Source organism: Pseudonocardia halophobica, from assembly GCF_050948485.1.
GTDB lineage: Bacteria > Actinomycetota > Actinomycetes > Mycobacteriales > Pseudonocardiaceae > Pseudonocardia > Pseudonocardia halophobica.
This window is the reverse complement of record NZ_CP192046.1, coordinates 7,645,959-7,731,803: the sequence shown is the minus strand read 5'-3', so window position 1 is coordinate 7,731,803 and position 85,845 is coordinate 7,645,959. Positions and strand designations below refer to the sequence as shown.

At 74.3% G+C, this 85,845-nt stretch carries 79 protein-coding genes and 1 pseudogene (1 of these 80 cut by a window edge); 39 read left to right on the top strand and 41 right to left on the bottom strand.

Annotation, left to right across the window (positions count from 1 at the left end; genetic code table 11):
• The first annotated feature begins 535 nt into the window (after positions 1-535).
• The 8 genes from rpmH (at position 536) to ACQP04_RS36920 (ending at position 5,824) form a co-directional block, all read left to right on the top strand.
• On the top strand, positions 536-673 hold the full coding sequence (gene rpmH / locus ACQP04_RS36955) for a 50S ribosomal protein L34 (RefSeq protein WP_037042106.1): 138 nt from the start codon (positions 536-538) through the stop codon (positions 671-673).
• A gap of 16 nt (positions 674-689) precedes the next feature.
• Entirely contained in the window at positions 690-1,067 is a 378-nt protein-coding gene (rnpA, locus tag ACQP04_RS36950) for a ribonuclease P protein component (RefSeq protein ID WP_037042104.1), read from the top strand.
• Entirely contained in the window at positions 1,064-1,399 is a 336-nt protein-coding gene (gene yidD / locus ACQP04_RS36945; protein ID WP_433505049.1) for a membrane protein insertion efficiency factor YidD, read from the top strand. The genes rnpA and yidD overlap by 4 nt, the downstream gene beginning before the upstream one ends.
• Entirely contained in the window at positions 1,393-2,508 is a 1,116-nt protein-coding gene (gene yidC / locus ACQP04_RS36940) for a membrane protein insertase YidC (RefSeq protein WP_433505048.1), read from the top strand. The genes yidD and yidC overlap by 7 nt, the downstream gene beginning before the upstream one ends.
• Before the next feature lie 136 nt (positions 2,509-2,644).
• The gene (locus ACQP04_RS36935; protein WP_037042101.1) at positions 2,645-3,136 is read left to right on the top strand and encodes a protein jag; all 492 of its coding nucleotides are present in this window, start codon (positions 2,645-2,647) and stop codon (positions 3,134-3,136) included.
• Between the two features lie 110 nt (positions 3,137-3,246).
• Positions 3,247-3,909 (top strand): 16S rRNA (guanine(527)-N(7))-methyltransferase RsmG, encoded by a 663-nt coding sequence (gene rsmG, locus ACQP04_RS36930; protein ID WP_433505047.1) that lies wholly within the window; start codon positions 3,247-3,249, stop codon positions 3,907-3,909.
• A gap of 43 nt (positions 3,910-3,952) precedes the next feature.
• Positions 3,953-4,849: a ParA family protein gene (locus ACQP04_RS36925; protein WP_433505046.1), complete on the top strand. Its 897-nt coding sequence runs from the start codon at positions 3,953-3,955 to the stop codon at positions 4,847-4,849.
• Positions 4,850-5,824, top strand: a complete 975-nt coding sequence (locus tag ACQP04_RS36920) for a ParB/RepB/Spo0J family partition protein (protein WP_433505045.1) — start codon at positions 4,850-4,852, stop codon at positions 5,822-5,824.
• Between the two features lie 46 nt (positions 5,825-5,870).
• Here the strand turns inward: ACQP04_RS36920 and ACQP04_RS36915 are convergent, their stop codons facing one another.
• Positions 5,871-6,818: a D-alanine--D-alanine ligase family protein gene (locus tag ACQP04_RS36915; protein WP_433505044.1), complete on the bottom strand. Its 948-nt coding sequence runs from the start codon at positions 6,816-6,818 to the stop codon at positions 5,871-5,873.
• Positions 6,819-6,976: 158 nt separating this feature from the next.
• Positions 6,977-8,320: a PLP-dependent aminotransferase family protein gene (locus ACQP04_RS36910; protein ID WP_433505043.1), complete on the bottom strand. Its 1,344-nt coding sequence runs from the start codon at positions 8,318-8,320 to the stop codon at positions 6,977-6,979.
• Positions 8,321-8,572: 252 nt separating this feature from the next.
• Here ACQP04_RS36910 and ACQP04_RS36905 point away from each other — a divergent pair, with 252 nt between their 5' ends.
• Positions 8,573-9,250 (top strand): GNAT family N-acetyltransferase, encoded by a 678-nt coding sequence (locus ACQP04_RS36905; protein WP_037042097.1) that lies wholly within the window; start codon positions 8,573-8,575, stop codon positions 9,248-9,250.
• Between the two features lie 106 nt (positions 9,251-9,356).
• Here the strand turns inward: ACQP04_RS36905 and ACQP04_RS36900 are convergent, their stop codons facing one another.
• The 8 genes from ACQP04_RS36900 to ACQP04_RS36865 all read right to left on the bottom strand — a co-directional run bounded on the left by ACQP04_RS36900 (position 9,357) and on the right by ACQP04_RS36865 (position 18,352).
• Positions 9,357-10,514, bottom strand: a complete 1,158-nt coding sequence (locus ACQP04_RS36900) for an N-acetylmuramoyl-L-alanine amidase (protein ID WP_037042096.1) — start codon at positions 10,512-10,514, stop codon at positions 9,357-9,359.
• Between the two features lie 282 nt (positions 10,515-10,796).
• Positions 10,797-11,123 (bottom strand): thioredoxin, encoded by a 327-nt coding sequence (trxA, locus tag ACQP04_RS36895; RefSeq protein ID WP_037042095.1) that lies wholly within the window; start codon positions 11,121-11,123, stop codon positions 10,797-10,799.
• A 63-nt stretch (positions 11,124-11,186) separates the two neighbouring features.
• Entirely contained in the window at positions 11,187-12,188 is a 1,002-nt protein-coding gene (gene trxB / locus ACQP04_RS36890) for a thioredoxin-disulfide reductase (RefSeq protein WP_433505042.1), read from the bottom strand.
• A gap of 95 nt (positions 12,189-12,283) precedes the next feature.
• Positions 12,284-12,937 (bottom strand): hypothetical protein, encoded by a 654-nt coding sequence (locus ACQP04_RS36885; protein ID WP_433505041.1) that lies wholly within the window; start codon positions 12,935-12,937, stop codon positions 12,284-12,286.
• Positions 12,934-13,488 (bottom strand): RNA polymerase sigma factor SigM, encoded by a 555-nt coding sequence (sigM, locus tag ACQP04_RS36880; RefSeq protein WP_433505040.1) that lies wholly within the window; start codon positions 13,486-13,488, stop codon positions 12,934-12,936. Before sigM ends, ACQP04_RS36885 begins: the two co-directional genes overlap by 4 nt.
• 67 nt (positions 13,489-13,555) lie before the next feature.
• Positions 13,556-15,316: a protein kinase family protein gene (locus ACQP04_RS36875; RefSeq protein WP_433505039.1), complete on the bottom strand. Its 1,761-nt coding sequence runs from the start codon at positions 15,314-15,316 to the stop codon at positions 13,556-13,558.
• Between the two features lie 64 nt (positions 15,317-15,380).
• Positions 15,381-17,861: a DUF6049 family protein gene (locus tag ACQP04_RS36870; RefSeq protein ID WP_433505038.1), complete on the bottom strand. Its 2,481-nt coding sequence runs from the start codon at positions 17,859-17,861 to the stop codon at positions 15,381-15,383.
• Positions 17,858-18,352: an NUDIX domain-containing protein gene (locus tag ACQP04_RS36865; RefSeq protein WP_433505037.1), complete on the bottom strand. Its 495-nt coding sequence runs from the start codon at positions 18,350-18,352 to the stop codon at positions 17,858-17,860. Before ACQP04_RS36865 ends, ACQP04_RS36870 begins: the two co-directional genes overlap by 4 nt.
• A gap of 142 nt (positions 18,353-18,494) precedes the next feature.
• Between ACQP04_RS36865 and ACQP04_RS36860 the strand changes: the two genes are divergently transcribed.
• Positions 18,495-19,961, top strand: a complete 1,467-nt coding sequence (locus tag ACQP04_RS36860; protein ID WP_433508507.1) for a CCA tRNA nucleotidyltransferase — start codon at positions 18,495-18,497, stop codon at positions 19,959-19,961.
• Between the two features lies 1 nt (position 19,962).
• Here ACQP04_RS36860 and ACQP04_RS36855 read toward each other — a convergent pair whose 3' ends face one another.
• On the bottom strand, positions 19,963-21,279 hold the full coding sequence (locus ACQP04_RS36855; RefSeq protein WP_433505036.1) for an MFS transporter: 1,317 nt from the start codon (positions 21,277-21,279) through the stop codon (positions 19,963-19,965).
• 43 nt (positions 21,280-21,322) lie between these two features.
• Here ACQP04_RS36855 and ACQP04_RS36850 point away from each other — a divergent pair, with 43 nt between their 5' ends.
• Entirely contained in the window at positions 21,323-21,916 is a 594-nt protein-coding gene (locus ACQP04_RS36850; RefSeq protein WP_433505035.1) for a YqgE/AlgH family protein, read from the top strand.
• Positions 21,917-22,101: 185 nt separating this feature from the next.
• Positions 22,102-22,440: a DUF4333 domain-containing protein gene (locus tag ACQP04_RS36845; RefSeq protein WP_433505034.1), complete on the top strand. Its 339-nt coding sequence runs from the start codon at positions 22,102-22,104 to the stop codon at positions 22,438-22,440.
• A gap of 1,273 nt (positions 22,441-23,713) precedes the next feature.
• Here the strand turns inward: ACQP04_RS36845 and ACQP04_RS36840 are convergent.
• Entirely contained in the window at positions 23,714-24,157 is a 444-nt protein-coding gene (locus ACQP04_RS36840) for an SdpI family protein (protein WP_433505033.1), read from the bottom strand.
• 277 nt (positions 24,158-24,434) lie between these two features.
• On the opposite strand from ACQP04_RS36840, the gene leuS reads away from it, so the two are divergent.
• Positions 24,435-27,281 (top strand): leucine--tRNA ligase, encoded by a 2,847-nt coding sequence (gene leuS / locus ACQP04_RS36835; protein WP_433505032.1) that lies wholly within the window; start codon positions 24,435-24,437, stop codon positions 27,279-27,281.
• Positions 27,282-27,288: 7 nt separating this feature from the next.
• On the opposite strand, the gene ACQP04_RS36830 is transcribed toward leuS, so the two are convergent.
• From ACQP04_RS36830 to ACQP04_RS36805, 6 genes are all read right to left on the bottom strand, one after another.
• On the bottom strand, positions 27,289-27,762 hold the full coding sequence (locus ACQP04_RS36830) for a HEPN domain-containing protein (RefSeq protein WP_433505031.1): 474 nt from the start codon (positions 27,760-27,762) through the stop codon (positions 27,289-27,291).
• Complete coding sequence (locus ACQP04_RS36825) at positions 27,759-28,535, bottom strand: UPF0158 family protein (protein ID WP_433505030.1); 777 nt, start codon at positions 28,533-28,535, stop codon at positions 27,759-27,761. Before ACQP04_RS36825 ends, ACQP04_RS36830 begins: the two co-directional genes overlap by 4 nt.
• A gap of 81 nt (positions 28,536-28,616) precedes the next feature.
• A complete protein-coding gene (locus ACQP04_RS36820; RefSeq protein ID WP_433505029.1) occupies positions 28,617-29,300 on the bottom strand; it encodes an SDR family oxidoreductase in 684 nt (227 codons plus the stop codon).
• A 38-nt stretch (positions 29,301-29,338) separates the two neighbouring features.
• Entirely contained in the window at positions 29,339-29,911 is a 573-nt protein-coding gene (locus ACQP04_RS36815; protein ID WP_433505028.1) for a C40 family peptidase, read from the bottom strand.
• Positions 29,912-30,433: 522 nt separating this feature from the next.
• Positions 30,434-31,513 carry an inositol-3-phosphate synthase gene (locus ACQP04_RS36810; protein ID WP_433505027.1) on the bottom strand — a complete coding sequence of 360 codons (1,080 nt, stop codon included), beginning with the start codon at positions 31,511-31,513 and terminating at the stop codon, positions 30,434-30,436.
• 30 nt (positions 31,514-31,543) lie between these two features.
• Positions 31,544-32,122, bottom strand: coding sequence for a PadR family transcriptional regulator (locus tag ACQP04_RS36805; RefSeq protein ID WP_433505026.1), 579 nt, complete (start codon positions 32,120-32,122; stop codon positions 31,544-31,546).
• 197 nt (positions 32,123-32,319) lie between these two features.
• Here ACQP04_RS36805 and ACQP04_RS36800 point away from each other — a divergent pair, with 197 nt between their 5' ends.
• The 4 genes from ACQP04_RS36800 to ACQP04_RS36785 all read left to right on the top strand — a co-directional run bounded on the left by ACQP04_RS36800 (position 32,320) and on the right by ACQP04_RS36785 (position 37,597).
• The gene (locus tag ACQP04_RS36800; RefSeq protein ID WP_433505025.1) at positions 32,320-32,724 is read left to right on the top strand and encodes a DUF5318 family protein; all 405 of its coding nucleotides are present in this window, start codon (positions 32,320-32,322) and stop codon (positions 32,722-32,724) included.
• A gap of 423 nt (positions 32,725-33,147) precedes the next feature.
• Entirely contained in the window at positions 33,148-35,391 is a 2,244-nt protein-coding gene (locus ACQP04_RS36795; RefSeq protein ID WP_433505024.1) for a transglycosylase domain-containing protein, read from the top strand.
• Between the two features lie 93 nt (positions 35,392-35,484).
• The gene (locus tag ACQP04_RS36790) at positions 35,485-36,975 is read left to right on the top strand and encodes a glycosyltransferase family 87 protein (RefSeq protein ID WP_433505023.1); all 1,491 of its coding nucleotides are present in this window, start codon (positions 35,485-35,487) and stop codon (positions 36,973-36,975) included.
• Positions 36,962-37,597 carry an NUDIX hydrolase gene (locus ACQP04_RS36785; protein ID WP_433505022.1) on the top strand — a complete coding sequence of 212 codons (636 nt, stop codon included), beginning with the start codon at positions 36,962-36,964 and terminating at the stop codon, positions 37,595-37,597. Before ACQP04_RS36790 ends, ACQP04_RS36785 begins: the two co-directional genes overlap by 14 nt.
• A gap of 1,479 nt (positions 37,598-39,076) precedes the next feature.
• Here the strand turns inward: ACQP04_RS36785 and ACQP04_RS36780 are convergent.
• Positions 39,077-39,847, bottom strand: coding sequence for a deoxyribonuclease IV (locus tag ACQP04_RS36780; RefSeq protein ID WP_433505021.1), 771 nt, complete (start codon positions 39,845-39,847; stop codon positions 39,077-39,079).
• Between the two features lie 318 nt (positions 39,848-40,165).
• Here ACQP04_RS36780 and rpsF point away from each other — a divergent pair, with 318 nt between their 5' ends.
• The 5 genes from rpsF to dnaB all read left to right on the top strand — a co-directional run bounded on the left by rpsF (position 40,166) and on the right by dnaB (position 43,886).
• Positions 40,166-40,504 carry a 30S ribosomal protein S6 gene (gene rpsF / locus ACQP04_RS36775; RefSeq protein ID WP_037042071.1) on the top strand — a complete coding sequence of 113 codons (339 nt, stop codon included), beginning with the start codon at positions 40,166-40,168 and terminating at the stop codon, positions 40,502-40,504.
• 10 nt (positions 40,505-40,514) lie between these two features.
• Entirely contained in the window at positions 40,515-41,030 is a 516-nt protein-coding gene (locus ACQP04_RS36770) for a single-stranded DNA-binding protein (protein ID WP_433505020.1), read from the top strand.
• A 56-nt stretch (positions 41,031-41,086) separates the two neighbouring features.
• Positions 41,087-41,323, top strand: a complete 237-nt coding sequence (gene rpsR / locus ACQP04_RS36765) for a 30S ribosomal protein S18 (RefSeq protein WP_037042067.1) — start codon at positions 41,087-41,089, stop codon at positions 41,321-41,323.
• A 20-nt stretch (positions 41,324-41,343) separates the two neighbouring features.
• Positions 41,344-41,793 carry a 50S ribosomal protein L9 gene (gene rplI / locus ACQP04_RS36760; protein WP_433505019.1) on the top strand — a complete coding sequence of 150 codons (450 nt, stop codon included), beginning with the start codon at positions 41,344-41,346 and terminating at the stop codon, positions 41,791-41,793.
• A gap of 671 nt (positions 41,794-42,464) precedes the next feature.
• Entirely contained in the window at positions 42,465-43,886 is a 1,422-nt protein-coding gene (dnaB, locus tag ACQP04_RS36755) for a replicative DNA helicase (RefSeq protein ID WP_037042063.1), read from the top strand.
• Between the two features lie 9 nt (positions 43,887-43,895).
• Here the strand turns inward: dnaB and ACQP04_RS36750 are convergent, their stop codons facing one another.
• Complete coding sequence (locus tag ACQP04_RS36750; RefSeq protein WP_433505018.1) at positions 43,896-44,813, bottom strand: cation diffusion facilitator family transporter; 918 nt, start codon at positions 44,811-44,813, stop codon at positions 43,896-43,898.
• 213 nt (positions 44,814-45,026) lie between these two features.
• On the opposite strand from ACQP04_RS36750, the gene ACQP04_RS36745 reads away from it, so the two are divergent.
• A complete protein-coding gene (locus tag ACQP04_RS36745) occupies positions 45,027-45,359 on the top strand; it encodes a DUF3040 domain-containing protein (RefSeq protein WP_433505017.1) in 333 nt (110 codons plus the stop codon).
• Between the two features lie 8 nt (positions 45,360-45,367).
• Here ACQP04_RS36745 and pcaD read toward each other — a convergent pair whose 3' ends face one another.
• The 3 genes from pcaD to ACQP04_RS36730 are packed head-to-tail and all read right to left on the bottom strand — an operon-like array spanning position 45,368 to position 47,596.
• Positions 45,368-46,129, bottom strand: coding sequence for a 3-oxoadipate enol-lactonase (pcaD, locus tag ACQP04_RS36740; RefSeq protein ID WP_433505016.1), 762 nt, complete (start codon positions 46,127-46,129; stop codon positions 45,368-45,370).
• Between the two features lie 13 nt (positions 46,130-46,142).
• The gene (locus tag ACQP04_RS36735) at positions 46,143-46,814 is read right to left on the bottom strand and encodes a CoA-transferase (protein ID WP_433505015.1); all 672 of its coding nucleotides are present in this window, start codon (positions 46,812-46,814) and stop codon (positions 46,143-46,145) included.
• Positions 46,811-47,596: a CoA transferase subunit A gene (locus tag ACQP04_RS36730; RefSeq protein WP_433505014.1), complete on the bottom strand. Its 786-nt coding sequence runs from the start codon at positions 47,594-47,596 to the stop codon at positions 46,811-46,813. Before ACQP04_RS36730 ends, ACQP04_RS36735 begins: the two co-directional genes overlap by 4 nt.
• A 118-nt stretch (positions 47,597-47,714) precedes the next feature.
• On the opposite strand from ACQP04_RS36730, the gene ACQP04_RS36725 reads away from it, so the two are divergent.
• Positions 47,715-48,614, top strand: a complete 900-nt coding sequence (locus ACQP04_RS36725; RefSeq protein ID WP_433505013.1) for an aldo/keto reductase — start codon at positions 47,715-47,717, stop codon at positions 48,612-48,614.
• Between the two features lies 1 nt (position 48,615).
• Here ACQP04_RS36725 and ACQP04_RS36720 read toward each other — a convergent pair whose 3' ends face one another.
• Positions 48,616-50,109, bottom strand: a complete 1,494-nt coding sequence (locus tag ACQP04_RS36720) for an SDR family oxidoreductase (protein WP_433505012.1) — start codon at positions 50,107-50,109, stop codon at positions 48,616-48,618.
• A gap of 58 nt (positions 50,110-50,167) precedes the next feature.
• Entirely contained in the window at positions 50,168-51,472 is a 1,305-nt protein-coding gene (locus ACQP04_RS36715) for an AI-2E family transporter (protein ID WP_081923860.1), read from the bottom strand.
• A gap of 790 nt (positions 51,473-52,262) precedes the next feature.
• On the opposite strand from ACQP04_RS36715, the gene ACQP04_RS36710 reads away from it, so the two are divergent.
• Positions 52,263-52,841: a hypothetical protein gene (locus ACQP04_RS36710; RefSeq protein ID WP_433505011.1), complete on the top strand. Its 579-nt coding sequence runs from the start codon at positions 52,263-52,265 to the stop codon at positions 52,839-52,841.
• A 287-nt stretch (positions 52,842-53,128) separates the two neighbouring features.
• Here the strand turns inward: ACQP04_RS36710 and ACQP04_RS36705 are convergent, their stop codons facing one another.
• Genes ACQP04_RS36705 through ACQP04_RS36695 form a run of 3 tightly spaced genes read right to left on the bottom strand, consistent with a single transcriptional unit; the run spans position 53,129 to position 56,341 of the window.
• Positions 53,129-54,385 carry a D-arabinono-1,4-lactone oxidase gene (locus tag ACQP04_RS36705; protein ID WP_433505010.1) on the bottom strand — a complete coding sequence of 419 codons (1,257 nt, stop codon included), beginning with the start codon at positions 54,383-54,385 and terminating at the stop codon, positions 53,129-53,131.
• Between the two features lie 19 nt (positions 54,386-54,404).
• Complete coding sequence (locus ACQP04_RS36700) at positions 54,405-55,727, bottom strand: amidohydrolase family protein (protein WP_433505009.1); 1,323 nt, start codon at positions 55,725-55,727, stop codon at positions 54,405-54,407.
• Entirely contained in the window at positions 55,724-56,341 is a 618-nt protein-coding gene (locus ACQP04_RS36695) for an NYN domain-containing protein (RefSeq protein WP_037042046.1), read from the bottom strand. Before ACQP04_RS36695 ends, ACQP04_RS36700 begins: the two co-directional genes overlap by 4 nt.
• Before the next feature lie 86 nt (positions 56,342-56,427).
• On the opposite strand from ACQP04_RS36695, the gene paaI reads away from it, so the two are divergent.
• Positions 56,428-56,889, top strand: coding sequence for a hydroxyphenylacetyl-CoA thioesterase PaaI (paaI, locus tag ACQP04_RS36690; protein WP_433505008.1), 462 nt, complete (start codon positions 56,428-56,430; stop codon positions 56,887-56,889).
• Here paaI and trmB read toward each other — a convergent pair.
• Genes trmB through ACQP04_RS36675 form a run of 3 tightly spaced genes read right to left on the bottom strand, consistent with a single transcriptional unit; the run spans position 56,886 to position 59,495 of the window.
• Entirely contained in the window at positions 56,886-57,599 is a 714-nt protein-coding gene (trmB, locus tag ACQP04_RS36685; protein WP_433508506.1) for a tRNA (guanosine(46)-N7)-methyltransferase TrmB, read from the bottom strand. The genes paaI and trmB overlap by 4 nt on opposite strands.
• Before the next feature lie 40 nt (positions 57,600-57,639).
• Complete coding sequence (locus ACQP04_RS36680) at positions 57,640-58,668, bottom strand: glycosyltransferase family 2 protein (RefSeq protein ID WP_433505007.1); 1,029 nt, start codon at positions 58,666-58,668, stop codon at positions 57,640-57,642.
• A 47-nt stretch (positions 58,669-58,715) separates the two neighbouring features.
• Entirely contained in the window at positions 58,716-59,495 is a 780-nt protein-coding gene (locus ACQP04_RS36675; protein ID WP_051737013.1) for a glycosyltransferase family 2 protein, read from the bottom strand.
• Positions 59,496-59,907: 412 nt separating this feature from the next.
• Between ACQP04_RS36675 and ACQP04_RS36670 the strand changes: the two genes are divergently transcribed.
• Positions 59,908-61,869, top strand: coding sequence for a DUF2339 domain-containing protein (locus ACQP04_RS36670; RefSeq protein ID WP_433505006.1), 1,962 nt, complete (start codon positions 59,908-59,910; stop codon positions 61,867-61,869).
• A 39-nt stretch (positions 61,870-61,908) separates the two neighbouring features.
• Here the strand turns inward: ACQP04_RS36670 and ACQP04_RS36665 are convergent.
• Positions 61,909-63,225: pseudogene (locus ACQP04_RS36665) on the bottom strand (PH domain-containing protein); the annotation flags it as partial.
• A 477-nt stretch (positions 63,226-63,702) separates the two neighbouring features.
• Between ACQP04_RS36665 and ACQP04_RS36660 the strand changes: the two are divergent.
• From ACQP04_RS36660 to ACQP04_RS36645, 4 genes are read left to right on the top strand one after another with little or no spacing between them, the layout of a single operon-like run.
• Positions 63,703-64,509, top strand: coding sequence for a hypothetical protein (locus ACQP04_RS36660; protein WP_433505005.1), 807 nt, complete (start codon positions 63,703-63,705; stop codon positions 64,507-64,509).
• The gene (locus ACQP04_RS36655; protein WP_433505004.1) at positions 64,499-64,816 is read left to right on the top strand and encodes a hypothetical protein; all 318 of its coding nucleotides are present in this window, start codon (positions 64,499-64,501) and stop codon (positions 64,814-64,816) included. Before ACQP04_RS36660 ends, ACQP04_RS36655 begins: the two co-directional genes overlap by 11 nt.
• Before the next feature lie 60 nt (positions 64,817-64,876).
• Positions 64,877-66,436, top strand: a complete 1,560-nt coding sequence (locus ACQP04_RS36650; protein ID WP_433505003.1) for a TldD/PmbA family protein — start codon at positions 64,877-64,879, stop codon at positions 66,434-66,436.
• On the top strand, positions 66,433-67,812 hold the full coding sequence (locus ACQP04_RS36645) for a metallopeptidase TldD-related protein (RefSeq protein ID WP_433505002.1): 1,380 nt from the start codon (positions 66,433-66,435) through the stop codon (positions 67,810-67,812). Before ACQP04_RS36650 ends, ACQP04_RS36645 begins: the two co-directional genes overlap by 4 nt.
• Before the next feature lie 3 nt (positions 67,813-67,815).
• Here the strand turns inward: ACQP04_RS36645 and ACQP04_RS36640 are convergent, their stop codons facing one another.
• Positions 67,816-68,634 carry an alpha/beta fold hydrolase gene (locus ACQP04_RS36640; RefSeq protein WP_433505001.1) on the bottom strand — a complete coding sequence of 273 codons (819 nt, stop codon included), beginning with the start codon at positions 68,632-68,634 and terminating at the stop codon, positions 67,816-67,818.
• Between the two features lie 47 nt (positions 68,635-68,681).
• Complete coding sequence (locus tag ACQP04_RS36635) at positions 68,682-69,230, bottom strand: TetR/AcrR family transcriptional regulator (RefSeq protein ID WP_433505000.1); 549 nt, start codon at positions 69,228-69,230, stop codon at positions 68,682-68,684.
• Between the two features lie 187 nt (positions 69,231-69,417).
• Between ACQP04_RS36635 and ACQP04_RS36630 the strand changes: the two genes are divergently transcribed.
• Complete coding sequence (locus ACQP04_RS36630) at positions 69,418-71,061, top strand: MFS transporter (RefSeq protein ID WP_433504999.1); 1,644 nt, start codon at positions 69,418-69,420, stop codon at positions 71,059-71,061.
• On the opposite strand, the gene ACQP04_RS36625 is transcribed toward ACQP04_RS36630, so the two are convergent.
• Complete coding sequence (locus ACQP04_RS36625) at positions 70,958-71,929, bottom strand: helix-turn-helix transcriptional regulator (protein ID WP_433504998.1); 972 nt, start codon at positions 71,927-71,929, stop codon at positions 70,958-70,960. The genes ACQP04_RS36630 and ACQP04_RS36625 overlap by 104 nt on opposite strands.
• 53 nt (positions 71,930-71,982) lie before the next feature.
• On the opposite strand from ACQP04_RS36625, the gene ACQP04_RS36620 reads away from it, so the two are divergent.
• From ACQP04_RS36620 to ACQP04_RS36595, 6 genes are all read left to right on the top strand, one after another.
• Positions 71,983-72,699: an alpha/beta fold hydrolase gene (locus ACQP04_RS36620; protein ID WP_433504997.1), complete on the top strand. Its 717-nt coding sequence runs from the start codon at positions 71,983-71,985 to the stop codon at positions 72,697-72,699.
• A 229-nt stretch (positions 72,700-72,928) separates the two neighbouring features.
• The gene (locus ACQP04_RS36615) at positions 72,929-73,258 is read left to right on the top strand and encodes a hypothetical protein (protein ID WP_037042026.1); all 330 of its coding nucleotides are present in this window, start codon (positions 72,929-72,931) and stop codon (positions 73,256-73,258) included.
• 377 nt (positions 73,259-73,635) lie between these two features.
• Positions 73,636-75,462: a phosphoenolpyruvate carboxykinase (GTP) gene (locus ACQP04_RS36610; RefSeq protein ID WP_433504996.1), complete on the top strand. Its 1,827-nt coding sequence runs from the start codon at positions 73,636-73,638 to the stop codon at positions 75,460-75,462.
• 205 nt (positions 75,463-75,667) lie between these two features.
• Positions 75,668-75,937: a DUF3311 domain-containing protein gene (locus tag ACQP04_RS36605; RefSeq protein ID WP_433504995.1), complete on the top strand. Its 270-nt coding sequence runs from the start codon at positions 75,668-75,670 to the stop codon at positions 75,935-75,937.
• A complete protein-coding gene (gene mctP, locus ACQP04_RS36600; protein ID WP_433504994.1) occupies positions 75,934-77,592 on the top strand; it encodes a monocarboxylate uptake permease MctP in 1,659 nt (552 codons plus the stop codon). The genes ACQP04_RS36605 and mctP overlap by 4 nt, the downstream gene beginning before the upstream one ends.
• A gap of 190 nt (positions 77,593-77,782) precedes the next feature.
• Positions 77,783-79,798, top strand: a complete 2,016-nt coding sequence (locus tag ACQP04_RS36595; RefSeq protein WP_433504993.1) for a hypothetical protein — start codon at positions 77,783-77,785, stop codon at positions 79,796-79,798.
• Between the two features lie 142 nt (positions 79,799-79,940).
• Here ACQP04_RS36595 and ACQP04_RS36590 read toward each other — a convergent pair whose 3' ends face one another.
• On the bottom strand, positions 79,941-80,270 hold the full coding sequence (locus ACQP04_RS36590) for a hypothetical protein (RefSeq protein ID WP_433504992.1): 330 nt from the start codon (positions 80,268-80,270) through the stop codon (positions 79,941-79,943).
• A gap of 865 nt (positions 80,271-81,135) precedes the next feature.
• Between ACQP04_RS36590 and ACQP04_RS36585 the strand changes: the two genes are divergently transcribed.
• Complete coding sequence (locus ACQP04_RS36585; protein ID WP_433504991.1) at positions 81,136-81,714, top strand: peroxidase-related enzyme; 579 nt, start codon at positions 81,136-81,138, stop codon at positions 81,712-81,714.
• A gap of 14 nt (positions 81,715-81,728) precedes the next feature.
• Here the strand turns inward: ACQP04_RS36585 and ACQP04_RS36580 are convergent, their stop codons facing one another.
• The 5 genes from ACQP04_RS36580 to ACQP04_RS36560 all read right to left on the bottom strand — a co-directional run.
• Complete coding sequence (locus ACQP04_RS36580) at positions 81,729-82,211, bottom strand: hypothetical protein (protein WP_433504990.1); 483 nt, start codon at positions 82,209-82,211, stop codon at positions 81,729-81,731.
• Positions 82,212-82,339: 128 nt separating this feature from the next.
• Positions 82,340-83,200 carry a hypothetical protein gene (locus ACQP04_RS36575; protein WP_433504989.1) on the bottom strand — a complete coding sequence of 287 codons (861 nt, stop codon included), beginning with the start codon at positions 83,198-83,200 and terminating at the stop codon, positions 82,340-82,342.
• A 169-nt stretch (positions 83,201-83,369) separates the two neighbouring features.
• Positions 83,370-84,131: an amino acid ABC transporter ATP-binding protein gene (locus ACQP04_RS36570; RefSeq protein ID WP_433504988.1), complete on the bottom strand. Its 762-nt coding sequence runs from the start codon at positions 84,129-84,131 to the stop codon at positions 83,370-83,372.
• The gene (locus tag ACQP04_RS36565) at positions 84,128-85,036 is read right to left on the bottom strand and encodes an amino acid ABC transporter permease (RefSeq protein WP_433504987.1); all 909 of its coding nucleotides are present in this window, start codon (positions 85,034-85,036) and stop codon (positions 84,128-84,130) included. The genes ACQP04_RS36570 and ACQP04_RS36565 overlap by 4 nt, the downstream gene beginning before the upstream one ends.
• A gap of 8 nt (positions 85,037-85,044) precedes the next feature.
• A protein-coding gene (locus ACQP04_RS36560) for an ABC transporter substrate-binding protein (protein WP_433504986.1) crosses the window boundary here: on the bottom strand, positions 85,045-85,845 show its 3' portion. Its footprint extends 114 nt past the window's final position; only the last 801 of its 915 coding nucleotides appear in the window; its start codon lies off the right edge, out of view; the stop codon is at positions 85,045-85,047.

Genomic DNA, 85,845 nt, shown 5'->3' with positions numbered 1-85,845 from the left:
TCGGCCCCTCTCCGCGTGCCGACCGTGGGGAGCGGTGGGCACGACCTCGTTCGTCGTCTCGTCGGCGTGGGCTGGGCATCCCCAGACTTATCCACACATGTGCGTAGACCGTACGCAGGGGGATACGGCGGGCCGCGACCACCCTCCTGTCGGGCGCGCGCCCGCAGCGTCCGTCGTGGTGACAGTCGGAGAAGCCCCGATCCCCCCGGATGGAACTGCGAAGCCCGCACGCTAACAACGACCGGCCCGAGGTCACAAGATGCGCAGGTCGGAAGCCTGTACGGACCCGTCCGACGCCCCCGTCCCAACCTGCGGCGATCACGCAGCGCACCCTCGTCGTCACCGGGATCGGGGCTGCCTCGGGGGCGGTTTGCACCGCTCGGAAGCGGCTGCGTACCCTGTTCTGCAGGCGCGGTCCCGTCGCCGGCACGTCCGCGTGCCCCGACACGGCAGATGCTGCCACCGCGCACGACCGAGATCAGTAGCTACCGACGGCCCGAGCACCCCGCGGCGCCGTCGACCGGGAGAGTCGACCGTGAGCAAGCGCACCTTTCAGCCGAACAACCGCCGCCGGGCCAAGACGCACGGCTTCCGGCTTCGGATGCGCACGCGCGCCGGGCGCGCGATCATCTCCGCGCGCCGCCGCAAGGGCCGCTCGCAGCTCTCGGCCTGATCCCCGCACCGTCGGAGTGCTGCCCGCCGGCGCCCGGCTGACCCGTCGGGACGAGTTCGCCTCGACGATCCGCCACGGCCGCCGTGCGGGCCGTTCCCGGCTCGTCGTACATCTGGACATGGCGTCCACCACCGACCCGGCCTCGCAGGCTCCGCCGCGGGCCGGGTTCGTCGTGAGCAAGGCCGTCGGGAACGCGGTGGTCCGCCACCGCGTGGCCCGGCGGTTGCGCCATCTCGTCGCGGCCCGGCTCGGCATCCTGCCGACCGGGTCGTCGCTCGTCGTGCGGGCGCTCCCGCCCGCCGCCGCGGCGACCTCCGCCGAGCTCGGCGCGGACCTGGACTCCGCGCTGCGCTCCGCGTCGAAGAAGCTGCGGGGCCGGGAGCCCGCCCGGTGAGCCCCTCACCTGCGGCCCGCGTCCTGGTCGGCGCGGTGCGCGTCTACCAGCGCTGGATCTCCCCCGCGCTGCCCCCGGCCTGCCGCTTCTACCCGAGCTGCAGCGCCTACGCGCTCGAGGCCGTGCAGGTGCACGGCGCGGCGCGCGGCACGTGGCTGGCCGTGCGACGGCTGCTGCGCTGCCACCCGTGGCACCCTGGCGGGGTGGACCCGGTACCACCCCGGGCCCCGGAACAGGACCCGGAGCCCGAGGAACCCGATCGCCCCGCCCGCCCCGACGACCGTCGAGCCGCCGACTGCACTGAGAAGTGCGAGGAGCAAGCGCCGTGCTGAACTTCATCTACTACCCCGTGTCGTTCATCATGTGGGTCTGGCACAAGGCGTTCGGCTTCGTGTTCGGCGCGGACTCGGGCATTTCCTGGGTGCTCGCAGTGATCTTCCTGGTCTTCACCCTGCGCGCCATCCTGTACAAGCCCTTCGTCGGGCAGGTCCGCTCCATGCGGAAGATGCAGGAGATGGCGCCGGAGATGCAGAAGCTCCGGAAGAAGTACGCCAACGACAAGCAGAAGCTCGCCGCGGAGATGCAGAAGCTCCAGTCGGAGAACGGGGCGAACCCGCTCGGCGGCTGTCTGCCGGTCCTGGTGCAGGTCCCGGTGTTCATCGGCCTGTTCCACGTCCTGCGCGAGTTCAAGCCGGGCAAGACCGAGAACTACTTCTTCGGCGCCGACGAGGTGCGCTCCTTCGTCGACTCGGACTTCTTCGGCGCCAAGCTGGGCGCCTCGGTCATCAACACCCAGTACTCGACGACCAGCCTCGCCGAGCTCGGCGGCAACCTGACCAGCCAGCTGATCGTCATGATCCCGCTGATGATCATCGCGGGTATCTTCACGCACATCACCGCGCGGCACTCGGTGGCCCGCCAGGCGGCCAACCCCGCGGCCATGGCGAACTCGCAGACCGCGATCATGAACAAGCTGATGCTGTACGTGTTCCCGATCGGCGTCGTGGTCGGCGGCCCGTTCCTCCCGCTCGCCATCCTGTTCTACTGGGTCTCCAACAACCTCTGGACCCTCGGTCAGCAGTACGTCGTCTACAAGAAGATCGACGCCGAGGAGGCCGAGAAGAAGGAGAAGGCGTCCGCGCAGCGCAACTCCCTCGCCCCGAAGCCGGGCCAGAAGCCGCAGCGCGACGTCCGCGGCGAGACCGACGGGGCCACCAACGGTGCGGCGCCGGCCGACGAGGTGGAGATCGACTCCAACGGCAGCGGAGACGGCGACCCGTCTGCCGCGCCCGCGAAGAAGCCGGGCGCCAAGCCCGTGAACAAGCCGAAGCCGGGAGCGAAGCCCGTGGGCGGGAAGCCGGCGAACCGGCCGGCCGGCCAGGGCGGGCGCCCCGGCGGCGGCAACCGGACGCAGGCCCGGAAGGGCAAGAAGCGTCGGTGACACGAGGTCGGCGGGCGCGACGACGCGACCCCGACCTCGACGGACCTTCGAGCGGGCGGCCGGGCGGCGCCGCCCGCTCACCTCGTCCGACCCGCCCGGGCGGAGCGGACGAGCGCAACGTGGAGAGGAGACACACGTGCCGAAGACCGCGGAGAGCGGGTCCGAGGACCAGCTGATCAAAGAGGGGGACATCGCGGGCGACTACCTCGAGCGCCTGCTCGACATCCTCGACTACGACGGCGACATCGACCTCGACGTCGAGGCCGGCCGGGCCATCGTCAGCATCGACGGCGGCGAGGACCTGGTGAAGCTCGTGGGCGACCGGGGCCAGGCGCTGGAGTCGCTGCAGGAGCTGACCCGGCTCGCCGTGCAGCAGGCATCGGGCAACCGCAGCCGGCTGATGTTGGACATCGCCGGATGGCGGCAGAGCCGCCGGGACGAGCTCACCGAGCTCGGCACCCGGACCGCGCAGGAGGTCAAGGACTCGGGCCAGTCCGTGCGGCTCCGCCCGATGACCCCGTTCGAGCGCAAGGTCGTGCACGACGCCGTCGCCGCGGTGAAGGGCGTCTCCAGCGAGAGCGAGGGCGAGGAGCCGCGCCGGCAGGTCGTCGTCTTCCGCGACAAGTGAGGCCGGGTTCCCCGGGACCCGTACCCCAGCACCCGCCCGCGCCCTCCGTGTCCGCATCGGACCGGAGGGCGCGGGCGTGTCCGGCCCCTCCAGAATCTGGACGGTTTCACGTGGAACATCCCCCCGCCCCGGCGGAGAAGGTCTTCGGCGACCGCCTCGACCTCGCCGCCCGGTACGTCGAGCACCTCGCGACGTCCGGTGTCGAGCGCGGCCTCATCGGCCCGCGCGAGACCGACCGCCTGTGGGACCGGCACGTCCTGAACTGTGCCGTCGTCGCGGAACTCGTGCCGGACGGCGCGAAGGTCGTCGACGTGGGTTCGGGAGCGGGCCTTCCCGGGATACCGTTGGCGCTGGCTCGCCCGGATCTTCGGATCGTGCTCGTGGAGCCGCTCGCCCGCCGGGTGGAGTGGCTCAGCGAGATCATCGACGATCTGGGCCTGTCGCTCACCGTGGAGCGGGGGCGGGCCGAGGAGAATGCGATCCGGCGTCGATGGGAGGGGGCGGACGTGGTGACCGCTCGTGCCGTCGCGCCGCTCGCCCGGCTCGCCGGCTGGTCGATCCCCCTGCTCCGGGTCGGTGGCAGGCTGCTCGCCGTGAAGGGTGCCTCGGCGCCGGACGAGATCGCCCGGGACGCCGACGAGGTCCGCAGGCTCGGCGGCGGCACCCCGGTGATCGAGCGATGCGGGGCCGGCGTCGTCGACCCGCCGAGCACAGTCGTCTCGGTCGAACGGGAGAGCCGGCCCGCCGGCAGGCCGCGGAGGAGGCGCTCGTGATCCCGCCGTTCCACGTGACACGTCGTCAGGAAGGCCCCGCACGATGAGCATCGGCTGGACCCCCATCGCCGAGGAGGCGGAGCGTGCCGCCCGCCTGCGGCACCCCGACCGGCACTCGATGCCGAAGCCGGCGCACCGGCGGATCCTCACCGTCGCCAACCAGAAGGGCGGCGTCGGGAAGACCACGAGCACCGTCAACATCGCGGCCGCGCTCGCGATGCACGGACTGCGGGTGCTCGTCGTGGACCTCGACCCCCAGGGCAACGCGAGCACGGCCCTCGGCGTCGAGCACCGCGCCGGCACGCCGTCGATCTACGAGGCGCTGCTCGGCGAGATCGGGATCGTCGAGGCCGCCGCGGTGAGCACGGCGTCGGACAACCTGCTGTGCGTGCCCGCCACGATCGACCTGGCCGGCGCCGAGATCGAACTGGTCAGCATGGTCGCCCGCGAGTCGCGGCTGCGGCAGGCGCTGTCCGACGAGGTGCTCGACGAGCTCGCCGTCGACTACGTCCTGATCGACTGCCCGCCCTCGCTGGGGCTGCTGACGGTCAACGCGCTCGTCGCGGCCGCCGAGGTGCTGATCCCGATCCAGTGCGAGTACTACGCGCTGGAGGGGCTCGGCCAGCTGCTGAGCAACATCGACCTCGTGCGGTCGCACCTCAACACCGCGCTGCACGTGTCGACGATCCTGCTGACCATGTACGACGGCCGCACCAAGCTCGCCGACCAGGTCACCTCGGAGGTGCGACAGCACTTCGCCGGCACCGTGCTGCGGACGGTCATCCCGCGCAGCGTGAAGGTCTCCGAGGCCCCGGGCTACAGCCAGACGGTGCTCGCCTACGACCCCGGGTCACGCGGCGCGATGAGCTACGTCGACGCCGCCCGGGAGATCGCGCAGTACGGCTCGCGGATGGGCGGGCCGGAGACGAACGGGGCGTAGATGGCCGAGCGCAAGGGCGGGCTGGGCCGCGGCCTGGCCGCGCTGATCCCCACGGCGCCTCCGGGCGAGCCCCCGACCCGCCCCTCTCCCCCGACGCCGTCGGCGCACGTGCCGGAGTCGTGGGACCGGGGCGCGCCGACCGACGGGTTCGCGCCGGCCGGGGCCGTCGCCGAGGCGGGCGCGGTCTACCGGGAGATCCCGGTCGCGGCGATCCGGCCCAACCCGAAGCAGCCGCGCAGCCAGTTCGACGAGGAGCACCTCGCGGAGCTGGCGCACTCGATCCGCGAGTTCGGGCTGCTGCAGCCCATCGTGGTGCGCGAGAAGGGCTCCGGGAACTACGAGCTCGTCATGGGCGAGCGGCGGTGGCGGGCCTCGCAGCAGGCCGGCCTCGAGGTGCTGCCGGCGATCGTCCGGCGCACCGGCAACGACCAGATGCTGCGGGACGCGCTGCTGGAGAACATCCACCGCGTGCAGCTGAACCCGCTCGAGGAGGCCGCCGCGTACGAGCAGCTCCTCGCGGAGTTCGGCGTGACCCAGACCGAGCTGGCCGACCGCATCGGCCGTAGCCGGCCCGTGGTCACCAACATGATCCGGCTGCTGCGCCTTCCGGTGGCCGTCCAGCGTCGGGTCGCTGCGGGCGTGCTGTCCGCCGGTCACGCCCGCGCCCTCCTCGGGCTCGACGACGCCGAGGCCCAGGAGGAGCTCGCCGCGCGGATCGTCGCCGAGGGCATGTCGGTGCGCGCGACCGAGGAGGCGGTCGTGCTCGCGCGCAACGAGCGGTCGCCGGGCAGGCAGCGGCAGTCCCGGTCCCGTCCGGCGCCGACCGAAGGGATGACCGAGCTGGCCACGCGCCTCTCCGACCGCTTCGACACCACGGTCAAGGTGGAGATGGGCGCACGCAAGGGACGGCTCGTCGTCGAGTTCGGGTCGGCGGAGGACCTCGAGCGCATCGCCGGGTTGATCGAGCGGGGCTGAGCCCCTCCCACGGGGAACGTCGCGGTCGTTCGTTCCCCGTGGAACATCACCCCCGCTCGACGGCGCGCTCCACGAGGGCCGCGAAGACGGTGCCCAGGTCGCTCCCCTCGGCCGCGACGGCGGTGGGGAGCAACGACGTGTCGGTGAGCCCGGGCGACACGTTCACCTCGAGGATCTGGACGCGCCCGTCGGCGTCGACGACGGCGTCCGTGCGGGAGACGTCACGGAGCCCGAGCAGGGCGTGCGCCTGGAGGGCGGTCTCGCGGAGGCGGTCCAGGACGTCGTCGGGCAGCCGGGCCGGGCAGTGGAAGCTCGCGGCCCCCTGCGTGTAGCGGGCCGTGTAGTCGTATACGCCGCCGGGGACGTCGACCTCGACCGGCGGCAACGCGCGCGGCTCGGCGCCGTCGTGCACCACGGAGACGGCGACCTCGGTGCCGGTGACGAACCGCTCGGCGAGGACCGTGTCGGCGTAGGCGAGGCAGCTGACCATCGCCGACGGCAGCTCGGCGGCCGAGCGGACCACCTGGGCCCCGAGGGCTGAGCCGCCCTGGTCCGGCTTGAGCATCAGCGGCAGCCCGAGCCGGTCCACCATCGCGTCGAGCACGGCCTGGGCGCCCAGCTCGCGGAAGGTCGTGTGCGGCAGCGCGACCCAGTCCGGAGTGTCCAGGCCGGAGCGCGCGAGCTCGGCCTTCGCGGTCGGCTTGTCCCACGCGCGCCGGCATGCCGCGGACGCGGTGCCCACGAACGGCACCCCGAGGAGCTCCAGGACGGCCTGCACCGCCCCGTTCTCGCCCTCTCCCCCGTGCAGCGCGACGATCGCGGCGTCGGGGCGCTCGGTGCGCAGGCGCTCGATCAGCGCGGCGTCGGCGTCCCACTCGCGGACCTCCAGCCCGCTGGCGCGCAGGGCGCCGGCCAACCGGCGCCCGGATCGCAGGGACACCTCACGCTCGTGGGAGAGCCCACCCGCCAGCACGGCCACGCTTCGATCGCTCACCGGGGCATTCTGCGCCACGACCTCGCCGGGCCCGGCGTCCGGTCCGGGGTGTTCCACGTGAAACGGCGGCCTCGGGACGGCTCGTGTTTCACGTGAAACGGTCCGGGAACGACGAACGCCCCGCGGTGCGTACCGCGGGGCGTTCGGAGATCCGGGGATCAGGCCGTGTCGGGGCTCGGGGTGTGCGACCCCCGCCTGAGCTCGGGCGCCGGCGCGGCGGGGAGGCCGAAGGTGCGCCGCACCTCCAGCTCCGCCTCGATCACACCGGCGAGGCGGCGGACGCCCTCGGTGATGCGCTCCGGGGTCGGGTAGCAGTACGAGAGCCGCAGCTGCCGGCTGCCGAGCCCGTCGGCGTAGAACCCGGTGCCCGACGCGTATGCCACCCGGGCGGTGACGGCGCGCGGCAGCATCGCCTTGGCGTCGACACCCTCCGGGAGCGTGACCCAGACGTAGAAGCCACCGTCGGGCACGGTCCAGGTGCAGCCCTCGGGCAGGTACGTGTCGAGCGCGGACAGCATCGCGTCCCGCCGCTCGCGGTACTGCTCGGTGTAGGCCTTCACCTGCGCCCGCCAGTCGTGCTTCTCCAGGTAACGGGAGACGACCATCTGCGTGAAGCTCGGCGGGCACAGCGTGGCGGACTCCGCGGCCAGCACCAGCCGGTCCCGCACCGCCGGCGGCACGAGCGCCCACCCGACCCGCAGACCGGAGGCGAACGTCTTGGAGAACGACCCGAGGTAGATGACCGAGCGGTCCAGCGACCGCAGCGCCGGGTAGCGGGTGCCACTGAAGCCCAGCAGCCCGTACGGGTTGTCCTCGACGATGCCCACCCCGTACTCCGCGCACAGGTCCAGCACCCGCTGCCGCCGCTCGACGGCCATGGTCACGCCGGCGGGGTTGTGGAAGTTCGGGATCGTGTAGAGGAACTTCGGGGTGACACCGCGCGCCGCGAGCGAGCGCAGCGCCTCCTCCAGCAGCTGCGGGACGAGCCCGTGCTCGTCCATCGCCACGTGGACCACGCGCGCCTGGTAGGCGGCGAAGCTGCCCAGCGCGCCGACGTACGAGGGCCCCTCGGCGAGGACCACGTCGCTCGGGTCGCAGAACAGCCGGGTGACGAGGTCGAGGGCCATCTGCGACCCGACGGTCACGACGACGTCGTTCGGGTCGGCCTCGATCCCCTCCTCCCGCATGACGTCGCAGATCTGCGCGCGCAGCGCCGGCACGCCCTGGGCGGAGCCGTACTGCAGCGCGACCTGGCCCTCGCGGGCGACGAGGTCGCCGATCTCGCCGGACAGTTCGTCGAGCGGGAGGGCGGCGAGGTTGGGCATGCCGCCCGCGAGCGAGACGACCTCGGGCCGGCTGGCGACGGCGAAGAGGGCGCGGATCTCGGAGGCGACCATCCCGGAGGTCCGTGCCGCGAACCGCTCCGTGGGAGGGACCGGCGCGGCTGCCGCCGCCCGCTCGACGGAGACGTCGGGCTGCTGCGGGGACGGCGGGATCGTCACGGTGGATCCTCCAGGTCGACGGGTGATCGCCGCCCGGCGGCCACGCGCGCGCAGCCTCGGGGAGCGAAAGCGGCACCTGAGTGTAACCGGGACGGGTGTACGCCCTGCCCTTCGGCGAGGCTGAGACACCGGTCGCAGCAGCCGGGGTGTCGCAGGGGCCCGGACCGACCTACCATCGAACGGCCTTCGTGATCACACGGGGGCTCTCGACCACGCGGAACCCGATCGGGTCGGCCGCCCGGAGGTAGCACGTTGTCCTGGCACGTCGCCGCGGTCAACCTCGACAACCTGGGGGACCTCCCCAAGCGTTGTCGCTCCTGCGTCTTCTGGGAGCTCGCACCGCACCTGGCCAAACAGGCCGAGGAGTTCGGCACCACCGATCTCGAGAAGGAGGCCTGGGTCTCGGAGATCCTGCTCGAGTGGGGCTCGTGCGGGAAGATCGTCTACGTCCGCGGGGCGCCCGCCGGCTACGTCATGTACGCGCCGCCCTCCGCGGTTCCCCGCGCCACCGAGATGCCCACCGGCCCCGTGAGCGCCGACGCGGTGCTGCTCACCACCCTCCAGGTCATGCCGGAGTACGCCGGCGAGGGCCTCGGCCGCATGCTCGCGCAGTCCGTGGTGAAGGACCTCACCCGCCGTGGCGTGAAGGCCGTCGAGGCCTTCGGCGAGGCGCGGCCCGGCTCCGAGCCCGGCTGCATCATCCCGGCCGACTTCCTGCGCAGCGTCGGGTTCAAGACGGTCCGGCCGCACCCGCGCTGGCCCCGGCTGCGGATGGAGCTCCGCTCGGGGATCACGTGGAAGGAGGACGTCGAGCACGCGCTCGAGCAACTCCTCGGGACCGTCACGATCCCGATGCAGGCCGCGGCGCCCGTCGGGCAGCCCGGGTACCAGGTACCCGCCCCGGCCGGTGCACGCGTACGCGCGATCTGAGGGCGCGCTGTACGGGCCGCTGAGCGACCGAATTACACGAGTGTGACCCAGGGGCCCGGGAACCGATGATTGGCCGTTCCCGGCCCTGAGATCGATTCTCCCGGCCTCAGATGGCCTGGGCCTGGTTCCGGTTGATCTCGTGGGCCAACACGTCGGAGAACGTGAACGTGCCCGTCGGCTGGTCGTTCTGACCGAGCAGGTACAGCCGCTTGACGGCCACGAGGATGCCCTCGGCGACCACGTCGCGGAAGCCGGGGTCGAGCAGCTTGGTCCGATCGCCGATGTGCGTGAGGTAGCCGAGCTCCACGCGGACGGCCGGCATCTGCGTCAGCCGCAGCAGTTCCCACGTGCGGGCCTGGCTTCCGCAGTCGAGCATCGCGGTGCGGGTGAGCAGCTCGCGCTGGATCAGCCCGGCGAGCGCCTCCCCCACGGTGGAGGTGGCGCCCGAGCCGTTGCCGAAGTGGAAGGTGGCGAGCCCCTGCGCGTACATGCTCCGGTTCGCGTCGGCGTGCAGGGAGAGCACGAGGTCGGCGTTCGCCTCGTTCGCGAACGCGGCGCGCTCGGCCTCGGCCGGGCAGGTGTCCTCCCGGCGGGAGAGCAGCGCCTCCATGCCCGTGGCGGACATGCGCCCGACGAGCCGGCGGGCGAGGTCCCACATCAGGTCGGCCTCGCACACGCCGGCAACCTGGACGCCGCGGTCGAGGCCGCCGTGCCCGGGGTCGACGACGATCCGCTTGCCGCGCATCCGCGGGCCGGCGCGCCGGAGCAGCTCCTGCTCGCGCAGCAGGCCGGGACGCCCGCCGACGACCTTCCGGCCGAGCTGCCGCAGGGCACGCAGGGTGCCGGGGCCGCACACACCGTCCGCGGCAAGCCCGTAGTCCCGCTGGAAGCCGCGCAGGGCCTGCTCGGTGCGCTCGTCGAACACGCCGGAGGGGCGGCCGGGGTCGTAGCCGAGCTCGAGGAGGCGGGTCTGGAGCTGGCCGACGTCGTCCCCGCTCATGGGCGCGGACACCATCAGGGCCAGCATCCGGTCGCCGAGCTTCCAGCCTGCCTCACGCAGCGCACGGTAGGTGTCCGGGCCGACGATCCCGTCGGTGATCAGCCCGCGGCGCTGCTGGAACGCCTGGACGGCCCGCTCGACGGCACCGTCGAACACGTCGTCGGAACCCGGGGCCGGGGCGGCGGCCAGGAGGCCGAACCGCCGCAGCGTGGTCCTGATCTCGACGACCGCCGGGCCGCGGTCCCCGCGGCGGAGCAGCTGCATGCACCCCTCGCTCGATCTCCGTCGCGCCGAACCGACGGCGCGTCTCGATGGTCCGGGCCCGCACGTCGGCACGCGGCGCACTCCGGCATGTCCGGCCCGGTTCTCGGCCGCCGACCATTCTGCCCTGCTGTGCCACGTCCGGGGGACAGCGGGGCGTGCACGGGCGTGTCCGCGCAGTCAGCGGACGAGAACGGCGCCGAACGGCCGAACGGCCCGCCGACCGATCGCCGGGTGTACCGGGCGATCGGCGACAGGCCGTATCGGATCGGTTGCGGAAACGACCTACAGGTAGTCGGACAGGTCGTTCAGCAGGGCGGCCTTCGGCTTGGCGCCGACGATGGTCTTCACCGGCTGGCCGTCCTTGAACAGGATCATGGTCGGGATCGACATGACCTGGTACTGCTGGGCGGTCTTGCCGTTGGCGTCGATGTCGAGCTTCGCGACGGTCAGGTTGTCCTTGTGCTCGCCGGCGATCTCGTCGAGCACCGGGGCGACCATCTTGCACGGCCCGCACCAGGTCGCCCAGAAGTCGACCAGCACGGTCTTGCCGCTCTTGAGGACGTCCTGCTCGAACGTGGCGTCGGTGACGTCCACGGTGTTGTTGCCCATCGCGTTGCTCTCCTCGATCGGTACTGCGCCAGGAAGAAGGGTGCCAGGAAGTACGGGGGACGGTCAGTGGACCGCGGCCGCGACGTCCTCCGCGTCGCTGCCGTAGCCGCCGCCGGCCATCTCGGGGTCGATCGGCTCCTCGGCCAGCCAGCGCTCGGCGTCGATCGCCGCGGAGCAGCCCGACCCGGCGGCGGTGATCGCCTGCCGGTAGGTGTGGTCGACCAGGTCACCGGCCGCGAACACGCCCGGGATGTTGGTGTGCGTCGACGGGGCCGTGGTCTTGACGTAGCCCTCGTCGTCGAGCTCCACCTGGCCGCGGACCAGCTCGCTGCGCGGGTCGTGGCCGATCGCCACGAACATCCCCGAGACCTCGAGGGTGGACTCCTCGCCGGTCACCGTGTCCTTCAGCTTGAGCGCGGACACGCCGTTCTCGCCGACGACCTCGGTGACGGCCTTGTTCAGCTCCCACCGCATCTTCGGGTCGTTCTGCGCGCGCTCCAGCATGATCTTCGAGGCACGGAACTCGTCGCGGCGGTGCACCACCGTGACGCTCGACCCGAACCGGGTGAGGAAGGTGGCCTCCTCCATCGCCGAGTCGCCGCCGCCGATCACGGCGATCGGCTTGTCCCGGAAGAAGAACCCGTCACAGGTGGCACAGGCCGACACGCCGCGGCCGAGCAGCTCCTGCTCCCCCGGCACGCCGAGGTAGCGGGCCGCGGCCCCCATGGCGAGGATGACCGCGCGGGACCGGTAGGTCACGCCGTTGGCGGTGACCTCCTTGACCGGACCCTCGAGCTTCACCGACTCGACGTCCTCGGCCCGCAGGTCGGCGCCGAAGCGCTTGGCCTGCCCGCGCATCTGCTCCATCAGCTCCGGGCCCATGATGCCGTCGGTGAAGCCGGGGAAGTTCTCGACCTCGGTCGTCGTCATCAGGGCGCCGCCGAACTGGGTTCCCTCGAACACCAGGGGCGCGAGCTGGGCGCGCGCGGCGTAGACCGCTGCGGTGTACCCCGCCGGTCCGGAGCCGATGATGATCAGCTCGTGGATCTTCTGCTCGGTGCTCACCGATGCCTCTCCTCCCGCTCTCCGGCCCAGTCAACACGATCCTAGGAGCGGGCATTCCCCCGGCGGAGCGGCGCGCGGCAGGGCTGTGGCTGCGGTCACCCGCCCGTGGTGAGGTCGGCCAGGACCGCGCCGCAGCCCTCGTCCGGGACGACGGCGCGCACCCGGCCGAGCACGCCCGTGCCGAGCACGAGCAGGGTCCCCCGCCGCCCCTCGACGACGACCGGGCGTCCGGCGAGGAGCGGGCCTCGGGCGGGCGCGGCGCCGGCGCGGTCCAGACATGCCGCGAGGGCCGCCGGCTCCCGCAGCTCCCCGACGTCGAGGGTGCCCTCCGCGAGCACCCGCGCGGCAGCGGAGGCGGGGTCGACCGCATCGCCCGCCGGCCGGGTGGACGGCCCGACGACCGCGACGGCGACCAGGGCGGCCGCCGCGGCCGTGAGCAGGAGCGGCCGCCGCCGCCGAACCCGTCGTGCGTAGTCATCGTCGCTATGACGACTATTGCCACCTACAGCGCCGTCCAGCGCGTCGAACCCCGCCGCCAGCCTCGCGGCGACGGCGGTGGGCAGGCGGACCGGCGGCACGGCGGCGAGTTCGGCGCGGGTCGTCGCGAGTGCGGCCAGCACCCGGTCGCTTCCGGGTCCGGCCGCCGCGATCACGCGGCTCGCCGCGTCCTCGTCGGGCAGACCGGCCTCGGCCTCGGCCAGCCGGGTGAGCCAGCCCCCACCGCCCGCGGACCGCTCCGGACCGCTCATGCGCCCTCCTCCCGCAGGTGCCCGAGCAGCCCGGCGAGCCGGACCCGGCCGCGGGCGCAGCGGCTCTTCACGGTGCCCGCCGGCACCTGCAGGATCGCCGCCACCTCGGCGACGGGATATCCCATCACATCGACGAGAACGACGGGAACGCGCTGATCAGCGGGGATATGTGCCAGCGCGTCGAGCACCGCGAGCCGGGTCGTGGCGCCCTCGGCGGGGTCGCGCCCGACCGGCGTCCGGTGGGTGCAGCCGTACCCGGAGGGCGGCCGCGCGCGGTCGTACCGGATCCGGTCGACGCACTTGTTCACCACGATCCGGTGCAGCCACGTGCTCACCGACGCCTCCCCGCGGAAGCCCGCCGAGCGGCGGTAGGCCGACTCGAGCGCGTCCTGCAGGACGTCCGCGGCGTCCTCCGGGTCGCGGAGCACCCGCAGCGCCACCGCCCACAGCCGGTCGCCGTGCCGGCGCACCAGCTCGTCGAACGCGCGGCGCTCGCCGGACCGGTGCGCCTCCAGCAGCTGCAGGTCGGACCGCGCGTCGAGCAGGGGCACGCGGCGGACGCTAGGAGCCGGGTGTCCCCGCGCGGTCCGGAACGGCGCAACCGTTCACAGGAGTGATCTACAGGCCCGCGCGGTAGAAGGTGAGCTCGTCGATCTGGCTCACGTTCGCGTCGCCCCCGCCGCCGAGCTTGGTGATCCACACCAGCACGTGCTGGGTCGGCTGGCTGTCGGCCAGCGAGATCGTGCTGGTGCCGGTGGCGAGGGTCTGCCTGGTCAGCAGCTGGGTGTCCTCGAGGTCGGCGTCGGCCGAAGGAGCCGACCGGATCTCGACGACCGTCCCGGCGCTCGGCGACTGCACCGAGATCCGGGACAGCTGCTCCACCGAGGCGAAGGAGGCCATCAGGCCCACGCCCGGCTTGAGCGCCGGCAGCTGCTGCTTGTAGGTGAAGGTCGACCAGCTGGTGGTCGGGTTCCCGTCGACCGCGCGCTCGACGTCGACGGCGTTGTCCCGGTCCCCGGTGCGGTCGTACACCTCGAGCGAGACACCGCTGACCGCCACGCTCGCGGCGGGGCCACCGGGGGCGGCCGGGTTGGGCGCGGCCGCCGCGTTGTCGCCGACGACGATCGCCGGGCCGCTCGACTCCCCGAACATCGAGCCGACCTGCACACCCAGGTACCCGAGCACCACGAGCACACCCGCGCCGAGCACGCCCAGCCCGATCAGCAGCTTCCGCCGCCGGTCCGGGTCCTGCGGCGTGGCCTTGCGCGTCTTGTTCTGCCAGACGTCGCCGGGCTCGGCCGGCACGCCGTCGTGCTCCGGCGGGAAGATCGCGGCCCGGTCGTCCTCGAGCACGACCTCGCCGATCATCTGCTTCACCGCGGCAGCGGTGTGCACGCGACCGACGGCGGGCCCCACGGCGTGCGACCCGAGTGCGGCCGTGCAGACGGCGTCGAGCTCGACGGGCACGCCGGGACGCAGCGCCGACGGCGGCACCGGGGCGCCGTGCTCGTCCCGCTCCGGGGAGGGCAGGCCGGCGCGCGCGGCGTCGGAGCCCGACAGAGGCCAGCGCGAGGTCAGCAGGGTGTAGAGGACGGCACCGAGCCCGCGGACGTCGTCCTCGGGCGTGAGGCCCGGCCGGGGCAGCACGAACGCGACCTGCGCCCGCCCGTCCCGGGTGACCCGGATCCGCTGCGGGTGGTCGGTGCCGAGCACCAGGCCCCGGCCGTGCGCCTCCTCGGCGGCCGAGGCGAGCTGCTGGACCATGCGGGCCGCGCGCAACGGCTTGATGAGCCCGCCCGCGACGGCCTCGGTCAGGCTGTGCTCGGCGACCCACTCGGTGACGGCCGCGCCCAGCACGTCCGACGGGACGCCGGGCGAGCCCGCGGCCAGGACGTCGAGCAGCCGGGCGCACCCCGCGTGCTCGAAGCCGCCGGAGCGCAGCGCGCGGACGATCATCTCGCCGGCGCGGGCGGTGCCCTCCGGGTCCTCGTCCGCCTCGTCGGCGGGGAGCCGGCGCAGCACGGTGACGCCGACGTCCCGCTGCAGGATCGTGTCCTCGGCCCGCCAGAACTCGGCACCCGCGCTCAGGTCCGAACCGACGCGCAGGACGAGCCGGTAGCGGTTGCCGAGGACGGTGCCGGGGCCGGTCGCCGCCGTGGACCGGACGGCGCTCTCGGCGCGTCCGAGCGAAGCGCCGTTGACCGGCGGCGCGGACTGGACCGAGCGGACCGTGGCCGCGTCGGGCGGGACGGCGGGGCTCGGGATCGCGGTGCCGGGGACCGCGGGGACGGCGGCGGTGGTCGAGGTGACGGATGCGGCGGATGCGGTGGCACCGGTGCCCGGGCCGGGCACAGGGCTCTCCTCCGTCTGCCCGCTCACCGGTCGCGACCTCCACCCCGTGCGCCACGCGCGACTGCCTGCCCCCTACCGCCAGGTCGTCAGCCTACGGCAGATCGCCGTCCGGCGCGGTCACCCCGCGCCGTGACGCGCGCCGGAGTCCGGGCGGGAACTCCCCGGACCCGACGGACGTTCCCCCCGGCCGCTCGCCGGGACGAACCGCAGGTCGGGGACCTTCCGGACCGCGCAGGACCGGCGGCTCCGGCGCTCCGGCCGCGGAGCCGGTCGACGGTCCGCCGTGCGGCGCGCGCACCGGGACCGGCGGTCGGACGGGCCCGGTCGGCGGGCCCGTGCCGGTTCCGTGCGGTCCGGTTCCCCCGTCCGGACCTGGCCGGTCGCCCCGGATCCGCCGGACGATCCGACGGGCGGCGAGCAGCACGAGCAGCACGCCGGCGACCGCGGTGAGCCAGATCGTGACGGTGCCGTAGACGGTCGAGCGGACCTGCAGGCGGGTCGGCTCGCCGAGCGCGCCGCCGTCCGGCGTGCGGACCGAGGCCTCGACGGTGAACTGCCCCGCGCGCAGCACCTCGGCGCTGACCCGGACCTGCACCCGACCGAGCGGGGGCACGCGCTGCACCGGGATCGGGGCGACCCGCAGCCCGGCCGTGCTGGCCAGCTCGACCCTTACCGTCATGGTGATGGGAAGTCCGTTGGCCACGGTCAGCGGCACCGGCGCGTCCCGCGTACCCAGCGAGAACGGCCCCGGCGGCTCCAGCACCCGCACCGAGCCGACCAGCTCGTCGATCCGGGTCCCGACGAGGCCGGCCTGCACCCGCGCTGCGGCCGGGTCGCCGCGCCACCAGCCGGAGACCGCGCGCAGCATCCCCCGCAGCAGGGGGTCGAAGACCTGCTCGGGCGGCGCCCCGACGCCCGTCTCGTAGTCGGCGGCCGCCCGCAGCCGCTCGACGTCGTCGCGGTCCTCGGCCACCGAGGCGACGACCGCCGGCGGGATCTCCAGCGCCCCCATCCGCACGGGGTAGGTGAGCCGCCGCCCGTCCGCCCCGGGCGGGGCGCCCGCCGCGACCGACGCCCCGAGCGCGCGCGGCTCGGCCAGCCCGGCCGTGATCAGCCGGGATGCGCCGTCGAGCAGGGTGTCCGCGCCGCGGCCGTCGATCGCCCACCGGTGCGGCGGGGCGAGGACCAGCGGTCCACCGGCGCGGGCGCCGCCGGACAGTGCCCGGAAGGCGAGCGCGCCGAGCGCGTCCTGCGTGCCGAGGGCCCCGGGGCCGCCGGCCGGGCTGGTGCTGGTGGTCGACGCCCTGCTGCCGCCGGCCGCGAGGGTCAGCAGCGGGTCGGTGAGCACCCCGACCGTCGACGTGCCGCCCGTGGTCGGGTCGGCCAGCGGGACGACGCCGGAGACCTGCGTGGCGCCGGGCTGCTCGACCGAGTCGGCGGAGAGCACGGCGGCCGACGACCCGTCGCCGGCCTGGCCGACGTCCGCCAGGGTGGCCTCGTCGAGCGCCCCGTCGACCGGCCAGACGGTGTCGGCGAGCACCGGCGTCCCGAGCAGCCGCCCGGTCAGCTGCCGCCCGTCGTCGACGGCCCGCCGGGCGAGGTCCGACGCGCCGGACCGGACCAGGGCGACCAGGTCGGCGTCGTCCTGCGCGAGGGCGAGCACGCAGCTGCCGCGCAGGGTGGCGGAGAGCCGGGCGAGCCACGCTCGGGCCGCGTCGGCGCCGGCGCCGGGCGTGACGGTCCCGTCCGGGGCACGCACCTGGTACCCGTCGGCCATCTGCGCGGCGGCCTCGACGAGGTCCGGGTCGATCGCGACGCACACCCCGGCCCGCAGCGGCGAGCCGACGGGTGCGCGGGAGGCTAGCGCCTCGACCAGGCCGGCGAGCCGGCCGCCGGGGGCGAAGGAGGCGGCGAGGCCGTCGTCGGTGAGGGTGACCGGCTCGCCGGGCACGGTCGGCAGCCGCCGCGGCGGCTCGACCATCGGATAGAGCAGCGTGAACGGCGTCGAGCCGGTCGGTGGCGCGGCCGGCCCCGCCGGGGCGCCCCCGGGCAGCGAGAGCACCGGCAGCAGCAGGCGCACCGCCGCCATCCGGGACCGGAGGCCGTCGCGGGTGCCGTTGACGTTGACCAGCAGGGCGTGCACCCCGGTGCGGGCCAGTGCGAGCGACGAGGTGGGCGGCCCGGTGAGCGGCACCGAGAGCGTGACCGGCTCGGACGCGCCGGCGGCCAGGTCGGGCAGATCGGTGAAGACGGGGGTGACGGCGTCGGCGGCGTCGTCGCCGGCCAGGGCCTCGCGCACCGCGGCCTCGCTGCGCAGCGGGTCGCTGCGCTGGACGCGGGCGCCGAGGCCGGTCACCGGGCTCGACCCGGTGTTGGTCAGCGTGCCGGTGAGGGTCAGGGTCGCGGGCCCGTCCGCGGTGACGACGCGGGGCGAGGCGGCCGTGACGTCGAGACGCAGACCGGTGTCCGCGGCCGGGGGCGCGTCGGGCTGCGCCGCGGCCGTCCCCGCCGCCGCCCCGACCAGGGTCGCGAGCAGGGTGAGGATCGCGGCGGCCGCCGCGACCCCTCTCACGCGGTCTCCTCCAGCAGTTGGGTCGCCCGCCGGATCAGCCGCCGCTCGTCGGCGTAGGCGAGCCGGCCCTCCAGCTCCCCGAGCGGAACCCAGGCGACCTCGGCGACCTCGACGTCGTCGTCGCACAGGTCGCCGCCGAGGGCCCGCATCAGGAAGTGGTGCACGGTCTTGTGCACCCGGCGGTCCTCGGCGACGAACCAGAAGTCGATCGTGCCCAGGGGTGCGACCACGCGCCCGATGATGCCGGTCTCCTCCTCGACCTCCCGCACCGCCGCCTCCTCGGCGGTCTCCCCGGCCTCGATGTGTCCTTTCGGCAGGGACCACAGGAGCCGGCCGCGGCGGTCCAGCCGGCCGATCACGGCCGCGCGGCCCAGCTCGTGGTCGACGACGAGGCCACCCGCGGACGTCTCGTCGACCGTCCGCAGACGACGGCGCCGGTCGGCGGGCCTCCCCGCGCGGCGCCCCCCTGAGCGGCCGCGGGAGGAGGACATGTGGCGATGGTAACGAGGGGAGGGTCCCGGGGCGGGGTTCTGCAGGACGCGCGTGCGTCACGCCCCGTTCGTCCCGCCGTCGGATCCCCCGGGCGGCGCCCACGGGCGCCGCCTACACTGGCCCGCCGTGTCTTCCCCGCTCGTGATCTCCGGTACCGCCGTGACCGCGGCACCGGATCGGCCGGACGCACTCCGGCGCGCCCAGGAGAATGCGCTCGTGGAGCTGCTCGACATCCCCGCCGTCGCCGACGAGCTCGGCGACCGGTTCCGTGCGGCCGGGCACACGCTCTACCTCGTCGGCGGCAGCGTCCGGGACGCCCTGCTCCGCCGTGGCGGCGCGGACCTGGACTTCACCACCGACGCCCGGCCCGAGCGCATCCTCGAGATCGTCGCCGGCTGGGCGGATGCGACCTGGGACACCGGCATCGAGTTCGGGACCGTCGGCGTGCGCCGCGACGACGACACCCTCGAGATCACGACCTTCCGCGCCGACGCCTACGACCGCGTCGGCCGCAAGCCGCTCGTCCGGTTCGGGGACTCGCTCGAGGGCGACCTGGTCCGCCGCGACTTCACCGTGAACGCGATGGCCGTCGAGGTGCACACCGCGCCCGGCGACCGCCGGTTCGTCGACCCCTACGGCGGCCTCGCCGCGCTGGCCGCCGGGGTCCTCGACACCCCGGCCGCGCCGCAGGAGTCCTTCGCCGACGACCCGCTGCGGATGCTCCGGGCCGCCCGGTTCGTCTCCCAGCTCGGGTTCACCCCGGCCGAGCGGGTCATCTCGGCGATGTCCGCGATGGCCGGCGAGCTCACCCGGATCACCAAGGAGCGCATCCAGGCCGAGTTCTCCAAGCTGCTGCTCGGCGCGCACCCGCGGCGCGGGATCGAGCTGCTGGTCGACACCGGGCTGGCCGAGTACGTGGTGCCCGAGGTGCCGGCGATGCGGCTCGCGATCGACGAGCACATGCAGCACAAGGACGTCTACACGCACTCGCTCGTCGTCATGGAGCAGGCCATCGAGCGGGAGGAGAAGCCCGACCTGGTGCTGCGCCTCGCGGCCCTGCTGCACGACGTCGGCAAGCCGCCGACCCGGCGCAAGGAGCCGGACGGCCGGGTGAGCTTCCACCACCACGAGGTGGTCGGCGCGAAGATGGTCCGCAAGCGGCTGCGCGACCTGCGCTACCCGAAGCACGTGGTCGACGACGTCAGCCAGCTCGTCTACCTGCACCTGCGGTTCCACGGGTACGGCAAGGGCGAGTGGACGGACTCGGCCGTGCGCCGGTACGTCGCCGACGCCGGGCCGCTGCTCGACCGGCTGCACGCGCTCGTCCGCTCCGACTGCACCACCCGCAACCGGCGGCGGGCCGCGGCGCTGCAGCGCTCGTACGACTCGCTCGAGGAGCGGATCGCCGAGCTGCGCCAGCAGGAGGAGCTCGACGCCATCCGCCCCGACCTCGACGGCAACGCGATCATGCAGATCCTCGGCATCCCGCCGGGCCCGCAGGTCGGCAGGGCCTACAGGCACCTGCTCGCGCTGCGGATGGAGAACGGGCCGATGAGCGCGGAGCAGGCCGAGGCCGAGCTGCGCCGGTGGGCCGCCGAGAACCTCTGAGTCAGGTGCGCCGGCGCAGCTGCGCCTCGTGCCCGGCGAGGCCCAGCAGGTAGACGACGGCGGCCGAGCCCAGCAGCCACGGGGAGTTCCCGTCGGGCGGGGCGAGGAGGGCCGCCGCGGCCACGGCCACGACGTAGCAGGTGTTGAACAGCGCGTCGTAGAGGGCGAAGACCCGGCCGCGGGCCTCGTCGGCGGTCTCCTGCTGGATGGCCGCGTCGGCGCACAGCTTCACCACCTGCCCGGCGGTGCTGAGCACGAAGGCCGCGGCCAGCACCGTCGGGATCGTCGTGACGGCGGCGACCCCGACCTGCGCCAGCGCCGCGACGACGAGGCCCGTCCGGATCGTGGTCGCGCGGCCGAGGCGGTGGGTGAGCCACGGCGTGAGCAGCGCCGCCACACCGACACCGGCGCCGGCGGCCATCACGACCTGCCCGACCCCGGCCAGCCCGGCCCGCCAGACGCCGGCGTCGTGGAACGCGTAGCGGAAGAGCAGCAACGACAGCAGCGTGCTCATGCCGAAGGCCAGCCGGTGCGCGCCGACGGCGCAGAACGCGGCACTGGCCGTGGGCACCCGCACCACCGCGCGGGCGCCGTCCAGCCACCCGCGTGCGACGGCAGCGATCCGGCTGCGCGCCTCGGTCCCGTCCGGTCCGAGCACGCCCCGGGCGAACCCGGCCGCCGCGACGGCCGCGAGGAGCGACCCCACGATCGCGAGCGCCGTGGTCACCCCGGAGCCGGCGTCGCCCGCCCCGACCAGCTCACGGACGCCGATCGCCATGGCCCCGCCCAGCGCGGCCGAGGCCGCCCCGGCGGTCGACGCCACGACGTTGGCCTCGACGAGGTTGCGCGGCTCGACGACGTGCGGCAGCGCCGCCGACAGCCCCGCCCCCACGAACCGGCTCACCCCGACGACGGCGAGCGCGCCGAGGTAGAGCGGCGGACCCGCCACCCCGGTCCCGACCGCCACGGCGACGACCGCGATCAGCACCCCGCGCAGCAGGTTCGCCAGGAGCAGCACCCGGCGGCGGTCCCAACGGTCGAGCAGCGCGCCGGCGAAGGGCCCGATGAACGAGTACGGCAGCAACATCACCGCGAGCCCGGCCGCCACCGCGAGCGGATCGGCCTGGCGCTCCGGGTTGAACAGCACCGCGCCGCCCAGCGCGGCCTGGAAGAAACCGTCCCCCCACTGGGCCGGGACCCGCGAGAGCAGCAGCCTGCGGAAACCGCGGCCCCGCATCAGTGCGCGGACGCCGACCTTCACGGCGGCCGCGTTCCCCGCCGCCGGCGTCAGGGGCGGAGCGGGGTTCGGGAGGGACACGGGTGGAGCGTACGTCCCGGGGCGGGGGTGCGAATATGGGCGAGTGAGGGACGACCGCCCCGGCAGGCAGGCCACCGCTCCGGTCGGACCGGGCACCCTTCTGGTGGCCGCACCCAACCTCACCGATCCCAACTTCTCCCGCACCGTCGTCTACCTCGTCGAGCACCGCGAGCACGGCAGCCTCGGCGTGGTGCTCAACCGGCCGTCCGAGGCCTCGGTGCAGGACGTCCTCCCCCGCTGGGCGGCGCTGGCGTCCGGTCCCGGCACCGTCTTCGTCGGCGGGCCGGTCGACGGCACCACCGCGCTCTGCCTGGCCAGCCTGCGGCCGGGCCATCGGCCCGACGGGGTCGAGGGCGTCGTCGGGGTGAACGGGCCGGTCGTGCTCGTGGACCTGGACAGCGAGCCGGCGGCCGTCGCCTCGCGGGTCCGGGGGCTGCGGGTGTTCGCCGGGTACTCGGGCTGGGACTCCGGACAGCTGGCCGGGGAGATCGCCCGCGGGGACTGGTTCGTGGTCCCGGGCCTGCCCGACGACGTCACCACCGCGCGCCACGCCGACCTCTGGGGCCGGGTGCTGCGGCGTCAGGGCGCGCCGCTGGCCCTGCTCTCCACCTTCCCCGTGGAGATCGGGCTGAACTGACGTCGCGCGGTCGACCCCGGTCGATCGGTCGTCTCGGTCGACCTGTCGGCTTCGGTCGGCAGTGGGTCTCGGTGGCCCGTCGGTCCCGGTCGGCCCTGCTCGGCAACGCGTTCGTGACCTGCGGGACCTTTCGCCGGTCCGGCCGTGCGGGGACCCTGGAGGCCCGCAAGGACCGAGGAGGCCGGATGCCCGCCCGTCGTGCCCCGTCCCGCGCCGGCCTCGCCGTGGTCGCGGCCCTCGCGCCGCTGCTGGCCGCCTGCTCGGTCCTGGTGACGGGCACCCCGACACCCGCCCCGCCCCGCACCCTCGACGGGGCGCAGGTCGAACGGGACGTGCGCGCGGTGCTGGCCGCGGATCCGTCGACCGCGGCGCTGGCCACGGCCCCGGTGCTGTGTCCCCAGCAGGTCGTCGTGTACCCGCAGCTCGTGCTGTTCTGCCAGGCCCAGTTGGGCAGCGTGATCCGCTCGATCCCGGTGACGGTCCTCGACCGGGACGGGAACTACCAGGTCGGCAGGCCGTTCTGACGTCCGTATACGGTGAGACGTACGTCTCAGACGAACGTATAGAAGTCCGCGAGTCGGGAGATCCGGCACCGCGAGTCGGGAGTTCTGGGACCGCGAGTCGGGAGTTCGGGCCCGCGGGCCGGCGGCCGTGGAACCCCGAGTCGAGAGTTCGTCTTGAGCCGTGCCGCTCCGCGCCTCGCGAGCACTCTCACGCCCGTCGTGCGCCGCGACACAACCGCTCTCGTGCTCTCACACCCGCCCCGGCTCCACGACACAGCCGGTCACTCCGCCGCACACCCCGTCGACGACCCGCGGGAGATCACTTCGGATGTGCGGGCTCGGGCGTGCGGGCGTGTCGCGAAGTCGGCAGCGGAGCCGACGGCGTCGCCGTCCCGAGCGGACACACCACGACGTGCGCGGGACACCCTGTCGACCGGGTGTGCCGCGAGGTCAGCAGGTGTGCCATGCGGTCCGGCCGGGTGTGGCAGGTCCGGCCGGGTGTGCCCGCCGATCCGCCTGGTGTGCTGGTACGGGGTGGGTGTGCTGGGTCGGGCGAGGCGGCCGCTGGCGGCCTCCGCCCGCGAGTCCGCTCGGCAGAGCGACCGCGGCGCGGCACCGGCGGCCGCTCCTCCCGATCCGGCGGCCCCTTCACATCCGCCGGGGCGTCCCACACCTGCCGGGATGCGGCGACACACCCGAACAGTCCGTCCCACACCCCGTCGGCGGCCCGCGGGACGCCTCTCCGGGTGTGCGAGCTCGCGCAGCGTGAGCCGGCTCGAGGTGTTAGCCGGGTGACCGCGGCGCCTCACATCCGCCGGGTCGTCCCACTCCCGTAGGCGCACGCCGGCACACCGGATCGCTTCGCCCCACATCCCGTCGACGACCCGTGGGACGCCCTTCCAAGGTGTGCGGGCTCGCGCAGCGAAAGCCGCTGCAGGGTGCCTGTGACCTTCTCGGCTCGAGGTGTCAGCGAGGCGACCGCGACTTCACACCCGCCGGGTGTCTCACGCCCGTCGGAGTGCCTCACATCCGCCGGAGTGCCTTACACCCGCCGGGCGCGTCACACTGGCCGGCCCCGTCACACCAGCCGGAATGCCCTGACACACCCGACGACTCCGTCCCACACCCCGTCGACGGGCCGCGCGACGCCGCTCCGGGTGTGCGAGCTCGCGAGGCGCAGCGGAAGCCGGCGGGACGCCACCGGCGCAGCTACCCGAACCCCTTCCGCGCGCACATCCAGAACTGGGCGGCGCACCCTGTCCACCGAAGAGCGCCGAAGCTCACGAAGAAGAGGTCAACGCAGGGCGGTGCGGCAGCCTGCGACCAGATCACAACCCGCGCAGGAGCCCGTGCAGCCGTTGTCCGCCTCGGCCTCGGCGGCCCGGGTGGCGGTCTCGATCCGGCCGGCGCGGTCGCCGAGCGCCCCGCCGATCCCGGCGAGCACGAGCGCCCCGACGGCGGCGATCGCCGCGACGGTCCAGCCGAGCGCGGCGGGCGGGGCGGCCAGCAGCACGACCCCGGCGAACACGCAGACCGCCCCGGCGGCGGCGAGCGGCGGGGCCGCCACGCGGTTCGCCGAGACCCAGGCGGGCGCGGACTCGAGGGTGGCTGCGGTGCGGACCCCGGCCCAACGGTTGCGCGGCAGCTTCGACCGTGCGCCCAGCACGGCGACCGTGACCAGCGCGACGCCGGCCAGGACGAAGAGCACACCGAGGACGAGGCGCAGGGTCGCGGGCACGTCACCAGGGTAGATCGGGCCTCCGGGCGTGCCGCGCGGCCCCGCCCCCGTGCAACCCCGTCGAAGCCCGTCGGCCAGCGGCGTTACCCTGGGTATCGCGTTCCACGGCCCGCCGGAAGCCCGGCCTCACCCGGCGCCGCGCCGAGCCGCACGCCGAACCGACCACCCGGGCCGTCCGGGGCGGGCGCGATCCGGCCGCGCGGCTCCCGGCGACCGCACCAGCAGGCCGACCGGCGAACCGTCGCGGGACGGTTCATCCTCGAGGTAGAGCGGGATCATGAGCACGGAGAGCACCACCATCGCGCCCGGAGACGCTCCCGCGTCCCCGCCCCACCGCTACGACGCGCGCCTGGCCGGCGAGATCGAGCGCCGCTGGCAGGACCGGTGGGAGGCCGAGGGCACGTTCCACGCGCCCAACCCGGGCGAGCCGGGCTCGGAGAAGCCCAAGGCATATGTGATGGACATGTTCCCGTACCCGTCGGGCGCCGGGCTGCACGTCGGGCACCCGCTCGGCTTCATCGGGACGGACGTGCTGGGCCGCTACCTGCGGATGACCGGGCACAACGTGCTGCACCCGATGGGCTTCGACGCGTTCGGCCTGCCCGCCGAGCAGTACGCCGTGCAGACCGGCACGCACCCCCGCACCACCACCGAGGCGAACATCGCCCGGTACAAGCAGCAGCTGCGGCAGCTGGGCCTGGCCCACGACCCGCGCCGGTCGATCGCGACCACGGACGTCACGTACTACCGCTGGACCCAGTGGATCTTCCTGCAGATCTTCGAGTCCTGGTACGACACCGAGGCCGACCGCGCCCGCCCGATCGCCGAGCTGAAGGACGAGTTCGGGTCCGGTGCCCGGCCCACCCCGGACGGGCGCCCGTACGAGGACCTCACCGAGGCCGAGCGCCGCGAGCTGATCGACTCCTACCGCCTGGCCTACATCTCCGAGGCGCCGGTGAACTGGTGCCCCGGCCTGGGCACCGTGCTGGCCAACGAGGAGGTCACGGCCGACGGCCGCTCCGAGCGCGGCAACTACCCCGTCTTCCGCCGCAACCTCAAGCAGTGGATGATGCGGATCACCGCGTACGCGGACCGGCTGGCCGCGGACCTGGACCGCGTCGACTGGCCCGAGTCGGTCAAGGCGATGCAGCGGAACTGGATCGGCCGCTCCGAGGGCGCCCGGGTCCGCTTCCCCGCCCCCGCCGGCGAGATCGAGGTCTTCACGACTCGCCCGGACACGCTGTTCGGTGCCACCTACATGGTCCTGGCCCCGGAGCACCCGCTGGTGGACCGGCTGACCCCGGCCGCGTGGCCGTCGGGCACGGATGTGCGCTGGACCGGCGGCGCCGGGACGCCCGCGGAGGCCGTCGCGGAGTACCGCGCCGTGGCCGCGCGGAAGTCCGAGCTGGACCGGCAGGAGAACAAGGAGAAGACCGGCGTCTTCACCGGCGCCTTCGCCGTGAACCCCGTGAACGGCGAGGAGATCCCGGTCTTCGTCGCCGACTATGTGCTGATGGGCTACGGAACCGGCGCGATCATGGCCGTCCCGGCCCAGGACCAGCGCGACTGGGACTTCGCCACGGCGTTCGGCCTGGCGATCGTGCGCACCGTCGACCCGGGCGAGGGCTGGCAGGGCGAGGCCTTCACCGGTGAGGGCGCGGCGATCAACTCGGCCAACGCGGAGGTCAGCCTGAACGGGCTGGGCGTCACCGCGGCCAAGCGCGTGATCATCGACTGGCTGGCGGCCAAGGGGTTCGGCGAGGGCGTCGTCCAGTACAAGCTGCGGGACTGGTTGTTCTCCCGGCAGCGGTACTGGGGCGAGCCGTTCCCGATCGTGTGGGACGAGCACGGCCCCGTCGGGCTGCCGGAGGACCAGCTGCCGGTCGTCCTGCCCGACGTCGACGACTACTCCCCCAAGACCTACGACCCGGACGACGCGGACACCGAGCCGGAGCCGCCGCTGTCGCGGGCCGACGAGTGGGTGAACGTCGAGCTGGACCTGGGCGACGGGCCGCGGCAGTACCGCCGCGAGACCAACACGATGCCGCAGTGGGCCGGCTCCTGCTGGTACTACCTGCGCTACCTGGACCCGGGGAACTCCGAGCGCTTCACCGGCGTCGAGGCCGAGAAGTACTGGATCGGCAAGGAGCCGGAGATCTCGCCGGTGGACCCGGGTGGCGTCGACCTGTACGTCGGCGGCGTCGAGCACGCGGTGCTGCACCTGCTGTACTCGCGCTTCTGGCACAAGGTGCTGTTCGACCTGGGGTACGTGTCCAGCGAGGAGCCGTTCCGGAAGCTGTTCAACCAGGGCTACATCCAGGCCTACGCCTACACCGACTCGCGCGGGCTGTACGTGCCGGCCGAGGAGGTGGTCGAGGACGACAACGGCCGTTTCACGTGGAACGGCCAGCCCGTGAACCGTGAGTACGGGAAGATGGGCAAGTCCCTGAAGAACGTCGTCACGCCGGACGAGATGTGCGACCGGTACGGCGCGGACACCTTCCGGCTGTACGAGATGTACACCGGCCCGATGGAGGCCTCGCGGCCCTGGTCGACCCGGGACGTCGTCGGGCCGCAGCGGTTCCTGCAGCGGGTTTGGCGCAACCTGGTCGACGAGAACACCGGCGAGTCGCGGGTCGCGGACGTCGAGCCGGACACCGACACCCTGCGTGCCCTGCACAAGGCGATCGCGGGTGTGCGCGAGGACTACCCGGCGCTGCACTACAACACCGCCGCGGCGAAGCTCATCGAGCTGAACAACCACCTGACCAAGGCGTACCCGGGTGGCGCGCCGCGGTCGGTGGCGGAGCCGCTGGTCCTGATGCTGGCGCCGCTGGCCCCGCACATCAGCGAGGAGCTGTGGAGCCGGCTGGGCCACGGGTCCACGCTGGCCTACGAGACCTTCCCGGCGGCCGACGAGCGGTACCTGGTCCAGGACACGGTCGAGTACCCGATCCAGGTGAACGGCAAGGTGCGCTCGCGGGTCACCGTCCCGGCCGACGCCGACGGCGCAGCCGTGCAGGCCGCCGCGCTGGCCGACGAGAAGATCGTCGCCGCGCTGGACGGGGCCGAGCCGCGGAAGGTGATCGTGGTCCCCGGCCGCCTGGTGAACGTCGTCCGCTGACGGCGCGTCAGCCCGTCTCCGACGCCCGGCGCCGCTTGAGCGGCCGCACCGCCCGCCGCGTCGCCCCGGTCCGGGGCGGCGCGCTGCGGGCCGGGTCGTCGAGCCACTCGTCGACCTCCTTGACGACGAGGCCGGCGTCGGCCAGCGCGGCCCGCGCCTCCTCGACCGGCACGGCCGCCCAGGAACGCTCGGCGAGCGCGGCACGGTTGAGCAGCGAGCGGAGCTTCCGCCCGGTGGCCGGGTCCATCGCGCGCTCGCGGACCACCCGGCGGACGTAGGCCGAGACGACGTCGGACTGCTGGTCACGGGTCTCGTCGAGCGCCGCCAGCGCCACCTGCGCGGACTCGAGCGCGGCGCGGGCGGCGGCGACGACCGCCTGGCCGGCGAAGCCGTTCCCGGCGAGGAGCTCGGCGGCCGCCAGCTCCCGGCGCGCCCGGGCCATGCCCGGCCGCGGGCCGGGCGAGGGTTCCACCGCGTTCACCGCAGCCGCACCGCCTCGGCGCGGGCGCGGACCAGCCACGGCTCCTCGGGACGCGACAGCTGGGCCTGGGTCACGGGGTAGGCGCACACGGTGATCCCGGAGCGCTCGGTGTGCCGCCACAGGACGGACTCGACGGCGCGCAGCTCGCCCCACGGCGACTCCAGGTCGTCGAGCACCAGGAGCAGGTCCAGCTCGGACTCGACCGACCCCTCGCCGCTGGCCCACGGCCCCACCAGCAGGACCTGGTGCAGACGGTCGCCGTAGTGCGTCGCGAGTTCCGCGGCGACGGTGGCGGGCAGGTCCTCGTTCTCCGGGGCCGGGTCGGGGTAGCCGGCCGCCGCCTGCTCGGCGGCCTCCGGGTCGACGAGTCCGGCGTCGGCGAGCCAGTCCAGCGCGCGGCGGCGGGCCCGGGCGTCGCGGAACCGGAACCACTGGTCCCGCACCTCGGGGAACTCGAAGAGGGTGTTCTTGAAGCGGCGGAAGGCACCGCGGCCGTTGAGCGCGCGGTCGAGCAGCTCGGCCGCCCGCCGGTGCTGGACGCCGGCGGTGAAGTCCGCCATGTCCTGGTAGCCCGCGCGGGAGCCGGTCTGCTCGATCGCGACCCAGCCCTGCTCCTCGAGCTCCTCCGAGTCGTCGGGCTCGCCGGAGTAGATTTCGGGCACCGTCGAGACGATCCGGCCCGTGCGCGGATCGATCCACCACTGCACCTCGGGGGTGCGGTCGTCGAGGGCGTCCGCCAGCTCGCCGAGATCGACCTGCGCCGGATCGAGCATGGCTCGCACCCTACCCAGGCACGGGCCGCGCGGACCCGTCGTCGCCCGGCCGGATCAACGCGCCGGATCGGAGGGACCCGGTCAGCGGGGCCGGATGACGACCTCGGGCAGGTGCGCGTCGTCACCTGCGGTCACGGCGGCGAGGATCGCGGCGGCGACGCTCTCGGGCCGCAGGAACTTCGAGCCGTCGTACTCCCCGCCCTCGTGCGCGACGACGGCCCGCTGCATGTCGGTGTCGACGCGGCCGGGGTGCACGGAGGTCACCCGCAGGTCCGGTTCCTCCGCGCGCAGCGCGTCGGCGAAGGCGCGCAGCGCGAACTTGCTGGCGGCGTAGGAGCCCCAGCCGGCGCGGGCGGTGAGCCCCGAGCCGGAGTTGACCAGCACGACGTCGCCGCGGGCCGCCCGCAGCGCGGGAAGCAGCAGCCGGGTCAGCCCGGCCACCGCGACCACGTTCACCTCGAACTGGTGCCGCCAGGTGTCCGGCTCGGTCTCCTCGATCGTCCCGAGGAGACCGACGCCGGCGGAGTGCACCAGGACGTCGAGGCGCGAGAGGTCGAGCCCGGCCACGGCCGCGGCGACGGACCCGTCGTCCGTCAGGTCGACCGGCCAGGCCCGTGCGCCGTCGAGCGCGGCGGCGAGGGACTCGAGCGCCACCGCGTCGCGCCCGCCCAGCACCAGGTCGTGCGTGGGGGCGAGGGCGCGGGCGACGGCGGCGCCGATCCCGCGGGAGGCACCGGTGACGAGGGCGAGCGGCCGGGAGTCCACGGCCGCCACCCTAGGTCCGCTGATCGCGGACCGTCGGATCAGACCCGCCGGGCGCCGCTGAACGGCATGGCGTTCAGCGAGCTGATCTTCACCGGCTGGCCGCTGGTGCTCGCGTGCACGACCTGGCCGTTGCCGATGTACATGGCGACGTGGCTGACCGGCTTGTAGAAGAAGACCAGGTCGCCGGGCTGCAGGCTGCCCTTCGACACCGGGGCGCCCACGCCCGACTGGGCGCGGCTGGTGCGCGGGATCGACACGCCGGCCTGCTTGAACGCGAAGCTGGTCAGGCCGGAGCAGTCGAACGCCGACGGGCCGGAGGCGCCGTAGCGGTAGGGCTTGCCGACCTGGGCGAGCGCCGTCGACAGCGCGGAGGCGCGCTTGGCGGCGGGCGAGAGGCCGGCCGAGGCGGCCTCGACCGCCTGGGCGGGGGCGGTGAACGCGACCGTCCGGACCGCGGCCTCGACGGGGGCGGCGGCGGGAGCGGCCGCGGTGACGGCCGGGGCCTCGGCGTCGGCCCCGGTGGAGGCGGGCGCCAGGGAGAAGAAGGCGGCCGCCGCGGCGGTGGCGGCGACCAGGGTGGAACGCAGCAGCGCAGGTTTGTGCTCGGGCACCGGTGTGCATCCTCGTGAATCGCACCGCCCCACGGCCGCCGGCGTGCGCTCGGGGGAGAGCGGGCAGCCGGTGCGACGGGTGCGGTGGGGAGTACTCCGGCCCTGCTGAGGGAGCTTGCTGGGAGCCCGGGCCGGCGACGCACCCGCCCGTGGGGGCGGTGACCTCGTGCCCGTCCTCCCGGGTGGAGGGCGGTGGCGCGAGGCCGCGAAGGAAATTACGAACGCATTAAGGTCGCCGCCATGACGCAGATTACATTTCCGCCCGGAAAATCGGGTGACGGTGCTCACCGAATTGGTGACACGTTCGGCCCAGTGCTGCCGTGATCAGCTCGTGATAGTACGCCGAAACTCGTCGATGCAGGTGAGAGAGACCCAGATCGGTCACGTGATGCGCCCGTGATGACTCCGTCCGGGTGAAACCATTTCCGGTTCGGAAGCTCCGCGAACATTTCCGGAAGGGAAGCAAAAAGAACCCCGGCCGGAGACGGGCTCCGGCCGGGGTTCCGACGAGGGGTGGGAGCCTCAGCGCTCCCGCTCGCCCCGGATGAACTCCTCGACCGCGGTGCGGGCCTCGGAGTCGCTGTACTGCTCCGGCGGGGACTTCATGAAGTAGCTCGACGCGGAGAGGATGGGACCGCCGATCCCGCGGTCCTTCGCGATCTTCGCGGCGCGCACGGCGTCGATGATGATGCCCGCGGAGTTGGGCGAGTCCCAGACCTCGAGCTTGTACTCCAGGTTGAGTGGGACGTCGCCGAACGCGCGGCCCTCGAGCCGGACGTAGGCCCACTTGCGGTCGTCGAGCCAGGCGACGTAGTCCGACGGGCCGATGTGCACGTTGTCCTTACCCATGTCCCGGTCGACCTGGCTGGTCACCGACTGGGTCTTGGACACCTTCTTCGACTCGAGCCGCTCCAGCTCCTTCATGTTCAGGAAGTCCATGTTCCCGCCCACGTTGAGCTGCATCGTGCGGTCGAGCTGCACGCCGCGGTCCTCGAACAGCTTCGCCAGCACCCGGTGGGTGATGGTCGCGCCGACCTGGGACTTGATGTCGTCGCCGACGATCGGGACGCCCGCGTCGCGGAACTTCTGCGCCCACACCGGGTCCGAGGCGATGAACACCGGCAGGGCGTTCACGAACGCCACGTTCGCGTCGATCGCCGCCTGCGCGTAGAAGCGGTCGGCCGCCTCGCTGCCCACCGGGAGGTAGGAGACGAGCACGTCCGCCTGCGTCTCGCGCAGGACCGCCGCGACGTCGACCGGCTCCTCGTCCGACTCGGTGATCGTCTCGCGGTAGAAGCGGCCCAGCCCGTCGAGGGTGTGGCCGCGCTGCACCGGGACGCCGAGCGGCGGCACGTCGGCGATCTTGATGGTGTTGTTCTCGCTGGCCGTGATGGCCTCCGAGAGATCGCGGCCGACCTTCTTCGCGTCGACGTCGAACGCGGCAACGAACTTCACGTCGCGCACGTGGTAGCCGCCGAAGTCGACGTGCATCAGGCCGGGGACGCGGGTGGCCGGGTCGGCGTCCGCGTAGTACTGGACGCCCTGGACCAGCGACGCCGCGCAGTTGCCGACGCCGACGACGGCGACTCGCACCTCACTCATGCCGGCTCTCCTTCTTTCTCCGTCGGGACTTCAGGCCTCGGGAAGGCCTCGTGGACCGGCCTCGTCGCCGGGGTGACGCTCCCGCTCGATGAGCTCGTTCAGCCACCGCACCTCGCGCTCGGTGGTGTCCAGCCCGAGCTCGTGCAGCTCGCGGGTGTACCGGTCGATCTGCTCGCCGGCCCTGGCGAGCGCCGCGCGCAACCCCTCGCGGCGCTCCTCGACCGCCCGGCGCCTGCCCTCCAGGATCCGCATCCGGGTCTCGGCCGGGGTGCGGGAGAAGAACGCCAGGTGGACGCCGAAGCTCTCGTCGTCCCACGTCTGGGGGCCGGACTCGGCCAGCAGCTCGGCGAACCGCTCCTTGCCGTCGGCGGTGATCCGGTAGACGCGCCGGGCGCGCCGGGACCAGCCGCCGCCCGTCGCCGGGGGGCTCCCGGACCGGTCGGGATCCTCGACGATGAGGCCCGCGCGGACGAGCCTGCGCAGCGCCGGGTAGAGCGAGCCGTAGGAGAAGGCGCGGAACCCGCCGAGCCGCAGCCCGAGCTGTTTGCGCAGCTCGTAGCCGTGCATCGGGGCTTCCAGCAGCAGCCCGAGGATGGCGAACTCGAGCATCCGCCTCCCTCCCTTTCACGAGCCGCCCGGAGACCCCGATGTCCCCGGCGATCGGTCGGATCACTATATCGGCCCGATACATCCACGTGCAGTGCCGAGATTCCGGTCACGCTCCCGACCTGCGGCTGCGCCCGGCGGTCCCGCCCGTCCGGGCGGTTCGGGAACCGCACGGGCGGGTGGCTGAGTACCCTGGTCGGGTGCTCACCCAGCGACAGGTCGTGGACTACGCGTTGCAGCGCCGTGCGCTGCTCGCGGACGTCTACGCCGGTCGGGTGGGAACCGCGGAGGTCTGTGACGCGAGCCCGTACCTGTTGCGGGCCGCTCGGTTCCACGGCCGGCCCACGCAGCAGCAGTGCCCGGTGTGCCGCAGGGAGCGGCTGACACACGTCTGGTGGGTGTTCGGCGAGGAGCTCCGTCAGGTGTCCGGCTCGGCCCGCGACCCGGAGGAGGTCGAGGAGCTGGCGGCCCGGCACGGCGAGTTCTCCGTCTACCTCGTGGAGGTCTGCCGCACGTGCAGCTGGAACCATCTGGTCCAATCGTCGGTGCTGGGCACCGGTGCCCGGCCCGACCGCCCGCGTCGCCGGAGGACCGCCGCCGAGTGACCACCCCTGCCCGATGAGCCCCGACCCCGTGAGCCGTACAGCGCCCGCACCCCACGCCCCAGCCCGGTCCGCCCCTGCTCCCGGCCGGCGGACCGGAGAAGCACGGAGCCCGCGGTGACCGATCAACGCAGCGACCGACCCGCAGCCGGCGGCCCGCCGCCCCGGCCCGGAGTCCCGGACGTCTGGGACATCCGCCCCACACAGGGCCCCCCGCCACGCGGCGCGGGGCCCTGGCGCGGTCGCGCGTCCCGGTCCGGTCCGCCGCAGCAGGGGCCGCACCAGGGCCCGCCCCCCGGTCCGCCGCAGGGTCCGCCGCCCGGGGCGCGCCCGGGTCCGCCCGCGCAGCAGGGGCCCTACGGCCCGCCGAACCGGCCGATGCCGCAACGCGTCGGGCCGGGGCCCCAGGGTCCGCAGGGTCCGCCGATGTCCGGCCCGCCGCCCCTGCTGACCCACGACCCGAGCACGTCCGGCCCCGACGACCGGCCGACCTCGCTCGCCCTGGCCGACCCGCCCGGTCCCCCGCCGCGGCGACCGGGCACCGGCGGGGACGGCGACGGCGACGGCGGTGGTCGCCGGCCCGGAGGACGGAAGCGGCTCGTGCGCAGGATCGTGCTGTGGAGCCTGGCGGCCCTGGTCGTCGGGCCGTTCCTGGCGTTCGCGATCGGCTGGGTGGCGTTCAAGGTGCCCAGCGCCGACGACGTCGCCAACACCCAGGTGGCCACGTTCACCTTCGCCGACGGCAGCCCGCTGGCCACGGTCCGGCCCAACAACATCAACCGGGTCAACGTCACCCTCGACCAGGTGCCGGAGCCGGTGCAGCACGCCGTGCTCTCCGCCGAGGACCGCTCGTTCTTCTCGAACCCGGGCTTCGACATCTCCGGCATCGGCCGCGCGGTGTGGAGCCAGCTGACCGGCGGCATCGGCGGCGGCTCCACGATCACCCAGCAGTACATCAAGGTGACGACCGGCCAGGACCAGTTCTCGCTCTGGCGCAAGTACAAGGAGATCGTGCTCGCCGCGAAGATCTCCAAGGAGCAGACCAAGCAGGAGATCCTCGAGAACTACCTCAACGCGATCTACCTGGGCCGCGGCGCCTACGGCATCCAGGCCGCCAGCCAGGCGTACTTCGGCAAGGACGTCCAGCAGCTGAACGCGTCCGAGGGCGCGATGCTCGCCGGGCTGATCCAGTCGCCGTCGCGCTGGGACCCGGCGAAGAACGAGGACAAGTCCCGCGAGCGCTGGAACTTCGTGCTCGACGGCGAGGTCCAGATGGGCTGGATGACCCAGGCCGAGCGGGCGCAGCAGCAGTACCCGCAGTGGGTGCCGCCGTCGTCGGCCGAGGGTGGCATCCCCGGCGACGCCAACGGCCACATCTACAACCAGGTCCGCGCCGAGCTGGAGCAGAACGGGATCTCCGAGGCGGAGATCAACACCGAGGGCCTGACCGTGCAGACCACGATCGACCCGGACAAGCAGAAGGACGCCGTCGACGCGGCCAACCAGGTGCTGAAGGGCCAGCCGGACAACCTGCGCACGGCGCTGGTGTCGGTCGACCCGAAGACCGGCGCCGTGCTCGCCTACTTCGGCGGCAACGACGGCGTCGGCCTCGACTACGCGCAGGCGTCCAAGCAGCCCGGGTCGTCGTTCAAGCCGTTCGTGCTGGCCGCGGCCCTGCAGCAGCCGGACCCGATCGGTCTGGGCACGCAGTACGACGGCTCCTCGCCGCAGACCCTCGCCGGCCAGAAGGTGTCGAACTCCGAGGGCGTGAGCTGCGGCCGGTGCTCGGTGAAGACGGCGATGACGCAGTCGATCAACACCGTCTTCTACAGGATGGCGCTCGACATCGGCCCGCAGAAGGTGGCCGACGCGGCGATCAAGGCGGGCATCCCGGCCGCGCCGCTGGCCAACCCGACCGGCGGCATCTCGCTCGGTGACAAGAACGTCACCACCGAGAACATGGCGGCGGCCTTCGCCACGTTCGCGGCGGACGGCGTCGCCCGGCAGCCGTACCTCGTCGCGAAGGTGACCACCAGCGACGGCCGGGTCATCTACGACCACGGCGCCGGCTCCTCCGCCGGGATCCAGGCCTTCAGCCAGCAGGTCGCGCGCAACGTCACCGAGTCCATGACGGACGTGGCGAGCTCGTCGCGGATCGGGCTGCGGGACGGCCGCCCGGTCGCCGCCAAGACCGGCACCGTGCAGAGCAGCATCGAGGGCCAGAACAACGACGCCTGGACCGTCGGCTACACCCCGCAGATCGCCACCGCGGTGTGGGTCGGCACGGACGACAACTCGCCGATCAAGAACTCGGCCGGCCGGCCGGTCTACGGGCGGATGCTGCCCGGCTCGATCTGGCAGCAGTACATGTCCGACGCGCTGCGCGGCACGGACGTCGAGGCCTGGTCGAAGTTCACGCCGATCGGGCAGGGCCCGGTCTCCGACTACGCCGGCCAGTCCCCCGCGCCCACGCGGTCCGCCGACTCGAACGACGACGGCGAGGACGGTCAGCAGCGGCGCAGCCGCGACGGCGGGGACAACGGCGACAGCGGGAACAACGGCAACGGCAACTCCGGCCGCGGCAACAACGGCAACGGCAACGGGAACGGCGGCGACTCCGGGGACAGCCGGGACAGCGGCGACGGCGGCGACAGCGGCGGCGACAACTAGGTGACGCCGCGGCCGGTCGCTCCCCAAGGCACCCGGTCCTCCGCGGCCCGGCGGCCGACGCGCCGGCCCGAGCCGCCGCGCGGGCCCGCACGGGTGGTTCCGACGTGGACCGAGCCGCTGGTCGCGGCCGCGAGCCGGGTCGTCGGCGGGCCGCTCGGCCGGCACGCCCTCGTGGGCCGCGCCGCCTTCTGGACCCCGCTGCGGGTGGTGCTGCTGCTCGCGGTGGTCACGCTCGCCCTGGGTTGGCTCGGCAAGTCGCCGTGTCTGCAGCAGTACCGCACGGACGACGGGCAGTTGGCGCTCGACTGGCAGAACAACCGCCAGTACGTCGCCATGTGCTACTCGGACACGGTCCCGCTCTACGCCATCGAGCGGCTCGACGACCCCTCGGCGGTGCCCTACCGGGACTCGTGGACCGACTCCCCCTCGGGCGGCGTCGCGCAGACGCGGTACATGGAGTATCCGGTGCTCACCGGCTTCTACCAGTGGGCGGCGGCGCGGCTGACGGACGGGTGGCAGGCTGCGGCCGCGGTGCTCCCGCTGCCGACGGCGCTCCCCGTCGTCGTGTACTTCGACCTCGTCGCGTTCGGGCTGGCCCTCGCCTGGATCGTCGCGGTGTGGGCCGTGGTCCGGCTGCGGCCAGACCGGCCGTGGGACGGTGCGCTGGTCGCGATCTCCCCGCTCGTCGCCGTGCACGCCTTCACCAACTTCGACGCGCTCGCCGTCGCGCTGGCCTGCGCCGGGCTCCTCGCGATCGCCCGGCGCCGCGCGGTCCTCGGCGGGGTGCTGCTCGGGCTCGGCGGCGCGGCCAAGCTCTACCCGCTGCTCCTGCTGCTGCCGGTGCTGCTCGTCGCCGCCCGGCGCCGCGAGCTAGGCACCGCGTGGCGGACGATCGGCGCCGCCGTCGTCACCTGGCTGGCGGTGAACCTGCCGGTCGCCCTGGCCTGGCCCACGGGCTGGTGGGAGTTCTTCCGGCTCAACCGGACGCGGCCCGCCGACCCCGACTCGCTCTACTACGCGCTCTCGTACTTCACGGGCTGGAGCGGGTTCGACGGCCCGCTGCGCGCCGACCAGGCGCCGAACACGCTCAACGCCGTCACCGCCGCCCTGCTCGTGATCGCCTGCGCCGGCCTGGTCGTGCTGGCCGCCAAGGCACCCCGGCCGCCGCGGCTCGCGTCCCTGGCGTTCCTGATCGTCGCGGCGTTCCTGCTGGTCAACAAGGTGTGGAGCCCGCAGTACTCGCTCTGGCTGGTGCCGCTGGCCGTGCTCGCGCTGCCGCGCTGGCGGCTGCTGCTCGCGTGGATGGCCGTCGACGCCCTGGTCTGGGTGCCGCGGATGTTCTTCTACGTCGGCACGGACAACAAGGGCCTGCCCCCGGACTGGTTCCTGGGCGCGGTCCTGCTCCGCGACGCCGTCGTCGTGCTGCTCTGCGTGCTCGTGGTGCGCTCGATCCTGCGGCCCTCGCGGGACCCGGTGCGCGCCGGCGACCCGTACCGCGACCCCGACTGGCCGGTGCGACGGCGGTCACACGGACCCGCGCACCGCGTGCCGGTCGGGCAGAGTCCGGAGCATGGCACCGGGTAGTGGTCGCGTCGCGGAGCTGCGCGCGGCCGTCGAGCAGCGGCTGGCGGGGTTCGAGCGGCGGGCGGTCGAGCGCCCGGACCTGAAGCGCTCCGCCGTCACGATCACGCTCGTCACCACGGGCGGCGCCGGCCTCGCCGACGGGCTCGCCTTCCTGCTCACCCGGCGGGCCGCGACCCTGCGCCGGCACGCCGGGCAGTGGGCGCTGCCCGGCGGGCGCTCCGACCCGGGCGAGACGATCACCGAGACCGGCCGTCGCGAGCTGCTTGAGGAGATCGGGCTCGGGCTGGACGAGGACGCGGTGCTCGGGCTGCTCGACGACTACCCCACCCGCTCCGGGTACGTGATCACGCCGGTCGTGCTCTGGGGCGGCGAGGTCGGCGAGCTCACCCCGAACCCCGACGAGGTCGGCGAGCTCCACCGGATCCCGCTGGCCGACATCGACGTGGAGCCGCGCTTCCTCACCATCCCGGAGTCCGAGGCGCCGGTCATCCAGGTGCCGCTGTTCGACCGGTTCGTGCACGCGCCGACGGGGGCGGTGCTGTACCAGGTCCGGGAGCTGCTGCTGCACGGTCGTCCGACGCGGGTGGACCACCTGGAGCAGCCGGTGTTCGCCTGGCGGTGAGGCCGCCGGTCTCCCGGGCGTCGACCGTGCCGGGCACGCGCAGGAACAGCACGAACAGGATCGCGAGCAGGGCCGCCCTGCCCCACACGCCGAGCACCACGGACTGGGCGGCGAAGCCCGCGGCGATCCCGGCGTCGGCCCGGACGTCGAGCAGGTAGAACCAGCGGAAGATGCCGACGCCGATCAGCGCGTCGGCCGCGAGGTACGTCGCGATCCAGCCCCACCGGACCCGCAGCAGCACCAGGAACGGCAGCAGCCAGAGCGTGTACTGCGGCGAGTGCACCTTGTGCAGCAGCAGGAATCCGCAGAGCATCGCGCCGCTGACGCCGATCCACGGGTAGACCGCGCCCCGCCGCCACCGCAGCAGGCCGACCCCGGCGGCGACCACGAAGGACAGCAGCACCAGGGCCGGCGACAGCACGTCCGACGCGGGGGCGAAGAACTCGCCCAGGCCCAGGTCCGCCATCAGCGGCCGGACGCCCCAGAACCAGATCGAGTTCGTGCTGACGTCGATCGGCCGCTGCTCCTGGAACGTGAACGACGCGGCCCAGCCGGGGAAGCCGAGCACCGCGAACGGCAGGTTCGCGGCGGCAGCCGTGAGCGCGCCCGCGAGGCACACGCGGATCGCGCCGGGGACGTCGAGGCCGGCGCCGGGCGGGCGGCCCCGGGTGAGGACGTACAGCGCCAGCGGCAGCAGGAAGGCCCCGGGGTAGAGCTTCACCGCGAAGCCGAGGCCGAGCAGTACCGCGGCCACGGTCGCGCGGGTGCCGAGCGGCACCTCCCGGCGCAGCCCGTGCATCACGCACACGGCGCCGACCGCGCACGCGACGGCCGGCAGGTCCCAGTTGTGGAAGGCGTAGAGCACCAGGGGTGGGCCGAGCGCCCACAGCAGCGCCCGCCAGCGCGCGAGCCGGCCCAGCATCCAGCCGGTGACCAGGCCGAACGGGGCGAGGACGAGCGCCGAGACGAGCAGGAAGTCGGCGTCGGTCGACGCGCCGAGCGCGCCCAGCCACATCAGCACGCCGGTGAGCACCGGGTACTCGACGGTGCCGCCCTGCAGCTGCCCGTCCGGCGTGATCGAGCCGTGGACGTACGGGAAGACGTGCTGGTCGACGTCCCGGCCCAGCCACAGCTTCTGGATGTCCGAGTAGCAGACTTCCCGGTACTGCCGGACCGCGTGGTCGGGCGCCGACCGTCCCGCCGCGTCGAACTCCGGCCCGGTGCAGCGGGCCTTGTTGGCGTAGCCCAGCAGCAGGGTCAGCCCTGTGAGCAGGACGATCAGGACCAGGCCCGCGGTGCCGAGCGGGCGACGGGCGGTGCCGTCGGGTGGGGCGGTGTCGTCGGGTGCGGCGGTGTCGTCGGTGGGCCGTGCGGGCGGCGTGGTGTCGTGGGGGGCGGGATCGGTGGGTGGCGTCCCGGTGTCGTGCGCGGCGGGGCCGGCGGGCCGCGCGGCCGGGGAGCCCGCGGCCGCGCTCTCGCTCACCGTCCGAGCTTCTCGCGCAGGAACGCGATGTCCGCCGCCTGGCCCTCGGCGGGGGTCTCCACGACGACCGGGGCGCCCGCCGCGGCGCACACCGCGGCCAGGACCGCGGGCTCGATGGTCCCGGAGTCGACGTTGGCGTGCCGGTCGCGGGCGGAGTCGAACTCGTCCCGCGAGTTGTTCAGGTGCACCAGGTCGATCCGCCCGGTGATGGCCTTCGCCCGGTCCACGACGTCGACCAGGTCCTCGCCGGCGGCGAAGGCGTGGCAGGTGTCGAGGCAGAAGCCGACGCCGAACTCGCCCACCGCGTCCCACAGCCGGGCCAGCGCGTCGAACTTGCGGGCCATCGCGTTGTCGCCGCCCGCGGTGTTCTCGATGAACACCGGCACCGCGAAGCCGCCCTCGTCCTGCTGGCGCTGCACGAACTTGCGCCAGTTGTCGACGCCGACGGCCGGGTCCTCGTCCTGCGTGACGTGCCCGCCGTGCACCACCAGCCCGATCGCGCCGACCGCCTTCGCGCCCTCCGCGTGCTGGACCACGAGCTTCCGGGAGGGGATGCGGATTCTGTTGTTCGGCGAGGCCACGTTCACGACGTACGGCGAGTGGACCACCGTGGCGACCTCCGCGGCCGCGAGCGCCTCGGCGTGGGGGTGCGGCTGCGGCTTCTTCCACCCCTGCGGGTCGGCGAGGAAGAACTGCACGATCTCCGCCCCCCGCTCGGCCGCCGCGGCGAGGGGGTCGTCGTCGCGGACGTGGGCACCGATGAGCATGCCGACGAGGGTAGTGACCCCCACCGACAGTCCCGCACTCGCGCACTCCCGCCGCGGGCCGCTGCGGGCGGGGCCGGTGCCGGCCCGCACCGGACCGTTCACACCCGGGAAGGATCGCGGGGGCGGGGCCGGAGCCGCGGAAACGCGCTGGTAACCTCGTGTGCAACCGCTCCGACCGGTGGCCACCCGGGCCGCCGCGACGAGCCGGACCGCGGACCCCGTGTCCCGCGGCCGGCCCGATTCTGTCGGTGCGGGGTGAGAACCTCCTGCCGCGGAAGCGCCGCGGCCGTTCCAGTCCACAGGAGGTGAGTGGTTCTCATGCGTCACTACGAGCTCATGGTCATTCTCGACCCGAGCCTGGACGAGCGCACGGTACAGCCGTCGCTGGAGACCTTCCTGAACGTCGTCCGCTCCGACGGCGGTTCGGTGGAGAAGGTCGAGGTCTGGGGCAAGCGTCGCCTCGCCTACGAGATCGCCAAGAACGCCGAGGGCATCTACGCGGTGCTCGAGGTGCAGGCGGAGCCGGCCACCGTCGCCGAGCTCGACCGCCAGCTGGGTCTCAACGAGTCCGTCCTGCGCACCAAGGTGCTGCGCAAGGAGCCCAAGAAGGCCGCGAAGGCCGCCCCCGCGCGCACGCCCGCCCCCGCCGCGAGCTGAGGAGGCCCCCATGGCCGGCGAGACTGTGATCACCGTGGTCGGCAACCTCACCGCCGACCCGGAGCTGCGGTTCACCCCCTCCGGGGCGGCCGTCGCCAACTTCACGGTGGCGTCCACGCCGCGCACCTTCGACCGCCAGTCCGGCGAGTGGAAGGACGGCGAGGCGCTGTTCCTGCGCTGCAACATCTGGCGCCAGGCCGCGGAGAACGTCGCGGAGACGCTCACCCGCGGTGCGCGCGTCATCGTGCAGGGCCGGCTGCGGCAGCGGTCGTTCGAGACCCGCGAGGGTGAGAAGCGCACCGTCATCGAGATGGAGGTCGACGAGGTCGGCCCCTCGCTGCGGTACGCCACGGCCAAGGTCAACAAGGTCAGCCGCGGCGGTGGCAGCGGCGGCTTCGGCGGCGGCGGTGGCGGCGGCGGCTTCGGTGGCGGCGGCCAGGGTGGTGGCGGCGGCTACGACGACCCGTGGGGTTCCGCCCCGCCGGCCGGCAGTGGCCCCGCCGCGGACGACGAGCCCCCCTTCTGACCTCGATCCACACCCCTGCGTGAGCGCGGGGACCAGTACATCCAGGAGCACCAGCAATGCCCAAGCCCGTCCTGCGCAAGCCGAAGAAGAAGGTCTGCGCGTTCTGCAAGGACAAGGCCCAGGAGATCGACTACAAGGACACCGGCCTGCTGCGGAAGTTCATCTCCGACCGCGGCAAGATCCGGGCCCGCCGTGTGACCGGCAACTGCCGGCAGCACCAGCGGGACGTCGCCGTCGCGGTGAAGAACAGCCGCGAGGTCGCCCTCCTGCCGTACACCTCGACCGCTCGCTGACCTGAGGAAGGAGTAGCACCGTGAAGCTCATCCTCACGGCCGACGTGCCGAACCTGGGCGCGCCCGGCGACATCGTCGAGGTCAAGGACGGCTACGGCCGCAACTACCTGCTCCCGCGCCAGTTCGCGATCGTCGCGACCCGGGGCGCCGAGAAGCAGGTCGAGCAGATCCGCCGTGCCCAGAAGGCCCGGCAGATCCGCGACCTGGGCCACGCCCAGGAGGTCGCCGGCTCGCTCAAGGAGCTGTCGGTCACCGTCAAGGCCAAGGCCGCGGGCAACTCCGGCCGGCTGTTCGGCTCGGTCACCTCGGCCCAGATCGTCGACGCCGTGCGCGCCGCCGGCGGCCCGGCCCTCGACCGGCACGCGGTCGAGATCGGCGAGCAGATCAAGTCGGTCGGCACCCACCCGGTGAAGGTCCGCCTGCACCCGGAGGTCACGGCCGACCTGCAGGTGGCGGTCGTCGCCGCCTGACGTCCGGCATCGGCGGACCCCGGTCCGTCACTTTCCGTCACGAGGGCGGGATCGCGGTCGAGTCGACCGGGTCCCGCCCTCGCGGCGTTCTCGGGCCGCGGATCGCGCTCGGTGTCGATCGCGGGAGGGGGCTCCGGGAGTGCTCGCGGCGAGCGGTGGCACACCGACCGTCCGGCGCGTGGGAACGACACGCAGAGGTTGCGCCCGCGTCGCTGGGTGACATCGCGGATGCGCCGGGTGGACGCGCGCCGGAGGGTCCCGACACGCCCGTCACGGGACGCGCCGGGCCGATCGGAAAGAAAGTTGTCCACACCGGTCCCCCTGGGTCTGAACTGCGGAAAGGCGCTCTGAGCAGGGGTTGTCCCCACGGTGTCCACAGCTCGGTGGGGAGGGCCGCCTGCCCTGTCCCCGATCCGTCCCCACGCCCTCCCCAGGGTTGTCCACACGCTGGTTTGGGCCCTGGCGCGGACTGGCCTAGCGTCACGTGCCCGGGCCGCGTGGACGACCGCCGTCCGCCCCTCAGACCGTTCGTCGCACGCCACCCGAGGGCGTGACCCCGGACGGGTCCGGGTCGGGGTGGGGCGTTCGCCGCGCGGCCGGGAGAACCGGCTGCGGATCGAACTCATGTTCGATACCATGAGGCCACGTGGTGACAGGGGGTGACGTCGGGCATGGCGGTGACGGATGACCGTCCCAATCGGCCACGAGCCGTCCGCGAGGGCGAGGGCCGGCAGGGCGGGGACTCCGCGGGCGGGGCCGTCCCGAACCCGTTCGACCGTCAGCCCCCGCAGGACCTCACGGCCGAGCAGTCCGTGCTGGGCGGCATGCTGCTGAGCAAGGACGCGATCGCGGACGTGGTGGAGGTGCTGCGGCCGGACGACTTCTACCGCCCGGCGCACCAGACGGTCTACGACTGCATCCTCGATCTCTACGGCCGGGGTGAGCCGGCGGACGCGGTCACGGTGTCGGCGGAGCTGCAGCGCCGCGGCGAGCTGATCCGGCTCGGCGGCGCGCCGTACCTGCACACGCTGATCGCCACGGTGCCGACCGCGGCGAACGCGGCGTACTACGCCGAGATCGTCGCGGAGAAGGCCACGCTGCGGCGGCTGGTCGAGGCGGGCACCCGGATCGTGCAGCTGGGCTATCACGGGGCCGAGGGCGCCGAGGTCGAGGAGGTCGTCGACCGGGCCCAGGCGGCGATCTACGAGGTGACCGAGCGATCCACCAGCGAGGACTACGTCCCGCTCGAGGAGCTGCTGCAGCCCACGATGGACGAGATCGACGCCATCGCCTCCCGCGGTGGCGTCTCGCTGGGCGTGCCCACCGGGTTCCAGGACCTGGATGCGTGCACCAACGGGCTGCACCCGGGACAGATGGTCGTCGTCGCGGCTCGTCCGGGTCTGGGCAAGTCCACCCTCGGGCTGGACTTCGCCCGCAGCTGCTCGATCAAGCACCAGATGACCTCCGCGGTGTTCTCGCTGGAGATGAGCAAGACCGAGATCGTGATGCGGCTGCTGTCGGCGGAGGCGCGGATCCGGCTGGCGGACATGCGGGCGGGCCGGATGAGTGACGACGACTGGACGCGGATGGCGCGGCGGATGTCGGAGATCTCCGAGGCGCCGCTGTTCATCGACGACTCGCCGAACCTCACGCTGATGGAGATCCGGGCCAAGGCGCGGCGGCTCAAGCAGCGCAACGACCTGAAGCTGATCATCCTGGACTACCTGCAGCTGATGACCTCGGGCCGCAAGGTCGAGTCCCGGCAGCAGGAGGTGTCGGAGTTCTCCCGGCAGATCAAGCTGCTGGCCAAGGAGCTCGAGGTGCCGGTGGTGGCGATCTCGCAGCTCAACCGCGGTCCGGAGCAGCGCACGGACAAGCGGCCGATGATCTCGGACCTGCGCGAGTCGGGCTCGATCGAGCAGGACGCGGACATGGTCATCCTGCTGCACCGGCCGGACGCGTTCGAGCGGGACGACCCGCGCGCAGGCGAGGCCGACCTGATCCTGGCCAAGCACCGTAACGGCCCCACCAACACCATCACGGTGGCCCACCAGCTGCACTACAGCCGCTTCGCCGACCTCGCGCACGGCTGACCCGCTGGCTCAGTGGCAGGTGTGCTCGTGGCCCACGTGGGCGTGCTGCTCCAGCTGCAGGGTGCTGTGGCTGAGGCCGAAGCGCTCCCGCAGGGCGGCACCGGCCCGGTCGAGCACGGTCGCCCCGCAACCCGTGGCGTCCTCGGCCTCCTCCGTGACCACCAGGTGCGCGGACATGGACGGCGTGCGGTCGTTGATGGCCCACACGTGCAGGTCGTGCACGTCGGCGACGCCGGGCACGGCGAGCAGCGTGCTGCGGACCTCGGCGACGTCGATCCCCGCCGGCGCGCCCTCCAGCAGCACGTGCCAGACCTCGCGCAGCAGGCCGATCGCCCGGGGCAGGATCAGCGCGGCGATGAGCAGCGAGGCGAGAGTGTCGGCGTAGGGCCAGCCGGTGGTGACGAGCACGATCGCCGCGACCATCACCCCGACCGAGCCGAGCGCGTCCCCCAGGACGTGGAGCATCGCCCCGCGCAGGTTCATGTTGCCGCGGTCCCCGCCGGCGAGGATCGCCAGCGACACGAGGTTGCCCGCGAGCCCCACCGCACCGATGACGAGCAGCGGCAGCCCCGGGATCTCCGCGGGCTCGAACAGCCGGGCCACGCCCTCCACGGCCACCCACACCACGACCGCGACCAGCGCCACGGCGTTGAGCCCGGCCACGAGCACCTCGACCCGGCCGAGGCCGAAGGTCCGGTGGTGGCAGGCCGGCTTGGCGGCGAGCACCGACGCGGCGACGGCGGCGGCGAGCGCCCCGGCGTCCGTGAGCAGGTGGCCCAGGTCCGCGAGGAGTGCGAGCGAGCCGGTGAGCAGGGCGCCGACGCCGCCGAGGACGGCGCAGGCCAGGGTCACGAGCAGGGCGGCGACCAGCCGACGGCGGTCGCTCCCCGCGCCGTGACCGTGCCCGTGTCCGTGACCCGTTCCCATGGCCCGCACGCTACCCATGCGTGATCGTGCATGTAAAGAGAAGGGTCGGGTCCCCTCACCTCGCGCGGTGGCGATCACATCCCTGGTCCCGTCACAACCCTGTCCAAGGTCACGATTCGGTCACCTACACTGGTGGGTGGTGCACCCGGATCAACGGCGAGCGGGACGCCGTTCCCCAACCAGGCCTTCGCGAACCCGGGGGTACCCCGAACGATGCTCAGCGACCGCGAGCGAAGCCAGTTCGCCCTGATCGAGCAGGGCCTCATGTCCGGCGATCCGCTGTTCGTGGCGCGGTGCAGCGCGCTCGGGCGGAAGGTGCGCCGGCACCGGCCCCCGCAGAGCCGCACCGCCCGGCCCGCGGACCGCCGCTCGGTGCACGCCGCGGGCTTCGTGCCCACGATCCTGCTCGGCGGCGGCCTGCTGCTGCTGGTGCTCGGCGGGGCGGCGGCCGCGGTCCCCATCGTCGTGGCCGGGATCCTCATGGCCATGGCCGCGCTCGGGCTGGCCCTGACCGCGCCACAGCGGGCGTGGCCCGACACCCCTTAGGTCACCCCTCAGGTCAGGTGCCCGAGGAGGAGGTGGTTGGCCTCCTCCGCGCTCTGCATCGTCGCGAGGTGCCCGCCGTGGAGCACCTCCAGGTGCGCCCCCGGGATGCCCGCGGCGATGGTGCGGGCGTGCGGCTCGACAGGCGTCGGCTTGTCCTCGTCCCCCGCGATCACGAGCGTCGGCGCGGTCACGGCGTCCAGCCGGTCGCGGTGGTCCCACACCTCGATGGCCTCGCAGCAGGCGATGTAGCCGTCGTCGGGGGTGTCGGAGACCCACCCGACGGCCCGCTCGACGACGTCGGGGTGCTTCTCCGCCCACTCCGGCGTGAACCACTTCTCGACGACGCCCGGCGCGATGCCCGCCGTGCCCTCGGCTCGCACGGCCTCGATGCGCTGCCGCCAGACCGAGGGGTCCGGGAAGTTCGAGGAGGTGCAGCACAGCACCAGCCGGGCGATGCGGTCCGGGTGCTCGGAGCCCAGGTACATCCCGACCATGCCGCCGAGCGAGAGCCCGCACCAGTGCACGCGGTCCGCGCCGAGCGAGTCGAGCGTGGCGAGGACGGCCTCGCCCAGGGTCCGCATCGTGTAGGGGCCGGGCGGGTTGGGCGAGGCGCCGTGTCCGAGGTGGTCCATGCGGATGACCCGGAAGTGCTCGGCGAGGGCCGGGAGGTTCGGCTCCCACATCTCGAGCGTGCTGCCGAGCGAGCCGAGCATGACGAGCACGGGCCCGTCCTCGGGCCCGTCCGTCCGGGTGTGGAGCAGGTCGGTCATGGGCCCGATCCTGTCATCCGGCCCGCAGCGCGGCGACCTCCTCGGCGGTGGCCGGTTCCGTGACCCCCACCTCGTCGGCGACCTCGAGCGGCCAGCCGGTCTCGGCGCGCACCCGGTCGACGGAGACGCCCGGGTGGACGTCGGTGAGCACGAGCTCGGCCGTGGCCGGGTCGGGCCGCAGGATCCCCAGGTCGGTGACGACGGCGACCGTGCCCACCCCGCGCAGGCCCAGCTGCGCGCGGTCCAGCGGACCGGCCAGGGCACCGGGCGCCGTCACGAAGTCCACGCGCTCCACGAACGCGGACAGCCGGTGCGGCAGCAGCACGACGACCCGCCCCGCGCCGGCCGCGATCTCCGCCGCCGCGCCGACGCCGGCGAGCCGTGTCGTCGGCTCGTCGTACTCGCCGAGGACGGTGGTGTTGACGTTGCCGAAGACGTCGACCTGGTCGGCGACGAGCACGCCGACGTCGACCCGCCCACCCTGCAGCCAGTAGGCCGTGTCGGCGACCCCCGCGGTCGCGGCGGGCACACCGTCGACGGTGCCGTCGTCGCCGAGCACGGTCAGCCCGGGCGCGTGCACGGCACGGGCGAGCCGGGCGGCGCGCCGGGCCGCCCCGCAGCCGGCGACGCACACCTCGCCGTCGGCGAGCAGCCGGGCGGCGGTGACGAGGATCTGGTCGCTCACGCGCGGATCCCCTCCAGCCAGCTCGTGAAGCGGGCCCGGTCGCCGGAGACGCCCGCCCAGGAGCGCCCCAGGGTGTCCTCGCACGGGTCGGCCTGCGGATCACCGTCCGGCTCGGCGGCGGGCACCACCGCGATGCGGGTGACCGTGAACGCGGGGAGGACGATCGCGCCGTGCTCGGGCTCGAGCTCGTCGACGACCTCCTCGACCGTGACGAGCGCGTGGCGGGCGGCCAGCACGGCCTCCTTGCGGAGCCCGGGTACCCCGCGGAGCTGCACGTTCCCGGCGCGGTCGGCGCGCTGCGCGTGCACCACGCCGAGATCGGGGCGCAGTGCCGGCAGCGCGGTGAGCTCGGCGCCGGTGAACGGGCAGCGGACCGTCGCGAGGTGCGTGAAGGCCGCGAGATCGGTGCCGGTGTAGCCGTCCCGGACCGTCGCGAAGGGCAGGCCGGAGGCGCCCGCGACGTACCGCGCGGCCATCCCCGCCTGGGTGTGCTCCTCGATCTCGAGCGGCGCGGGCCAGCCGGTGACCAGTGCGTCCCGGATCCGGTGCAGGCCCGGGTCGAGGCGGGAGAACACGAGCTTCCGCACGCATCCCGCGCCGACGAGCTGGTCGCCGGCCGGGCCGGGTGCGGTGCCGACGAGGGTGAGGTCGCGCGGCCTTCGCCGCAGGATCGCGTGGGCGGCGGCCGCGGGGACCGACGCGCCGAGCCCTTCGAGGGCGATCTCCGCGCCGTCGTGCACCAGTGCGTCAACGGCGTCGGCCAGCGGCGAGATCGTGGCCACGGCGCGAAGTTAACGGGCGCAGGCAGGGGCGGCAACCGGACGCAGTGACCGCCGTGACCCTTGCGGTGCTGGTCACGATCGGGGGCGGCGCGGACACCGACGGTGCCACCCTCGTGCCATGACCAGCGTCATCTCGCAGAACGAGGCCGTCGAGGGCGCCGGCCCCGCGGCTGCCGCCGGCACGTTCCGGATCGGCGAGGGGCCCGTGGTCCACCGCCTGGGGTTCGGGGCGATGCGGATCACGGGGCCCGGGGTATGGGGCCCGCCCGCCGATCCCAAGGCCGCGATCGACGTGCTGCGCCGCGCCGTCGACCTCGGCGTGAACCTCGTCGACACCGCCGACTCCTACGGCCCGGAGACCTCCGAGGAGCTGATCCGCGAGGCCCTGCACCCGTACGACGGGCTGACCGTCGCCACCAAGGCGGGGCAGCTGCGCCCGGGGCCGGGGCAGTGGACACCGTGCGGGCGCCCCGAGTACCTGCGCCAGCAGTGCGAGCTGAGCCTGCGCCGGCTCGACGTCGAGCGCATCGACCTGTTCCAGCTGCACCGCGTGGACCCGACGGTCCCGGCCGCGGACCAGTTCGGCGTGCTGGCCGAGCTCAAGGCCGAGGGCAAGATCGCCGAGGTCGGGCTGTCCGAGGTCTCCGTCGAGACGATCGAGCAGGCCCGTGGGATCGTCGAGGTCGCGACGGTGCAGAACCGCTACAACCTCGTCGACCGCGCGAGCGACGACGTCCTGCGCTACTGCACCGAGAACGGCATCGGCTTCATGCCGTGGCACCCGGTCGCGGCCGGCGCCCTCGCGGAGCCCGGCGGCGCCGTCGCCGAGATCGCCTGGGCGCACGGCGTGACCGCGCCGCAGGTCGCGCTCGCGTGGCTGCTGCAGCGCTCGTCGGTCATGCTCCCGATCCCGGGCACGGCGGACCCCGCCCACCTCGAGGACAACTGCCGCGCCGCGGAGCTCGAGCTCGATCTCGCCGAGATCGACCGCCTCGACGCGGGCCTCACCGAGCTCTGACCTACGACGCCTGCCGCTCGGCCCCGGTGACCGGCGGGGCCGCGCGCTCGGCGGTGCGGGTGATGTTGCGGACCATGCCGCCGAAGACGATGCCGTGGAAGGGCGCGACCGACCACCAGTAGAGGTGGCCGGCGAGCCCGTGCGGCACGAAGACGGCGCGCTGGGTGTAGCGGGAGCCGCCGGGGTCGGGGCCGACGCCCATCTCCAGCCAGGCCAGGCCGGGCACCTTCATCTCGGCCCGCAGCCGGAGCAGCGTGCCCTCCTCGAGCTCCTCGACCCGCCACCAGTCCAGGGCGTCGCCGGTGTGGAGCCGGTCGGGGTCGCGCCGGCCGCGGCTCAGCCCCACCCCGCCGACGAGCCGGTCCATCCACCCGCGCACCGACCAGGCGAGCGGGAACGAGTACCAGCCGCGCTCTCCCCCGATCCCGGTGACGACGCGCCACAGCTCCTCGGGCGGCGCGGAGCAGGGCTGCCCGCGGTCGTCGGTGTACACGCTGCCGCCGGACCAGTCCGGGTCGCTCGGCAGCGGGTCCGACGGCGCGCCCTCGACGGCGGCGCCCGACCAGTGGGTCTCGACCTCGCCGGACCGGATCCTCGCCAGGGCCAGCTCGACGGCCCGGTCGTACCCGATACGGCCCTCGGGCGGGTCCGGCACGTACTTCAGGATGTCCTGCTCGCGGCACACCACCTCGTGCACCAGCGACTCGATCAGGGGCGCCGCGATGCCTTTCGGCACCGGTGTGACGATGTTGACCCAGTGCGCCGACAGCCGCGGCGTGAGCACCGGGACGCCGACGACGCGGCGCCGCGGCAGCCCGGCGACCGTCGCGTACCGCTGCATCATGTCCAGGTAGGTCAGCACGTCCGGGCCGCCGATGTCGAAGGTCCGGTTGACGTCCGCCGGCAGGTGGGCGGCTCCGATCAGGTAGCGGAGCACGTCGCGCACCGCGATGGGCTGGATGCGGTTGTGCACCCACCGCGGCGTGAGCATCACGGGCAGCCGCTCGGTGAGGTAGCGCAGCATCTCGAAGCTCGCCGACCCCGACCCGAGGATCACCGCGGCCTGCAGCGCCGCCGTCGGCACCCCGCTGCGCAGCAGGATCTCGCCGACCTCGGCGCGCGAGGTGAGGTGCTCGGACAGCGGCCCGTCCGGGTGCAGCCCGCCCAGGTAGACGATCCGGCGCACGCCCGCGGCGCGCGCGGCCTCGGAGAGGATGAGCGCCGCCCGCCGGTCGATCGAGGAGAAGTCCCGGTCGGCCAGCGAGTGCACGAGGAAGTAGACGACGTCGACGCCCTCGCACGCCCGCCGCACGCTCTCGGCCTCGAGCAGGTCGCCCTGCACGATCTCCGCGTGCCGGGCCCACGGCACGTCGCGCAGCTTGCCGGGATCGCGGACCAGGCAGCGCACCGCGGAGCCGGCGCCGCCCTCCTCGATCAGCCGGGGGGCCAGCCGTCCGCCGATGTACCCGGTCGCGCCGGTAATCAGGTATCGCATCCGCCCGATCCTCCCGCCGCCGGGCCGGATCGGCACGTCAGGCCGAGCGCCGGTGGCGTCAGCCGGAGCGGCGCAACCGGCTCTGCACCCGGCTCCACCACGACGGCACCCGGATGCGGTGCGCGGTCTCGGCGTTGGCCTCGTGGGGGTCGACGGCGTTGATCGTGCGGGCCGGGGGCTCGTCGTCGCGCACGAAGGAGCGGATCGCGGCGCTGAGCACGGCGAGCAGCGGCACCGCGAGCAGGGCGCCCGGGATCCCCGCGATGACCACGCCGCCGGCCACGGCCAGCACCACCGCGAGCGGGTGCAGCCGGACGGCCCGCCCCAGCAGCAGCGGCTGGAGCACGTGCCCCTCCAGCTGCTGCACGGCGATGACGACGGCCAGGATGATCACGGCCGGGATCGGTCCGTTGGCCACCAGCGCGATGAGCACCGCGACCGCGCCGCTCACCACCGCGCCGACGGTCGGCACGAACGCGCCGAGGAAGACCAGCGCCGCCAGCGGGACGACCAGTGGCACGCCGACGGCCCAGAGCCCGATGCCGATGCCGATCGCGTCGACGAAGGCCACGAGCACCGTGGCGCGGGTGTAGCCGACGAGCGTCGCGAAGGCCCGCCGCCCGGCGATGTCGACCTTCTCCCGCCGGGCGCGCGGCGCCGCCTTGAGCAGGAACGCCCAGATCCGCCGGCCGTCGTACAGGAAGAAGATCAGCGTGAAGATGGTGAGCGCGAGCCCGGCGCCGACCTCGGTGATCGTCGCGGCGGTCGTGAGGGCGCCGGACGTGAGGTTGGCCTGGTTGTCCGTGATCGCCTGCCCGATCTGCGCCGGGATGTTCCGCAGCTGCTCGGAGCTGAGGTTGAACGGCGGCCGCGCCAGGAACTGCTGGATCGACGTGAGACTCGCGGTGAGCTGCTGCTGCAGCTGTGCGAAGCCGCCGATGAACGTGTTGACCACGAAGGACAGCAGCCCGCCGATGATGCAGAAGCCCGCGACGATCGTGATCGCCACGGCCGGCCCGCGCGGGACCCGGCGGGCGACGAGCCAGTGCACGACCGGGGCCATGAGCGCGGAGATCAGCGTCGCGATGGCGACCGGGATCACCACGACCCGGAGCTGGATCACGAGGAAGACGAGCAGGCCGGCCGCCGCGGCGATGATCAGGCCCCGCGCCGCGACCTCGGAGGTCACCCGCAACGGCGTGGGTACGTAGGAGGCCGCGTTCCGTCGGCTGCGCTGCTCGGGGACGACCGGGGACGGCGGTGGGACGGGGGTGCCCGCGGGTTCCGGGGTGCGGGGCGCCGCCTCGGGGTCGGTCCGGTTGTCGATCCCGGGGCCGGTCGCGGCCGCCCGATCGTCGGTCATTCGCGAACGGTAGCCCTTCGTCGATCGCGGCGCGGGCGGATCGGGCGTGACGTCGCCGGAAGAGGGCCCGCTGCTCCGTTCCGGTGGCCGGGAGTAGCGGTATCCACCGTGTTGGCCTAGTGGAGTTACGGAGCGTCGAATTACACCCGTGTAGTTGACCGCCTCCTGAGCGGCCACTGAATCAGCCGGGTGAGAGAGTGGTAACGCTCCGGAGCACCTGATGCTTGCGGTGACACGCAGAACCGTAGTGATCTTGGGTTCGGGGCCGCCCCGCCGACACGCCGGACGACGTCGATGACGCCCGATGGTGTGGTGGCCGCCGGGGCCCTGCCGATCTTGTCGGTACCGCCGGTACCAGCGCGGACGGGGTCGGCCGGAGCCGGCGCGGGCGCGCGGGCCCGGGCCCCGTGAAGATCGTCGGGGCGGGCCGGACGGTCGCGCGCGGAGCCGTCCGCCCCGAACGGGTGAGGTCGGGGCGGAGATGCAGGTCTCGAGGTCCCACACGGCGTCTGGATGGCCTCGCAAGCCCCGGCGGGGCGTCACTGAGCGTCTCGAAAGTGGCTCGACTGGACGCGGAGAGCGACGATCGGCGCCCCGTGGCACCGCCACACCACCCGAACGGCTGGAGATGGCCCGAAAGCGGGTAACGGCCGCTCCCGACCCGTTTCCCCGAGAAGGTGACCCCGTTGTGGGTGGTGTGTGCGGCCGAACGGCCCTGTGGGGACAGGGCCGATGGCAGCATCGCGGCACACGGACGACGCGAGGTACAGAGATGACGGAGGTGCGGGGCGTGACCGACAGGGAGCGAGCCCTCGACGGGGCGGTCGGCCGGCGGAAGGCCACGGTGCGGGTGCGGGGCGTCGAGGACACCGGTCCCTTCCCGGGCCGCCATGCGAGCCGGACCGAGATCGCGGCCGAGACGCCGATCTTCCACGCCCTCACGGTCGGCGGCTGGCGCGGCCGGCAGAGCGAGCAGACCCCCCGGCAGGCCCCGGCCCGCCGGCCCGGTCGCCGCTCGGCCGAGGCGCTCGACGACTTCCGCCGCGACCCGCTGACCGCGCCGATCCCGGTGCAGGCCTACTCCACGCTGGCGGCCCGCACCGCGCCGCCGATCCCGGCCGCTCCGGTCGCCCCGGTCGCGCCGCCGGCGCCGCCCGTGCGGCAGCCGGAGCCCGCCCCGGTGTCCGCGGGCTACGACCGCGCGCCGCTCTACGCCGCGCACGTGCCGACCTATGCGCCGGCCGCGCCGGCGTACACCTCGCTGACGGACACCGGCCCGCAGGCGCTGGGCGAGCTGTCCTCGCGCACGGGTCGCCACCACCGCCGGGCCGTCGGGTCCGGATCGGGGCACCACCACCTGGCGTACTGACGCCGGGACGCAGGACCCCGGGGCTGGGGAGCCCCGGTGATGGAGAGAGAGAACGGACCGCGGCAGCTTCGGGCCGCGGCGGACGTCGGTCGGCTGGGGAGCGGATCGGCGTCGACCAGGGGCCGGTGGCCCGGGGTCCGGGGGAGTGACCGGATCGCGGAACCACCGGCCCTCGTCGTGTCCGCACCCAGGAACCACGATGCGTCGAAATGAGCTCCCGAACCGCATCATGGTTCCGTAATGCGCGAAAAGCGGTCGCGACACCGCGTTATGGGTCCATGGTGCACTCAGGGGCCGAGCAGGGCCTCGAGGTGGTCGCCGTTGAAGAGGCGGTCGGGGTCGAGCCGGTCCCGCACGGCGAGGAAGTCCGGCAGCGCCGGGTAGGCCGCCGCGACATCGGCCGCGGTCCAGTCGTGCCGGCCGCCCCAGTGCGGCCGCCCGCCCATCCCCTCCAGCACCGAGCCGACCAGCCGGAAGAGCGGCCCGCGGTCGTCGCCGCGGTGGGTCCGCACGGTGATCCAGGCCGTGGCGCGCCCGTGGGCGGGGTGCAGCCAGCCGGTCTCGGCGGGACCTGTCCGCACCTCCACCGGGCGCCGGATCTCCTGGTTTCGCGCCGCCGTCGCCGCCCCGAGCGCGCGGATCGCGTCCGCGAGCGCCTCGCGCGGCAGCGCCCACTCGGTGAACCCGCCCCGGACGGGGTGCGGGTCGGGCAGCAGCTCGTGCGGCGGCCCGGTCACCACGCCCTCCCAGCGCGGCGCCGGCCGCGAGCGCTGCGCCGACCACTGTGCCGACGCCGTGTGCCCCAGCCGCGTGACGACGCGGCCGAGCGCCTCCACCGGCCCGCCGGGCACGGCTTCGGGCTTCTGGTCGACGACGGGGCCGGCCCACCGCAGCAGCGCCTCGCCGCTGGGCAGGTGCAGCTCCACCGCCGCGAAGCGGTGCGCGTCGAGGGGCCCGTCGACCGCGAGGGCCTCCTCGGCCACGACCGGCTCCTCGTGCGCCTCCACCTCGGTGGCCGGCACCGTGCGTAGCTCCACCTCGGTGACGACGCCGAGGGCCCCGAGACCCGTACGCACGGCGTCCAGCTCCCCGACGTCCCCGTTCTCACCGGCCTTGCGCAGCCGGCCGGTGCCGTCGACGAACCGCATCCCGACGACCTGGTCGGAGAGCGAGCCGATCCCCGCCCCGCCGCCGTGGGTCCCGGTCGCGATCGCGCCGGCCACCGTCGCCAGGGGCGCGTGCGCGACGGGCGCGAGCGCCCGGCCCCGCTGCGCCAGCGCGGCCTGCACCGACGCGAGCGTGGCGCCCGCCCGGGCCCGGACCGTGTCGGAGGTGATCGCGGCGACGCCGGTGAGCGCCGAGCAGTCGACGTGCACGTCGTTGGTGAGGGTGAGGGTGCTGTCCGAGCGGCCGGAGCCGAGCGGGCGGACGGTCAGGCCACGTTCGGCGGCGCGGCGCACGGCGGCGACGACCCCCGCCTCGTCGAGTGGCCGGTCGGTGCGCCGGGGCCGGCACTGCTGCCCGCCCCACCAGTTCACCCACATCGCGTCGACGACAGGAGCCTCACGTGTGGAGCCGGGCGGCGACGGCGCGCAGGTCGGCGCGGGCGCGCTCGGCGTCGACCTTGACCGGCTCGCCGTCGTCGATCACCCGCTCCCCCGCGACCCAGACGTCCCGGACCAGCCGGGACCCGCCGGCCCAGACGAGGTTGGACAGGAGCTGGGCGTCGTCGTCGGGGTCGATGAAGGCCTGGTCGTCGAGGTCGACGTGCACGAGGTCCGCCCAGCGGCCGGGCTCCAGGACCCCGATGTCCGCCCGGTCGATCGCCTCGGCGCCGTCCCGGGTGGCCATGAGCAGCACGTCCGCGGCGGTGAGCGCGGCGGCGTCGTCCTCGCGGACCCGCGCGAAGAGGGCGGCGAGCCGGGCCTGGTGCCAGAGGTCGAGGTCGTCGCCGGAGGCCGGCCCGTCCGTGCCGAGTCCGATGCGGACACCGGCGCGCCGCAGGTCGCCGACCGGGGCGAGGCCCGCCGCGAGCTTGGCGTTGGACCCGGGACAGTGCGCCACCGCGACGCCGTGTCGCCGGTAGAGCGCGATGTCCTCCGCGGACACCTGCACGGAGTGGGCGGCGAGCACCCGCCCCCCGAGCGCGCCGACGGCCTCGAGCTGGGCCGGCACGGAGCCGAACTCCTCCCGCTGCGCGAGGTCCTCCTGCCGGGACTCGGCGACGTGCACGTGCAGCAGCGCGCCGCGTTCCCGGGCCGCCTCGGCCGAGGTGGCCAGCGCCTCGGGCGGCAGCGTGTAGGCGGAGTGCGGCCCGTACCCGAGCTCGACGCGCTCGTGCGGGCCGGACCGCAGCCCGTCGGCGTCGATCCGGGCCGAGACGCCGTCCCGCATCTCCTCCCAGGTGCCGAGCCGGTCCCAGCCGGGCGCGGCGATGATCCCCGGGGTCAGCAGCACCCGGGAGCCGGCGGTGAGCACGGCCTCGATCACGGCGTCGGCGACGAAGTACATCTCCACCGAGGTGGTGCAGCCGGTCCGCAGCAGCTCGACGGCGCCGGCGGTCATCCCGACCCGGACGTCCTCCTCGGTGAACCGCGCCTCGGCCGGCCACATGACCTTCTGCAGCCAGGACATCAGCGGCAGGTCGCCGCCCATCCCGCGCAGCGACAGCATCGGCGTGTGGCAGTGGGTGTTGACCATGCCGGGCATGAGGAGACCGGGCAGCGCGTGCACCGGCCCGTCGAGTTCGGGCGCGTCCGCCCGGGGGCCGACGTGGGCGATCCGCCCGTCCGGCCCGACGTCGACGACGCCGTCGCGCAGCACGGGGAACCCCGCACCGCAGGTCAGGACCACGGGCGCGGTGAAGCGTTCGCCCCCGCTGGTCACCGGCGCGGATCGAGCAGCGAGCGCAGGGACCGGAAGGGCGGGAGCCAGGCGCCGGTGTCCGGCAGGGTCTCGAGGGTCATCCGCGGCAGCGGCTCGCGGAACACGCCGTCGATGTCCTCGAGGTCGAGGAAGGAGATCGTCTCCGAGTTCAGCGCGAAGTTCGCGTACTCGCGGAAGCCGATCACCGTGACGTCCGTGTGCTGCTCGATCAGCTTCTCGAGCGGCTCGCGGAAGGCCCGCCCGTCGCCGGACGCCACCACGACGTGCCGGAGGTGGCCCTCCTGCTCCCGCATCTCGATGTGCCGGAGCATGTCGTCGTCGATGTCGGAGTCCTCGGTGACCTTCGGCTTGGCGAAGACCGCGAACCCGACGTTGCGCAGCGCCTCGACCCACGGCCGCACGACCTCGGTCGATCCGGGCACCACGTTGGTGAACACGCACGCCTCGGCCACGGCCTCGGGGCCCGCGAGGTCGAGCAGCCAGCGGCCGACCGCGTCGAACCGCGGGCGGAAGGCGGACGTGGGCCGCGCGCCCAGCAGCGAGCCGAGGCTCATGTCCATGTTGGGCGCGTCCCAGACGAGCAGCACGCGCGGCAGGGGGCCGGTCGACGTCACGGGGTCAGGGTCTCCCGAGGCTGGGTGCGCATGTCCGTGACCCTATCCCGACTCCGATGCCCGTGGCGGCCCGTCACACTGACCGGGTGAGCACGAACGGAGCGGACGATCCCACGGCGGATCCCCAGGCGACCGCGGAGCGCGTCGCGAAGGCGATGGTGCACCACGACGAGGCGATCCGCGGCGCCGGCATCCGGCTCGTCGACGTGGGGCCGGGGCGGGCGCGGACCGCGCTGACGATCGAGGAGCGGCACGTCAACGGGCACGGCATCGTGCACGGCGGCTACCTGTTCTTCCTCGCCGACGCCGCCTTCTCCTTCGCCTGCAACAGCCACGGCGTCTCGACGGTCGCGTCCGGCGGCGACGTCGCCTTCCTGCGCGCGGCCCGGGTCGGCGAGGAGCTGGAGGCCGAGGCGGTCGAGCGGGCGCTCGTCGGGAAGACCGGGCTCTACGACGTGACGGTCCGGACCGCCGCGGGCCAGGTCGTCGCCGAGTTCCGGGGCCGGTCGCGCGCGGTGCCGCACCTGCCGGCGCCCACCCTGGACTAGGGCGCCTGACGCACGTAGAGCAGGTCCCGGATCGCCCGGCCCTCGCGCACCGCGCGCTGCTCGAACTTCGTCAGCGGGCGCGAGTCCGGGCGGGGCAGCCATCCCTCCGGCCCGGCGGCGGGCGCGCGGTGCAGCAGCGGGCAGGCGTCGCACACCTCGCGCATCTGCAGCGCGTAGTGCTCCCAGTCCGTGGCCAGGTGCAGCCAGCCGCCCGGGCGCAGCCGGGAGGCGGCGAGCGCGACGAACCCGGGCTGGACGAGCCGGCGCTTGTGGTGCCGCCGCTTCGGCCACGGGTCCGGGAAGAAGATCCGGATGCCCTCGAGCAGGCCCTCGGGAACCGCGCGGTCGAGGAGGTCGACGGCGTCGCCGCGCAGCAGCCGCAGGTTCTCCAGCCCCGCCTCCTGCCGCAGCATGAGCAGCCGGGCGAGCCCGGGTTCGTAGACCTCGACGGCCAGATGGTCGACCTCGGGCGCGGCGGCGGCCATCTCGGCGGTGGCGTCGCCCATCCCGGAGCCGATCTCGAGGACCACCGGCGCCGTGCGGCCGAAGAGGGCCTCGGGCTCGAGCCGCTCGACCTCCGCGACGTCGACGCCGTACTCCGGCCACCACCGGTCCCACGCGTGCTGCTGGCCCTCGCTCAGCCGGTTGCGCTGGTGGACGAACGAGGGGATGCGGTGGCCGCCGGAGGCGGAGCCTGCGGAGCCGACCATCGTCCCTGCGGAGTCCCCGGAGCCGACCATGAACCCAGTGTCAGGCACCGTCGGCCGCGGGCAGGGAGACGTGCGAGGTGGCGCCGGGCAGCTTGCCGCGGACGTAGCCCGCGGTCGTGAACCCCAGGCAGACGACGACGGCGGCCGCGGAGGCCGGCCGCTTCGCCTTCACCTCGCGGATCAGCGCCTTGGGCAGCACGGTGGCGACGTAGCCGCGCTCGGTGGACAGCGCGTCGTCCGTGCCGACCAGCTTGGAGACGGCGGCCTTCGACAGCCCCTCCGCCCAGCTGCGGCGGCGCAGGTAGGACCAGTCGACCCGGTCGTCGGAGACGCGGTGGTCGACCTCGGCGCGCGGCTCGAAGAGGATCTTCACCTGGCGCCCGTCGGCCTTGTAGGCCTGCCGGGCCCGGATGCAGAGCTCGGTCTCCTCGCAGCCCAGCGGGTTCTTGCCGATCCGGCCGATGTCCTCGGCGAACCCGCCGACCCGCTTGAACACCTCGCGGCGCAGGGACATGTTGCAGCCCATGAGGTTGCGGACCTCGGCCTGCTCGGTGGGCTGGCCGGTGTAGGTACAGCCGACGACCCAGTCGAGCTCGCCGGTCGCGTCCCGCCCGCCGGGCGCGCCCGGGAGCGTGGCGGGCCGGCCCGAGTCGTCGACGGCGGCCCGGGCCACGGGCCAGCGGGGGTGCGCCACCCCGCCGACGCCGATCACCGCCGGGTCGGCGTAGGGCGCCAGCAGCGCGCGGAGCCAGCCGGGGCGGGCGGAGGCGTCGTCGTCGAGGAACACCACGACGTCGCCGGTCGCCATCTCGACGGCGGTGTTCCGCGCGCCCGACAGGCCCTGCTTGTGCGCGTTCGGCACCACCTGCACCCGCGGGAACGCCGCGCGCGCCCGCTCGAGCAGCCCCTCGTTGTGGTCGACGACCACGATCGTCTCCACCGGCAGCACGTCCTGCGCCGCCACCGACTCGACGGCGGACACGATGTCGGCCCACCGCTTCTCGGTGTAGACGCAGACGACCACGGTCGCGGTGACCGGCGGCTCGGGTGCGGGCTCGAACAGGTTCACGGGGCGGGGTCCTCCGGGTGCGGTCCGCCGGCGGCCGACTCCTGCGGTCAGCTCTTGCGCTTGTCGGCGCGCCGGTGCTCGGACAGCAGGGTACGCAGCACCCGGGTGCCGTCCGCGAAGGTCCGCAGGTTCGTCTCGCCGAACATGCGCTGCTTCTCGACCGACGGCACCTCGGTGATCTTCAGCCCGGCGGCGGCGATGCGGCAGTTGAGCACGGTCTCGATCTCGAACCCGTCGCCCCACAGCATCGTGCCGTCCTCCGGCTGCGGCTCGCCCGGGTCCGGCAGCTCCAGCAGCGGGAGCAGGTCGGCCCAGAAGGCGTTGTAGCCGTAGCAGAGGTCGGTGTACGACGTGCCGAACAGTGCGTTGGCCACCGAGTTCAGCCCGGCGTTCCCGGTGCGGCGCAACAGGGTGATGTCGTCGCTGCCGCCGCCCGCCGCGAAGCGGGTGCCCTTCGCGAAGTCGGCGCCGGCCACGAGGGCCGAGACGAACGCGGGGATCTCCGCCGGGTCGGCCGAGCCGTCCGCGTCGAACATCACGACGACGTCGCCGGTGGCCGCGGCGAACCCGCACGCCATCGCGTTGCCCTTGCCCTTGCGGGTCTGCGTGATGCAACGCACCCAGGGCAATGTGCGACGCGCCGTGCCGATGGTGTCGTCCGTGGAGTTGCCGTCCACGACGATGATCTCGTGCACCGCGGGGCGCACCGCCGCGATCTGTGGCAGGACGACCTCGAGGTTGCGCGCCTCGTTGCGGGTCGGCACCACGACCGTGACGGCCGGGTTGGCCGAGCGCCGCGGCGAGGGCCGCGGTCGCGGCCTCCGGATCCCGGCCGGCGGACCGGCGGGCGGCGCGAAGGGGCCGGGCGGCATCGCGCCGGGCGGCACGGCCCCGGGCGGCGGCCGGTACCCGACGGGCGGGGGCCCGTAGGGACCTGGACGCGGGCCCGGTCCGGGGTGCTGCCCGGGGCCGCCGGGCCGAGGTCCGCGGTACGGCGGCGCACCGGGCGCCCCGGGGGGCACCGGCGACGAGGCCGGACGGGCGGGCGTTACGGCGCTCACACAACCTCCAGACAGGTCCGCTCCAATCGGGACAACGAGTCACCGCGACCCCCGGTTACGGGTGATCGCGATCTCACTCGCCGGGGATCGGGTCGGTCGGGGAGCGTGACCGTGTCGTGACCCGATCCTCGTAGTCGTACGCATCCTGACGCGTCCGATCGGCGGCATGCTCAGCGGTATGTCCGAACCGACCGGTCGTCCGCCCGCGCTCGACGAACGGCTGCTCTCCGTGGCCGTCGAGCTGACCCGTCTCGGCAGGCGGGTCGACGAGCTCGGCGGCACCGTGAACGCGCTGGTCACGGAGCTGCGCGGCCATGCGGCGGACGGCATCCCGGACGGGGCCGCGGTGGGGGCCGCGGCGGGCCCTGCGGAGGCCTCGCGACCGTCCGCCGACGCGTCGGAACCGTCCGTCCCGCCGCGCGTGTCGCGGCACTACACCACCGATCCTGTGGCCACGCTGTGGACGCCCCGGTCGAGTGTGTCGTCGTCGCCCGCGGGTGGACCGTGGGGGCCGCCCTCGCCGGGCGTCGCCTTGGGTCCCCACCCGGGGTTCCAGTACGCCGCGCCGATCGGCCCGCGCCGGCCCAGCCTGGTGGAGCGGCTCCGGAGCCGGCTCTCCGGCCCCGCCCTCCTGGCGGTGACCGGTGCGGCGGTGACGCTGCTCGGTGTCGTCCTGCTGCTGGTGCTGGCCGCCTCGCGGGGCTGGTTCTCCCCGCCCGGCCGCGTGGCCGCGGGGGCCCTCCTCGGGGTGGTCCTGGTCGGGCTCGGGATGCGGCTGCACCGCCGGCCCGAGGCGCGGACCGGGGCGCTCGCGCTGGTCGGCACCGGGGTCACGGCGCTGTACCTGACGGTCGCGGCCGCCACTGCGCTCTACGGCCTCCTGCCCGCGGTCGCCGGCCTCCTCGCCGCCCTCGTCGTCGCCGCGGGCGGGGTGGCCCTGGCCGACCGGTGGCGGTCGCAGGCGCTCGCCGTGGGGTCCGTGGTCGGGGCGGCGCTGCTCGCGCCGTTCGTCGCCGACGGTCCGGGACCGCTGCTCGTCGCGCTCGTCGTGGTGCTGCAGGCCGCGGCGGTGCCGCCGGTGGTGCGGCGCGGCTGGGGCGTGCTCGCCGCGACGGCGGCCAGCGCGCCCGCGCTCTACGGCCTGGTCGGCCCGTACGCCGAACCGCTCGTCCCCGCGATCGCGGCCGCGGTCGCCGCGCTGGTCGTGGGGCTCGTCCCGACGCTCCTGCTCGACCGTCCCGGCACCCGGCCGGCGCCGCTCGCCCTGGCCTGGGTCGTCGCGGCCGCCCCGCTGCCGCTGCTGGCGCTCGCGACCCGGACCGGTCCGTGGCCGGGCGCGGGGCTGGCGCTGCTCGCCGCGGTTGCCCTTCTCGCGCTGGCGATCCCGGGCGGGCGTGCCGCCGTCCGGCTCACCGCACTGGTGGCAGGCTCGGTCGCCCTGCTGGTGGCGACCGTCGTGGCGTTCGACGGCGGCACCCTCGACGCGGTCCTGCTCGGCGAGGGCGTGGTGGTCCTGGTCGCGGCCGCGGTGCTGCGCAGCCGGCCGGGGTTGCTCGTCGGCGGCGGGTTCGCGCTGATCGGCTACCTCGGTGCGCTGGCCGGGGCGCTGCCCGACCCGACCTCGGTCCCCGCCCTACCGGTCCCCTTCCGCGGTCTCGTGCTCGCCGTCCTGGTCCTCGCCGCGGGGGTCGTGGCGCTCGTGGCCGCGGGGCGGACCGGGCTGATCCGGGCCGACGCCCGCACCGCCGTGCTCTGGGTGCCGTTGGCGCTCGTCGCGCTGCACGGCGCCACCACCACGGTGGTGACCGCGGCGCTGCTCGTGGCGCCCGACCGCACGGGCTTCCTCGCCGGGCACGCGCTCGTCACGGTGTCGTGGACGGTCGCGGCGCTGGTCCTGCTGGCCCGCGGGATCACCCGGCCGGCGCTACGGGCGGCGGGTGCGGTCCTGGTGGCGGCAGCGGTCGGCAAGCTGGTGCTGTTCGACCTGCTGGCGCTCGACGGCCTCGCCCGCGTCGCGGCCTTCCTCGGCGCCGGGCTGGTCCTGCTGGCGGCCGGGCACCGCTACGCGCGGCTGGTCGCCCGCGGTACGGGGGACGGGGCCGGGGACGGGACCGGGGACCAGGAACGGCGCGAGGAGTGACGGCGTGGCCTCGCCGGCCAGCCGCAGCGCCTCCCGGCCGTCGACGTCGTGGGCGTGGAAGGCGCCCCGGCCGGCGGCCGTGGTCGCCCCGAGGGTGACGAGTCCGTTGCGCCGCTGCAGGATCGTCTGCCGCACGGTCCAGCCGATCACGCCGTCGAGGTGCAGCGCGACGGTGCTGCGGCGCAGTGACCCCGCGCGCACCACGAGGTAGCCACCGACCACGGCGTGGCCCAGCCCGCGGTAGGTGTCGAGCGCGATCGCCGCGCCGACCGGGGCGCCCACGACGGCGAGGACCACCGCCACGAGCACCGGCCACAGCGTCCCGGTGGCCACGCCCGCCGCGACGAGCGCGACCACCGGCGGCCCGACGACGAGTGCCGCCCGCCGCAGCCGGCGCCGGCGCGCGGCGGGCGGGTGCGGGCACAGCACGGCGGCCGTGGGCGAGCGCGACTCGCCGAGGATCACCGCGGCGACGCGCTCGGCGAGCCGGCGCGGCGCGGTCGGCAGCAGGGTGCGGTGCTCGGTGCTCTCGGTGCCGCTGCCCACGAGCAGCCCGCTCGCGACGGCGTCGACACGCGCGGCCCCGGCCAGCCGCACCCCCAGCGGCTCGACGAGCTCGACGCCGGTCAGCCGCCGCTCCTCGAGCGAGATCGACCGGGTGGTGAGCACCCCGCGCCGGACGCGCAGCGTGCCGCCCGGCTCGCGGTCCAGCCGGAACCCGCTCCACGTCTCGGCGTAGACCAGGAGCGCGACGACCGTGCCGGCCAGCAGGATCCCGAGCACGACCAGCACGATCCGGACCGCCGGCGGCGCCACCCGCAGCAGCGGGCCGAGCGGCCGGTCGACCAGCGCGAGGACCACGGCCAGCACGGCGATCCCGAACAGCGGGGTGGCGGCGGTGAGCACGCCGTAGCGCAGCCACCGCGGGTCCAGCTCGGCGATGCGGCCGTCGGCGGGGCCGGCGGGCGGACCGCCCGCGGAGCGCATCCGGTCGAGCAGCAGCGTGCGCAGCCGGTCGGCCTCCATCCGCTCGACCGGGCGCAGCCGCAGCGTCGCCTCCCCGCGCCCGCGCTGCTGGCCCGTGCCCACGCGCAGGGTGACCAGGCCGAACGCCCGTAGGACCGGGCCTGCGGTCACGTCGACGGTCCGGACGCGCTCGATCGCCATGCTGCGCGCCCGCCGGACCGTCACGCCGGTGCGCAGCTCGACCCGGTCGGCGGTGACCCGGTAACGCGAGCAGCGCCAGCGCGCGTAGGAGGTGGCGACGGCGAACCCGACGAGCAGCAGCGAGACCGCGAGCGTCCACAGCGCGACCGGTCCGGCGAGCTCGGGCTCGCGGGCGGCGACGACGACCACGACGGTCGCGCCCAGGACGGCGACGGTGACGGTCGTCAGCACCCCCGAGACCGGTACACCACGCTGGTCCAGCTCGGTCCAGCCGGCCGGGTCCGGCTCGAGGTCGGCGCTCCCGGCGAGGTCGGCGGCGAGGCCGGCACCGGGGGGCGCGCCGGGCCTCACCGGCCCGCTCCCGCACCCCGTCGGCCCACGATCGTTTCCCCCCGGTCGCGTCGTCCCGTCCCGTCCTCGATGCTCCACTCTGACGTACCGACGGCCCGCGGGCGAGGGGCGGGGTGCGATCGGCGGAACTCGTGCAGGTCGCGTGCGAGCGTGCGCCGGTGCCGCGCCCGACGGGGCCCGGGAGGACCCCCCGGCGGGGGTGAGCCGCGGTGTTCGCGCGGGACGACCACGCGGCGCCGGAGGTGTCCGTTCACGCCTGTGAAGGGTTCCGCCGATCCGCCCAGCGTGCCGCCCCGGTCGGCGAAGCTGCCCGCCGTGACCACGACCGTAGCCCTGCCTCCCCTGACCCGCCGGCACGCCGAGGCGTTGCGCGCCAGGCGCACCGAGGTCGCCGCCGCACTGGCCGAAGCGGACGGACGGCACCGGGCGCGGCTGCGCGGTGACCTCGCCCTCGTCCGGCTCCGCGCGACCGCCGACCTCACGGCCGCCCTCCGTGACCTGCGCACCCTGAGCGCCCCGTGGATCAGCGGTCCGCGCTCGTCGCTGCCGGACGTGCTGGAACCCGCGATCGTGCGCGCGACGGCCACGCTCCTCGCCCGCGGCAGGGGCGAGGCCGAGGCGGCGGTGCGGCGCGCGGCCGGCCGGATGCTCGGCCCGCGCCCGTTGCCGACCGAGCTCGTCCCCCGGCCGCCGACGGGGGCGGGCGCGATCACGGCGCGGCTGCCCGATCCCCCGGGGCGCGTGGGGTGGCTGGACGCGGTGGTGCGCACCGGGTCCGGCACCGCCGTGGTGCGCCTGGTGCTCGTCCTCGTCGCGGGCGCACCCGCGCTGGGGTTGTCCGTGGCGGGCGGCCGCACCCTCCTGCCGGCGGCGATCGGGCTGGCCGTGGCCGCGGTGGTGCTGCTCGCGCGGCGCCGGCGGGTGGCCGTCGAGCGCGAGGAGTGGGGGTACTGGCTCGACACGGCGCTGCGCGACGCCGAGGCCGCGACCGTGTCGGCGTTGTCCGCCTTGCTGATCGACCTCGAGCGGCGGGCCACCGACCTGCTCGACCGCACCGCCGCCGAGCGCCGCATCGCGCTCACCGCGGAGCTGAGATCGCTGGGAGGTTCCGGTGCGCCCTGAGCCGGATGGGGACGTCGACGCCCCGGTCCGGGCCGAACCCCTCGGGTACGACCCCTCCGTGCCGATCCGCGTCGCGATCGGCGCCGACGATCTCGACACGGACGCCGACGGCCACGCCGACTCCGCGGTCCTCGCGGACGGCCCGGACCTCGTGCTGCACACGGACTTCGACGGCGACGGCCTCGCCGACCGCGTCCTCCGCCTCGGCCCGACGACCCTCCCCGCACACCGGGTCCATCCATCCACCATGGACCCTCTGGACGAGGTGCGCTGGTGGGCGCCGTGGACCTGGTTCGCCGACCCCTGACCGGCGTCGGCCGGGCGCGCCGAGGTGTCGCGCCCCCGGGTGCGGGATAGGTTCTGCGCCGTGGTCCCCGATCGCCCTGATCGTCCCGTCCCCGGGTTCCCGGGGCGCGATCCCGTCGACGCCGTCGACCCCGAGTTCCGGTCGCTCCCCCTGCAGGCCCTCGCCGGTGCGGCGCTGAGCCGCGCGATGCTGCTGGGCGCCCAGCACGCCGACCTCCGGGTCGAACGCGTGGTGTCCCAACGCATCTCGTTGCGGGACGGGACCGTCGAGGGCGTCTCGGACGGCGTCACCACCGGCCTCGCGGTCCGCGTGCTGGTCGACGGCGTGTGGGGCTTCGCCTCGCACGTCGAGCTGACCGTGCAGGCGGCGAGCGCCGCGGCCGAGCGCGCGGTGGCGGTGGCGAGGACCCTCGCGCCCGTTGCGCTGGAACGGGTCGAGCGCGCCGACGAGCCGGTGTACCCGGACGCGGTGTGGGTGTCCGCCCACGACGTCGACCCCTTCACCGTGCCGACGCGGGAGAAGGTGGAGCTGCTCACCGACTGGTCGCAGCGGCTGCTGGCGGCGGACGGGATCGACCACGTGCAGGCCTCGGTCACGCAGGTGCGGGAGTGCAAGTTCTACTCCGACCTCGCCGGCACCACGACGCTGCAGCAGCGGGTCCGGATCGAGCCCGGCCTGAGCGCCACCACCGTCGACCCGGGGGCCGGCACCTTCGAGTCGATGCGCACCCTCGCCCCGCCGGCCGGGCGCGGCTGGGAGTACGTCACCGGCACCTCGTACGACTGGGAGGACGAGCTCGCCCGGCTCCCGGAGCTGTTGGCGGAGAAGACGAAGGCGCCGTCCGTCGAGCCGGGCGAGTACGACCTGGTGATCGACCCGACGAACCTCTGGCTCACGATCCACGAGTCGGTCGGCCACGCCACGGAGTACGACCGCGCGATCGGCTACGAGGCCGCCTACGCCGGCGGCTCCTTCGCCACCCCGGACCAGCTCGGCACGCTGCGCTACGGCTCCGGGCACATGCACGTGACCGGCGACCGGACCGTCCCGCACGGGCTGGCCACCATCGGGTTCGACGACGACGGCGTCGCCACCTCGGAGTGGGACCTCGTCCGCGACGGCACGCTCGTCGGCTACCAGCTGGACCGGACCTTCGCCCCGCGGCTGGGGCTCGAGCGGTCCAACGGCTGCGCCTTCGCCGACTCCCCGCACCACGTCCCGATCCAGCGCATGGCCAACGTGTCGCTCCGGCCGGACCCGGTGCGCGACACCACGACCGACGACCTGATCGGCGGGGTCGAGCGCGGGATCTACGTCGTGGGCGACCGCTCGTGGTCGATCGACATGCAGCGCTACAACTTCCAGTTCACCGGCCAGCGCTTCTTCCGGATCGAGAACGGCAGGCTCGTCGGGCAGCTGCGCGACGTCGCCTACCAGGCCACCACGACCGACTTCTGGGGCGCGCTCGCCGCCGTCGGCGGACCCTCGACCTGGCGGCTCGGCGGGGCGATGAACTGCGGCAAGGCCCAGCCCGGGCAGATCGCACCGGTCAGCCACGGCTGCCCGAGCGCGCTGTTCCGCGGCGTGACCGTGCTCAACACCCGGGAGGAGGGCGAGTGACCGGCGCCCTCACCCCGCAGGAGACCGTCGAGCGGACGCTCGCGGCCGGCGCCCACCTCACCGGCTGCGCCGTGATCGTCTCGGAGACCAGCGAGGCCGTGCTCCGCTGGGCCAACTCCACGATGACCACCAACGGGCACACCACCTCCTCACGGGTCACCGTGATCGCGTTCGTGGACGTGCCGGGCGGCACTGCGGCCGGGACCGTCTCGTCGGGCGAGCAGATCACCGAGCCGGAGCGGCTCGCCGACCTCGTCGCCGCGGCGGAGCGCAGCGCGCGGGACGCCGGGCCGTCGCGGGACGCCGCGCCCCTGCCCGAACCGTCCGGCGACGCCGACCCGGGCTGGGCCGAGTCGGCCGCCGCGACGTCGATCGCGGTCTACACCGACCTGGCCGCCGGTCTCGCCGAGGTGCTGGCCGGTCCGTTGCGCCAGTTCGGCTTCGCCGACCACTCGCTGACGACGACCTGGCTCGGCACCTCCACCGGCGTCCGCCGCCGCTGGGTCCAGCCGACCGGTTCGGTGGAACTGAACGTCAAGGACGCCGACTCCTCGGCGTGGACCGGCACGGCGACCACCGACTTCACCGACGTCGACGTCCGGGCGCTGGCCGCCGAGGCGGAGCAGCGGCTGGCGTGGGGCGCGCGGAAGGTCCGCCTGGAGCCCGGCCGGTACGAGACCGTCATGCCGCCGTCGGCAGTCTCGGACATGCTCGTCTACGCGGGCTGGTCCATGGAGGGCCGTGCGGCGCAGGAGGGGCACAGCGCGTTCACCGGCAAGGCGGGTGTCGGCGAGCGGCTGACCGACCTGCCGCTCACGCTGTACTCCGACCCCACCGCGCCCGGGCTGGAGTACGAGCCCGTGGTGATCACGTCGAGCTCCGGGGGCGGGGTCAGCGTGTTCGACAACGGCGCCCCCACCCGCCGGGTGGACTGGATCCGCGAGGGCGTGGTCAACGAGCTCGTCTACTCCCGGGCGGAGGCGGCCGAGTTCGGCACCGCCTTCACCCCGCCCGGCGACAACATGCTGCTCACCGGCGGCTCCGCCGCGACGCTCGACGAGATGGTCGCGCGCACCGAACGCGGCCTGCTGCTCACCTGCCTCTGGTACATCCGCGAGGTCGACCCGGCGACGCTGCTGCTCACCGGGCTGACCCGGGACGGCGTGTACCTGGTCGAGGGCGGCGAGGTCACGGCCGAGGTCGACCACAACTTCCGGTTCAACTACTCGCCGCTGGACATGCTGCGGCGCACCACGGAGGTCGGCCGCACCGAGCCGGCGCTGCCGCGGGAGTGGAAGGACTGGTTCACCCGCGCCCGGATGCCCACCATGCGCATCCCGGACTTCCGGATGTCCTCGGTGTCGCTGGGGAAGTGAGGATCACCGGCCCAGGTGCCGGTCGAGGAATTCGCTGATCGTCGGCTTCAGCTCCTCCGCCCCGGTGAGCGGCGCCCACTGCCCTGCACCTGGCAGCTCCACGCGTTCCCAGTCCGGCCGGGCCGCGCCGAGCACGTCGACCAGCGCGCGCACCGGCTCGAGCGGGTCCGGCGAGTGGATCAGCAGCGTGGGGGCCTCGGCCGTCGCGACCTCGGCCAGGGTGAGGCCGGGGTCGGTCACCGCGTCGAACTCGGCGAGCCGGTGCGCGAGCCCTCTCACCACGGAGGCCTGGTGCTCGGCCGGGAGCGCGTCCCAGTAGCCCGGCCCGAGCCAGTGGTCGGTGAGCTCGCGCGCCGCCTCGTCCGGCCGCCCGGCCGCGATGCCCTCCGCCAGCCGGTCCCGGGAGGCGCACACGGCGTCGAACAGGTCGTCGTGGCCGGCGCGGGCGAGCAGCGCGAACGGCGTCGGCTCCACGAGGACCAGGGCCCGGGCCCGCTCGCCCAGCTCGACGGCGGCCCGCATCGCGACGGCCCCGCCGAAGGAGTGCCCGACCAGCCCCAGCCGTTCCGTGCTGCCCGCGGTCACCGCGTGCACGAGCCGGACCTGGTCCGTCAGCGTCTGCGGCCGGAAGCCCGGCCAGGGCGGGGTGGCGCCGTGCCCGTGCAGGTCCAGCGTGAGCACCCGGTAGCGGTCCAGCAGCGCGTCCGCGAGCGGGTCCCACACCCGGCGGCCGCCGGCGATCGAGCCGAGCAGCACCACGGGCGGACCCGCGCCCACCCGGTCCACGTCCACGTCGACGACGCCGCGTCGCACCAGCACCATCCGATTCGTCCCCCCGGGCCGGAGAGTCGGCGCGGGGGGAGCCGGCGTTAGCCCCGGGAGGACGAGATCAACAACTCACGGAGCCGGGCGAGGAGCGCGTCGACGCCGACGTCGCCGGTCAGCGGGGCGCCGGTGAGCGTGCGCAGGTACAGCCCGTCGCCGACGAGCTGGATGAGCCAGGACAGCACGGGGTCCGGGACCTCGGTGCGCAGCGCGGCGAGGCCGTGCGCGTCGACGTCCGCGAGGGCGCGGCGGGTCGCCTCGCCGGTGGCACTGCCGTCGGCGATGCGCAGCGCGGCGAGGTAGGTGCGGGTCAGCCCGACCGGCGAGGCCGCGCCGGGCACGGAGGTCTGCAGGTAGTAGGCCACGGCGCCGTCGGGGTCCGCGCGCATGCGCGCGACGTCGGCGGCGCTGCGTTCGCGCAGCCGCTCCAGAAGGCCCTCGGCGAGCGCCTCCTTGGACCCGAAGTGGTAGAGCAGGCCGCCCTTGGAGACCTCGGCCGCCGAGGCGACGGCGTCGAGCGTGGCGCTCGCCGGACCCTGCTCGATGAGCAGCGTCTCGTAGGCGTCCAGGACGCGGTCGCGGGCGCTCGGCACATCCGGACCCTACCGACCTGCTCGCCCGGTGAGGCCGCTCACCAGCGGAATGCGCGGCTGGACCCGCCCGTTGAAGCTACTGTACCGTCCGGACGGTACAGCTGTACCGTCCGGACGGTATAGCTGCGTTCCCGCCCCGATCCGCGCCCCCGGGCGCCGCCGGACCCTGCAAGGACCCCGTACCGCCATGACCGCCACCCCGCTCTCCCCGCCGACCTCCGCCCGTTCCCCGCTGCAGATCCCCGCCCGCGCCGGTGTGCGCGAGTGGCTCGCGCTCGCCGTGCTCTTCCTGCCGACGCTGCTGGTCGCCGTCGACAACACCGTGCTGGGCTTCGCCCTGCCGGCGATCAGTCGCGCGCTCCGCCCGGACGCGACGACCCTGTTGTGGATCGTCGACGTCTACCCGCTCGTCCTGGCCGGGCTGCTGATCGCGATGGGCGGGCTCGGCGACCGCATCGGCCGCCGCCGGCTGCTGCTCGTCGGGATCACCGGCTTCGGTGCGGTGTCCCTGCTGGCGGCCTTCGCGACGGACGGGTCGCACCTCGTCGCCGCGCGCGCCGCGCTGGGCTTCTTCGGCGCGATGCTGATGCCCTCGGTGCTGGCGATCCTGCGCACGATCTTCGTCGACCGCACCCAGCGGCGGCTCGCGCTCGCGATCTGGGCGACCGGCTTCGCCGCCGGCGCCGCGCTCGGGCCGATCGTCGGCGGGCTGCTCCTCGAACACTTCTGGTGGGGCGCGGTCTTCCTGGTCAACGTGCCGGTCGCGGTGCTGGTGCTCCTCGCCGCCCCACTGGTGCTGCCCGAGTCGCGGATGGCGGACCCCGGCCGTCCGGACCTCGGCGGCGTCGCGCTGTCGATGCTGGCCGCGGTGCCCGCCGTGCTCGCGATCCACACGGTCGGCGAGCACGGGTTCACCGTCGCGTCGGTGGCCGAACTGGCCGTCGCGGGCGCGGCCGGCGCGCTGTTCGTCAGGCGCTGCCGGGAACTCCCCGGTCGCGGCCGCCGGCCGCTGATCGACCTGGACCTGTTCGCGTCGCCGGTCGTGCGGGTGTCGGTGCTGGCCAACGCGACCACGATGTTCGCCCTCACCGGGCTGCTGTTCTTCGCCGCGCAGTACCTGCAGCTGGTGCTGGGCCGCTCGCCCCTGGAGGCCGGCCTGGTGCTGGTCCCGGGGATGGTCGCGACGATCCTCGCCGGGCTCGGGGCCGCGGCCCTCGCCCGGCGCTTCCCGCTGCGCGCTCTGGTGCCGGCTGGCCTGGTGCTCGCGGCCGCAGGCTACGTGCTCTGCACGCGCCTCGGCGTCGGCTCCGCCGGGACGCTGCTCCTGGTCGCCGCGGTGCTGATCGGCGCGGGCATCGGCCTGTCCGAGACGATCACGAACGACGCGATCCTCGCCGCCGCCCCCGCCGATCGGGCCGGGTCGGCCTCGGCGGTGAGCGAGACCGCCTACGAGCTCGGCGCGGTGCTGGGCACCGCGGTCCTGGGCAGCGTGCTGAGCGCGGTCTACCAGGCCGCGGTCCAGGTGCCGGCCGACGCGGCGCCGGGTGTGGCGCTCGGCGCCGAGGCGTCCGAGACCGCGCGGCAGACGCTGGGCGGTGCCGTCGACGTGGCCGCCGGCATGCCCGCTCCGGCCGCGAACGCGCTGCTCGGCTCGGCGCGGGAGGCCTTCGCCCTCGGCGTCGACGTCACCGCCGGGGTGGGCACGGCCGCGCTGCTGCTCGTCGCGCTCACCGTGGTGCTGGGCCTGCGCCCTCGCCGACCGCGTCCTCGGCGAGGCGGGCGGCGAGCCGGGCCACCGCCTCCCGGACCTCGTCCGGCCGCAGCACGGTGAAGCGCCAGGCCAGCCCCGCGAGGGCGCGCGCCATCCCGTCCGCGTCCTCGGCCCGGGTTCGTAGGAGCGTGCCGTCGGGGTGGGCCTCGACGGAGCCGAGCCAGGCCGGCCACCGCCGGGCGACCTCTGCGGGCGGACCGTGCACCACGACCTCCACCTCGAGCCGGTAGGGCACCTCCGCCAGCCCGGCGACGACGTGGGCCACCGGGTCGAACCCCTCCGGCGCGGCGAACCCGGCCCCGGTCGGCGCCACCCGCGCGACCCGGTCCAGCCGGAAGGTCCGCACCGCCCCGCGACGGTGGTCGTGCCCCGTCACGTACCACCGTCCGGAGTGGAAGACGAGGCCGTAGGGGTCCAGCTCGCGGGTGCTCTCCTCGCCGCGCCAGGAGCGGTAGTCCAGCCGCACCCGGCGCCGGTCCCGCACCGCCTCGCCGAGGCCGAGCAGGACGTCGGCCGCGGGGGCGGCCCCGTCGCGGGCGGCGATGGTGAAGCCGAGCGCCCCGGCGACGGCGGCGACCCGGTCGCGCAGCTCGGCGGGCAGCACCCGCTCCACCTTCGCCCGCGCGCTCGGCACCGCCGGGGCCGCGGCGTGCATCCCGGTGCGCTCGGCCGCGAGCAGCCCGAGCACCACGGCGACGGCCTCGTCGTCGGACAGCATGAGCGGCGGCAGCTTGTAGCCGGGCAGGAGGCGGTAGCCGCCGTACCGCCCGCGCTCCGCCACCACCGGCACGCCGAGCCCCTCCAGGGCGGCGACGTACCGGCGGACCGTGCGGACGTCGACCTCCAGGCGGTCCGCCAGCTCCGGGCCGGTCAGCCCCGGCCGGGCCTGGAGGAGCTCCAGCAGGGCGAGCACGCGACCGGCCGACATCCCGCCAGTAAACAGGACCGAATCGGCCCTGTTTTGGTTCTACCGTTCTCCCCATGACGACATACGTGCTGGTCCCGGGGTTCTGGTTGGGTGCGTGGGCGTGGGACGCGGTGGCCGCGGAGCTGCGCGTCGCGGGCCACGAGGTGCATCCCGTGGAGCTCGGGCACGAGCCGGACGCGACCGCGGAGAGCCACGTCGACGACGTGCTGCAGGTCCTGGAGAAGGCCGGCCCGGCGGTGCTCGTGGGGCACAGCGGCGGCGGCCCGGTCTGCGCGGCCGCGGCCGAGCGGGCCCGGGACCGGGTCACGCGGCTCGTGTTCGTCGACACCGGCCCGCTCCCGGACGACGTGCCGCAGGTCGACTTCAACCCGCCGGAGGCGCAGGAGTGGATCCGGGCCCGGATCGCCGATCACGGCGGGGTGCAGCCGATGCCCACGCGGGCCGAGTTCGCGCAGCTGGGCACGAGCACCGCGGGGCTCGACGACGAGACCTTCGCGGGGCTGCACGCCCGCTCGCTCGCCGAGCCCGCCGGGGTGGTCCTCACCGGCGCCCGGCGCGGCACACCGGACCCGACACTGCCGAAGACGGTCGTGGCGTGCAGCTTCACGCAGGTCCAGGCTCGTGAGCTGATCGCGGCCGGGGTGCCGGCCTTCGCCGAGATGTCCGGGCCGGAGTGGTCGTTCGCCGAGCTCCCGACGGGGCACTGGCCGATGCTCAGCGAGCCGGCGGCGCTGGCCCGGCTGCTGGCCGGGCTCGCCGAACCGGTCTGAGCGGCCCGGTCGGTACGCGCCCGAGCGGGCTCCGCCGATACCCCGCTCGTCCCGCGGGCAAACGCCGTTCGGCGCATTCCCTCGTCGTACCCGGAGGCCCGTCCGGCGCGTCGCGCCGCCGCGGGCGTACCCGGTCCGCACCATGTCCGTTGAGCCTCGGGTCGGGTGAAGTCAACGAGCTGTTCCGCGCCACCGACGCCGCGGCCGGCGAGTGCGAGGAGGTCGGACCGTGTCCCTGGACGCCGTGAGCGCGTACACCCTGGTCGTGGGCGACGAGGACGGCCCGGCCGACGTGCAGGTCTTCTCGACGGCCGAGGCCGCCTGGCGCGCGCTCGACGCGGAGATCCGCCTGCGGTGCGGCATGCGGCCGCGCCCGCGGCGGGTCACCGACCCCGAGGCGGCGGCCCGGCTGGCCGACGCCTGGCGCGCGGGCGAGCCCGAGACGCGCTTCTGGCAGGTGCAGGCGCACCGGCTCCCGATCCTGCTCCCGGCGATCGCCGGTACCCCCTCCCGGCCGTCGGGTCGCCCGTCGCGCGCGGGTGCGTTGCGCAGCGCCTGAAGAGGACGGGAACTGCTGTTCCGCCGGGCATGGTTGCGCTTTTCGAATTCCTAAGCCCTGAGCCCGATTTCACACGTGCGTCATGACGGCGTCGCACCCCTGAACCACGGCGCCGGGGGACGGCCGCCGCGCGCACGTCGCGGACGTGCCCGGATCCTCCGCGAATGCAGTGGTGAGCGCATTTGTCAGCACAAACTGTATCGATTCCATGATCGGTGTTGTGAGTCAATCGACAGTTCGCATCGATGTGTGGAACAGGGTCTGCCCGGTAACCTCTGTAGTCATCTTTCCCCGTTACGAGCCTCGTCCCGACCAGGCGAGGCTCTGCCAGCATTCCCCGGCCGGGGAACGGGGGCCGGCCAGGCTAGGAGACTCACATGACCGCAGCGACCGTCCCAGGGATCGACGATGCGCCCACGACCAACGCGCGCCTGCTGTCATGGGTGCGTGAGATCGCGGAGCTGACCGCACCGGAGGCCGTCGTCTGGTGCGACGGGTCCGAGGCCGAGTGGGACCGTATGACCAGTCGCCTCGTCGAGGCCGGCACCTTCGTCAAGCTGAACGAGGAGAAGAAGCCCAACAGCTTCTACGCCGCCTCCGACCCGGACGACGTCGCGCGGGTCGAGGAGCGCACCTTCATCTGTTCGGCCACGGAGGAGGGCGCGGGTCCCACCAACAACTGGGCCGACCCCACGGAGATGCGCGAGACGCTGCGGGGGCTCTTCCGCGGCTGCATGCGCGGCCGCACGATGTACGTGATCCCGTTCTGCATGGGCCCGCTCGACGCCGAGGAGCCCATGCTGGGCGTCGAGATCACCGACTCCGAGTACGTCGTGGTCTCGATGAAGATCATGACCCGGATGGGCGCCTCGGTGCTGCCGCTGCTGGACGGCCCCGCAGGCGAGAAGTTCGTCCCGGCGGTGCACTCGGTCGGTGCGCCCCTCGAGCCGGGGCAGAAGGACGTGCCCTGGCCCTGCAACGACACGAAGTACATCACCCACTTCCCGGAGACCCGGGAGATCTGGTCCTTCGGCTCCGGCTACGGCGGCAACGCGCTGCTGGGCAAGAAGTGCTACGCGCTGCGGATCGCCTCCGCCATCGCGCACGACGAGGGCTGGCTCGCCGAGCACATGCTGATCCTCAAGCTGATCAGCCCGGAGGAGAAGTCCTACTACGTCGCGGCGGCCTTCCCGTCGGCGTGCGGCAAGACCAACCTGGCGATGCTGCAGCCGACCGTCCCGGGCTGGCGCGCCGAGACCGTCGGGGACGACATCGCCTGGATGCGCTTCGGCGAGGACGGCCGGCTCTACGCGGTCAACCCCGAGTTCGGCTTCTTCGGCGTCGCGCCGGGCACGAACTGGAAGACCAACCCGAACGCGATGCGCACCATCGAGGCCGGGAACGCGATCTTCACCAACGTCGCGCTCACGGACGACGGCGACGTCTGGTGGGAGGGCCTGGAGGGCGACCCGCAGCACCTCAAGGATTGGAAGGGCAACGACTGGACGCCCGGGTCCGAGTCCGACGCCGCGCACCCGAACTCCCGCTACACCGTGCCGATCTCGCAGTGCCCGGTCGTGGCGCCGGAGTGGCAGGACCCGCAGGGCGTGCCGATCTCGGCGATCCTGTTCGGCGGCCGCCGCAAGACCACGGTCCCGCTGGTGACCGAGGCCCGCGACTGGCAGCACGGCACCTTCATGGGCGCCACGATGTCGTCGGAGAAGACCGCGGCCGCGGCCGGCGGGCTCGGCCAGGTGCGCCGTGACCCGATGGCCATGCTTCCGTTCCTCGGCTACAACGTCGGCGACTACTTCCAGCACTGGGTGAAGGTCGGCAAGGACGCGGACGCGAGCAAGCTGCCGCGGATCTTCTACGTCAACTGGTTCCGCCGCGGCGAGGACGGCCGCTTCCTGTGGCCGGGCTTCGGCGAGAACAGCCGCGTGCTGAAGTGGGTCATCGAGCGGATCGAGGGCAAGGCCGCGGCGGCCGAGACCCCGATCGGCTACGTGCCCACGCCGGACCAGATGGACCTCGAGGGCGTCGACGCCAGCGCCGAGGACGTCGCGGCCGCGCTCGCCGTCGACCCCGAGGAGTGGAAGCAGGAGATCCCGCTCATCGAGGAGTGGTTCGCCAAGGTCGGCCACAAGCTGCCGACCTCGATGCGCGACGAGCTCGAGAACCTCAAGCAGCGCCTCGGCCTCTGACCCGAGCCGTACGGACGGCCCGCCCCGGATCTCCGGGGCGGGCCGTTCCGCGTTCCGCGGCGGTCCCGTCCGGGTGCCGTGACCGCCGCCCCGGCGCGTGATCCGGCGATCTCCGCAGGACCGACCTACGATGCGCGCGTCCGAGGCCAATTCCTGGCGCAAGGCCGAGGCGCAGGCTGATCGTCGTCGATCGAATCGGGGAGTCATGGCCGCACACGAAGGCCGGTCCGGGTTCCGCTGGAGCCCGTGGAACCTGCTGCTCCTGGTCCCGCTGCTGATGCTCGTCACGCCGTGGTTCAACAGCACGGACCCGGTGGTGTTCGGGATGCCGTTCTTCTACTGGTCCCAGTTCCTGTGGGTGCCGGTGGGCGTCGTGTGCGTGCTCGTCGTCTACCTGCGGACGAAGGGCGACGGTGAGTACGCGCCCGACGTCGACGAGCGGGTCGACGACCTCGACGAGGGGGCGCGGCGATGATCCAGTGGGTGGAGCTGTCCGTCTTCGTCGTCCTCTTCCTCGTGGTGACGGTGATGGGCTTCATCGCCTCGCGCTGGCAGCGGGGCGGCGGGCTCGACCATCTCGACGAGTGGGGCCTGGGCGGGCGCAAGTTCGGCTCGTGGATCACCTGGTTCCTCGTCGGCGGTGACCTCTACACGGCCTACACCTTCGTCGCGGTGCCCGCGCTGATGTTCGGGGCCGGCGCGATGGGCTTCTTCGCGCTGCCCTACACCGTGGTGCTGTACCCGATCGTCTTCCTGCCGGTGCTGCGGATGTGGTCGGTCTCCCGGGTGCACGGCTACGTGACGCCGGCGGACTTCGTGCGGGGCCGCTACGGCAGCTCGCTGCTGGCCTTCCTCGTGGCGATCACCGGCATCGTCGCCACGATGCCCTACATCGCGCTGCAGCTCGTGGGCCTCGAGGCCGTGCTGCGGACGATGGGGCTCAACGGCACCGGCATCGCCGGGCACCTGCCGCTGCTGGTCGCGTTCGTGATCCTCGCGGTCTACACCTACCAGTCCGGGCTGCGGGCGCCCGCGCTGATCGCGTTCGTCAAGGACATCCTGATCTACCTGGTCATCCTCGTGGCCGTGATCTACCTGCCCGCCAAGTTCGGCGGCTGGTCGGACATCTTCGGCGCGGCCTCGGACAAGCTGGCCCAGCCGAGCCCGGCGACCGGCAAGCCGGCGGGCTCGATCCTGCTGACCGGCAACAACCAGCTGCAGTACATCACCCTGGCGCTGGGGTCGGCGCTCGCGTTGTTCCTCTACCCGCACTCGCTCACCGGCGTGCTCGCGTCGCGCGGGCGGGACGTGCTCAAGCGGAACATGGTGGCGCTGCCGGCGTACTCGCTGCTGCTCGGGCTGCTGGCGCTGCTCGGCTACGTCGCGATCGCCGCGGGCTCCAAGCCGATCACGAACAACGCGACCGGGCGCCCGGACACCAACACGATCATCCCCGTGCTGTTCGAGGGCCAGTTCCCGGACTGGTTCGCGGGCGTCGCCTTCGCGGCCATCGGCATCGGGGCCCTGGTGCCGGCGGCGATCATGTCGATCGCGGCCGCCAACCTCTGGACGCGCAACATCTACAAGGAGTACATCCACCGCTCCGCGACGCCGTCCCAGGAGGCGCGGCAGGCCAAGCTGGCCTCGCTCGTCGTCAAGTTCGGGGCGGTGGCGTTCGTGCTGTTCGTCGACCCGCAGTTCTCGATCGACCTGCAGCTCATCGGCGGCGTGATCATCCTGCAGACGCTGCCGGCCGTGGCGATCGCGCTCTACACCCGCTGGCTGCACCGCTGGGCGCTGGTGGCGGGCTGGCTCGTCGGCATGGCGTACGGGATGTACCTGCTCTACCTCATCCCGAACCCGGCGACGGGCAGGGCGCACTTCGGCGGCTCCGCGCTGACCCTGGACAAGCTGACCGTCTTCGGCTGGCACCCGTTCGCCGGCTCCCAGGTGCAGATCTACGTGGGCTTCGTGGCGCTGATCCTCAATCTGGTGGTGGCGGTCGTCGTGTCCGCGGTGCTGCATGCGATGAAGGTCGGCAACGGCGCCGACGCCACGCAGGGCCCGGACTACCACGCCGACGAGCACTCGAAGCGACTCAAGCCGGTCGCGGACGTGCTGACGCACTGACACCGACCGTGAGGTGAACGCCCGACGCCCGGTCGGGCGAGTGCGGTGTGCTCGTGCGGCCGAACGAGCGCGCCGCGTGACCGGGTCGTCCCGTACGTGTTGCAGGACCACGCCACCGGGGTGGAACATCGGGGCCGCCTGAGCGATACCCCCGGTGACCGCCGGGAACGGCGGTGGCGGGAGGTGAGTCATGGCGGAGATCCGACGTGTGGTCCGCCACCTGCACACGGCGGGTACCGGGCGGGACGGTGAGCCGGAGGAGGAGCTCGTGGCGGAGGGTGCCGACGACGCCCATCCGCGCGCGGGCGCGCCCCCGGAGGGCGACGGGCTGGGCGACCTCGTCGAGCGGCTGGCCGAACGCGCCGCCGACGAGGCGGAGTCCGCCACTCCCGCAGGTGGCCCGTCCGGGCCGCCCCCGGCCGACGCGGCCACGCTCGCCGCGGCCGAGCAGGTCCGGGTCCGGATGCAGGCGGGCGCCGCCCCGGCCGGGCTGCGCCGGCTCGCCGAGGCCCTCGCCGGGGCCGAGGCGGCGACGGTGACGGACGCCGTCGCGCCGGTCGTGCCGCGGCAGCGCACCGCGTCCGAGAGCCCGGCACCGCTCACGGACGTCGTCGCGGCCGTCCGCACCGAGTCCTTCCTGGTCCTCGAGGGTCACCGCCCGACCGAGATCGCGGCGGCCGTCGACGGTCTCGCGCGGGCCGGCCTGCGGGTCGCCGTGACCGCGGCCGACCTGGCCAGGCTCGACGCGGTCGCCCCGACCGTCGACCGGCTGCCGGCCCTCACCGGACCCGAGCAGCGCGAGCTGCGGCTGCTCCTCGCCACGGCCACCCCGGCCCGTCGGGACCAGGCCGGACGCGAGATCCCGCCGCCGCCCGCGTTCCCACCGGTCGACGAGATCCGGGCCCTGTGCGCCAACGCCGCCGGCGCTGCGCGGGCGCGCACCGGCGTACCGGACCTGCTGCGGGACGTCCTCACCACGCTCGACGAGCCGCGGCTCGCGGCCGTCGCCAGCGTCGCCCGTGCGGTGCGTGCCGCCCTCGACGCCCTCGGCCCGCGCGAGGACTCCTGGGTGTGGCCGCTGCTCCCCGACCTCGTGCACTCCCGCCACCGGCCGGTGTTCGACGCGTTGCGGTCGGCCTCCGCCGCAGCCCTCACCCTCGCCGACCGCTCGCGGGACCTGCCGCTCGTCACGCTCGTGGGCGCGCTGCCCCCGCACGCCCACGAGCTGCTCGTCGACTTCCGCGAGTACCTCGACTCCGGCGGCCGCGCCCGGCGGCGCTTCCGCAACGGCGTGCAGCGGGAGGTGCAGCCGGTCCTCGACCTGATCCGGGTGGGCGGGCAGGTCCCCGCCGACGCCCGGTCGGTGCACGCCGCCGTCCTGCACGTCGAGCTCGCGGGCCGGCTCACCGCCGTCGACGAGGGGTGCCGCGCGCTGGGCATCCCGACCCCGAACGACGTCGGCGACCTGCGCGCGCTCGTCACCGGGCTGGACCTGGTCGACGAGGCGGCGCGGGCGGTCGGCCAGCTGCGTCACGACGTCCTGTTCCTGCACCCCACCTCGCCCATCGCCGTGCCGGACCTCGCCGCCGCCGAGCGCGTGGCCGCCGGGATCCTCGAGGTCGCCGAGCACGGGTCCGCCCCCGAGGCGGCCGCCCGGCTGGACGCGATCGCGGACGGGCTCGCCGGCGACGCCCCGCTCGCCGAGCTGGTCGAAGGGCACCGCGCGGCCGTCGAGGCCCTACGCGCGCGGGACGACCATGCTTACGAGGCCGCCCTCGCCGCCCTCGCGCCGGCCCGGCGGGCCGCCGCCGACCAGGCCCGCTGCGACGAGCTGCTGGCCCGGCTCCGCGCCGAGGACCCGGAGGCGGCGCGGGCCTACGCCGACGGGCGCGGGTTCGTGTGGAGCGTGCCGCTGGAGTCGCTGCTGTCCCGGCTGCCGGCCGACGACGTGCTCGACGCCGTCGTGGTGCTCGATGCCGCCGAGCTCTCCGTCGAGCGGTTGCTGGTGGCCGCGGCGGCCCCGCGGCTCCTCGCGGTGGCCGACGCGCACTCCGCCGACACCGGGCCGACCGTCCTCGGGGCGCTGCAGCGGGCCGAGGCCCCGGTCGTCGCCCCGCCGCGTCCGCCCGACCCCGGTGGGCGGGTGGTGCGCCTCCCCACTGCCCGCCGCCCCGAGGCGCCGCGGCGGGAGCAGGCGGGAGCCTGAGGGCTGCCGGGCGCGTCTGCATGGACGGACCGGAGTCGCGAAGGCGGGCTGTCGGCGTACCGAGGTGGACGTCGCGATGGCGGGCTCGGACAGTGCTCGGCCGCTGATCGGCGGCCGGTGCGCGACGAGAACCGAGCGGTCCTCAGCCCGCGGCGCGGAGGGCCGAGCGGATACGGTCGAGCAGCACGAACGGGTCGTCGGCCGAGGGCTCCTGGCGCTCCCAGCGCTCCCCCGAGACCGTCGGGATGTAGAGCACCCACCGGCCGCTGTCGCGCTCCTTGCGGAGCTGGGCGAGCGGGGTCGAGGACCACACCGCGCCCAGCTCGGGGAACGCCGGCGGGCGGCGGTCGAGGATCGTGACGTGGTCGCCCACGGTCGTGTACGCGATCCGGCGGTGCTCGCGCTCCTCGGCGGACAGGCAGTCCGCACACCAGTCGGACAACCGGGTACGGATCTCCTCGGGCACCCCCATGCCCGCAGATGATGACGTTTGCCGGCCCGCCGGGGAAGGACCACGCCCCGGATGTTCTCCGCCGGTTACCCGCCCGCACCGCCCGCCCGAGCGCCGCGGCACACCCGACCGGTCGCCGCATTCCCGACCGGTCGCCGCACACCCGCCCGGGCGTCGCGGCACACCCGCTCGGCCGCCGCGCACCCGTCACAGCACCGCGGCACACCTGGTCGGCCGCCGCGCACCCGTCAGAGCGTGATGGCACACCCGCTGGCTCCCTCTCACACCCTGTCGACAGCCCGCGGGACGTCCCGCAGGGTGTGCGGGCTCTGCTCGACGACGGTCACCGACCTCGAAGAGCGCGCTCGTGCTCACGGTGGCTCGCCCGAGCTCCGCGCCGCACTCACCGCGTCCCACCCGAGCATTGCGCCCTCCGGCGAGCTCTACTCGACGACCGCGCCCTACCCGAGCACCGCCCTACCCGAGCACCGCCCTACCCTCGACCGCTCGCACACCTGCTGGAGCTGCCGTGCGTCCTGGCGTGCGAGCTCTTCGCAACGGCCGTAGGCGCCGCCGGCGTCGGTGAGCGATCGGTCGCACAACCGTCGGGGCGTCCCGCGGGCCGTCGACGGGGTGTGCCGCGAACCGAAGTGGTGTGCGAGCGCTCCCCACCGGGTGTGTCGCGCCGCTCCGGGTGTGCGAGCGCCCCCACCGGGTGTGCCGGAGTGCCCCTCGCTGCCGAACGCCATCGGCCGGGACCCGATGCCGCGCGTTCCGGGGTGTGCCGGGCCCGCCACGCGCTCCCCGCCGGGTACTCCCGCCGAGTTGGAGAGGGTGGGGCCTCCGGGCGTGTCCGGGAGGCACCACCGGAGGTACGGTCGCGGCCATGGGAGATCACGCGGTGAGCCGCTTCGGGCACGTGGAGCTGGAGGACATGCCCGAGGACCTGCGCGAACGGATCGGTGCGATCGCCGAGAAGTCCGGGTTCGTGCCCAATGTCTTCCGCGCCCTGGCGAGGCGCCCCCGCGAGCTGCGCGCCTTCCTCGACTACCACGACGCGCTGATGGACTCGGACGACGGCCTGAGCAAGGCGGAGCGCGAGCTGATCGTGGTGGCGACGTCGGGCGCCAACCACTGCACCTACTGCGTGGTGGCGCACGGCGCGATCCTGCGCATCCGCGCGAAGGACCCCGAGATCGCGGACCGGGTCGCGACGAACCCCTACGCGGTGGAGCTGAGCCGGCGCGAGCGGGCCATCGTGGACCTCGCGCTGCTGATCGCCACCGACTCCGCCGCGCTCACCGACGCCGAGCTCGACGACGCCCGCGCCGCCGGCCTCACGGACGACGAGATCTGGGACGTCGGCGCCATCACCGCCCTCTTCGCCCTCTCGAACCGCATGGCCCACCTGACGGCGTTGCGGCCCAACCCGGAGTTCTTCCTGATGGGCCGCCTGCCGCGCTGATCACGCGCGAGCGGTCACTCGCACCCGGTGCCGTCCTTGTCGGCGTCGAGGCCGTAGATGTCGCTCCCGGTGACCCGCACCGGCCCGCGGACGTACGAGGGCCCGTTGCCGCTGCCGCCCTCGCAGTCCACGTCGGAGTCGACGGGCACGCAGCCGGAGTAGTTCGGGTCGCAGTTCGACGCGGCCCGGGCGGCCGGCGTGGTGGTCCGGACCGGCGGGCGGGTCGTCGGGGCGGCCGCGCGCACCACGGTGGTCCGGGGGGCCGGCGGACGCGTGGTGGTGGCGCGCGTCGTGTGCGGGACCGTCGCGGGGGCGACCACGGCCGCGGCGGTGGTCGTCGGCGGCGGAGTCGTCATGGTCGTGATCGCCGCCGGGCGGCTCGTCGTCGGGGCGGCGGCGAACGACACCGGGGTGGCGGACGACGAGCCGCAGCCGGCGAGCAGGGCGGCGAGGAGTGCGGGGAGACCGACGGCGACGGCGGTGCGGGAGCGGATCACGGGGTGTCGATCGGTGGAGACGGTCCGCGTGCAACCGCATCCGGACGATCTTCGTCAGGACTGACGAGGACGGGCACCGACCGCGGCCGGGTTGGCCACGGGATCAGGACGAACGGGTCACGGGTGCGTCACGAGCGCACGGCGGCGGCGTCGATCGCGAGGTCGCGGAGCAGCCACCTGTCGAGGACGGCGGCGTAGGTGCCGTCGGCGATCAGCGAGGCCAGCGCGGCGCGGACGGCCGGGACCGCACGGTTGTCCACGATCATGCCGGCCGTGCCCTCGCCGTACGGGGCGCCGGGCAGCGCCAGCTTCCCCTTCCCGAGGACGACGGCGTGGCCGGCGGCCGGGGCGTCGGCGACGAAGGCCTCGAGCTGGTCCGCGAGCAGGCGCCGGGTGGCGTCCTCGGCCCCGCCGACCGGCACGATCTCGATCTCCGGCCGCCGGTTGTCCGTGCAGTGCAGGTTCTCCTCGGTGACCCCCGCGTGCTGCGCCGACCCGGCGACGACGCCGATGCGGTGCCCGCAGAGCGTGGTCGGCTCGACGCGGTCGGGGTTGCCGGGCGGTGTGACGATCGCGGTGCGGGCCTCGAGCCACGGCAGCACGCTGCCGCCCAGCGGGTCCTCGGGCACCGGGACCGGCAGGATCCCGACGTCGTGCCGGGCACCCACGAGGGCTCGCGGCAGCGCCGTCGCGGAGACCCCGTCGGACAACGACCGAAGGCCGAGCCGGGCGGCCAACGCGCCGCCGAGCTCCTCCTCGGCCCCGCTCGCCGGCCGGGCCACCCCGGGCACGGCGATGCGTAGCGTCCCGCCCTGCAGCGCCGGCGGGAGCATCGCGGCGAGCGCCGGATCGGCGGCCACCTCGGGCAGCGGCTGCTGGACGACGCCGACGGGCGGCGCGGGGGTGGTCGCGCAACCGACGCCGCCCACGAGCACCGCCCCGGCCGCCAGCACGGCCGCGACGAGCCGGGTCAGTCCTCGGGTGCGCACCCCACGATCGTGTCATCCCACCAGGTCGGCGCCCGATTCGGGTGCTTCGCCCACTTCTGCGGCGTCCGTCACGGCGCCCGGCGCATCGGCCCCACCGCGCACCGGCCCCGGCGCGCCCCGGCCCCGGCGCGCACCGGCCCCAACGCACCGGGCACAGCAGCCGTCGCAGCTACAGCACCTTGGACAGGAACGCCTTCGTCCGCTCGTGCTGCGGGTTGCCGAGCACCTCCCGCGGCGCGCCCTGCTCCACGATCACGCCCTCGTCCATGAACACGAGGGCGTCGCCGACCTCACGGGCGAAGCCCATCTCGTGGGTGACCACGACCATCGTCATGCCCTCGCGCGCGAGCCCGCGCATGACGTCGAGCACCTCGCCGACGAGCTCGGGGTCGAGCGCCGAGGTCGGCTCGTCGAACAGCATCAGGCGCGGCGACATGGCGAGCGCCCGCGCGATGGCGACGCGCTGCTGCTGCCCGCCGGAGAGCTGCGACGGGTAGTTGTCCCGCCGGTCCGCCAGGCCCACCCGGTCGAGCAGCTCCACGGCCCGCGCCTTCGCCGCGGCCTTGTCCTGGCGGCGCACGATGACCGGCGCCTCCATGACGTTCTCGATCGCCGTCTTGTGCGGGAAGAGGTTGAACCGCTGGAACACCATGCCGATGTCCCGCCGCTGGTGCGCGACCTCGGACTCGCGCATCTCGTAGAGCTTCCCGCCGCGTTCCCGGTAGCCGACCAGGTGCCCGTCGACCCGCAGCCGCCCGGAGTCGATCCGCTCCAGGTGGTTGATGCAGCGCAGCAGCGTGGACTTGCCCGATCCGGACGGCCCGATCACGCAGCTGACCTCGCCGGGCTGCACGACGAGGTCCACTCCGCGCAGCACCTGCGTGGGCCCGAAGCTCTTGTGGATGCCGAGGGCCTCGACCATGGGCGTCATGCGGCGGCCTCCTCCGGCGTCCGGCGCAGGAACCCGAACAGCGAGGGGCCGGGCGGCCCGGTCTGCAGCCCGCGCCCGTAGCGCCGCTCGATGAAGCCCTGCCCGACGGACAGGATCGACGTCAGCGCCAGGTACCAGATCGCCGCCACGATGAGCAGCGGGATGGTCTGGAAGTTGACCGAGTAGATCCGCTGCACGGACGTGAGCAGCTCGAAGTACCCGATCACGACGACGAGCGACGAGGTCTTCAGCATCGAGATCGTCTCGTTGCCCGTCGGCGGGATGATCACCCGCATCGCCTGCGGCAGCACGATGCGGCGAAGCGTCTGGGCGCGGGACATGCCGAGCGCGCCGGCCGCCTCGGTCTGGCCGTGCTCGACCGAGGCGATGCCGCCGCGCACGATCTCGGCCATGTACGCGGCCTCGTTGAGCCCGAGGCCGAGCAGGCAGGCCGCGAACTGGTTGATCAGCTGGTTGGTGTCGAAGGAGACGAACTCCGGCCCGAACGGGATCCCGAGCGACAGCCGCGGGTAGAGCGCCGACAGGAAGTTCCAGAACAGCAGCTGCGCGATCAGCGGCGTGCCGCGGAACACCCAGATGTAGAGCGCGGCGACCGAGCTGAGGATCCAGTTCGGCGACAGCCGCATCACGGCGAGCAGGACGCCGCCGACGATGCCGATCACCATGGACAGCACCGTCAGGACCAGCGTGTTCTTCAGCCCGTTGAGCACGGGCGGCGAGAACAGGTAGTCCCCGACGACGGGCCAGCCGAAGCCGTCGTTGGTCAGGATCGTGTGGACGAGCATGGCGGCCAGCACCGCCAGGACGGCCACGGCGACCCACCGCCCCGGGTGCCGGACCGGGACGGCGTTCATGGGCTCGGGACGGCCCGGCGGAGCTGACATCGGGTCGCTCAGGCGTTGATCTGCGACGTCGGGATGGCCCCGTTGCCGACGTTCCACTTGTCGAGGATGGCCTTGTAGGTGCCGTCGTCCATCAGCGCCTGGATCGCGCCCTGGACCGCCTGCGGGAACTCCGCCTGCCCCTTCTTGAGGACGACGCCGTAGGGCGCGGTGTCGTACGGCTCGCCGACGACCTCCACGGCCTTGTTCGTGGTGGTCACGGCGTACGCGGCGACCGGGGAGTCGGAGAGCATGCCGACGATGCGCGACGAGGTCAGCGCGAGCGTGACGTCCGTCTGCTGCTGCAGCTCGGTCACCTGGATCGCCGGCTTGCCCTGGGAGGTGCACTCCTGGCTGCGGGTCACGACCTCCTCGGCCTGCGTGGTGCCGGCCTGGACGCCGATCCCCTTGCCGCAGAGGTCGTCCGGGTTCAGCCCGTCCGGGTTGCCCGCCTTCACGGCCAGACTGGTGCCGGCGGTGAAGTAGCTGACCATGTCGACGGTCGCCGTGCGCTCGGGCGTGATCGAGAACGACGACATTCCGGCCTCGTACCGGGCGCCGTCGATGCCGGGGATGATCCCGGAGAACTGGCTGTTCTGGAACTCGGCCTGCAGCCCCAGCTTCTGCGCGATCGCCGTGCCGAGGTCCACGTCCATCCCGATGATGGTGCGGCCGTCGGTGTCGGTGAACTCGTTGGGCGGGTACGAGGCGTCCGTACCGAAGACGAGCTTGCCGTCGGCGGAGACGGAGGCGGGGACCTTGGCCGCGAGGGCGTCGTCCTTCGCGGCCGCCGGGACGGCCGGGGCGGAGCT

Bases quoted from the DNA above. Each gene is read 5' to 3' on its own strand.
- ACQP04_RS36925 (WP_433505046.1), top strand. From the start codon at position 3,953: ATGAGCATCGGCTGGACCCCCATCGCCGAGGAGGCGGAGCGTGCCGCC.
- ACQP04_RS36920 (WP_433505045.1), top strand. From the start codon at position 4,850: ATGGCCGAGCGCAAGGGCGGGCTGGGCCGCGGCCTGGCCGCGCTGATC.
- ACQP04_RS36900 (WP_037042096.1), bottom strand. From the start codon at position 10,514: ATGCAGCTGCTCCGCCGCGGGGACCGCGGCCCGGCGGTCGTCGAGATC.
- trxA (WP_037042095.1), bottom strand. From the start codon at position 11,123: ATGGGCAACAACACCGTGGACGTCACCGACGCCACGTTCGAGCAGGAC.
- ACQP04_RS36885 (WP_433505041.1), bottom strand. From the start codon at position 12,937: ATGAGCGGTCCGGAGCGGTCCGCGGGCGGTGGGGGCTGGCTCACCCGG.
- ACQP04_RS36865 (WP_433505037.1), bottom strand. From the start codon at position 18,352: ATGTCCTCCTCCCGCGGCCGCTCAGGGGGGCGCCGCGCGGGGAGGCCC.
- ACQP04_RS36845 (WP_433505034.1), top strand. From the start codon at position 22,102: ATGCCCGCCCGTCGTGCCCCGTCCCGCGCCGGCCTCGCCGTGGTCGCG.
- leuS (WP_433505032.1), top strand. From the start codon at position 24,435: ATGAGCACGGAGAGCACCACCATCGCGCCCGGAGACGCTCCCGCGTCC.
- ACQP04_RS36825 (WP_433505030.1), bottom strand. From the start codon at position 28,535: ATGCTCGATCCGGCGCAGGTCGATCTCGGCGAGCTGGCGGACGCCCTC.
- ACQP04_RS36810 (WP_433505027.1), bottom strand. From the start codon at position 31,513: ATGAGTGAGGTGCGAGTCGCCGTCGTCGGCGTCGGCAACTGCGCGGCG.
- ACQP04_RS36805 (WP_433505026.1), bottom strand. From the start codon at position 32,122: ATGCTCGAGTTCGCCATCCTCGGGCTGCTGCTGGAAGCCCCGATGCAC.
- ACQP04_RS36795 (WP_433505024.1), top strand. From the start codon at position 33,148: ATGTCCGGCCCGCCGCCCCTGCTGACCCACGACCCGAGCACGTCCGGC.
- ACQP04_RS36785 (WP_433505022.1), top strand. From the start codon at position 36,962: ATGGCACCGGGTAGTGGTCGCGTCGCGGAGCTGCGCGCGGCCGTCGAG.
- ACQP04_RS36780 (WP_433505021.1), bottom strand. From the start codon at position 39,847: ATGCTCATCGGTGCCCACGTCCGCGACGACGACCCCCTCGCCGCGGCG.
- rpsF (WP_037042071.1), top strand. From the start codon at position 40,166: ATGCGTCACTACGAGCTCATGGTCATTCTCGACCCGAGCCTGGACGAG.
- ACQP04_RS36770 (WP_433505020.1), top strand. From the start codon at position 40,515: ATGGCCGGCGAGACTGTGATCACCGTGGTCGGCAACCTCACCGCCGAC.
- rpsR (WP_037042067.1), top strand. From the start codon at position 41,087: ATGCCCAAGCCCGTCCTGCGCAAGCCGAAGAAGAAGGTCTGCGCGTTC.
- dnaB (WP_037042063.1), top strand. From the start codon at position 42,465: ATGGCGGTGACGGATGACCGTCCCAATCGGCCACGAGCCGTCCGCGAG.
- ACQP04_RS36750 (WP_433505018.1), bottom strand. From the start codon at position 44,813: ATGGGAACGGGTCACGGACACGGGCACGGTCACGGCGCGGGGAGCGAC.
- ACQP04_RS36745 (WP_433505017.1), top strand. From the start codon at position 45,027: ATGCTCAGCGACCGCGAGCGAAGCCAGTTCGCCCTGATCGAGCAGGGC.
- pcaD (WP_433505016.1), bottom strand. From the start codon at position 46,129: ATGACCGACCTGCTCCACACCCGGACGGACGGGCCCGAGGACGGGCCC.
- ACQP04_RS36725 (WP_433505013.1), top strand. From the start codon at position 47,715: ATGACCAGCGTCATCTCGCAGAACGAGGCCGTCGAGGGCGCCGGCCCC.
- ACQP04_RS36720 (WP_433505012.1), bottom strand. From the start codon at position 50,109: ATGCGATACCTGATTACCGGCGCGACCGGGTACATCGGCGGACGGCTG.
- ACQP04_RS36715 (WP_081923860.1), bottom strand. From the start codon at position 51,472: ATGACCGACGATCGGGCGGCCGCGACCGGCCCCGGGATCGACAACCGG.
- ACQP04_RS36705 (WP_433505010.1), bottom strand. From the start codon at position 54,385: ATGTGGGTGAACTGGTGGGGCGGGCAGCAGTGCCGGCCCCGGCGCACC.
- trmB (WP_433508506.1), bottom strand. From the start codon at position 57,599: ATGGTCGGCTCCGCAGGCTCCGCCTCCGGCGGCCACCGCATCCCCTCG.
- ACQP04_RS36670 (WP_433505006.1), top strand. From the start codon at position 59,908: ATGTCCGAACCGACCGGTCGTCCGCCCGCGCTCGACGAACGGCTGCTC.
- ACQP04_RS36640 (WP_433505001.1), bottom strand. From the start codon at position 68,634: ATGGTGCTGGTGCGACGCGGCGTCGTCGACGTGGACGTGGACCGGGTG.
- ACQP04_RS36630 (WP_433504999.1), top strand. From the start codon at position 69,418: ATGACCGCCACCCCGCTCTCCCCGCCGACCTCCGCCCGTTCCCCGCTG.
- ACQP04_RS36625 (WP_433504998.1), bottom strand. From the start codon at position 71,929: ATGTCGGCCGGTCGCGTGCTCGCCCTGCTGGAGCTCCTCCAGGCCCGG.
- ACQP04_RS36620 (WP_433504997.1), top strand. From the start codon at position 71,983: ATGACGACATACGTGCTGGTCCCGGGGTTCTGGTTGGGTGCGTGGGCG.
- ACQP04_RS36610 (WP_433504996.1), top strand. From the start codon at position 73,636: ATGACCGCAGCGACCGTCCCAGGGATCGACGATGCGCCCACGACCAAC.
- ACQP04_RS36605 (WP_433504995.1), top strand. From the start codon at position 75,668: ATGGCCGCACACGAAGGCCGGTCCGGGTTCCGCTGGAGCCCGTGGAAC.
- mctP (WP_433504994.1), top strand. From the start codon at position 75,934: ATGATCCAGTGGGTGGAGCTGTCCGTCTTCGTCGTCCTCTTCCTCGTG.
- ACQP04_RS36595 (WP_433504993.1), top strand. From the start codon at position 77,783: ATGGCGGAGATCCGACGTGTGGTCCGCCACCTGCACACGGCGGGTACC.
- ACQP04_RS36590 (WP_433504992.1), bottom strand. From the start codon at position 80,270: ATGGGGGTGCCCGAGGAGATCCGTACCCGGTTGTCCGACTGGTGTGCG.
- ACQP04_RS36585 (WP_433504991.1), top strand. From the start codon at position 81,136: ATGGGAGATCACGCGGTGAGCCGCTTCGGGCACGTGGAGCTGGAGGAC.
- ACQP04_RS36570 (WP_433504988.1), bottom strand. From the start codon at position 84,131: ATGACGCCCATGGTCGAGGCCCTCGGCATCCACAAGAGCTTCGGGCCC.
- ACQP04_RS36565 (WP_433504987.1), bottom strand. From the start codon at position 85,036: ATGTCAGCTCCGCCGGGCCGTCCCGAGCCCATGAACGCCGTCCCGGTC.